General features: G+C 48.1%; 100 protein-coding genes, 1 other RNA gene, 1 pseudogene and 1 other annotated feature (2 of these 103 only partly in view). Of the genes and pseudogenes, 91 read left to right on the forward strand and 11 right to left on the reverse strand.

Annotation, left to right across the window (positions count from 1 at the left end):
* The 3 genes in view from M3661_RS03670 to mtnN are tightly spaced (at most 48 nt apart) and all read left to right on the forward strand, a layout consistent with a single transcriptional unit that may run on beyond the window.
* Nucleotides 1–608: the 3' portion of an SDR family NAD(P)-dependent oxidoreductase gene (locus M3661_RS03670; RefSeq protein ID WP_065294194.1), read on the forward strand. It extends 163 nt beyond the left edge of the window; only the last 608 of its 771 coding nucleotides appear in the window; the start codon falls outside the window, past its left edge; it ends in the stop codon at nt 606–608.
* A gap of 48 nt (nt 609–656) precedes the next feature.
* Nucleotides 657–1505 carry a MetQ/NlpA family ABC transporter substrate-binding protein gene (locus M3661_RS03675; RefSeq protein WP_065294195.1) on the forward strand — a complete coding sequence of 283 codons (849 nt, stop codon included), beginning with the start codon at nt 657–659 and terminating at the stop codon, nt 1503–1505.
* A 13-nt stretch (nt 1506–1518) separates the two neighbouring features.
* Complete coding sequence (mtnN, locus tag M3661_RS03680; protein ID WP_251482470.1) at nt 1519–2241, forward strand: 5'-methylthioadenosine/S-adenosylhomocysteine nucleosidase; 723 nt, start codon at nt 1519–1521, stop codon at nt 2239–2241.
* Nucleotides 2242–2668: 427 nt separating this feature from the next.
* Here the strand turns inward: mtnN and M3661_RS03685 are convergent, their stop codons facing one another.
* Together M3661_RS03685 and M3661_RS03690 are read right to left on the reverse strand one after the other, a co-directional pair.
* A complete protein-coding gene (locus tag M3661_RS03685; protein WP_065294197.1) occupies nt 2669–3559 on the reverse strand; it encodes a hypothetical protein in 891 nt (296 codons plus the stop codon).
* An 87-nt stretch (nt 3560–3646) separates the two neighbouring features.
* The gene (locus tag M3661_RS03690) at nt 3647–3889 is read right to left on the reverse strand and encodes a hypothetical protein (RefSeq protein WP_065294198.1); all 243 of its coding nucleotides are present in this window, start codon (nt 3887–3889) and stop codon (nt 3647–3649) included.
* 241 nt (nt 3890–4130) lie between these two features.
* Between M3661_RS03690 and M3661_RS03695 the strand changes: the two are divergent.
* Nucleotides 4131–5054, forward strand: a pseudogene (locus tag M3661_RS03695) (IS256 family transposase); the annotation flags it as partial.
* 729 nt (nt 5055–5783) lie between these two features.
* Here the strand turns inward: M3661_RS03695 and M3661_RS03700 are convergent.
* Entirely contained in the window at nt 5784–5930 is a 147-nt protein-coding gene (locus tag M3661_RS03700; RefSeq protein WP_251482473.1) for a hypothetical protein, read from the reverse strand.
* 400 nt (nt 5931–6330) lie between these two features.
* On the opposite strand from M3661_RS03700, the gene M3661_RS03705 reads away from it, so the two are divergent.
* From M3661_RS03705 to leuS, 21 genes are all read left to right on the forward strand, one after another.
* Nucleotides 6331–9384, forward strand: coding sequence for an NPCBM/NEW2 domain-containing protein (locus M3661_RS03705; RefSeq protein ID WP_251482477.1), 3054 nt, complete (start codon nt 6331–6333; stop codon nt 9382–9384).
* Between the two features lie 623 nt (nt 9385–10007).
* On the forward strand, nt 10008–13046 hold the full coding sequence (locus M3661_RS03710; RefSeq protein WP_251482480.1) for a DUF4855 domain-containing protein: 3039 nt from the start codon (nt 10008–10010) through the stop codon (nt 13044–13046).
* Nucleotides 13047–13229: 183 nt separating this feature from the next.
* Nucleotides 13230–13934: an RNA polymerase sporulation sigma factor SigK gene (gene sigK / locus M3661_RS03715; protein WP_044355087.1), complete on the forward strand. Its 705-nt coding sequence runs from the start codon at nt 13230–13232 to the stop codon at nt 13932–13934.
* 26 nt (nt 13935–13960) lie between these two features.
* The gene (locus tag M3661_RS03720; protein ID WP_175400469.1) at nt 13961–14104 is read left to right on the forward strand and encodes a hypothetical protein; all 144 of its coding nucleotides are present in this window, start codon (nt 13961–13963) and stop codon (nt 14102–14104) included.
* Between the two features lie 78 nt (nt 14105–14182).
* On the forward strand, nt 14183–14842 hold the full coding sequence (locus tag M3661_RS03725; protein ID WP_065290450.1) for a carbohydrate-binding family 9-like protein: 660 nt from the start codon (nt 14183–14185) through the stop codon (nt 14840–14842).
* A 447-nt stretch (nt 14843–15289) separates the two neighbouring features.
* A complete protein-coding gene (spoVAC, locus tag M3661_RS03730; protein WP_021256862.1) occupies nt 15290–15787 on the forward strand; it encodes a stage V sporulation protein AC in 498 nt (165 codons plus the stop codon).
* 45 nt (nt 15788–15832) lie between these two features.
* Nucleotides 15833–16855: a stage V sporulation protein AD gene (gene spoVAD, locus M3661_RS03735; RefSeq protein ID WP_251482484.1), complete on the forward strand. Its 1023-nt coding sequence runs from the start codon at nt 15833–15835 to the stop codon at nt 16853–16855.
* A 6-nt stretch (nt 16856–16861) separates the two neighbouring features.
* A complete protein-coding gene (spoVAE, locus tag M3661_RS03740; RefSeq protein WP_065290452.1) occupies nt 16862–17212 on the forward strand; it encodes a stage V sporulation protein AE in 351 nt (116 codons plus the stop codon).
* A gap of 277 nt (nt 17213–17489) precedes the next feature.
* Nucleotides 17490–18446, forward strand: a complete 957-nt coding sequence (locus M3661_RS03745; protein ID WP_065290453.1) for an AAA family ATPase — start codon at nt 17490–17492, stop codon at nt 18444–18446.
* Nucleotides 18447–18449: 3 nt separating this feature from the next.
* Entirely contained in the window at nt 18450–19724 is a 1275-nt protein-coding gene (locus tag M3661_RS03750) for a DUF58 domain-containing protein (protein ID WP_251482488.1), read from the forward strand.
* Complete coding sequence (locus M3661_RS03755) at nt 19721–21988, forward strand: transglutaminase TgpA family protein (RefSeq protein WP_251482492.1); 2268 nt, start codon at nt 19721–19723, stop codon at nt 21986–21988. The genes M3661_RS03750 and M3661_RS03755 overlap by 4 nt, the downstream gene beginning before the upstream one ends.
* Before the next feature lie 175 nt (nt 21989–22163).
* On the forward strand, nt 22164–22688 hold the full coding sequence (locus tag M3661_RS03760) for a YqeG family HAD IIIA-type phosphatase (protein ID WP_028531308.1): 525 nt from the start codon (nt 22164–22166) through the stop codon (nt 22686–22688).
* A gap of 11 nt (nt 22689–22699) precedes the next feature.
* Nucleotides 22700–23803 (forward strand): ribosome biogenesis GTPase YqeH, encoded by a 1104-nt coding sequence (yqeH, locus tag M3661_RS03765; RefSeq protein ID WP_251482738.1) that lies wholly within the window; start codon nt 22700–22702, stop codon nt 23801–23803.
* Between the two features lie 46 nt (nt 23804–23849).
* The gene (gene aroE / locus M3661_RS03770) at nt 23850–24740 is read left to right on the forward strand and encodes a shikimate dehydrogenase (RefSeq protein ID WP_065290457.1); all 891 of its coding nucleotides are present in this window, start codon (nt 23850–23852) and stop codon (nt 24738–24740) included.
* A gap of 120 nt (nt 24741–24860) precedes the next feature.
* Nucleotides 24861–25151 carry a ribosome assembly RNA-binding protein YhbY gene (gene yhbY, locus M3661_RS03775; protein WP_021256853.1) on the forward strand — a complete coding sequence of 97 codons (291 nt, stop codon included), beginning with the start codon at nt 24861–24863 and terminating at the stop codon, nt 25149–25151.
* Nucleotides 25152–25172: 21 nt separating this feature from the next.
* Entirely contained in the window at nt 25173–25781 is a 609-nt protein-coding gene (nadD, locus tag M3661_RS03780; protein ID WP_065290458.1) for a nicotinate-nucleotide adenylyltransferase, read from the forward strand.
* Complete coding sequence (gene yqeK / locus M3661_RS03785) at nt 25753–26346, forward strand: bis(5'-nucleosyl)-tetraphosphatase (symmetrical) YqeK (protein ID WP_065290459.1); 594 nt, start codon at nt 25753–25755, stop codon at nt 26344–26346. The genes nadD and yqeK overlap by 29 nt, the downstream gene beginning before the upstream one ends.
* Before the next feature lie 63 nt (nt 26347–26409).
* Nucleotides 26410–26757, forward strand: a complete 348-nt coding sequence (gene rsfS / locus M3661_RS03790; RefSeq protein WP_021256850.1) for a ribosome silencing factor — start codon at nt 26410–26412, stop codon at nt 26755–26757.
* On the forward strand, nt 26754–27737 hold the full coding sequence (locus M3661_RS03795; RefSeq protein ID WP_065290460.1) for a CvfB family protein: 984 nt from the start codon (nt 26754–26756) through the stop codon (nt 27735–27737). The genes rsfS and M3661_RS03795 overlap by 4 nt, the downstream gene beginning before the upstream one ends.
* A 70-nt stretch (nt 27738–27807) precedes the next feature.
* Complete coding sequence (locus M3661_RS03800) at nt 27808–28569, forward strand: class I SAM-dependent DNA methyltransferase (RefSeq protein WP_065290461.1); 762 nt, start codon at nt 27808–27810, stop codon at nt 28567–28569.
* A 218-nt stretch (nt 28570–28787) separates the two neighbouring features.
* Nucleotides 28788–29017: a binding site (T-box leader), on the forward strand.
* A gap of 104 nt (nt 29018–29121) precedes the next feature.
* On the forward strand, nt 29122–31572 hold the full coding sequence (leuS, locus tag M3661_RS03805; protein WP_065290462.1) for a leucine--tRNA ligase: 2451 nt from the start codon (nt 29122–29124) through the stop codon (nt 31570–31572).
* Here the strand turns inward: leuS and comER are convergent.
* Nucleotides 31553–32398, reverse strand: coding sequence for a late competence protein ComER (gene comER, locus M3661_RS03810; protein WP_021256846.1), 846 nt, complete (start codon nt 32396–32398; stop codon nt 31553–31555). The two genes, leuS and comER, sit on opposite strands and share 20 nt — an antisense overlap.
* Before the next feature lie 165 nt (nt 32399–32563).
* On the opposite strand from comER, the gene M3661_RS03815 reads away from it, so the two are divergent.
* From M3661_RS03815 to holA, 6 genes are all read left to right on the forward strand, one after another.
* A complete protein-coding gene (locus M3661_RS03815; RefSeq protein ID WP_175400470.1) occupies nt 32564–33178 on the forward strand; it encodes a ComEA family DNA-binding protein in 615 nt (204 codons plus the stop codon).
* Nucleotides 33179–33293: 115 nt separating this feature from the next.
* Complete coding sequence (locus M3661_RS03820; RefSeq protein ID WP_021256844.1) at nt 33294–33815, forward strand: deoxycytidylate deaminase; 522 nt, start codon at nt 33294–33296, stop codon at nt 33813–33815.
* Between the two features lie 130 nt (nt 33816–33945).
* Nucleotides 33946–36570 (forward strand): ComEC/Rec2 family competence protein, encoded by a 2625-nt coding sequence (locus tag M3661_RS03825; protein WP_251482496.1) that lies wholly within the window; start codon nt 33946–33948, stop codon nt 36568–36570.
* Between the two features lie 229 nt (nt 36571–36799).
* Entirely contained in the window at nt 36800–37348 is a 549-nt protein-coding gene (locus tag M3661_RS03830; protein ID WP_021256842.1) for an RNA polymerase sigma factor, read from the forward strand.
* Complete coding sequence (locus M3661_RS03835; protein WP_065290466.1) at nt 37345–38667, forward strand: anti-sigma factor family protein; 1323 nt, start codon at nt 37345–37347, stop codon at nt 38665–38667. The genes M3661_RS03830 and M3661_RS03835 overlap by 4 nt, the downstream gene beginning before the upstream one ends.
* Nucleotides 38668–38923: 256 nt before the next feature.
* Nucleotides 38924–39976 (forward strand): DNA polymerase III subunit delta, encoded by a 1053-nt coding sequence (gene holA, locus M3661_RS03840; protein WP_021256840.1) that lies wholly within the window; start codon nt 38924–38926, stop codon nt 39974–39976.
* Nucleotides 39977–40036: 60 nt separating this feature from the next.
* On the opposite strand, the gene rpsT is transcribed toward holA, so the two are convergent.
* Nucleotides 40037–40309 carry a 30S ribosomal protein S20 gene (gene rpsT, locus M3661_RS03845; RefSeq protein ID WP_021256839.1) on the reverse strand — a complete coding sequence of 91 codons (273 nt, stop codon included), beginning with the start codon at nt 40307–40309 and terminating at the stop codon, nt 40037–40039.
* 272 nt (nt 40310–40581) lie between these two features.
* Here rpsT and gpr point away from each other — a divergent pair, with 272 nt between their 5' ends.
* The gene (gene gpr / locus M3661_RS03850; protein WP_021256838.1) at nt 40582–41583 is read left to right on the forward strand and encodes a GPR endopeptidase; all 1002 of its coding nucleotides are present in this window, start codon (nt 40582–40584) and stop codon (nt 41581–41583) included.
* A gap of 210 nt (nt 41584–41793) precedes the next feature.
* Here gpr and M3661_RS03855 read toward each other — a convergent pair whose 3' ends face one another.
* Nucleotides 41794–42825: a M23 family metallopeptidase gene (locus M3661_RS03855; protein WP_251482499.1), complete on the reverse strand. Its 1032-nt coding sequence runs from the start codon at nt 42823–42825 to the stop codon at nt 41794–41796.
* A 238-nt stretch (nt 42826–43063) separates the two neighbouring features.
* On the opposite strand from M3661_RS03855, the gene M3661_RS03860 reads away from it, so the two are divergent.
* From M3661_RS03860 to M3661_RS03890, 7 genes are all read left to right on the forward strand, one after another.
* Nucleotides 43064–43849 (forward strand): response regulator transcription factor, encoded by a 786-nt coding sequence (locus M3661_RS03860; RefSeq protein WP_285852788.1) that lies wholly within the window; start codon nt 43064–43066, stop codon nt 43847–43849.
* Nucleotides 43846–45606 carry a sensor histidine kinase gene (locus tag M3661_RS03865; RefSeq protein ID WP_251482502.1) on the forward strand — a complete coding sequence of 587 codons (1761 nt, stop codon included), beginning with the start codon at nt 43846–43848 and terminating at the stop codon, nt 45604–45606. The genes M3661_RS03860 and M3661_RS03865 overlap by 4 nt, the downstream gene beginning before the upstream one ends.
* Before the next feature lie 151 nt (nt 45607–45757).
* Complete coding sequence (locus M3661_RS03870; RefSeq protein ID WP_251482506.1) at nt 45758–47107, forward strand: stage II sporulation protein P; 1350 nt, start codon at nt 45758–45760, stop codon at nt 47105–47107.
* 18 nt (nt 47108–47125) lie between these two features.
* Nucleotides 47126–47599 (forward strand): DUF3679 domain-containing protein, encoded by a 474-nt coding sequence (locus tag M3661_RS03875; protein ID WP_251482509.1) that lies wholly within the window; start codon nt 47126–47128, stop codon nt 47597–47599.
* A 126-nt stretch (nt 47600–47725) separates the two neighbouring features.
* Nucleotides 47726–49543 carry a translation elongation factor 4 gene (gene lepA, locus M3661_RS03880; protein ID WP_021256832.1) on the forward strand — a complete coding sequence of 606 codons (1818 nt, stop codon included), beginning with the start codon at nt 47726–47728 and terminating at the stop codon, nt 49541–49543.
* A 93-nt stretch (nt 49544–49636) separates the two neighbouring features.
* Nucleotides 49637–50839: a radical SAM family heme chaperone HemW gene (gene hemW / locus M3661_RS03885; RefSeq protein WP_251482514.1), complete on the forward strand. Its 1203-nt coding sequence runs from the start codon at nt 49637–49639 to the stop codon at nt 50837–50839.
* Between the two features lie 445 nt (nt 50840–51284).
* Nucleotides 51285–51746: an N-acetyltransferase gene (locus M3661_RS03890; protein WP_251482517.1), complete on the forward strand. Its 462-nt coding sequence runs from the start codon at nt 51285–51287 to the stop codon at nt 51744–51746.
* Between the two features lie 214 nt (nt 51747–51960).
* On the opposite strand, the gene M3661_RS31010 is transcribed toward M3661_RS03890, so the two are convergent.
* Both M3661_RS31010 and M3661_RS03895 read right to left on the reverse strand, forming a co-directional pair.
* Nucleotides 51961–52281 carry a helix-turn-helix domain-containing protein gene (locus M3661_RS31010; protein ID WP_483874654.1) on the reverse strand — a complete coding sequence of 107 codons (321 nt, stop codon included), beginning with the start codon at nt 52279–52281 and terminating at the stop codon, nt 51961–51963.
* Complete coding sequence (locus M3661_RS03895; protein WP_251482521.1) at nt 52230–52370, reverse strand: RodZ family helix-turn-helix domain-containing protein; 141 nt, start codon at nt 52368–52370, stop codon at nt 52230–52232. Before M3661_RS03895 ends, M3661_RS31010 begins: the two co-directional genes overlap by 52 nt.
* A 610-nt stretch (nt 52371–52980) precedes the next feature.
* On the opposite strand from M3661_RS03895, the gene M3661_RS03905 reads away from it, so the two are divergent.
* The 16 genes from M3661_RS03905 (at nt 52981) to deoC (ending at nt 67986) form a co-directional block, all read left to right on the forward strand.
* Nucleotides 52981–53217 carry a hypothetical protein gene (locus tag M3661_RS03905; RefSeq protein WP_251482524.1) on the forward strand — a complete coding sequence of 79 codons (237 nt, stop codon included), beginning with the start codon at nt 52981–52983 and terminating at the stop codon, nt 53215–53217.
* A gap of 78 nt (nt 53218–53295) precedes the next feature.
* On the forward strand, nt 53296–53952 hold the full coding sequence (locus tag M3661_RS03910; protein WP_251482526.1) for a hypothetical protein: 657 nt from the start codon (nt 53296–53298) through the stop codon (nt 53950–53952).
* A gap of 605 nt (nt 53953–54557) precedes the next feature.
* Nucleotides 54558–54944: a hypothetical protein gene (locus M3661_RS03920; RefSeq protein WP_251482530.1), complete on the forward strand. Its 387-nt coding sequence runs from the start codon at nt 54558–54560 to the stop codon at nt 54942–54944.
* A 424-nt stretch (nt 54945–55368) separates the two neighbouring features.
* Entirely contained in the window at nt 55369–56397 is a 1029-nt protein-coding gene (gene hrcA / locus M3661_RS03925; protein WP_021256828.1) for a heat-inducible transcriptional repressor HrcA, read from the forward strand.
* A gap of 26 nt (nt 56398–56423) precedes the next feature.
* A complete protein-coding gene (locus M3661_RS03930) occupies nt 56424–58019 on the forward strand; it encodes a TCP-1/cpn60 chaperonin family protein (RefSeq protein WP_251482533.1) in 1596 nt (531 codons plus the stop codon).
* A gap of 129 nt (nt 58020–58148) precedes the next feature.
* Nucleotides 58149–58715 (forward strand): nucleotide exchange factor GrpE, encoded by a 567-nt coding sequence (gene grpE, locus M3661_RS03935; RefSeq protein WP_397376490.1) that lies wholly within the window; start codon nt 58149–58151, stop codon nt 58713–58715.
* 101 nt (nt 58716–58816) lie between these two features.
* Nucleotides 58817–60655 (forward strand): molecular chaperone DnaK, encoded by a 1839-nt coding sequence (dnaK, locus tag M3661_RS03940; protein ID WP_021256825.1) that lies wholly within the window; start codon nt 58817–58819, stop codon nt 60653–60655.
* Nucleotides 60656–60765: 110 nt separating this feature from the next.
* Nucleotides 60766–61887 (forward strand): molecular chaperone DnaJ, encoded by a 1122-nt coding sequence (gene dnaJ, locus M3661_RS03945; RefSeq protein WP_036618714.1) that lies wholly within the window; start codon nt 60766–60768, stop codon nt 61885–61887.
* A gap of 257 nt (nt 61888–62144) precedes the next feature.
* Nucleotides 62145–62342: a YfhD family protein gene (locus tag M3661_RS03950; protein WP_021258154.1), complete on the forward strand. Its 198-nt coding sequence runs from the start codon at nt 62145–62147 to the stop codon at nt 62340–62342.
* Nucleotides 62339–62536, forward strand: coding sequence for a hypothetical protein (locus tag M3661_RS03955; protein WP_021256822.1), 198 nt, complete (start codon nt 62339–62341; stop codon nt 62534–62536). Before M3661_RS03950 ends, M3661_RS03955 begins: the two co-directional genes overlap by 4 nt.
* A gap of 160 nt (nt 62537–62696) precedes the next feature.
* Entirely contained in the window at nt 62697–63677 is a 981-nt protein-coding gene (prmA, locus tag M3661_RS03960; RefSeq protein WP_251482539.1) for a 50S ribosomal protein L11 methyltransferase, read from the forward strand.
* A 17-nt stretch (nt 63678–63694) separates the two neighbouring features.
* A complete protein-coding gene (locus M3661_RS03965; RefSeq protein ID WP_021256820.1) occupies nt 63695–64378 on the forward strand; it encodes a site-2 protease family protein in 684 nt (227 codons plus the stop codon).
* Between the two features lie 119 nt (nt 64379–64497).
* Nucleotides 64498–65277: a 16S rRNA (uracil(1498)-N(3))-methyltransferase gene (locus M3661_RS03970; RefSeq protein ID WP_251482542.1), complete on the forward strand. Its 780-nt coding sequence runs from the start codon at nt 64498–64500 to the stop codon at nt 65275–65277.
* Between the two features lie 3 nt (nt 65278–65280).
* Nucleotides 65281–66621 carry a tRNA (N(6)-L-threonylcarbamoyladenosine(37)-C(2))-methylthiotransferase MtaB gene (gene mtaB, locus M3661_RS03975; RefSeq protein ID WP_251482544.1) on the forward strand — a complete coding sequence of 447 codons (1341 nt, stop codon included), beginning with the start codon at nt 65281–65283 and terminating at the stop codon, nt 66619–66621.
* Nucleotides 66622–66807: 186 nt separating this feature from the next.
* Complete coding sequence (locus M3661_RS03980) at nt 66808–67239, forward strand: NUDIX hydrolase (protein WP_251482546.1); 432 nt, start codon at nt 66808–66810, stop codon at nt 67237–67239.
* A gap of 33 nt (nt 67240–67272) precedes the next feature.
* Nucleotides 67273–67986: a deoxyribose-phosphate aldolase gene (gene deoC, locus M3661_RS03985; protein ID WP_251482549.1), complete on the forward strand. Its 714-nt coding sequence runs from the start codon at nt 67273–67275 to the stop codon at nt 67984–67986.
* Here deoC and M3661_RS03990 read toward each other — a convergent pair.
* Nucleotides 67919–68884: a Na/Pi cotransporter family protein gene (locus tag M3661_RS03990; protein WP_251482551.1), complete on the reverse strand. Its 966-nt coding sequence runs from the start codon at nt 68882–68884 to the stop codon at nt 67919–67921. The two genes, deoC and M3661_RS03990, sit on opposite strands and share 68 nt — an antisense overlap.
* A 105-nt stretch (nt 68885–68989) precedes the next feature.
* On the opposite strand from M3661_RS03990, the gene M3661_RS03995 reads away from it, so the two are divergent.
* Nucleotides 68990–70372, forward strand: coding sequence for a class I SAM-dependent rRNA methyltransferase (locus tag M3661_RS03995; RefSeq protein WP_251482554.1), 1383 nt, complete (start codon nt 68990–68992; stop codon nt 70370–70372).
* A 156-nt stretch (nt 70373–70528) separates the two neighbouring features.
* On the opposite strand, the gene M3661_RS04000 is transcribed toward M3661_RS03995, so the two are convergent.
* On the reverse strand, nt 70529–71506 hold the full coding sequence (locus M3661_RS04000) for a DUF1835 domain-containing protein (protein WP_251482556.1): 978 nt from the start codon (nt 71504–71506) through the stop codon (nt 70529–70531).
* A gap of 282 nt (nt 71507–71788) precedes the next feature.
* On the opposite strand from M3661_RS04000, the gene addB reads away from it, so the two are divergent.
* From addB to rnpB, 28 genes are all read left to right on the forward strand, one after another.
* Nucleotides 71789–75391: a helicase-exonuclease AddAB subunit AddB gene (gene addB, locus M3661_RS04005; protein ID WP_251482558.1), complete on the forward strand. Its 3603-nt coding sequence runs from the start codon at nt 71789–71791 to the stop codon at nt 75389–75391.
* Nucleotides 75369–79700, forward strand: coding sequence for a UvrD-helicase domain-containing protein (locus M3661_RS04010; protein WP_251482560.1), 4332 nt, complete (start codon nt 75369–75371; stop codon nt 79698–79700). The genes addB and M3661_RS04010 overlap by 23 nt, the downstream gene beginning before the upstream one ends.
* Before the next feature lie 35 nt (nt 79701–79735).
* Nucleotides 79736–80935, forward strand: coding sequence for an exonuclease SbcCD subunit D (locus tag M3661_RS04015; protein ID WP_251482562.1), 1200 nt, complete (start codon nt 79736–79738; stop codon nt 80933–80935).
* On the forward strand, nt 80932–84531 hold the full coding sequence (locus M3661_RS04020; protein WP_251482564.1) for an AAA family ATPase: 3600 nt from the start codon (nt 80932–80934) through the stop codon (nt 84529–84531). The genes M3661_RS04015 and M3661_RS04020 overlap by 4 nt, the downstream gene beginning before the upstream one ends.
* A gap of 392 nt (nt 84532–84923) precedes the next feature.
* Nucleotides 84924–85265, forward strand: a complete 342-nt coding sequence (locus M3661_RS04025) for a histidine triad nucleotide-binding protein (RefSeq protein ID WP_251482566.1) — start codon at nt 84924–84926, stop codon at nt 85263–85265.
* Nucleotides 85266–85454: 189 nt separating this feature from the next.
* A complete protein-coding gene (rpsU, locus tag M3661_RS04030; RefSeq protein WP_005547957.1) occupies nt 85455–85628 on the forward strand; it encodes a 30S ribosomal protein S21 in 174 nt (57 codons plus the stop codon).
* Nucleotides 85629–85643: 15 nt separating this feature from the next.
* Complete coding sequence (locus M3661_RS04035) at nt 85644–86087, forward strand: GatB/YqeY domain-containing protein (protein WP_021256807.1); 444 nt, start codon at nt 85644–85646, stop codon at nt 86085–86087.
* Between the two features lie 233 nt (nt 86088–86320).
* A complete protein-coding gene (locus M3661_RS04040; protein ID WP_065290486.1) occupies nt 86321–87688 on the forward strand; it encodes an NfeD family protein in 1368 nt (455 codons plus the stop codon).
* 77 nt (nt 87689–87765) lie between these two features.
* Nucleotides 87766–88773 (forward strand): flotillin-like protein FloA, encoded by a 1008-nt coding sequence (gene floA / locus M3661_RS04045; RefSeq protein WP_065290487.1) that lies wholly within the window; start codon nt 87766–87768, stop codon nt 88771–88773.
* A 10-nt stretch (nt 88774–88783) separates the two neighbouring features.
* Nucleotides 88784–89335 (forward strand): hypothetical protein, encoded by a 552-nt coding sequence (locus M3661_RS04050; protein ID WP_251482568.1) that lies wholly within the window; start codon nt 88784–88786, stop codon nt 89333–89335.
* 257 nt (nt 89336–89592) lie between these two features.
* On the forward strand, nt 89593–89886 hold the full coding sequence (gene yqfC, locus M3661_RS04055; RefSeq protein WP_021256803.1) for a sporulation protein YqfC: 294 nt from the start codon (nt 89593–89595) through the stop codon (nt 89884–89886).
* Nucleotides 89883–91115, forward strand: a complete 1233-nt coding sequence (yqfD, locus tag M3661_RS04060; RefSeq protein ID WP_065290489.1) for a sporulation protein YqfD — start codon at nt 89883–89885, stop codon at nt 91113–91115. Before yqfC ends, yqfD begins: the two co-directional genes overlap by 4 nt.
* Before the next feature lie 20 nt (nt 91116–91135).
* The gene (locus M3661_RS04065; RefSeq protein WP_021256801.1) at nt 91136–92104 is read left to right on the forward strand and encodes a PhoH family protein; all 969 of its coding nucleotides are present in this window, start codon (nt 91136–91138) and stop codon (nt 92102–92104) included.
* A gap of 15 nt (nt 92105–92119) precedes the next feature.
* Entirely contained in the window at nt 92120–94390 is a 2271-nt protein-coding gene (locus tag M3661_RS04070; protein ID WP_072728897.1) for an HD family phosphohydrolase, read from the forward strand.
* A gap of 57 nt (nt 94391–94447) precedes the next feature.
* Nucleotides 94448–94948 (forward strand): rRNA maturation RNase YbeY, encoded by a 501-nt coding sequence (gene ybeY, locus M3661_RS04075; protein WP_251482583.1) that lies wholly within the window; start codon nt 94448–94450, stop codon nt 94946–94948.
* The gene (locus M3661_RS04080; protein WP_065290492.1) at nt 94948–95334 is read left to right on the forward strand and encodes a diacylglycerol kinase family protein; all 387 of its coding nucleotides are present in this window, start codon (nt 94948–94950) and stop codon (nt 95332–95334) included. The genes ybeY and M3661_RS04080 overlap by 1 nt, the downstream gene beginning before the upstream one ends.
* 84 nt (nt 95335–95418) lie before the next feature.
* Complete coding sequence (gene era, locus M3661_RS04085; RefSeq protein WP_370510413.1) at nt 95419–96339, forward strand: GTPase Era; 921 nt, start codon at nt 95419–95421, stop codon at nt 96337–96339.
* 234 nt (nt 96340–96573) lie between these two features.
* Nucleotides 96574–96714 carry a YqzL family protein gene (locus M3661_RS04090; protein WP_072728894.1) on the forward strand — a complete coding sequence of 47 codons (141 nt, stop codon included), beginning with the start codon at nt 96574–96576 and terminating at the stop codon, nt 96712–96714.
* Between the two features lie 36 nt (nt 96715–96750).
* The gene (recO, locus tag M3661_RS04095) at nt 96751–97515 is read left to right on the forward strand and encodes a DNA repair protein RecO (protein ID WP_021256796.1); all 765 of its coding nucleotides are present in this window, start codon (nt 96751–96753) and stop codon (nt 97513–97515) included.
* A gap of 299 nt (nt 97516–97814) precedes the next feature.
* Nucleotides 97815–98702 (forward strand): glycine--tRNA ligase subunit alpha, encoded by an 888-nt coding sequence (gene glyQ / locus M3661_RS04100; protein WP_021256795.1) that lies wholly within the window; start codon nt 97815–97817, stop codon nt 98700–98702.
* Nucleotides 98695–100764: a glycine--tRNA ligase subunit beta gene (gene glyS, locus M3661_RS04105; RefSeq protein WP_251482586.1), complete on the forward strand. Its 2070-nt coding sequence runs from the start codon at nt 98695–98697 to the stop codon at nt 100762–100764. Before glyQ ends, glyS begins: the two co-directional genes overlap by 8 nt.
* 245 nt (nt 100765–101009) lie before the next feature.
* Entirely contained in the window at nt 101010–101489 is a 480-nt protein-coding gene (locus tag M3661_RS04110; protein ID WP_065290520.1) for a YaiI/YqxD family protein, read from the forward strand.
* Between the two features lie 38 nt (nt 101490–101527).
* A complete protein-coding gene (gene dnaG / locus M3661_RS04115; RefSeq protein WP_251482744.1) occupies nt 101528–103375 on the forward strand; it encodes a DNA primase in 1848 nt (615 codons plus the stop codon).
* A 35-nt stretch (nt 103376–103410) separates the two neighbouring features.
* Nucleotides 103411–104541: an RNA polymerase sigma factor RpoD gene (gene rpoD / locus M3661_RS04120; protein ID WP_021256791.1), complete on the forward strand. Its 1131-nt coding sequence runs from the start codon at nt 103411–103413 to the stop codon at nt 104539–104541.
* Nucleotides 104542–104635: 94 nt separating this feature from the next.
* Nucleotides 104636–105547, forward strand: coding sequence for a hypothetical protein (locus M3661_RS04125; RefSeq protein ID WP_065290496.1), 912 nt, complete (start codon nt 104636–104638; stop codon nt 105545–105547).
* Complete coding sequence (locus M3661_RS04130) at nt 105495–106262, forward strand: tRNA (adenine(22)-N(1))-methyltransferase (protein ID WP_251482588.1); 768 nt, start codon at nt 105495–105497, stop codon at nt 106260–106262. Before M3661_RS04125 ends, M3661_RS04130 begins: the two co-directional genes overlap by 53 nt.
* On the forward strand, nt 106238–107353 hold the full coding sequence (locus M3661_RS04135) for a Nif3-like dinuclear metal center hexameric protein (RefSeq protein ID WP_251482591.1): 1116 nt from the start codon (nt 106238–106240) through the stop codon (nt 107351–107353). Before M3661_RS04130 ends, M3661_RS04135 begins: the two co-directional genes overlap by 25 nt.
* A gap of 54 nt (nt 107354–107407) precedes the next feature.
* Nucleotides 107408–107805: RNase P RNA component class A (gene rnpB, locus M3661_RS04140), an RNA gene on the forward strand.
* A 115-nt stretch (nt 107806–107920) separates the two neighbouring features.
* Here the strand turns inward: rnpB and M3661_RS04145 are convergent.
* Nucleotides 107921–109876 carry a S8 family peptidase gene (locus tag M3661_RS04145; RefSeq protein ID WP_065290498.1) on the reverse strand — a complete coding sequence of 652 codons (1956 nt, stop codon included), beginning with the start codon at nt 109874–109876 and terminating at the stop codon, nt 107921–107923.
* 257 nt (nt 109877–110133) lie between these two features.
* Here M3661_RS04145 and M3661_RS04150 point away from each other — a divergent pair, with 257 nt between their 5' ends.
* The 7 genes from M3661_RS04150 to M3661_RS04180 form a co-directional block, all read left to right on the forward strand.
* Nucleotides 110134–110634: a DUF3907 family protein gene (locus M3661_RS04150; protein ID WP_028531285.1), complete on the forward strand. Its 501-nt coding sequence runs from the start codon at nt 110134–110136 to the stop codon at nt 110632–110634.
* Between the two features lie 128 nt (nt 110635–110762).
* Nucleotides 110763–110981, forward strand: coding sequence for a DUF1540 domain-containing protein (locus M3661_RS04155; protein WP_028531284.1), 219 nt, complete (start codon nt 110763–110765; stop codon nt 110979–110981).
* A 29-nt stretch (nt 110982–111010) separates the two neighbouring features.
* Nucleotides 111011–111367, forward strand: coding sequence for a hypothetical protein (locus M3661_RS04160; protein WP_251482593.1), 357 nt, complete (start codon nt 111011–111013; stop codon nt 111365–111367).
* A 239-nt stretch (nt 111368–111606) separates the two neighbouring features.
* The gene (locus tag M3661_RS04165; protein ID WP_251482595.1) at nt 111607–112773 is read left to right on the forward strand and encodes a cysteine desulfurase family protein; all 1167 of its coding nucleotides are present in this window, start codon (nt 111607–111609) and stop codon (nt 112771–112773) included.
* Nucleotides 112774–112822: 49 nt separating this feature from the next.
* A complete protein-coding gene (gene thiI, locus M3661_RS04170; RefSeq protein WP_251482597.1) occupies nt 112823–114130 on the forward strand; it encodes a tRNA uracil 4-sulfurtransferase ThiI in 1308 nt (435 codons plus the stop codon).
* A 95-nt stretch (nt 114131–114225) separates the two neighbouring features.
* The gene (locus M3661_RS04175; protein ID WP_251482599.1) at nt 114226–114885 is read left to right on the forward strand and encodes a TerC family protein; all 660 of its coding nucleotides are present in this window, start codon (nt 114226–114228) and stop codon (nt 114883–114885) included.
* Nucleotides 114886–115140: 255 nt separating this feature from the next.
* A protein-coding gene (locus M3661_RS04180; protein ID WP_021256780.1) for a LiaF transmembrane domain-containing protein crosses the window boundary here: on the forward strand, nt 115141–115343 show its start. The gene runs 286 nt beyond the window's last position; the window shows 203 of its 489 coding nt (coding positions 1–203); the start codon lies at nt 115141–115143; its stop codon lies off the right edge, out of view.

The raw sequence follows: 115343 nt of genomic DNA on the forward strand, positions 1-115343 counted from the left end.
AGACGAAATTGGACTTGTCCAAGTCCGAGGATATTGATCGCTGGTCCAGATTGGTTGTAGAGAATGCAGGGGTTCCCGATATCGTCGTGAACTGTGCGGGTACATCCACAATGGATTATGTGATTGACAGCAAACTGGAGGACTGGGAGAAGGTATTTTCCATTAACGCTACGGGGCTGTACCTGGTCTCCAAAATATTTGCCAAAGCAATGGTCGATGCCGGAAAGCCGGGCAGAATCATTCAAATTGCTTCCCAAGCAGGCAAGAACGGCTACCGGGCTATGGGCGGGTATTGCGCATCCAAGCATGCTGTTCTTGGCTTGACGAAGGTGATGGCGATCGAGCTGGCGCGGCATAACATTCTTGTGAATGCGGTATGTCCAGGAATTGTGGAGACACCGATGAAGCATCGGGAGCGGATTGAAGGTGGAGTCATCCGCGGAATGAGCGCAGAGGAAATCTATGCGGAGGATTGTTCGCAGGTTCCGCTCGGAAGAACGGCTGAAGTTCAGGATGTGGCCAATGTCGTGCTGTTCCTGGCAAGTCCGTTGTCTTCATATATGACCGGCCAGGCAATTAATGTAACAGGCGGGATGACGATGCATTAAGCAAGGAAGCTCTTATCTTTATTTTACATATAGGGGGGAGTAAATCGTATGACTAAAAAGAGAGTATGGGGCGGATTAGCGGTTGGGTTGGCTTTGACACTGGTGCTGGCCGGCTGCGGAGGCAAATCATCAGGCGATGCTGGGAAAATCGTGATCGGTTCTCAGGGATCGGACGCTCAGATTTGGAAGCATATCGCGCAATCTCAGGCGGCGAAGGACGCCAAGCTCGATATCGAAGTCAAGGAGATCAATGGCGGCGTAGAGCTGAATAACGCAACCAAAGACGGGGAAGTGGACGTCAACGCATTTCAATCTTGGGCGTACCTGGTCAGCTACAATAAAGACAGTAAAGCTGATCTTGCAGCAGTAGCGACAACCTATCTAGAGCCGATGGGAATCTATTCGCAGAAGATCAAGGATATTAAGGATGTTCCAGACGGCGCTTTTGTTGCTCTGGCGGATAACCCAGCCAACACGGCAAGAGGATTAAGCTTGCTGCAGGCAGCAGGGCTCATCAAGTTGAAGGATGGGTTCGACCTTGGAACGGGTTCAGAAAGTGATGTTGTAGAAAATCCGAAGCATCTGAAATTCAAGCTAATTGACGATACGACAGGCCCGCGGGTCATTCAAGATGTGGATTTGGTATTGATCGGGAATACGGTTGCGATGGAAGGCGGATTGAACGTATTGAAGGATTCGTTGTTCCATGAGGAGATCTCTGTGGATACCAAGCATAATATCAACGTGCTCGTGACGACCTCTGATAAGCAGAACGACCCAGGCATTTTGAAATTAGGTGAATTATACCACAACGAAGATACGCAAAAATATATAGAGAAAGAGTTCGGAGGCACAAAAGTTCCTGTTGAGAAACCGATCTCCTATCTGAAAGAATAGTGAGGCTGGCTTCATGCGGATTGCGATTATAACAGCGATGGAAGAAGAAATGGCTCCTTTTCGATGCCAGTCACAAGTTACAGCAAGAACACAGGTAGGCAAAGTTATTATCGAAGAAGCGATGTACCAAGGTCAATCCTTGATTCTAGTGGAGAGCGGGATTGGCAAGGTCAATGCAGCAGTTGCAGCGACGCTTGTGATTGAGCGTTATAAGCCGGATGTCATCATCAACTCCGGATCGTCAGGCGCATTTGGCGCAGGATTGGACGTAGGCGACGTCATAATTGCTACACAGTTCGTGTATGGAGACGTTGATGCCACCTGCTTTGGTTATGAGCCCGGCCAGGTTCCGCAAATGCCGGCCAAGTACGAGGCGGATGCGGAGTGGCTGAAAGTGGCACGGCAAACTGCGGCATCAGCCGATCTCCCGTACGCTCTTGATTTTGGATTAGTGCTGACATTGGATTCGTTCATGAGTGAGTCCGAGCGTGTAGAGGGGATTAAATCCACTTTCCCTCTAGTGAAGGTATCCGATATGGAAGTGCTGGCGATTGTACAGTCAGCAGCGCAATACGGAATTCCGGTATTATCTGTCAAGGCTGTATCCGACATTGCCGGACATGGCGATGTCACGGCGAACAGCTTCGATGATAATCTGGATGTCGCCGCTGATCATGCTGCGCATTTTACGAAGCTGCTTGTTCAGCAGCTCTACATACACGAATGTAATAGCTAGCTGAGAATTGATCGATCATCCTAATTAGAATAGACCCGTAATCAATACCTGATGTAAGACGTACTGATTGCGGGTTTTTCTTTGTACATCGATTTTTCATGGCTCTACTGTTTTGGCTCTGGTTCAAGCTTAAATAGAAATAAATGATCAATTTCAGCTTACATTATTTTGTTTTTCTAATAATGAGTTTATGTGGGTAATATTAGATATGATCATTGATAGAATGTGGAATATAATGAATGATTTAGAGATTGCCGTCCAAGTTGAAGAGCAAGTCCGAGATTATATTTCTTTTTTATAACCAAGAACGAATTCAGAAAAAATTAATAACCGTTCCCCGGTGGAATACTGGGAAACGGTTGCTGTAAAAAAGCGTCTTTTTAATTCTGCTACTTGAGGAGTGTGACCATGTAAAGTTGCTTTTATTTTAGAAGCGAGAATCGTTACTATAAGCTGAAAAGCTTTTAGATGCGTTTGCTATGTTAAATTCAACACCCGCAGTCTTTCCAGATACATTAAACTTAATGGAACTGATATAAGCCTCATCATATGTGTGAATATAATACGTAGTTGCCACACCACGATACGAATCGAATTTTGAATCGTATCTAGCTAGACCTGCGAAATGTTTACCGATATACGAAAATTTTTCTGTAGTTGGTGGCCAATAAACAGGACAGTAACATGTTTTATTTAAGTAATCCTGTAGCTGAAATCCAAATCCCTGTCTTCCGTCTCCGTCAGAACGACTAGTAGTAGAAATTTCATTTCCTTTGCCATCGGACATATAGGCGTAATGGGAATCGACCTTTGTTTCGTATTTACCTCCTGTAGCGGTAAACCCTACACCAAAACCATCTTTTCCACCAACATTCATAGGAAATGACTGAACAGTTGGTACATGATCTAGCCACTTATCATCTTTCCAATAACCACCTGCTACGATAATCCATTGTTTTGTATTACTGTCATAGTAAATATTCGGAGCATTCATAGTAATGGATGAATTATCTATCCCAGCCGTTCTCATGGACAGTTCCGGAGTTTCTAGTTGAAATACACCGTAATTCTCCATTTCATCAGCAATTACTGTTGGGTCTGCTCCCTCACTAGTCAGTTTTGCCAAGCGTTTATTGATTTCTTCTTCAGATGTAACGTTGAGTGAAAGGGTTTGTAGCTTTTGTTCAGCTTCTTGCACCAGCTGCTTTTTAGCCGCTACAATGTCAAATTCCTCTGCAGCTGAAGCTTGAAAACCAAAGATTGAAAAGACCAAGCAAGAAATCAGAAGAATCGATGCAAATTTCCCCTTTTTGAACATAGTAATATATCCTCCTTTTATTTTGGTATATAGGATATATTTGACATTAATAGCCGAAAACCTCTTTTTTTCCATAAATTTTATTTATTATTCTTTTTTAATTGCCAAATAGAATATTAAAAGCATTCCCATACATAACAAAAGATGGCTTATAACCATAGCAACTAGTGAATCCGTTGATTTGAATGATAAAATTCCTCCTAGTAATGTAATCTCAATAGCAACAAAACCAAGTTTAATCAATTTGACATTTCTGATAAAAAAATAAACTGGAATGAAGATAACAAGGGAAAACACCGCCATAAGTAACACAAAGAAACTATATTCCATATCAGCCCTCCAAAATACAATTTAATCCAATCATATCAAGATTATGATATTCTGAATATCTGTTTTTTATGAAAGGGAATTTTATCCCATTACTAGATGCTAGAAATGACAACAACAGCTACATGAATACTATTTTGTTCATGATTTATACCACTTCAATGTGAGAGAGCGTAAAATATCTTGTGTAAATCATAACCGCCTTTCTTGGACTATGAAAAGTATGATCGTAATGGATAATTTAAAGCAGCAGACCGTGGCTCACTACAAAGGTTCCAACGACACGCTCGAATCGTTTGTCATCTACATGTTCTTCAAGGGGCGTAACCATGACGGAGATTGCTGAACTCATTGAAAAAATGTATGGTCATCACTATACTCCACGGACGTTATCGAGTATGACAAAGGCAGTGGGCCTGCAAGTTGAATTGCAAAACATGCACTAGCCAAGCGATATTATGTTTACGTCTACATCGAGGCTAACTATATTGCAGTTTAACGTGAAACGGTTTCCAAAGAGGCCGTGTATATTGCTGTTGGTATTGGTGAAGATGGTTCTTAGGAAGTATTAACGTATGCTATTGCTTCAACCGAATCGGCATGTATGGAATGAACTGTTAATAGAGTTGAAGGGGCGTGGTGTAGAGGAAGTCTTGTTGTTCGTCTCCGACGGATTAAAGGGCAATGTGACAGCAATCGAGCAAGCATATACAAAATCCAAATACCAATCATGTTGCTCCATGTAACACGTAATATTGCTTATAAAGCACGTGCATCTGATCGGGCAAGCAACTGTGACGAGACTTACTTCACATCTGAGTACTGAGCAAAAGATGAGCAGTCAGGGAAAACTACTCTAGAGACTTTTTGTGATAAGTGGAAAGCCGTTTTCCCAAGGTAATTAAATCTTTGTGGGAGAACCCATAAATCTTTACGTACTACAGCTTTCCAAAGCTAATTTGGAAAAGCATCAATTCAACCAATCTCATTGCGTCATTTAACAAACAGATCAAGAGGTTACAAAGCCGAAAAGACCAGTTTCCATATGAAGAAGCACTAGAGAGGTTTCTGGTATCGCAGTTAGAAAGCTACAACCAACGGTTTGCTACTCGATGCCATAATTGGCTTTGACCGAGCAAGTGCTGAACTCCAAGCTATGTTCAGCACTTGGAACGGGCCTCCTACTTATGGGGATGACCCATTTGATAGTTTCAAAGTAAAATGGGAAAAAGATAATTATAATAAATGGCTCTCTAAACATAAATAAAGAATTTGGTGATATGCTGAACATTAATGAAAAACAGTCGTCTGACGAAAAAAGACAAAGAGAAGTAGGAAAAAGAAAATCAATAGTTTTAATTGGTGTTATCTTAATGATAGTTGTGTTAATTTGTGTTGCGGGATATCTGATACTCAAAAATATCTTAACTGGCATTTGTGGGATAACCAACTGTTAACGATAATCCATAAATGAAACAGTGCTTACTTTGCGCAGGAGTCGCTACTTCATCACATTTACGCGAATAGAGGCCAACCTTACCAAAAAACAAGTAAATCAACAATTCAGTAAATCACCAAGGGGTAGCTTGACAAACATTAGCTGGTTTTTATTTTATGTTCCCAAGTTCTTGTTATTTTGATTTGACAAGAACTTGGGACATTTTCGTTTTTGACAAAAAGGTGAGGACATTACCGATTAACAAATAACGATGTCGAATAATGGGCGCATATTGTGTTCTAAGAATAACGGAAAATAAGCTGAATAAAACGAACGATATTACCAGATTATTAATTATACAATCGTATAGGATATACAGTAGTTACCAGATTACCACGAGTGAAATGCCAATCATGTACCAAATTCACTCAACTTCCAGTGAAATGGGTTCGATCGTTGTCACATTTCACCCTGCTTTTTGAAGCGTGGGCGATGCGATGATGGCTGAAATTCTCTTAACGGCAGAAGGCCTATGAAACTAGCAACTATACTTTTACCCGTCTGTACAGCGAAGAGCGCTAACTCCGATGACGATACTTGTCTCATCGTTTCTTTCCTCCCTGTGTATTTTCTGACTTTTCACTTCATGATTCTTCTCTCTTGTATTTCGTTTACATATAAACCCACTATTTTATTAAGTGACAGCACATCGTTTTTCAAAATTATTGTCTAGGAAAACCTTTGTTTTCATTTGGAAGCGAAAACTTGGTTGGTCTGCAGCACCGATTTGCCTCACTTGATCTCTAACTTTCGTTTTTATGAAGATGTTGAAATCGCTCACAAAATTATTTATACCGGATTTCGCGAAAGGGGGGATCAAAATCGGGCATTCACCCGGGACAGGGAAATCGTTGTAAAGAACAAAGGAGGATAGCACTGTACTTATACCGACTGTTGCATTTGGCAATCCGGACGAGAATAAATAAAAGAAAGGATGATAGTTATAATGAACAACCCTTGTTTTCAAAAGTCGTTGGCAAAGCTTTTGTTTCTGTTTGTGATGTGCATTGGTTTGTTAGGGTTCAATTATTCGCAAGCCTATGCGCTTGATAACGGTCTTGCGCAAACGCCTCCGATGGGCTGGAACGGTTGGAACGCCTTTCATTGTGACGTGAATGCTGTTCTCGTGAAGGAAACGGCTAAAAAGATGGTTGAATCCGGGATGAAAGAAGCGGGCTATCAATACGTTAACCTCGATGATTGTTGGATGCTTAGTGAGCGCGATGAGAACGGCAATTTGGTTCCCGATCCGGCAAAGTTTCCAGACGGGATTAAGGAAGTCGCCGATTATGTTCACTCTCTCGGTCTGAAAATGGGCATTTATGCAAGTGCAGGGAACAGGACTTGTGCGTGGTATCCAGGGAGTCTCAATTATGAAGAGAAAGATGCCCAACGTTTTGCCGAATGGGGAATCGACTATGTAAAGTATGATAATTGTGGCGATCCTCTGGGTCAACCGCTGCAGGAACGCTATGTGAAGATGCGCGATGCACTTGCAGCTACAGGACGGGACATTGTTTTCAGTATGAGCGTTGGAGGAAACGAAAATCCGTGGGAATGGGGCAAGCAAGTAGGCAACCTGTGGCGGGTTACTGGTGATATCAGTGATTCGTATGAACGAATGTTAGTCCATATCCTTCGGAATATGGAACTGTATCCGTATGCCGGTCCGGGCTATTGGAATGATCCCGATATGTTGGAAATCGGTAACGGGGGCATGAGTCTAGAAGAATATCGTACCGAATTTGGTCTTTGGTCCATAATGGCTGCGCCATTGCTCTCGGGCACCGATTTACTGAATGCCTCCCAAGAAATATTAGATATTTACGCCAATGGTGAAGTGACTGCGGTGAATCAGGATCCAATCGGATTGCAGGGACGTCCCATCAAGCAGCAAAACGACGGTACTTATGTAATGTTGAAACCGATGGCCAATGGGGACAAAGCTGTATTGTTCTTCAACGCGAACGGTGCTCCGACAAATATGGAGATAAGTTTGAGCCAATTGGGCATAACCCCGTCTGTAGACAATCAAACCTACACGGTTCGAGATCTTTGGGCACATGAAACAACAACGACCACCGACAAAATCAGTGCTTCTGTCCCGGCTCGCGGGATTATGATGTATCGCATCAGTCCTGAAACGAGCAATGTGATTTCAACGGACGGATTTGAGCGTGTTGTCAATAATGACGGCAAGGAAGTTTGGGTGAAATCGTTATCTAATGGAAGCAAAATGATTACATTGGTCAACCGGACTACTGCAGCGGCAACAATTACTGCTGAGCCTGAACAATTAGGTTTCAAACATGCTCCGGTTTATTTGGCTGAAGACGATTGGACCGGCCAAAAAATGAGTTATGCCAGCAAAATCGTCTCCGACGTTGCACCATTTTCAGCGGTCACCTACCGTGTAACACGGGGAGCACCGATTCAGACGCCTGCCGCTGTTGGTATATCGTTTGACGAACCTTCTATTATTGCCCCAGGTGAAACCAAAACGATCACAACAACGATAACCAATTATGGAAGAGTTGCTGTCCATGACCTGAATCTCAATTTGCTTGTACCGGCAGGATGGGAAGCGATCCCCGGTTCGGCCACCACAGTTAACAACATGCCACCGCAAGGCAATAACAGTTCCGTTAAGGTGAGCTGGACGGTGACGGCTCCTCAAGACGCCGTAGTGGGCTTGAACCATCTTTCAGCGGATGCCGTGTTCAATTCTGGTGGCGGAAATCAGGGGCATATACGCTCAGGGTTTTCCGTGCAAGTTCCATCCTCTCCTCCGACGGACGATGCATTTATCAGCGACATGCAGTTTTATGGCAATGTTACAAACGGCTGGGGTCCGGTTGAAAAGGATACAAGTGTCGGCGGGAGTGGTCAAGGAGACGGCAATATGATCACGCTGAACGGTAAAGGGTATGAAAAAGGTTTAGGCGTCCATGCTTACTCTAAAGTTTCCTATTATATTGGCAAACACTTTGCAAGGTTTATCTCTGATATTGGCCTAGACAGTGAAACGCAAGGGAGCTCTGTCATCTTTCGAGTATGGGGAGACGGGCAAAAGCTCTATGATAGTGGGGTAATAAAAGATAATGCGGAGCCCCAGCATATCAATATTGATGTTTCTACTGTCGATGTTCTTACGTTGGAAGTAATAGACGGTGCTGTCGGCAATAGTGCAACACATGCTGATTGGGCGGGAGCTAAGCTGTTGAAAGAGGTGTTGGTAGATGACATCAAGATCAACGGGGAATCTTTCACAAGCTTTGATCAGGTAACGCAAGATTATTACATGACATTTTTGGAAGGCACGATAACGGATGTGCCTACGGTGGAAGTCATTCCGTCCAATAGCGATGTCAAGATAGAAATTACACCGGCTGAACAACTTCCAGGTACCACCGTGATTACCGTCACCTCGGCAGATGGATCCGTGACGAAAACATATAAGATTCATTTTAACATCACTCCACAATTGTATGTAAGCGACCTTCCGTGGATTTATGCGACGACTGGCTGGGGAACGATTCATCGAGATGCTAGTGTCGGAGGGAACCCGATTAAATTGTTAACTGATTCGGGCATTGTCACCTATGATAAAGGAATTGGAACGCATGCGAATTCAGAAATCATTTACGACATTGCCGGGAAAGGGTATGATCGCTTTCAAAGCTACGTAGGCCTTGATCACGAATCACACAATAACGATAGCGGATCCATAGTTTTTCAAGTATGGGCCGATGGTGAAAAATTGTTTGACAGCGGGACGATGAAACGAGACACTCCAGCCAAATTTGTTGATGTTGATATTAGTGGAAAGAAACAAGTAAAGTTAATCGTTACCGATGCTGGCGATGGAATTGGCAATGATCACGGAGATTGGGCGGCTGCCCAATTTATTGCTGACAACAACACGGCTCCCGAAATCCACACAAAGATGAACGATGAGGATCTTCCAACTGAAGTGACTATACCGGATTCAAATCAATGAGTTCTCCGTAGCATGATATAGGTTCTTATAGGCCGTGTCCAGTTCGGACTTGGCCTTTTTTTACATGTCAGTTTTCGTATTTTCACTGACAGTAGTTCTCGTATGGCGTATCAAAAAAATTGCGTAGTGTATCAAATTATGTTGCTTGTTCTCCTGCAAGTCCCACTCTATCATGAACCCATGCAGAAGCAATTTCAGCCATATTCCAATGTATAGGGCCGTGATCGCGTTCAAAATGATCAACAGGCGAAACACTCCTTCTATTTTGAAAGCGCTAACTAAATACTATTTTTGGAGACTGCTACGCAGGCACATCTTTACTCAGCTACCGCTCACTCGTTTTCGGGATTTTAGGTTCCTTTTTCTGGAGGTGCTCCCAAATGGTTTATGCAGGATGCTGCGAAAGGAGGGATCAAAAATCGAGAGAGTTCATCCAGAACAGAGAAAGGGGTGTAAAGGTTTCTTGTATCTCTAAAATGCCCGACACAGAGTATCGGAAAGAAGTCCGACGCCTCTCGAAGAGGGCGCTTTTGCGGAGCAAAAGTACGGAGTGGAGCCTATGCTTCGATGCGTATTCCAAATACTTTGTAGGGATCCAAAAAAACTTATAAGGAGCTGGATTAATGAATTCGAATAAAAAATGGGGATCGATCCTGATTGCAGCTGTTTTGCTGCTGACCTCGTTTTCTGCGGTGCAGGCGAAGTCAACTGTTCCGACTGTAACCATCACAGAGACGGAAGATGCGATCCAGACAGAAGGGAATGACAGGGGAAAACCACAATTATTGGAACAACCAACGGATGACGGAGGGCCGGAAATGGATCAGGCAAAGCAAACACCGGATGTAAATCACCAAGCAGTATCATCATCAGAGGATCAGACGAAATTCCGCAATCTTGCGCTAGGTCTTCCCTATGAATGGTCTGAACAGCCGGACGCATCGCATCCGGACGACGGCTATAAGCTTACGGATGGAATATATGGCAAGTTGGATAGGAATGACCCGGCGTGGGTAAGACATGTGCGCGGAAAAGCACGTGAAGTCGTGTTCGATTTGGGCGAGGCAAAGTCGATCGGCAAGATATCAGCCCGCTTTTTTCAGGATTTCCCCACAAACTCCATCCTCGTGCCGCTAGAGGTATCGATGTATGTCTCCGACGATAAGGAGAATTGGGGATTGCTCTCTCATAACGCCACTCAGCTGCTCTGGGGGTCAGGGCCGCCTAGACAGGAGACCTTTACATGGGACGGAAGCCGAGACGGAATCAATGGCGGAAAAACGGAAGGCAAGCTGGCTTATGCCCGTTACGTGAAAGTCATCTTTACGATGCATCCTTCACAATGGGAATACATTGACGAAGTTGAAATAACGGGTACGGACGGCAAGGTAGACGGGGCAGCAACCGTTCCTACTGAGCAGCCTCATTTTTTAGAGCCGGGTGAAGCGACAGCTGGGATCCGAAATCTGAATTTGCTGTACAACGGACAGTATGCAAATGGTTTGGGTGATTGGAGCAAGGAGCGGATTATTCCTAACATCAGTTATGTGAATAAGGATGGCGAGCCTACTGATTGGCTTTTTGATGGTATTTTATATCTCGGGCTTGCTTCACCTGCTGGCCGTGATTACGGCCTAGGGCAAACGAACTTAGAAGACTGGAAATGGTATTTGGATAAAACGTTTGCGGACACGGGGGATATGCAGAACTTGAATGAGGCTGCCAAGGAAGTCGGAGCCAAGCTGAACCAGCCTGATCATAAAGAGAAGGTTGTGTTAATGATTCCGGATCCAGGGGGATCCTTAACCGATTTTGGCGACGTTGACGGTACTGGTTCCTTGAATTTTAACGAATCCGTTGTCGGCAGAGATAAAGCGCTTGAAAACAGGGGAAAAGCGATACAGTGGTGGCTCGATCAGGTTCAGCAAAGATGGGATGCTGCGAACTATTCAACTCTTGAGCTTGTCGGTATGTACTGGCTGCCAGAACAAATCGATATAGGTGAAACGGGACCAGACGTGGCTCGAATGATGAGTGAAAAAGTGCATGCCATGAATTTGAAGGTGTTCTGGATTCCTCACTCTTTGGCATACAAAATGTATATGTGGAAAGACGTTGGAATAGATGCTGCTGCTTATCAGCCGAATTACTTCTTCGGTGGAATGGATGTTGACCGTCTGGAGGATGCTGCGAATAATGCAAAGCGGTACGGGATGGGGAATGAAGTCGAGTTTGATGACGGTATGCTGACGGACGCCGTACTCCGCGAGCGTTTTATCGATTATTTGAACAGCGGTGCCACAACCGGATTGATGCAAAATGGCTTTAGAGCTTATTACCAAGGAAATAATGCAGTTTACAACTTAGGAGTAAGCAAGGATCCAAGCTTGCGTTTAATGTATGACTGGCTGTATCAATATTTGAACGGAACGTACGTCGTCCACAATATCCCGGCGCCGGAGGCGGACATATTCATTAACGGACAAATTATAAATGCTGATATGAACATACCGGACTCGGAAACTCTTCAAATTACGTGGAAAATCAAAGACGACGATGGAAGCGGATTGGCGAAGGTAACGGTCTTGATTGATGGCAAACCTTACACCCCGGGAACACCATTTGATCTGGCGGGAAAACCGGATAAACATCAACTGGTCGTCACTGTGGCTGCTGCGAAATCCAAGACGACGACTTACATCATCAGAGCGGTAGCGACCGCCGATACGATGAAAACACATGTGGACCGATTCGCAGAACAGAATCAGTTTACGACAGCCGAAGCCCCTCGTTCGCTGAACAATTATCTGGAACTGATGAGACGTTTTGAAGGAACAGATGCGGGCCAGTTTGACAAGTACTTGAAAGGCTTCAATGTGAAACTAGATCAATTGTCGGCAGACCATATCATTTCGGATACGGCTTACGCCGCGTTGAAAGAAGAGGTTTATAGTCTCGTTGGCAATCTGGCCGAAAATAAACCAGCGACTGCTTCTTCCGTAGAAGGCTCCCTTGCGAGATTGGCACCGGAAAATGCGGTAGACGGATTCTCTTCGACAAGATGGTCGAGCGCCTATGTTGATGATACCTGGTTCCAAGTCGATCTTGGTGAATCCAAGGAGTTCGATACGGTTAGCATCGACTGGGAGAATGCCCGGGCTAAAACCTACAAACTCCTTGTTTCCGATGATAATCAGAATTGGATCAGTGTGATCAAGGACAATGACGGAATCATTACTGCGCATGCCGGAAAAGAAACCGTTCATTTTGATCCAGTCACAGCTAGGTACGTCAAATTCCAAGGCGTTCAAAAAAATACGGAATACGGATATTCCTTCTATGAATTTGGTGTATATAATCTTGCGGGAGGCGGTACGGTCACTCCGATCGATGGCGCAAGAGCTCTGATAGATGTCGATGCAGGGAAATTAACGATTGATGGTCTGGTGATGAGTGGAAGCCAGTCCAAAGTGAATTTGAAAGTGCTCGATTCGAAAGGGAAAGTCCGGTACGAAGGCCAGACGACAAGCTCGGAAACGGGAAAATTCCAATTTTCGATCAAGCTTGTCGGGAATCTAAAGGGAACGAACGACGCCTATCTCTGGATGGAGGGAATGTCAACGCCTGTGAAGTTTACATTCGACTACAGCAAAAAGAACTGATATTTCGCAAAAATAAAGCCATGGACGCAGTGTTATTTCTACGCTGTGATCCGTGGCTTTTGCTTTTGAATTGCACCATATTCTTTTCCCCCGTACAGGCACGCATAGGCGGCTGCCCACATAGAATGTAACGTTCTCAATCGGATAAATCATGAGGGTGTTTACGTCTTAGGAGGTGGAGTAATGCTTGGGTTTTTGTCGACGATCGCCATGTTCATTAAGCAGATTTCCTTACTGGTATCCTATGTTAAAAATAACGCGTTCCCCCAGCCATTAGCGGAAGAAGAAGAAATGAAGCATTTGCGCTTGATGGCAGAAGGGAATGCACATTCGAGAAATATGTTAGTTGAACATAACTTAAGGCTTGTTGCCCACATCGTGAAGAAGTTCGATAATACCGGCGAGGATCTTGAGGATCTGATCTCGATCGGCACGATTGGATTGATTAAAGCGATCGAGAGCTTTCAGCCGAATAAGGGGACGAAGCTGGCTACTTTCGCAGCTCGCTGTATAGAAAATGAAATTTTGATGCACCTCCGTTCGCTGAAGAAGACACGCAAGGATGTATCGCTGCATGATCCAATTGGGACTGACAAGGAAGGTAATGAAATCACTCTTATAGATATCCTTGGCACGGAAAGCGATGAGGTCGTCGAGAAGGTGCAGCTTAAGATCGAGAAGAGCAAAATTTATCGCAATCTGGATATTTTGGATGAACGGGAGCAGGAAGTTATCCGGGGGCGGTTCGGATTAGATGGAGGCGGCGATGAGCGCACACAGCGGGAGATTGCGAAGGAATTAGGAATCTCACGTTCGTATGTGTCACGGATAGAGAAGCGGGCGCTTATGAAGCTGTATCATGAGTTTTATAAAGTGAAGCGAGATTGATCAGTACAAATAAGGTGAGCCTGGTCATGAAGAAATCGAGAAACCGTCTAGAGCTGCGAGGATTGCCTTGCGGCTCTTTTTGGCGTGAGCGGATGGAGCACAACGTCGCAATCTCTTATTATTCACAACCTATTCTATATGTACGACATTTTCTATTGCTCGTTGGCTAACACGTGATACCTATTTAACTCGAAATCGATTACACTTGTGCTAGGACAACAATGATAGAGCATAAGGAGAGAGAGCGAATGACATCGGCTAAGCATCAAGGAATGCAACATACAGAGAATGATTTGCGTAGACCGCTGGACTATCCATGTACCTATATGCCAAGCGGTACGCCAGATTGGAGCTTGACGGATTCGGTAGCGCTTGTAGATGTGGTAACGGGGGCAGCTCCACGCCAACAGACGAAGGTGAGGGCTTGCTGGACAGATACAACCATCCATATGCAATTTGAATGCGAGGATGATTACATCGTCAGCCCATATACTGACCGGGATGACCCTTTGTACGAGGCGGATGTAGTAGAGTGCTTCATTGATCCTGACGGGGATGGCCGTGCTTATTATGAATTTAATGTAAGTCCGCATAATGTGATATTCGATGCTTACATTACGAACAATCCTGGGGAACCGAAGGGCTTCCATCCGGAATGGAATGCTGAGCAGCTGCTATCCTCTGTGTCGTATGTCAATGTTCCAGCACGCAGAGTGATATATGAATTGGCGATTCGCTTTGAGGACTTGGAATGTACCACACCAGAAGCGGGCTCTCATTTCCGTCTGAACTGGTTCCGAATTGATCAGGACAAACTAGGTGCTCGCACTTATGATGCTTGGGCTCCGACAGGTGCAGTTAATTTCCACATGCCAGAATGCTTCGGAACAATTCGATTTACGAAATAGACTAATGGTTGATACGAGTAAGCGCCTTTCAGGCCCATAAACTCAGCCTCTGTGCTGAGGGGGACTGGGGCGCTTATTTGTATAGCGAATAAACGAATCCCCCGAATATGGACATCCTGAAGGCTATTCTTCCTTAGCTTGTAGCGGAATATCAGGAACTGCATACACTAATGTATCGCATAGGGCCGTATCCAGTAATGCAGAGAGGAAGAGTGAATTTGGATAACAGGGTCATGGTACCGTTGTTCAGCTGTATTGTGCTTGTTCTGTTCGTCCTGCTCGCTATTTGCTTGCTTCTGCTGCACCTGCAGCGACTGTTGTAGGCTGTGCATGAAGGCAGTATGAGATACATGACATATTCCATCTCCAAAAGACAAATACTGTGTAGGAATGATGATGCATGTGAAATGATGAATGCTACACAAGTATGTTGCAGGAGGTGGAGATATGGCGTCATCAACGAAATCCGGAACACCGAAATGGAAATCAGGAAATTGGACGCTTTCTGAGCAAGAGTACAAGCAAATCGCCAGTCGACGGGAGCCCGCACGGACGGTAGGCAAAAATTGCATTCGTGCGTTCCTCGTTGGCGGTACGATTTGTTTGATTGGACAAGTTATCCAGCAGCTATATATGACGTATTTAGGAATGAGCGAGAAGGAGGCAGGCAACCCGACAGTCGTCACCTTAATTTTACTGTCCGTCATTCTTACATGCTTCGGCGTATACGACAAAATCGCACAGTGGGCAGGTGCGGGTACGGCCGTCCCGGTTACTGGCTTCGCCAATTCCATGTGTTCGGCGGCATTGGAGCATCGCAGTGAGGGCTTAGTGCTGGGGGTAGGAGCGAATATATTCAAATTGGCTGGGTCAGTCGTCGTGTTCGGAACCGTAGCGGCGTTCTTCGTTGCGTTGATTTATTTGATATTTGGACTCCAGCATTGACCTGCTGCTGCATTATGAACGCATGCATGAGGAAGGGGGATTTGGATGCAAATCGGACGTCATACATGGCGATTCCAGAGTGAGCCAGCGATCATTGGTACGGCAACAGTTGTGGGTCCTGATGAAGGAGAAGGGCCGCTGGCTGCTGACTTTGATTATATACATGATACGCTTGATATGCAGGAGAAAAGCTGGGAGAAAGCCGAACGTAAACTATTGGAGCAGGCGACGCAGCTTGCAATTGTAAATTCCCATATTACGCAGGACGAGCTGAACTTTTTTGTCGGCGGGGATTTGCTTAATCAGATTATTAGCAATTCCTTCGCAGCGCGTACCCTGGGAGTTCCTTATATTGGCGTGTTTGGTGCTTGTTCGACATCGATGGAATCGCTTGCGATTGCCTCTCTGCTTGTAGATTCGGGCAATGCGAACAAGGTGATTGCAGCTACTTGCAGCCATAACTGCACAGCGGAGAAGCAATTCCGCTATCCGACCGAATATGGTTCCCAGAAGCCGCCTACGGCGCAATATACAGTAACAGGTGCTGGAGCAGCTGTAGTTGCCAAGGCAGAGAAGCAATACTCATCCATGCCTCGTGTTATTGCAGCTACGATTGGCAAGATTGTTGATCTCGGAATTAAGGATCCATTCAATATGGGGGCGGCAATGGCCCCAGCCGCAGTCGATACGATCCAGACCCACTTAAGCGATCTGGATCGCAAGCCTCAGGATTATGACTTGATTGTCACGGGCGACTTGGCATCCATCGGTCTGTCGATCGCCAATGATCTGTTCCAACAGAACGGACTGCATATGGAGCGGACAACTTTCAATGATTGCGGCCTTATGGTCTATGACTTGAACAAGCAGGCCGTACAAGCAGGGGGCAGTGGCTGCGGATGCTCGGCAGTCGTTACATACGGCCACATTCTGAAGCGTTTGCGCGAGCGGAAGCTGAGACGTGTGCTTGTAGCTGCTACGGGAGCGCTGCTCTCGCCGCTATCCTTCCAGCAAGGGGAGACGATACCTTGCATTGCACACGCAGTAACGATTGAAATGAAGGGATGAAGCAGGATGATATATGTGTGGGCATTTGTCATAGGCGGGTTAATCTGTGTAATCGGTCAGCTCATGTTCGATGTTGCCAAGCTGACTCCGGCGCATACGATGACGATCCTTGTTGTCGCAGGAGCGATTATCGACGGACTTGGCTGGTATGAGCCGCTTATTAAATTTGCAGGAGCAGGGGTTACCGTTCCGATTACGAGCTTCGGCAACTCCCTTGTACACGGAGCCCTAACCGAGATTAAGGATTCCGGGTGGGTAGCACCTGTCAGTGGCATGTTCAAGACAACAAGTGCGGGCATTTCTGCTGCGATTGTGTTTTCCTTTTTAGCTGCTCTTGTCATTCGGCCTAAGGGATGAGTGGAAGTTCTATTCAGATCTCGTCAATCGAATAAGGATACATGCAAAGTTCTGACGCTATTTCGATGGTGTCAGAACTTTTTTTGTTGGTGATTCACAATCCATTGTTTAGCGGATAAAACGAAGATATTTGACAAGATTCACCATGAATGGACATGTACGTTATTCCTTGAATGGTGTAAAATGAAAAAATGCATGTATTTTTAAAACGTTATCACGTGGAAAGTTACTAATTCTTCTACAAAATAATGAATGAACCCAATAGGAGGTCGTTGCCATGTCATCCTACCAATCATTGCATGCTCTAATGCGAAAGATGCAATCGACATTGGAACGATGTATTTTAGGTAAATCCCAAGAAATTGAACTTCTGCTGACAGCGATGCTGGCCGGAGGGCACGTTCTTATTGAAGATGTTCCCGGGACAGGCAAGACGCAACTTGTCAAATCGTTAGCTCGTACGATGAATGGTTTATTTCGGCGAGTGCAGTGCAACCCGGATTTGCTTCCAACTGATATTACAGGTGTATTCATATTCCATCCTAAGGATCAGCAATTTGTCTATCGTCCGGGCCCAATCATGGCGAATGTCCTGCTGGTAGACGAAATTAACCGTGCTACTACAAAGACACAATCTGCATTGCTGGAAGCAATGGAGGAACATCATATTACGGTAGATGGGGAGACTTTCTCTCTTCCTTCACCTTTCGTTATGTTTGCTACACAAAATCCGATTGAATTCGAGGGTACTTATGTACTTCCGGAAGCACAGCTGGATCGTTTCATGTTCAAGCTTAAGCTGGGGTATCCGGATGAGCAGACAGAGCGTACGATGCTAATTCGCCATGCGGAAGGTCTGCCATCGGAGAGAGCGGAGACTGTCACGGATATTGCCTCCATCAAGCTGATGCAGGAGGAAGTTCGCAATGTATATGTGGATGATGCAGTCGCGGCCTATATGATTGACATCGTGCGGGCCACACGTGAACAAGCACATGTCCTGCTCGGAGCGAGCCCGCGCGCTTCCGTTGCCTTGATGCAGGCTGCGAAGGCGAGAGCATGGATGCATGAGCGGAATTTCGTTACGCCTGATGATGTGAAGGAACTGCTTCCTTTTGTATTGACGCACCGGATTGTATTGCGCATGGAGGCGAAAATGGAGGGCATTTCAGCCCAGCATATTGTAAGCGGTATTACGGAACGTGTTCGTGTACCAATCCGATTGGGGACGTAGCATATGAGCCATTCGCAACGTATGTGGCAGCGCAAAGGGGCTCGCAAGCGAACGATTATATCGGTTGCCAGCATGTACGTCTCGTGTTTGTTCTATTTCTTATTTCAAGGCGGCAAGACGTCAGTCATGCTGCTAGCTATGGCGACTGTGCTGCTAGTGTATTGGGGTGTAGTGTTAGTTGGCGGCATTCGCAACGTACGGGGAACAAGAATGCTTGGCGACGGATCAGGGGTCTTCTTTCCCGCCAATTCGCAATTATACGTTAACATCCGAGTCACTGTTCCAGGTTGGCTGCCCATTCCTTACCTCGTTGTCCGTGATGAGCTCTGCCGTTTCGGCAACCGCTGTAATACGATGGAGTCTGCAGTTGCCTTAGGCGCTGGCCGTTCGGCTGCAGTCACTTACCGGACTCCGTCTTTGGCAAGAGGATATTATGAATTTGCTCCAGCGTTATGCAGCTCCAAGGATCTGTTCGGGTTGTTCGAGCAGAGTGGAAGCTTGAATGCGCCATCCGCCTTCTATGTGATGCCAACTGTCATACCTATTCCGAGGTGGACACATGCGGAGCGACAGGTAGGTCACGGTGTGCATGCAGCATCTTCTGTCCGTCATCACAGAGAATCTTCACAACAGAACGGTGTGCGTGAGTATGTGTACGGAGATAAATTATCTCGCATTCACTGGAATGCAACTGCGAAGACGGGGATATTGAAGACAAGACAGTTCGATCCAGAGTCCCAAACGCCTATCATTGTTGTGTTGGATTGCCGTTCACTTTCCTATGAGGGAAATAAAGCAGTGGCGGATGAAAAATTTGAAGCTGCTGTATCTACTATGGCATCCCTTGTACAATATGGTGCTCAGTGTCAACGCCCAACCTATGTGGCGGCTATCGGGGAGCGATTGAATTGGTGGTTGGCTGATCAGGCCAAACCAGAAGTTGCTGTATTCCGACAATGGATGTCTACTGTGCAGCTGGAATCATCAGAAGAGCAAGAACAACAGCTTGCAGCACTTACTGAGCATGCATCGATGCTTCATGGAGCCTCACTTGCCTTCATTAGCGGACATGCCTCCTCAGATGTGTTGATTTACACACGGACATTATCGAAGCTGGGGTGTTCCGGGAGCTTTATTCATGTGAAGGAAGAGGTGTCAGCCCCGCATAACGAGAGGAGTCAATCTCTTGTACGCTTGCTGGCCTCTCAGCGCTTGCACTACATTTCCTTGTCTCAAGTACAGGATCTGCCGAAGCTTCTAGGAGGTGGGGCCGCATGAAGACGGAACAGCCGTACTCCGCTCCTTCACGTACCTCAACCGTACAGAAGGCTGCAGATGATCGAATACAAGTGTGGTTATCCTCCTATTGGACAGAGCGGATGATCTGGACCTGTATGATTGTGATGGTCTGGCAATGGCTTGTCATGCTGGAACCGTATTGGTACGACGAGACGTTAGCCATGTCGCGCATGTTCATGATTGGATTATGGGGTGCAGTTATGCTCTTCCCATGCCAATTCATAGGCAGACTGATCATTGCCCTCCCAGCTTTATGCTATATCGTGTATCGGAATCTCGTACAATTTGATATATGGACAGATGGTGGTGAACGGTGGGACAAGATCCTTCAATTTCACCCTTACATCTGGTTTCTGCTAGGACTGTGGTTATGCTGCGAATCTCTTGTAGTGCTCGTGCAAGGCAAGGCGCGTGTTCTCCTATGGCTGCTTGTCCAAATTATGATCTTCGGCATACTGGATTCATTTACCGACGAAATATTGTGGATGCAGGTGGCGTGGATTGTTGGCGCGTCATTGATTTGGCTCATTTGTATTCACTATAAACAAATGAACACGGACTATCCGAACATATGGCGCGGATCCGTACGTTACCCGCTGCAAATGGGGCTGCTCGCTGTGTTCGTGATTTCTCTCATTATTTCTGTAGGGGTTAGTGTACCAGAAGTCAAGCCAATCTTGACTGACCCGTATACCGCTTGGAGCAATCGCTATGGCGATGGGAATAACCCGATGTCGGATCTCGTATCAAAAGTGACGGGTAGCGGGAGCGGATCTCGTACGAGCACGTCCGGTTACAGCCATTCGGATGCAGAGCTGGGCAATGGCTTTAACATGGACTATATGCCTGTTATGACCGTAACAACGGAAATGCGCGGCTACTGGAGAGGGGAATCGAAGGACTGGTACACTGGACAGGGATGGGATAAAACACCAAGACGCAATCCCATTTTTAGTCTTCGACAACAGCTCACAGCAGCGGATCAGCCTGCTCGAAACATTCCTACAAGAATGATTCAACAAACAATTACGATGCAAAATAAAGACTCGTATCCCGTGTTATTCGGTTTAGGAATGATCGAGTCGGTAGAGTCAATTAGTAATTCTCTTGAGGCGGTTCTGCGTTGGAACGAGCAGGAAGGTGAAGTCAGGTATGAAGATCCGAAGACAGATAAATATCCGACTAGCTACACACTGACTTCGAAAGTCCCGATTTTTACCGAGGAAGATTTGCGCAAATCATCACAGACAATATCTACAGACGCGGATCGATTCCAGAGATATTTGCAGATCCCAAACACGCTTCCGCAGCGAGTCAAGGATTTGGCGCAGGAATTAACACAAGACGAAACTAACTATTACGACAAGGTAAAAAAGGTAGAAAACTATTTGCGTACGCAGTATCGATATACGAATGCGCCGAATTTATCCTTGCGCAAGAGCGAGGATTTCGTCGATGCCTTTTTGTTCGAAATCAAGGAAGGGTATTGCGATCACTTCTCAACATCGATGGCCATTCTTCTTCGTTCTGCTGGCATACCAACACGATGGGTGAAGGGATACGCACCAGGAACGCGTCAGGGCGGGGACGTACCCACTCATGAACTGACCGAGCAATCGCAGGACAGTGGAGCTGGCACGTATCAGGTGACGAATGCAGAGGCTCATTCCTGGGTCGAAGTATACATGGGAGACTATGGCTGGGTTGCATTCGAGCCAACGCCTGGCTTCACCTATCCGCGTCTGCAACAGGAAGAGAAGAGGCCGGAGCCTGAGAAGAAGGAAGAACAGAAGCCGGAAGAGAAGCAAGAGGAGAAGAAGGCAGAACCGAAGCAGGAGCGGCAAGATGCGTCACTTCCAGCTTGGCTCGTTCAGGGGGCAAAGTGGATTGTTATCATGATGGCGTCCTTATGTTTCCTACTATTATTGTGGAAGTGGAGAACGATCGGCTTCTCCCTGCGGTTCTTCTGGCTGCTGAAGCGTGATTTAACCTACAAGGAACAGATCATCCTGCATACAGACTTGTGGCTAAGCTATTGCAGATGGAAAGGCATGCGCAAGGGAGCGCATGAGACTGTGCGCGAAGCTGCCAAGAGATGGTCGGATCAGCGAGAGGGCAGAAGCGCTCCAGCGGCAGTGATCGTCAATAAGTTCGAGCAGGCGAAGTATGGCGGGCATCCTGTAATGGAATCAGATGTGAAGCAACTGAAAGAAGCAATTCGGGCGTACAAACACATCGGATAACAGGTTGTATAGCATGTGACGTTTTCCAATAAGTAGTTGTTTTTGCGAACCCAATGCGAGGGAGATATATCCGTAAATGTGGCAAATGAAAGTCGTTCCGCATAGGAACGGCTTTTTTTTGCACGAAAAACAAAGAATATGGTATAGTTTTTCGTATGAAAACGAGGTGACCGCTTTGTTGGAAAGGCTTATTCCCCGTCTTCGGGTTCGTACGGTGTACGATATTAACCTTGCGGAGCTGATGGACAAAGGATACAAGGGAATTATTACGGATTTGGATAATACGCTTGTAGGCGCGAAGGAACCTTTGGCAACGCCCGAATTAACGGCTTGGCTTGAACAAGCCCAGCAAATGGGGTTTCAAGTGGTGATTGTGTCGAATAACGATCATCCACGAGTATCCCGGTTTGCGACACCGCTCAATATTCCGTTTGTGAATTCAGCACGGAAGCCTTCGCAACGGGCCTTTCATCAAGCATTGAAGCTGATGGGGCTGACACCTGAGCAAGCGGTGGTAGTTGGAGATCAAATGTTGACCGATGTGCTCGGAGGCAACCGCATCGGGATGTATACGATATTAGTTGATCCAATCGCAATCCAAGATGAGGGTTGGATGACACGCATTAATCGGCGAGTCGAACGCATCGTAACGAAACGTTTTCGTAAAAAAGGAATGTGGCACGAGGAGGAACGACATTGACAGAAGAACAAATGGCACGGAAATGCAGCGGCTGCGGTACAGCTCTGCAAACGGAGAATTCGGAAGCATCCGGGTACGTGCCGGCAAAAGCGTTGGAACGGACGCCTGTAATTTGCCAGCGCTGCTTTCGAATAAAAAATTATAATGAAGCAATATCCGTCGCATTCGATCAGGACGAGTTTCTTCGCCTATTGGGACGTATCGGCGAGGAAGACGCGCTCGTCATACACATCGTCGACCTATTCGACTTTGACGGCAGTATTATTTCCGGCTTGCAGCGATTTGTGGGGAGTAACCCAGTACTGCTCGTCGTGAACAAAATCGATTTGCTGCCGAAGGTAACGAATTGGAACCGCATCATCAATTGGGTACAGCGCCAAGCGAAGGAACACGGCATTCGTATTGTAGACATTGCGCTCGTGAGCGCGAAGCGCAATCTTGGCTTCGACCGGTTGATCGATCAGGTTTCCGAGTGGCGCGGCAATCGCGATGTCTATGTCGTTGGTGCAACGAATGTAGGCAAGTCAACATTAATTAACCGCTTGATTCGGGACTATAGCGATTTGGACGGCGAGCTTACCACTTCTCGCTACCCGGGAACGACGCTTGATATGATCCATATCCCGCTTGACGACGGGAAGCATATCATTGATACACCGGGGATTGTGTACAAGAGCCGCTTGACGGAGCTTGCGAGCCGTGAGGACTTATCTTCCCTGCTGCCGGACAAATCATTGAAGCCACTGGTATACCAATTAAATGAAGGGCAAACGTTGTTCTTTGGCGCGTTCGCTCGATTTGATTTCGTGGAAGGCGAGCGTCAATCCTTCACTTGCTACTTGTCGAACGATCTTCCGATCCATCGGACGAAGCTGGAACGTGCGGACGAGCTCTATCGTGATCACCGCGGCGAATTGCTTGCTCCACCGACTCGCGAACGAATTGACGAGCTTCCAGCATGGACGAAGCACCAGCTTCGCATTGGGCGTGGAGGAGAGACAGACGTGTTCATTTCCGGCTTGGGCTGGATCAAGTGCAACGGTACAACTGGCGCGCTGGTTGAGATCCATGCGCCTAAGGGAGTTAAGGTGCTGGCACGCCACTCCTTAATTTAAGTTTTCGAAAGAGAAGAGTCAGTCAATAAGCAGGGGGATGGGGTTCATGCCGGATAAGGATGCATCATATTCGAACAATCTTGTAATGACCATGAATAGCAGTTCCAAGGTGTATGCGGTAATCGGGGATCCGATTGCACATTCCAAGTCGCCGCTCATGCACAATGCAGCCTTGCAGGCGATGGAAGTGAACGGGATATATACTGCATTTCATGTAAGGCCAGAACAGCTTGAATATGCCGTAGCAGGCATTCGCGCACTTGGTCTCGGAGGGGTGAACGTCACCATTCCGCACAAGGAGCGGGTGATGGCTTATTTGGATGAGGTTGATGGCAGCGCTTTGGTGATTGGTGCGGTCAATACGATTGTTCAACGTGACGGCAAGCTGCATGGTTACAACACGGATGGTCTTGGATATGTTCGTTCCTTGAAGGAAGAGATGCAAGCAGATATTCCATCCTCCCGCATTGTAATTATAGGGGCTGGCGGTGCGGCTCGGGGGATTGCGCACGCTCTTCTTACAGAGGGCTGCAAGGAGCTCATCATTGCAAATCGTACGGTGGAGCGAGCGCAGTCACTTGCGGACGACTTGTCAGGATTCGGCAATGTAAGAGCAGTTATGTTGGGCGATGCGCCTGCAATTGTGCCGAACGATGTTGACATCGTCATTCAGACGACTTCCGTCGGTATGCACCCCCATATAGAGGCGTCACCCGTGTCCGCGGAATGGCTGCAAGCACATATGCTTGTAAGTGACATCATCTATAATCCACTAGAGACAGCCCTGCTGCAGGCAGCAAAGACGAAGGGATGCCGGATTCATAATGGACTCGGCATGTTCGTCCATCAAGGGGCAATCGCATTTGAATTGTGGACAGGCTTGAAGGCGCCGACAGCGCTTATGCGGCAGCGCGTACTTGAGACGCTGCAATCCTAATTTCAAGATGTGGATACTCTAATACAGAAGACATTTAGGCACGAAGGAGTCGCACGTTCCAGACATGGAAAGAAGGCTCAATACTATCACTCATGAATAGATAAGGCAGGTTAAACTTATATGCTAACGGGTAAACAAAAACGCTATCTTCGCTCTCTTGCACATCATCTGCAGCCTATTTTCCAAGTAGGCAAGGGCGGTATGAATGATCAACTCGTACGTCACGTTGAGGATGCAATCGAGAAACGCGAATTGATGAAAGTATCGGTATTGAACAATTGTTTGGAAGATCCGCGCGAAATCGCAGAGGAGCTTGCTTCACGCTCCGGATCCGAACTTGTTCAAGTCATTGGCAAAACGATCGTGCTGTACAAGGAATCGACAGATAACAAGCAGATTGAACTGCCATAACGATCACTGGAGGGCTACCGAATGAAGTTCGTAGGGATCATGGGCGGGACTTTTGACCCTATTCATCTCGGGCATCTAGTGGCAGCGGAATGCGCTAGGGAGACAGCTTCCTTAGATGAGGTATGGTTCATGCCAGCGCATGTGCCGCCGCATAAAGCGCATCGACCAGCTGCTTCTGCGGAGCAGCGCTTGGAAATGGCGAGGCTGGCGGTGCAAAGTAATCCGCATTTTCGAGTGTGCGACTGGGAGATTAAGCATGGCGGTGTATCCTACACGCTAGACACTGTCCATGGGCTGCGCCAGGAGTATCCCGACGTCAAGTGGGCGTGGATTATCGGCGGCGATATGGTCGCTTACTTGCCCCAGTGGCATCACATCGATGAGCTGATGGAGCAGATTCAATTTGTTGGATTGCATCGTCCTGGATCAAGCTGGGATGCTGCCAAGCTGCCTGCTGCGTGGTCTTCTCGGCTCATCGAGAGCGAGATGCCGCAGATCGATATCTCATCTACCGATATTCGGCAGCGATTGGCCGAAGGGCGATCGATCAAGTATATTGTGCCGGACGAGGTTCAACAGTATATAGCAAGGTGGGGTCTATATGAATCGGACGCGCGAACAACTGATTGAGGCTGTACAATCCCAGATGCCAGCTGTAAGATGGCAGCATACGCAAGGGGTTATGACAACAGCCGTTCAACTGGCCAAGAAGTATGGAGCAGACCCGAATAAGGCGGATATCGCGGCCATACTGCACGATGTAGCAAAGTACTGGCAGACAGATCGAATGGAACAGATGATTCGGGAACATAACATGCCATCCGAATTGCTGGAGTATGACAAACAATTATGGCATGCGCCTGTGGGCGCACATGTGGCGCAGCATGAATATGGAATTGAAGATGTAGAAATACTGGATGCAATCAAGTACCATACTTCCGGCAGAGAGAAGATGACCCTGTTGGATAAGGTCGTGTGTCTGGCAGATTACATCGAGCCGGGGCGGGATTTCCCTGGAGTTGATCATATACGTGAACTGGCGGAGCAGAATCTAAATGCGGCGTTAATTGCCGGATTTGACTCGACCATTCGATTCTTGATTGAGCGCCGACGCCAGGTATTCCCGATGACGATCCATGCTCGTAATGGGCTGATCCTCGAACTGGAGACAGAACTTGAACAGTCAGCAACTTAATCACGAAATGGGCTTAGAAATACAAGAATAAGAATGGCTCAAACACAATGTGGAGGTAATTGAATGGCAGACAACATTAAACAATTGCTCGAAATCGCCGTAAGTGCGGCTGAAGATAAGAAAGCGATGGATCTTATTGCGCTTGACCTGCAAGGCATTTCCCTCATTGCAGATTATTTCGTAATCTGCCACGGGAACTCGGATACACAAGTTCAAGCAATTACGAATGAAATTCGCAAGCGTGTGCATGAAGTAGGCGGACACGTGCGCGGTACAGAAGGATTTGACTCCGCACGCTGGGTTCTCATTGATTTGGGCGACGTAATCGTGCACGTGTTCCACCGCGAAGAACGCGAGTACTACAACATTGAGAAGCTGTGGTCCGATGCGAAAGTTGTGGAGTTTGCATGATTTGGGAAGCAGGAACGATTCAACGATTAATAATCGACCGTGAAGTATCTCCGTACGGATATTTCTTGACGAACGGAGAGCAGGACGTGTTGCTGCATTATACAGAGCTTACGGGCAAAGTAGAGCCTGGCGATTACGTGGAAGTGTTTTTATACTATGACACGGAAGATCGCATTGCTGCGACAATGAAGCGTCCTTTGTTGACACTCGGAGAGATTGCTAAGCTTACGGTAGCGGATATTCATCCGAAGTACGGCTGCTTCCTGGAGATGGGGATTGGGCGTCAGCTGTTGCTTCCGAAGGGAGAGCTTCCCGAGTTCGAACCGCTTCACCCGAAGGTTGGCGATGAGGTATACGTCCGGATGGAACAGGATCGCTACGGACGACTTATTGCACTGCCAGCTCGTGAAGATGATTTGGTACCTTATATGTTCGCAGCTCCTGAGTCTTGGAACAACACATGGCGCGATGCGGTCGTGTACCGTGCTCTCAAGATGGGAACGTTCGTTGTCGTAGATGGCGCGCCTGTTGGAGAAGGTGTTATTGGATTCATTCATGAATCACTCCGTCCGCGCCTGCTTCGTCTTGGTGAGTCTGTCCGTGTTCGCATTACGCATGTCCGTGAGGATGGGCGCGTGAATGTAACGATGGCAGAGCGTAAAGAAGTCGGCATGGATCAAGATGCTGAACGCTTGTTCACCTTCTTGAAGGAGCGTCCGAACGGCACAATGCCATATTCCGATGAGACGCCTGCCGATATTGTGAAGCAGCGCTTTGGCATTAGCAAGTCAGCATTCAAGCGTGCCATCGGCCGCTTGCTGAAGGCGGGTCTCATTCGTCAAAATGGGAATTGGACCGAATTGACGGAAGCGGCTGCTGCAATGGATACGGCACAGCTTCACAAGGCACTGTCGGCGGCACAAGCCGAAGCGCGTGAAGCACATAAGGCTCGCTCGCACGGCAACGACAATGCACGCTAAGTCGTTCATTCAACATGCATTACGAATGATGGAATGAGGGAACAACCTCCAGCAGGGGAAGTGAAGATGGATGATTTCATATGGGCGTGTAGCGGAGGTTTATGACCGCTTAATGGAGGACATGCCATACGACCAGTGGGTGTCATTTGCTCGGCAGGCTTGGGAACGGTTTGGAAGCGGCGAGGTTCGTTCCATCGTTGACCTTGGCTGTGGAACCGGGAGTACGGCATTGCCACTGGCCAAGCTCGGTTATGATGTAATCGGCATCGATATCTCAGAATCGATGCTGTCAATTGCGAGCAGCAAGGGAATAGAGGCTGGCCCGCTGAAGGGCGACGTGCGTTGGGTGAATCAGGATATGTGCGATTGGGCCATGCCTGGAGAAGCGGATGCCGTCGTTTCGTTCTGTGACAGCTTGAACTATGTGACGGAAGAGGACGACGTGAAGCGTGCTTTTCAAGCTACCTATAACAACTTGAGATCTGGCGGCGTTTTCTTGTTCGATGTGCTTCATGTCCGTCAATTCGAACATTATGCGGAGACCCAGCCTTTTGCCTATGATGATGAAGATATCTCTTACATTTGGTTTTCGGACTATGATGAAGAACGCCAGGAGATTGAGCACCAACTGACCTTGTTCGTTCGTCAGCAGTCTGGAGGCTTGTACGAGCGTATTGACGAGGAACATGTTGAACGCGCCTATGATCCAGATTGGTTAGAACGTATGCTGAAAGAAGCTGGTTTCGGTCATGTCGAGCAATTTGCGGACTTTGAATGGCAGTCGCCGGACGAAGAGTCGCGGCGAATCTTTTTTGTTGCAGTGAAGCCATAAAGATAGATGTGCATAGTTTCTGAAGATGCACGTGAGATGCACATTTATCCGTCGTGAGATGTAGAATTTGGTGTTACTTTCTCAATTCAAGGCGAATGAACAAGAAAGATTTGGAGTTGCATGGCGATCATTGACAATAAGAAAATTTTTCATTATGATATAGCTACTTGCATCTATTTGGATGCATCATAATCATATTCAAGCTGAATAGGTAGAATGGAAAGACTTCGAAGAGGAATAGTACCTTAGGTCCCATCTTCAGAGAGCCGGCGGTTGGTGCAAGCCGGTGATGGTGCAGAAGCGAACTCACCTCAGAGTCGCGCAGCAGAATCAGGAGCGGTAAGCTGCGACGTATTGCCAGCGTTAATGGTGTAAAGGGAGTGGATAGCAAAGCATGCTGTCCGCTAACTAGGGTGGTACCACGGGAATAATGCCTCTCGTCCCTAGCGATTATCGCTAAGGATGGGAGGCTTTTTTAATCACATTTATTCATTGCCACAAGTATGACGGACATGCGCGAGCAGCCGTCTGGGCATCGTAGGAGGAGTAAGCATGAGTCAAGAAGCGAAGCAGCCGCACGGTTACGTGCCGCAGCAGATCGAGCCGAAATGGCAATCCTATTGGGATGAACATAAGACATTTGCAACGACAGAAGATGAGAACAAGCCGAATTTCTATGCACTGGATATGTTCCCATATCCATCTGGCGCCGGACTTCATGTAGGACACCCGGAAGGATATACGGCTACAGATATCATGTCTCGTTACAAGCGCATGCAAGGATACAATGTCCTTCATCCGATGGCATGGGACGCATTCGGCCTTCCAGCTGAGCAATATGCGATCGATACGGGACAGCATCCGCGTGAATTCACGGTGAAGAATATCGACAACTTCCGTCGTCAGATCAAGTCATTGGGCTTCTCTTATGATTGGGATCGCGAGTTCAGCACGACTGATCCGGAATATTACAAGTGGACGCAGTGGATCTTTATTCAGTTGTACAAGAGAGGACTCGCTTACGTTGCAGAAGTTCCTGTTAACTGGTGTCCAGCTCTCGGTACAGTACTTGCGAATGAGGAAGTCATTGATGGCCGTTCGGAGCGTGGTAACCACCCAGTTATTCGTAAGCCAATGCGCCAGTGGGTATTGAAGATTACGGAGTATGCAGAGCGTTTGTTGCAAGATCTGGATGAGCTTGACTGGCCGGAGAGCTTGAAAGACATGCAGCGCAATTGGATTGGGAAGTCCAAGGGAGCTGAAGTTCGCTTTGTTATCGACGGTCACGAAGAGGAACTGGTTGTATTTACAACTCGTCCAGATACGCTGTTCGGTGCAACTTACTGTGTCATGGCTCCTGAGCATGAGCTTGTCGAACGCATCACGACAGCTGAACAGCAAGCTGCTGTGAAGGCATATCAAGAGCAGGCGGCACGCAAGAGCGATCTGGAGCGTACGGATTTGGCGAAGGATAAGACGGGTGTATTCACAGGCAGCTATGCGGTGAACCCGGCGAATGGAGCGAAGCTTCCAATCTGGATCTCGGATTATGTGCTTGCTGGATACGGTACAGGTGCAATTATGGCTGTTCCTGGACATGATCAGCGCGACTGGGAATTCGCGAAGCAATTTGACCTGCCGATCATCGAAGTGATTGAAGGCGGCAATGTACAGGAAGAAGCATATTCCGGCGATGGAGCTCATGTGAATTCAGAATTCCTGAACGGAATGGACAATGCGGCTGCAATGGCGCGCATGATTGAATGGCTTGAAGCAGAAGGCAAGGGCGAAGGCAAGGTAACGTATCGCCTGCGCGACTGGTTGTTCAGCCGTCAACGCTACTGGGGAGAGCCGATTCCAATTCTTCATCTGGAAGACGGAACAATGAAGCCTGTACCGGAATCCGAACTTCCGCTTACACTGCCGGATGTCGATCAGATTCGTCCATCAGGAACTGGAGAATCTCCGCTAGCGAATGTAGACGAATGGGTGAACACAGTTGATCCAGAGACGGGTATGAAGGCTCGCCGTGAAACGAATACAATGCCGCAATGGGCGGGAAGCAGCTGGTACTACCTGCGCTACATCGATCCGCACAATAACGATGAAATCTGCTCAAAAGAGAAGCAAAAGAAATGGCTTCCAGTTGATTTGTACATTGGAGGCGTTGAGCATGCGGTTCTTCACTTGCTGTATGCGCGCTTCTGGCACAAGGTATTGTTCGACCTTGGTGTCGTAGATACGAAGGAGCCATTCCAGAAGCTTGTTAACCAAGGGATGATCCTTGGTACAAATGGCGAGAAAATGTCTAAGTCCCGCGGCAATGTCATCAATCCAGATGATATTGTGAACGAGTTCGGCGGCGATACGCTGCGCATTTATGAAATGTTCATGGGTCCACTGGAAGCGACGAAGCCATGGAACACGAATGGTGTAGAAGGAAGCTACCGATTCTTGAGCCGCATCTGGCGCTTGTTCATTAACGAGGAGACAGGAGCCCTGAACAGCAAGATTGCTAACGGAACGGATGGAACAGATCCGGCCTTCGTTCGTACATGGCACAAGACCATCAAGAAGGTGACGGAAGACATCGAAGGATTCCGTTTCAATACGGCAATCAGCCAATTAATGATCTTCATCAATGAGGCGTATAAGACGGAGGTTCTTCCACGCCAAGCGATGGAGAACTTCGTTCAATTGCTGGCACCGCTCGCGCCACATATCGCGGAAGAATTGTGGCAGCGTCTTGGCTACCAAGAGTCGATTACGTACGCTGCGTGGCCGACTTATGATGAGTCGCTTACAGTTGATGCGGAAGCAGAAATTGTTATTCAAGTGAATGGCAAGATTGTATGCCGTGCAAATGTAGCAGCAGATGCTGACGAAGAAGCAATGCAGCAAAAAGCGATGTCCCTCGCGAACGTTCAGGATGCCATCGCCGGCAAGACGGTTCGCAAAGTCATCGCAGTAAAAGGCAGACTTGTTAACATTGTGGTCGGTTAAGTTCTTCGCCAAATAGTTGGGATTCGACCTTGTGTAGATCCTCCTCATATTTGGCATGGGTGACTTGAATGAGCTGCTGGAATACTCCATCCAGCTCACCATCCAACAGACGGAGCGCCTCGGCGGTAATGCCGCCGGGGACTGCTACCCGCTGTCTCAAGTGCTCAAGGCTGAATCCTCCCTCCGTTAGCAGCTTGCCAGTACCAAGCAGCATCTCGCTGGCCAGGCGCTCTGCCTCATTCCTTTCGATTCCTGTAACTTCAACTGCAGCCTCTATCCATTTCTGCACGAAAAAGGCGATAAATGCCGGCCCACAGCTTGAGATATCCGAAGTGATGCGCGTATACTGCTCGGATACCTGAACTGGACGGCTAATGGACATCATCAACTGTTCCAATAGCAGCCTGTCTTCTGTTTGAATTCTGCTTCCATACATACATAAGGATGCTCCGCTCCATACATAATTCGTAACACTTGGTATAATTTTTGCTATCTTGCAGGACAGCTGCCGCTCCAAATGGCTAATGAGCACTGGACTCGTTATCGATACAACGATGAGAGAAGGCTTTACATATTGTGCGATTTCGTTCAGAACGGCTTTGAATTCTGAAGGCTTCACACATAAAAAGACGATATCGCTTTCTTGTACAGTTTCTACATTGCTGCTGGCCAATTGCAGCCCAGGATATTGCGCAGCTAGCTGTTGAACTTTATTCCTCGTGCGATTGCTTGCGATAAGTTGAGATGGTTCCAATGCACCTGATTGAATAAGTGCTTCAATGATCGTAGACCCCATGCTTCCCGTACCTATAAACCCGACTTTCAAGTACGTTCCCTCCCTTTGCTTCTGCCTATTCCGCTGTTGTCGTAGGACGTGATTATGTTCACTTCGTATTCATTTGTGATGAACACAAGTTTATCAAGCTTATTGATCCATATGATGACATGGTTGACCATTATGCCGTCATTCGCTGACGAAGGGTGTGGTGACATGAGAGAAGGAATGAGGAAGACCGGAGCATTGCCAATGCGCTGGCTAATTGCAATGAGTCTAGCAGTAATCGGTGTTGCAATCTGTATGTGGATATGGGTGAAGCCGCAAGGGTCACTGCAAGCAGGGACTTGGACGGATTTGAATGATGAGATTGAATCGATGATGGCTGCTGAAGGGAAGGAAGCCCAGATCACGGAATCGAAGATGTCTTCGAAGTCGATTCCCGCTGCGGAACAACATGCACAGAACAAGCAGCAGTCTTCCGTATCGACAGTAGCCCATAAGGATGATGGTGCTGACACGGGAAAGGGAGGACAATCGGAGGCCGCCAGTTTACTTCCTTCAACGGATGTCCTTAAGACGGAGAAGGAGCATTCCAGTGCGGCTGGGAATAAGGGAGCTAAGGGAGCTGTATCCCAACTTCTCAACATTAATGAAGCTGATGCATCTGCGCTGGTGACACTTCCAGGTATTGGACCGAGTAAAGCGAAAGCAATCATTGAATACCGTGAGAAGAAGGGAGCCTTCCGCCACGTTGACGATCTGATGAAGGTGAAGGGAATCGGCAAGAAGATGATGGCCAAGATCCGGGATCAGGTACGTGTGGAATAAAATGCGTGAAATGTGCAACATTGTGATGTCTTTAGTTGCATGAATGCGCAGGCCTGCTTACAATAAGGGTAACATACACAACATAGACAAAGGCAGAAGAATGGGGATTGGAGTTATGACAACGACTATGCGCAAAGACTGGGATACGTATTTTATGGATATTGCCTATATGGTGTCTACTCGCTCGCGCTGTCCAAGACGGCATGTGGGCGCTGTGCTCGTACAGGGCAAGAAGCTGCTTGGTACCGCTTATAATGGCGCTCCGATGGGGATTCCTGACTGCAGTGAGGCTGGCTGTATGATCGCAGAACAATATGAGAAAGTTGTCGTAGACGGCGAAGCGCAGATGGTTAAGAAGCAGCGCTGCATTCGCACGATCCATGCAGAACAGAATTTGCTGCTATTCACGGATCGGAATGATAGAGAGGGATCTACGGTATACGTGACGGATCAGCCTTGTTGGACATGTGCCAATATGCTCGCCAATAGTGGTGTTGTCGAGATCGTATATCACCGTCCTTATTTGAAGGACAGCGATAAAGTGGCTGCGATGATGGAGCATAAAGGAATTGTGTTCCGTCAACTTGATCATTATCATCCGCCGGCAGAGTCGGTAATGGATGAAGTTAGCGAATAAATGTATCGTTCTGAATAGGGATGAGGAAGAACCTCTGTGCTCAAGCAGCACTGTTCGTTTCGCATTTAAATGCGAAACGAACAGTGCTGGCGAGTATGGAGGTTTTTTGTGTATGGGTAGGGGGGATGGTATGCTGGCACGTCGACCGTTGGTTGTGGCTGCCTGTATGATGGCCGGAGGCTTCCATCTAAGCGCAGTTCTCTCGAATGGAGAGGCTTGGATTGCAGCTCTCGGAATTGTGCTAGTATTGCCGCTTTGTGTCATAGGAGGCTGGTGCAGACGTATGCAAGCAGTCTTGTATGCGCTGCTGCTGCTTATGGCTGTACTCTATTATCAGTTGACGGTGAACAGTGGAGATAGTGTCTGGTCGTATGAGGGAGTTAGTTCTTATGTAGATCAGGTACAGGAAGTGAATGGAGAATGGGAAGGGGTGATCCTAACCCCGCCAGAGCAGGACGGAGATCGGATGCAGTTCCAATTCGGAGTTACAGGCTGGAGAACTCCAGAAATGAAGCAAATGGAAAGTGTAAGGGAGACGCTGCTAGTTCAAATCAAGCTTTCTAGTAAGCAGGAACTGCAACAGGTGCATCAATGGAACCGAGGGCAATTGGTACGTATACAAGGTAAGCTTGAGGTCCCCGGCGATGCGGGGAACTTTGGTGGATTCAGCTACAGAGACTATTTACATACTTTACAAATCGACTGGTTGTTAAGGGTGTCGGGTTTACAGCAAATGACCTCGCATACAGCACTTGAGACGATCTCTTCCTATGCACCTACTATCATGTGGAATCGAATGCTGGCATATGTGGATCAAGGCAGGGAGCGTCTGGCAGCGATATTGGAGCATATGTACAAGCAGCCTCATAGCGGCTATATGCAAGGGCTTATCCTGGGAACACGGGGAGATATGGATCCGGATATTTATCAACAGTTCTCGCAGTTGGGACTTACCCATATACTCGCCATATCTGGATTGCACGTAGGTGTACTTATCGGTGCTCTATTGTATCTCTTCCGATTGCTGCGCATGACGAAGGAGACGGGCATATCGATCACGATGGGGTTCATCCCCATGTATGTATTGTTGACGGGGGCGTCGCCATCGGTTATTCGTGCAGGTATGATGGCTTTCCTAGCCCTTTATGGGGCGAAGAGAGGCTGGTTGAAGGATGGGCTGCATCTTCTGGCAGCTGCCTTCATTTTCATGGCGGTATGGCAGCCTCGTTATGTACTGCAGGTCGGATTTCAATTGTCTTTTATTGTCACGGCTGGGCTGATTTTATTTGTCCCCCTCGCTATGAGGCTAATGGCTTCTTTGCCGCGGACATTGGCCAGTTCGCTCTCGGTTACACTGGTTGCACAAGCTGTTTCGCTGCCTCTTACCGTCTATTACTTTAATCAATTTTCGCTGTTGTCCTTTTTGGCTAATTTTGTTATTGCCCCCCTCGTCAGCGTTGTTGTGCTTCCAATTGGCTCAGTATCGTTGATTGTCGGTTCACTATATGAACCTGCGGCAGTACCGATCGTTTGGCTTGTTGAACGGTTGAATGAGGTTACGTTCCAACTAGTGTATTGGCTGGCACAAATGGAAGGTGCTACGATCATATGGCCGACCCCTCCATTATGGTGGATCGCTCTTTACTATCTCGGATTCGCCTTGGCGCTGACTTCTGTTCGGCGTTGGTGGGATGCGAGGCAGATTAACCGCAGAGAAAGAGATCGAGGGCATAATTTGAACCATGCTGATGATACACAACCGCTCGATTTTATCCAGCTCCCGGTAGGCGGATATCGATATAGAGGAGCAATTGCGCTTGCAGCCGCTTGCTTGCTCGGGTTCATCGTGCTGCAAGGATATTCCATGGGGCGTTCGAATGATGCAGTTGTTAGTTTTATCGACGTCGGTCAGGGTGACAGCATCTTAATCTCGACGGCTTCGGGCAAACACATGCTTATTGATGGCGGGGGTACTGTGAATTTTCGCAAGCCAGAAGATCGCTGGCGGGAACGCAGAGTGCCCTTTGAGGTAGGGGAGAAGGTAGTTGTTCCGTTGTTGAAGCAGAGAGGCATCAGAGAATTGGATGCTGTTCTGTTAACGCATGCCGATCAAGACCATGCTGGGGGATTGCAAGCTGTACTGAAGCATATCCCGGTGAAGCAGTTCATTATGAACGGGACATGGAAGTATTCCGCCTCGATGAACAGTCTATACCGCACTGCGATTGATCAAGGGATCCCTATTCGCAAATGGGAAGCAGGCCAGCGATGGGAGCTAGATTCGTGGAGCTCCTTAGAGGTGATGTATCCTTATCCTTCGACGGATGGTTCTACCCTCGACTTTCAAGACAATCAGAACGAGGCCTCCCTTGTCGTCCAATTGACACTTACCCATCCAACAAGTAGGAAGCAGGCAGTATTCATGCTTACAGGAGATCTGGAAGCCGATGGGGAGAGGCAGATGCTCGAGCGTGTTTCATTCCAGCGATCGAAGTCTATCGACGTCTTGAAGGTGGCTCACCACGGAAGCAAAACCTCTACTACACCTGAATGGCTTGAGCAATGGAAGCCCCAGATAGGGGTCATATCGGCAGGGCGCAATAATCGATATGGACACCCTCATCCGAAAGTGCTGGAAACGCTGCATGATGGGAAGGTTCCTGTGAAACGAACAGATATAGAAGGGGAGATCCAATTCAAGCTGACGTCTAGTGGTTTGAAGGTGAGGGCGAAGCGTGATAGGATACATTTATAGAATGGAACAGACAGCACGTCACGAGACGTGCTCTTTTTCCTGTATCTTTCTTCTATTTTTTAAGTTTCATTACATTTTGATATGCTTTTCAGGGTGTTTTTTGCTATGCTAATCTTGAATTATTGAAGGGAATTTTATGTATTAAAATTATTCTACAAATTGGTAACGATCATCTGCAACCATTTCAGACGTTCTCACGTCAATGGATATGCAAGAGAGGGGGATCAAGGTGGTAGAGCCAGGACTCATTCGATCCGCTCAGTCTGGCGATAGAGACGCGCTTATCACTCTTTTGCGGGAAATCGAACAATATGTGTATCGAACTGCTTATTACATACTGAATAATGAGCAGGATGCACTGGACGCGTCCCAAGAGGCCTTAATCCGGATATATACTAAAATTCAATCGTATGAGGAGAAAGCACAGTTCAAGACTTGGGTACAGCGCATCGTGACGAATATTTGCATCGACAAATTCCGCCGCACGAAGCCGACTGTATCGATAGAGGAGCATAATCTCACATTCCTTGGCAATGAAAGCGTAGAGAGGGATGTCCTATCCTCCCATGCAGCGCAGGATATACGAGAAGCGATTGACCAACTGCCGGAACATCACCGTGCTGTCGTTGTTCTTCGCTACTTGCAAGATTTCTCGTATAACGAAATTGCTGATAGCTTGAATTTGCCTCTCAATACGGTGAAATCATATCTATTCCGCGCCAGACAACAGCTGCAGACTATGCTGCAAGATTACGAGAAAGGTGGTGTGCGAGGATGAACTGTTCAGAGGTGATGGAACTTATGCAGCGGAAATTGGATGGAGACTTGAATGATTCGGAACAGCACCTTCTGACTGAGCATATTAACCATTGCCCCGCCTGCAGTGAGATGGCTAGGCGATTGGAACGGCTCCATACGGAATTAGTTCAGCTGCCTAAGGTCGAGCCGAAATTCAGCCTAGTTGATGCAATTATGCCAGCGCTGGATATCATTGATCGAGATGAGCAGCTAGCTGCGGTCGAACCAAATGCAGAAGCATATCCGCAAGAGGCTGTGTCAGCGGGCCATGCAGCAACTGGATCGCCTATCAAGCCGCGTATCGTCAAGGGAACTGCGACGCCTCAATCAACTCAGCAACGTTGGTTCGAACGAATCCGCTGGCGTGCGACCAGCGCTGTCATCGCAGCAGGGCTTGTGCTTGGTCTATTTATTGTCAACTTCAAGCCGCCTACAGAGGAACAGGCTGGCGAGTTTAGTGAGCTTAGGAACGAGCAGCTCATGAAGACCGAGACTGCAGACAAATCCGATAGTTCTCAAGTTACGAAATCCGAATCTAGCTCTCCGATGAAGGAAAAACCGTCGAATAACGATCCACAGAACAATTCAACCGAACCTTCTTCATATGCGACAACAGAGGAAACGGGAGAAGCGGATAAGGAGAAGTCTACTCAAGATAGACAGAAGGAAATGAAAGACTCATCCCAACAGAAGATCGGCATTCCGACACCGAAGGATGTGGAGCCGAAAGAAAGCACTTCTCATCCTAAGAAGGATCAGGAGACAGTTTCAGCAGATCGTTCTGTGGCAGGTGGACAGACGCGAACAAGACCGGATGCAGACAAACAGCCGCCAAATCAAGATGGGCAGAAACAAGATGCGAAGAAGGATCCACAGCAGAAGGATACAGAACAGGTTCTAGCAGAAGAGCCGCCGAAAGAGCCTCAGAAGGATGGAAGCAATAAGATGCCAGAACAGAAGGAAATTAATTCCTTTGTCGGCCCTTCTATTACATCTGTAGCCGAAGCGACGGCACCGAACGGCAGCCTTATGGCGACATGGGACAATGGACAGCTGCTGCTCTATAAGCTAAATGGTCAGGAGCGAACGAAGCTGCAGACGATTGCTGTAGCAGAGAAGCCATCTGAGCTGATTTGGTCGGCAGACAGCTCGAAGCTGACAGTTGTCGCATCCGGAGAGGATGGGAAGTCGAGTAAGCTCCAGTATGAACTGAAGAATGATGCGCTCGAGCCGATTGTGGACGCAGGCAATTCAGCGGAGAAAGAAGTCATTCAAGGATCAATTCAACAATCGAAATAAAAAGGGCTTACATGCAGGGCTATCATGCACACATTGTTACGTCCTTGCGTATAGTATGGTATCAAGAAGACAGAATGCTTTCCCGTACGTCGAATGACCATTTGTGCGGAGTTTCTAGAGCTTCGTGGCAAATGTTTATTATAGATGTTAGGGGACAAAGGGACTCGCGCAACAGTGATGTTGTGCCAGTCCCTTTGTTTTTGTGTCAAAGTCTGCTATGATGAGGTTCGTTATATCGTAAGGGGAGGCTAGCAATTTGGTAGATATTAAAGCAGCCGTCAAGGAAATTAAGCGCGGCTTTCCGCGCCCTATCTATATTCTGTACGGTACTGAAAAATATCGGATTCAGGAGTTCGTACAATTCTTAATAGAGCATGCAGTCGGAGAAGATAATCGTGAATTAGCCATTATGAAGATGGATACTTCGGAACACCCGGTTGAGGCAGTCGTTGCAGAGGCGGAGACGATGCCGTTTCTAGTTCCGCGCAAATGTATTCTGGTGAAGGATTCGACAGTATTCGCATCTGGGAAGGATGGCAAGATTGAGCATCAGACGGAGCGATTGCTTGAGTATATGGATAATCCAATGGACACGAGCATTGTTGTATTTCTCGTGCAGGCGGACAAGCTGGATGAACGGAAGAAGACGGTTAAGAAAGCCAAGACAGCTGGAGCAGTGCTTCCTTTCCTGCCGCTTAGCGCAGACGAGTTGACGATGTGGGTTCGCAAGGAAGCGGAGAAGCATGAGTGCTCGATCGAGGATGAGGCTATCCGTGCAATTCTGAACAGTGCAGGGACGAATTTGCAGACATTGTCGGCTGAAATTGAGAAGTGCTGCCTGTTCACAGGGAGAGGCGGAACGGTTGTGGTAGAGACCATCCACTCCTTGATTGCCAAGAACACAGAACAGAATGTATTTCAGCTTGTTGAGGATATTATCAAACGGCGAGCGGATCAGGCGCTTGATACTCTGCATGAATTGTTGAAGCAAAAAGAAGAGCCTATTAAGATTATGGCGCTTATCGTACGGCAATTGCGGATTATGGTACAGGTGAAGGAACTGACGAGCCGCAGCTTCAGTCAGCAGCAGGCAGCTTCCCAACTTGGGCTGCATCCATACGCCGTCAAAATGGCTTACGAGCAAGCGCGTGACTATGATGGAAATAAGCTGACGCAATGGATAGCGGAGGCGGCAGAACTCGACTATGAAATGAAGTCAGGCCGAGTAGAGAAGGTACTTGGCTTGGAGCTCTTCATTATGCGGATGTCCAAAGGAATAGCAAGAATACAAAAAGAAACCAGAAGATGAACGCCGAGGCGTTCATCTTCTGGTTTCTTCGCTTCTAGCTAAGTATGAAAAGGCTCCAGCTTACGCTTGTGCAAGCAGAGCGTTCAATTTCGTCGCCAAGCGAGACTTTTTGCGGGCAGCCGCGTTTTTGTGTACCAAGCCTTTTGTCACTGCTTTGTCCAATTTCTTGGAAGCCAAAGCGACAGCAGATTTAGCTGTTTCTGCTTCGTTGTTCGCCAAAGCAGTGTCAGCAGCTTTAACAGCTGTGCGAAGTGCTGATTTTTGGGAAGCGTTCAACAGACGGCGCTTGTCGTTTGTTTTAACGCGTTTAACAGCGGATTTAATGTTTGGCATTGATTTCACCTCCGTTGCATCGTAGTGCGACAACAGAATCCAATTCCCTCGTTCATAAGAAAAATAGATTCACAACTTAAAGTATTCTATCACGCCACAACTTAAAAAGCAATACATTTACCATGTTGGTATCGGAATACACGAACGATGGATAAGGAACGTTCAAAGCTCTGTCACGGTTGGCTTTAGCTTACATCATGATTCGTATAAGAAATGCGTCTGTGCGCAAAATATACGTTAGAAAATGATGTGCGTAGCGGGAGGCGTTTACCATGACAGCAGATTTGAAATCTTATTCAGTTCGAACCGACTTAGCATTAGAATCGAGAGAAATTGCTCAGCCGGACAGTGCAATTCCAATACCTGGGGTATCCGAAGAAGTGGAGGATGTTCGCGGGATTAAAGTAACGAAGATTCATGTTCAGACCGAGGAAGGATCACGAGCCATTGGCCGTCTCCCAGGACGATATATTACGATTGAAGTACCGGGTTTGCGGCGCAAGGATAGTCAGCTGCAGGATCGAGTGGCAACCAAATTCGCACAGTTGTTCGAAGGGTTTTTGGCAGAGGTCGGGGTGAATCAAGACTCCAAGGCGCTCATTGTTGGTCTAGGCAACTGGAATGTCACGCCGGATGCGCTTGGCCCTCTTGTCGTTGAGAACGTACTTGTTACTCGGCATTACTTCGAAATTATGCCGGATCAAGTAAGTCCCGGGTACCGAGAGGTAAGTGCAGTTGCACCTGGAGTACTTGGAGTAACAGGGATTGAATCAAGCGAAATTGTACAGGGGATTGTAGAACGGACGAAGCCTGATGTCATCATTGCGATAGATGCATTGGCGTCCAAGGCGCTCGAGCGAGTGAACACGACCATCCAAATTGCAGATATCGGTATCCACCCAGGTTCCGGTGTAGGTAATAAGCGACGTGGATTGACGAAGGACATTCTTGGCATACCGTGTATAGCAATAGGGGTGCCAACTGTCTGCTATGCATCCACGATTGTGAATAATGCAATTGATTATATGAAGGAGCATTTCAAGCAGGAAACGAATCAGACGAGAGAAATCCTTGGCATGCTGGACGATATTAACGAACAGGAACGGTTAATGCTTGTCAAGGAAGTACTGGAGCCGCTAGGCCATGATTTGGTCGTTACGCCGAAGGAAGTGGACGAATTCATGGAGGATATGGCGAATATTATTGCGAGTGGGTTGAATGCTGCACTGCATGATGCAGTCGATACGGAGAATGTGAATGCGTATACGCATTAAGTTATCCATAAATATGACGCGGTTATGCAATGGAATAACGCCACGACAATAACGAAAAAGATCGAGTTCTGGCCTGCTCAGTGTGCCTGCACTCGATCTTTTCGCTTGTTCTCTGACGATCCTATTAGTTACTCTCTTTCTATGAAGAAACGATATCTCATTTCATAGAAGTTACCTAATATAAAGGAATAAGTGATCATTCGTAAGTGCTTACTTCGTTGCGACGCCGCTTTGGCCTGTAATCGTTTGGCCGTACACAGGGTCAATCCCGCCTTCAAAACGAATGCGGATCGACATGCCCTCTTCAAACTGTGGTGTATCTGATACTTGGAAATGGATGTGCGGTTCGCTTGAATTGCCTGAATTGCCGCACTCTCCTAGCAGTTGGCCTTGCTTGACAACGTCGCCCTTTTTGACAACAACACTGCCTTTTTTGAAATGAGCAAGCATGCTGTATTCCCCGTTGCCATGATCAATGACCACGTAATTCCCCGCCATTTCTTTCTCATTCATGACGCCAACAGGACTATTGTCTGCAACATTGTTCTCAACCCGGACGACTGTTCCGTCTCGCGGAGCTACGACTGGTTGGCCAAATGCGTAGTAGCTTTCATTTTTCGTCGGATCGCCTTTGTAGCTGACTCCATCACGCTCCATAATCAGATCATAAGCATACCGCTGTCCCAATGATTCGTAATGATAGTTTAAGAACTCATTATTGCCGCCCCAGAGCACAAACCATTGTCCCACAAATGGTGGCTTATAGGCTTGTTTGGTTGGATGAAGATCAGACTCCCATTTGTGAAGCGGGTACATTTGTAATGTTACGATTTGATTGCCCGCTATCCCTGTTTGAACTCCTCGCAGCCCGGTTGCATCTGTCCATACATAGGATTCAATACCACTGAAGCTCTTGTGGGCGACAAGGGTAGGACGCTCGCCCTCTTTCCATAGTGCTTGAATCAGCTTCGGAAGATAGCCTTCCGGTATTGCTTGTTTCAGTTCCGTGGACAAATAGCGGTACAATTGCGAGCCATTTCGTTCTTGGATCCATGTTGAGACCAGTTCAGCTGTTAGTTTATTAGCTGTTTCTGGTTGTACGGATACGATCTGTCCAGTTACGGACTTCTCAATCTCGGCTGTGCCTCCTGTTTTTTGTTCAGCTTGTGCAGGCAATGCTACAATCAGGCTCGTTGCGATGCAGGCGGTCAGTAAAGCAACTTTTCGTTGGGGTGCTCTCATCGTTTTCATCCTCCCTATTTTAATAAAATAAAGCTCGCCTTTTATTGCTATTGTAAAATGCGAAGCTGAACAGAAGGAAAACGGAAGATCATATGTTTCTTAATTTTGAAGCCATTCTGCCTATAGAGTTAAGGTTGCGTTAAGAAAGCGGTGATAAAGGGGACAGAACGGTGTGATACAATGGGCACAAAAAGTAGGATAGAAATATAAATCTCACAGTGAATGGGAGATGGAGGATATGAATTTGCAAGAGGCACGCATTCTCATCGTTGAGGATGAACTCGCGCTGAGCAAGATGGTTCAAGCAGTGCTGCAAAAGGAAGGCATGGAATACATAACTTGTGTCTCGACGGGGGAAGAGGCAATCCGATGTATCGATAATTCACAAACGGATCTAATCATATTGGATGTGATGCTGCCGGGGAAGAGCGGTTTTGATATCGCTCCTTTTATCCGCCAGAAGTGTGATGCCCCAATTATATTTGTGACAGCAAGAGTGACGGATTTGGATAAGTTAACGGGGTTTGCGCTTGGTGGCGATGACTATGTCACGAAGCCGTTCAATCCATTGGAGCTGGCTGCTCGAGCCAAAGCATTGTTGAAGCGTTATATGACGAATAAGATGAAGTCAGAGCCTTCAATTGCTACTGCTTTCCCGGAGGTGAAGCGGATATACCGCTATGGTGACTTCCAGCTTGATGCGGCTGCAGGAGAGCTTCGTGTTCGGGGGAAAGTTACGGAGTGTCCGGCAATGGTATTTCAATTACTGTTGTTCTTTTGCGAACACCCGAATCGGATTTTCTCGAAATCTGAATTGTATGAGCGAGTATGGGGGTATAATTCGCTCAGCGATGATAACACGGTCATGGTTCACATTCACCGAATACGGGAGCGAATTGAGGATCAACCGAGCAATCCGCGTCTGCTGGTCACGGTTCGAGGACTAGGATACAAGCTTGTCCCGCCTGAGAAGGAAGAGGATGATCAATCAGAGCCAATATACGCACAGGGAGACAACAGATGAAGACGGGGAAGCGTTTGGCGTGGCATTATGGTGGTCAATGGATATTGATTGGGGTAATTTTGCTGTTCTTCGTGTTGATTACCTTCGGCTGGATGGTCGATCGGATGAATGAGCTTGAACTTAATCGTAATTTTATGGGTAATGGGTGGGGGTTCGTATCCAATTCAATCTCGATTGATGATCAAGGTAGCGTTACATGGGATGAAGAATTGCTGAATCGTGTCAATACAAGCGGAGGATGGCTGCAAATTGTGAATGAGAAGGGAGACGTAATCAAGTCATATCAAGTACCGCCGGATGTTCCGAAACATTATGCGACTGGGGAGATTACTGCCTACTCGGAGAAGACTGTTCCTTTTCCTTATCATTTAGGCGTCTATGTAACAACTATTAATAACCATATGATCACCGTATTATTTGGTGTCGATTCCTCCAAAGACATATTGCTTGAACGATGGCTGGCTGCCAGAGCGAAGGGGACGGAGCAGGCTTTTGCAGAGGCTGACAAGATGCTGCTTGAAGAAAAAGCCTGGGTTCAGCATATTAATGCGAATGGTAGAGAACTGCAATCATGGCGCAAGCCAAAAGAAGGGATCTCACAGTATGCCGCATACGATATTAGTCTTCGTAATGCGTATCCTGAACGATATGGCTGGAATCTATCCTACCGCTATGAACCGGGGACGAAGGAAACATGGCTGCTGTACCGCCCTCATATTTCATCGGAGTCATCGATCCGTGTCGCAGGGATCACAGTGAACAGCAGCACCCAATTAATTTGGATAGCCGTATCGGCTGTCATTGTACTAATGGTGCTTGTCTTTATTGGAATGGCATGGTGGCAGAGTGCCCGGCTTGCTAGACCGCTCCAGCATATTATGAATTGGACGGGGCAGATCCAGATCGGGAATTATAAGGAGCCAGTAAACGCGCGTGGAATCCCTCGTTCGCAGAAGTCCAATGGCAAATGGAAACGGAACTATCGGATTTATGGGGATGTGATTCATGCGCTAGAACGCATGGCCCAGCGTTTGCAGGAAGCGGATGAAGCGCGGAAGGGGAATGAGAGACTGAGGGAAGAATGGCTCGCGGGCATCTCGCATGATATGAAAACACCGCTTGCATCCATTATAGGATATGCGCATCTCTTAAATGCCCCTCAATATAAATGGTCAGAGCAAGAAATCGCCGAATTCGCAAATATGATGAAACAGAAGGCAGAGGTAATGGATGAGCTTATTCAAGAGCTGAATTTAACCTATCGACTTCAAAGCGGGAGTCTCCCCTTGCAGTTGGAAATCGTGGATTTGCGGGAGTGGCTCCGAGAAGAATTGAGACATTTGCAGCCGCTGCCCGAAAATGCGACCGAACGTATCGTCTGCTCGATGCCAGAAGAAGAGGTTCTATTCTCGCTAGATCCGCGTTATTTCCGGAGAATGATCGATAATGTATGTGCAAACGTCTTCTTGCATAATCCGCCGGAGACGAAGCTGCATGTACAGGTAACCCGTAAGGAGCAAGAACTAGAGGTAATGTTTTTTGATGATGGGAATGGGATGGACGAGCAGACTTTATCAAACCTTTTCAATCGTTATTATCGAGGGACTGCTACGGATGAATCTGTACGCGGGTCGGGATTGGGGATGGCGATTGCTAAACAGTTGGCAGAATTGCATGGGGGTACGGTGATAGCCAGAAGCATACTTGGCGAGGGGACATCTATCATTTTCACTTTCCCAGCTTCGGTAGACTCATAGAGTCTATTGTTATAATGCTTATGTTGCTTATTTTACATTTATTAATTGTTCTATTTCATAGATTGTCCTCATAGATTCTAGTAAACGTACTCTCTTAGATGAATCATCCTTAGCTGAGCTGAGAGGGGATACGGATGAAGGAGGACAGCACATGTTTCGGACATTTAATGTAGGAAAGTGGAAGCGGAAATGGCTGCAGGCGCTTGTCATGGGGCGGACGTTTGCATTGTTGTCTATCGGAACGGCCATGTTTTTTATCGTATTAGGTCTAGGAGGGATGGCGGAGAATAAGCTGAATTCCTCTCCATTGTCTTCCATGAAGGGTATTGCAGCACAGCTCTCGACACGATTCTTCGTAGACATGATGGCCTTGGAGATGCCGAGTCTTCCACAAGGGGAGGGGGAGGCCACACTCACACGCAATCAAGTGGCTCAGTTCCTTGTAAGACTTGCAACGAACGTGAATCCGCTTGACCCAAAAACGCTGCTAGCTGGTGAAGTGCCAGGGATTAATAGAGATGCCGCAATTCCACTTCGTCTAAGTATTGGCAATCAGACAGGCATCGAACCGCAGGATTATCCAACGTCCTTAGACAAAGGTGGGAATGCACAGGGTGAGCATGGCGGAGAGCCTCCACAAGATGTGACGCATGGTGAAGTTATAGACGAGAACGATAATGGGACAGAAGAACCGCCTAAGTCCACAGAGCCACCAACAAAACCAGGAACAGATAAAGGGGATTCTCCCACGCAAACAGAAGGAAACTCGAATTTACGCAAGGTTGTGTTCATCTATCATTCTCATAACCGTGAATCCTTCAATCCTTTGTTAAAAAAAGAAAGCAGCAATCCGAATGATCCCAAGAAGAATATTACGCTTGTTGGCAAGCGTCTGCAGGAGCAACTGGAGAAGAGAGGAATTGGAGCTTCCCATTCTAACAAAGACTATTCTTCAAGTGTAGAGGGCTACAACTGGAACATGTCCTATAAGTATTCGAAGCAGACGGTGAAGCAGGCAATGAGCGCGAATCAGGAACTGCAATTTTTCTTCGACATTCATCGGGATTCGAATAGACGCAAGGAATCCACTGTAACCATTAATGGGAAGGATTATGCAAGGGTTTATTTTATAATCGGACACTTAAATCCAAATTGGAAGAAGAATGAGCAGTTTGCGAATGAGATCCATGAACGTCTCGAGAAGAACTACCCAGGGATTTCCCGGGGAATATTCGGCAAGACTGCATTACAAGGCAATGGAGAGTATAATCAATCGCTTTCACCAAATAGTGTCGTTATTGAAGTTGGCGGTGTGGATAACACAATGGAGGAATTATACCGAACTGCTGACATATTAGCTGATTATATCGCAGACATTGTCCAGAAGAAAAAGGATGCCAAACCAGTCAATAAGCCAATTCCAAATCCAACGAACGGGAAAAATGTCGGCAAAACAGTGATGGGTAAAACGCAGTCGAAATCTGTGGGGACGAAGGGATAACCCAAGGGGGGCGCTTGCATGACACGGTTTATGAAACAACTGATCGGCATCGTGGTATTGCTAACGCTTGGTGTATTTATCGGCATGGAAATCACTACTTCGGGGATTGAGCGCATATATGGCCCGATCAATCCATCCCGCATAACAAGCGCCCCAGAGTCGACTGAACGATATTCCAGGGCTAATTCGAATCGAGACAATCTGCCGACGGATAACCGCCGAATGAACGAAGACGCTGCCGCTAAAGACAACTCGCGTTTGACAGTTAATGAATCCACTCCTATAGAAGAGTATCGTAATACATCAGCAGATACCGAGCGTAATACGGCGAATAATCATGAAATTGATATCAACAATACGAATGTAGCGCCTCTTCCTCCAGTAAAAGATGCTACTGTGAATCAATTGGCGGACAAGACGGCAGGTATGCTGCAGCGTGCATCGCAAGCTGGTATTCAAGCGGTTGTTGGCTTGTTCAATGGACTATTCTAAGCGACATTTGTGTGCCTCAAAGGTTACCAGGATGAGAGGATTGCATGCCCCCATTGCTGTTAGAGGGTCATTCCGGTATAATAAATAAATTGAATCTTGGCATAGTGGTGGGGGTATTGAAATCGAATGACGGAATTGCTGTCACGACAAAAGAAAATTCGGAATTTTTGCATCATAGCACATATTGACCATGGTAAATCAACACTCGCCGACCGGATATTAGAATATACCGGGGCGTTAACGTCCCGTGAAATGCAAGCTCAAGTACTCGATCAAATGGATCTGGAGCGTGAGCGTGGGATTACCATTAAATTGCAGGCTGTGCGCTTGAACTACACAGCAGATGACGGTGAAGAGTATATCCTGAACCTGATTGATACACCGGGACACGTCGACTTCACGTACGAAGTATCTCGCAGCTTGGCTGCTTGTGAAGGCGCCTTGCTCGTTGTAGACGCTGCGCAAGGGATTGAGGCTCAGACGCTGGCGAACGTATATTTGGCGCTAGATAATGACCTGGAGATCATCCCGGTTATTAATAAGATTGACCTTCCAAGTGCAGAGCCTGACCGTGTGAAGCAGGAGATCGAAGAAGTTATCGGTCTGGATTGCTCTGAGGCGGTTCATGCTTCTGCCAAAGCAGGTATCGGAATTAAGGAAATTTTGGAGCAAGTGGTGCAGAAGGTGCCTGCTCCAACAGGGGATCCAGAAGAGCCGCTTAAGGCGCTTATCTTCGACTCCCATTATGACCCGTATAAAGGCGTAATCGTGTACGTTCGCGTTATCGACGGTGCAATTCGCGCGGGCAGCAAAATTAAAATGATGGCAACGGATAAGACATTTGAAGTTATCGAGGTTGGTGCGTTCAAGCCGCGCATGTCAATTGTCGATGAACTTAATGTTGGCGATGTTGGCTTTGTTGTAGCCGGTATTAAAAATGTAGGGGATACTCGTGTCGGTGATACGATCACGGATGCGAAGAAGCCGACTCTGGAGCCGCTTCCAGGTTACCGTCGGATCAATCCAATGGTATTCTGCGGCTTGTATCCGATCGAAACATCGGATTATAACGATCTGCGGGATGCGTTGGAGAAGCTGCAATTGAATGATGCGTCTCTTACATTCGAACCGGAAACTTCCTCAGCGCTTGGCTTTGGTTTCCGCTGTGGCTTCCTTGGTCTTCTGCATATGGAGATCATCCAGGAGAGAATTGAGCGTGAATTCAATATTCCGCTCATTACGACAGCACCAAGCGTTATCTATCGCGTTACGTTGACGAATGGCACTTCTCTAGACATCGATAACCCGTCGAATTATCCAGAGCAGGGCAAGATCGATTTTGTAGAAGAGCCTTATGTCAAAGCATCTATTATCGTTCCTAACGATTTCGTCGGAGCGATTATGGAACTGTGCCAAGGCAAACGCGGTGATTTCGTGGATATGCAGTATCTGGATACGACTCGGGTAACGATTACGTATCAAATTCCATTGTCGGAGATCGTATATGACTTCTTCGATCAATTGAAATCAAGCACAAAAGGATATGCATCCTTCGACTATGAATTGTCCGGTTACCGCAGGTCTAATCTTGTGAAGATGGACATCATGCTTAACAACGAGCAAGTCGATGCGCTGTCTGTTATCGTGCACAAGGATCGTGCCTACCATCGTGGTAAACTCATCTGTGAGAAACTGCGTGGACTGATTCCGCGTCAAATGTTCGAGGTACCAGTGCAGGCGTCTATCGGAACGAAGATTATTGCGCGTGAAACGGTTAAGGCAATGCGTAAAAATGTTCTCGCGAAATGTTACGGCGGCGATATTTCCCGTAAGCGGAAGCTTCTTGAGAAGCAGAAGGAAGGGAAGAAGCGCATGAAGCAGGTCGGCAGCGTTGAGGTGCCGCAGGAAGCGTTCATGGCCGTATTGAAAATCGACGATAATTAATTCGGGGGAGGGGGCGGAACGCCTCCTCTTTTTTAGAAAGATCATTATTATAGATAGGCTGGTGTCATACAGCCATGAAAGGAGGGTCTCGCCATGCCGGCGAATCAACCTTCACCAGAGCAAGCATCAATACCGGCACGTGCTCCACGCGCGGTATATATTCATATTCCATTTTGTACGAACAAATGCCATTACTGTGACTTTAACTCCTACGTACTGAAAGGACAGCCTGTTATGGATTATTTGCGGGCGATGGAGCAGGAGATGGCATATACAGTGGAGCAGTATCCTCCAGGCGTCATTGATACGATATTTGTAGGCGGCGGTACCCCAACGGTCTTGACGCCAGATCAAATGTCTTACTTCTTGGAATCCGTTCGTAAGGCATTTCCGAACTGGAGTCCCTCGATTGAGTTCAGCATGGAATCGAACCCGGGTACGACGGATTTAGACAAGCTACGGGCGATGCGAGACGGAGGAGTGAACCGGATCAGCTTCGGGGTTCAGTCGTTTAATAACGACCTTCTTCATGGCATTGGCCGCATTCATAATACGGATGATGTGTATCGCAGTATTGAGAATGCGCATAAGGCGGGCTTCAGCAATATGTCCATCGACTTGATGTTCGGCTTGCCGAATCAGACGGTCGAAATGCTCGATCATAGTGTGACGAAGGCATTGGAGCTGAATTTGCCTCATTTGTCGATATACAGCCTGAAGGTAGAAGAGAACACTTTGTTCCATGCCATGTACCATCGCAATGAGCTTCCGCTGCCTAGCGAAGAGGATGAGCTGGATATGTATATGCTCATTATGGATCGGATGAAGGCAGCTGGATATGAGCAATATGAGATCAGTAATTTTGCGAAGCCTGGCTATGAGAGCCGTCATAACACCGTCTACTGGCGCAATGAGGATTACTATGGCATTGGCGCAGGTGCGCATGGTTATGTGAATCGGGGACGCCATCTGAACATTAAAGGCGTTAATCCCTATGTGGAGGCCTGCAAGCAGAGCTTGCCGAGACTCGATTCGTTCACCATTGAAGAGAGTGAAGCGATGGAGGACTTCATGATGGTTGGTCTTCGCTTGCTGGAGGGTGTGAGCAGCACACGCTTCGCGACGCAGTTCAATGGGGCGCTGCTGGATAAAGTATTCTCTGATCCGATTCGCCGACTGTTGAAACAGGGGTTAATCGAAGCTACAGATGACGGATACCGTTTGACGGAGCAAGGACTGCTGTTTGGCAATAATGTGTTCGGAGAGTTTGTAGGTACACTCACTGCGAAAGAATAACAGTGCGACGATAAGGATGGCTGGTCTCTAAACGGGCAACGGTATCACAATTGGTTATGTACTGTTGTAGTAGGTACAGTAATAGATACAATGATAGATAAAACGAGCTTGAGAACATGGATTTGTTTCTCTTGCTCGTTTTTTTTATTTGTTGTAAAAAGAGAAGGAATAATTCCGATATGGTGCCTGCCTGTAATAGTAGCTATGTCTGTAGAGGTATCATCTAGAATCTGCTCAGGCCTCTCTTCGTTTACGTATTTTACATAAAGAGTAATGGACATGATGTTGCTTGAAGTCGCTAATATGGCGGTTACACATAAGGAAGAAGCAGGTAAAAATAGTCTTGATAATATATGCAGTTGGTTGTATATTAATACGTACATATTTTGGAGTCGAACAGAGATGTACATCCATATATAGAGATTGGGTTGGAGGGACTATACTTATGGTAGCAACGATTCGCAAGGCAGATGAGAACGATATTGAATCACTGGCAGAGCTTATTCAATTTTATGCACAGCAAGGAATTATGCTTCCTCGTTCCAGAGAGGTACTGGCGAAGCAGATTGAGCATTTTGTCGTTGCCGAATGGGGAGGGGAGCTAATTGGCTGCGGCTCGCTCTGCCAGCTTGGAGCAGACTTGGTTGAAATTCGCTCATTGGGCATATCGCCTGATTTTAAAGGGAGAGGCATCGGAACGATGCTAGTGGATGAACTGCTAATAGAAGCAAAGGCGCGAGCTATCCCCAAAGTTATGGCCTTAACCTATGAATCGAAGTTCTTTCAGAAAAATGGCTTTGATATTGTAGAAAAAGAGATCTTCCCAGAGAAGGTATGGACGGATTGCATTCATTGCAGCAAGCTCCATTGCTGTGATGAGATCGCAGTGCTGAAGGTGTTGGAATGACTTGGTGAATATCCGGAAGTGGTTGCATTTGAGGCCCTAAATCAGGTGCAAAAGGAACTGCTGACTATTCGGCGGCTTTTTTAATGATTTCGAATAAAGAATTCTGTACAGTCTACTAAGGACAGTGGTGGCATCAAATGATAAAGACTTTGACCTCCATTTCCGGGATATAAGAGGGCTCGTTACTTATAACGGAGGTAATTCTTGGTTTTATTTATTGGCCAATAGTAGAAACTTCGATAGAGTTGATGATTGTGAATAATCTGTTAGCTAAATAGTAACTATCTTCGTTGGTAGATTCGAGATATTTTGATGCAACTTTACAAATGGTTTCTTTGCTGCTCTGGTGTTGTATCGTGAATTGGAGAATGTGCAGCAGCGAATCTGGCCTCTTTTCAATCTCTACATAATAATCAATCAATGTGTCTAAAGAGATGTTCAATGCAGCAGACAAAGGTTGAACGGTTGAAAACTCAGGTCTCTTTACTTCGTCATTCTCGATTTTGGATACTGTGCCTTTTTTTGAATACCTGATCGTTCAGATAGTTCAGTCTGTGTCATACCAGTGGCTCGTCTAGTTTGTTTAAACAACTCACCTAATGACATAACGAGAGTTGTACTCAAATAGATACCTCCCTTCTCACCAGCAAAACTATCACCTATATTTTACCATATAGGAAAGGTCATGTGAATTGGTATGATTAGGTTTAAGTTAGAGTCAGTCTGTAAGAAATAGAGTGGTTTGGAACAATCATGTCGGATTCGATCAATAATACTGCTGAATACGGTTCTACATATAAAATAGGCACGCCCAAAGTACCGAACGAGTCAAGCGTAGATCAATCATTGAACATAAAAATGCAGAAATGAAAAAAGATTCTACGGTATGGACACGGCTAAATACCGGGGTCTCTTTCATATGCGAATACAAGCCCACCTCACCGCTTTCGTTGTAAACGCAAAGTGGATGGTAAAGCTAATAGAGCAAAAACAGCCTGCTTCCCGGTGAGGAAAGACTGTTTTTTCTCATATGGGGCTCTTTTTTTTTATTTTTTGGCTTTCACCTCGATAAAATTGAGGATTTTGCAGTGATCTATATTAGGGTCATCTTTTAATTTGGAATAAATAAGCATTCATGTCATTTTTCGACAGTGAATAAAATTTATGTATGTTACATTAAAGACAGTCACACTTTACAAGTGATTTACTATGTCAAATTGAGGAGGTGGAATGGGTGAAGTTGATTTTTCCTGTCCTATTCGCAGTGATATTTGTTGTATATTTTGGAATGGATTTACTTGGTTTAAAAGGGGTTTACAAGTATTCCGCAACATGTTTCTTACTGTTTTTAGTGATGCTCCCAATTTTACAAGCTGAAAAATTAAAGAAAAAAATCCCATTAATTTGGGGCATCCTGTTAATTACATTATTATTTGTTGCTTCGATACTGATTCCTGCAATAATGGTATAATATCATAATTTATACCAATATTTACTGTAAATAGGATATGTGGTATTTTTCATTAGGCGGAAATAAGGAGTTGCATAAATGAAAAAATATATTTCAGCAATCATTGCATTAAGTTTGTTCTTTTCATTGTTTGCTTCTGTTGTGTCGGCTAATCCTGTCACTAATCAAGCCGAAGTGCTTCAAGAAAGTGTGCAAACAAAGAAATTAAACATCAATGGTGTAAATGTTGAAATCGTAGGTGTGAATGGTTCTCCTGTTTTTGATTCCTCTTCTGAACTTTTTCAGGAAACAATCATGAATGTGAAAAGCTTGATCTCTGGAACAAATAATGAATCTTTAAGTGTGCTCTGGGATCCCGATCAGACTTCAGGTGAGAGATTCACGCCAGAAGTTTATAACACCTTTACTACTGATACTTATAGTAAAGTTAAATACGCATTAGAGGCTGCGCTCACAGCCTCGGCAGCATTAATTTCGGCAATTATATCAAAAGACGCCACTACATACGCAGTTGTAGGATCTTTTGCAGGCGTCGCTGCAAACTGGATTGTTGATGCTTTACAACCGTCTCATACTGCGACATTTATTATTAAGGCATGGAGTCCTTACTATAACAGAAGTATTTATAAAATTGTAACAAACATTTATGAGGACAACAAAAGAAAGGACTTGAAAGAAATTAAAATTTCAGGACCTCTCGATTTAGTAAACAAAAATCAATTTAGGGCTATTTAGAATTAACTTTTTCACATCCTCGTAGCATCAACTTTATTAATTTTTAGCTCATCTATGATTGCCAAATAAAGAGAGCAGACTGCTCATATACAGTGGGCTATGTCTGCTCTTTAATGATATTCATAAGATCAAAGATAGTTAAGGTCGAATATTTTTGTGAAAACACGATGTTTATCCAACAGCATAGGAATATATATAATATATGGGTTTCAGCTCGGCAAGCTGCACCTGTGTAGTAACACTTAAATAAGAACTTGAAATCAAAAAGTGCCAATATGTTTGAGTTATCACACAGCACAAAGTTTGGAGTTTTAGGTCACTCTGCACAGATGTGCTACAATTTTATTTGACGCGATTGCATTTCTACAATTGTATGTATCAAGTTGTTGGCTGCTCGTATCACTTCTTCATCTGCAAAGCGACCTTTAAGCTGAATAGTTTCTGTAAGCTTCTTCCTAAGCTCGTTAATTTTATTCTCTAAAGAAACTATAACAGCTCACCTCACGTACCTATTCTTCCCAAGTAATGGGGGTTAGGGACGAGTAAAACAAAAGATTACCTTTAAATGTACTCATATATAAGAGCCATAGTATTTAGCGGGAGGTTTGAATATTGGACCAAAGACACTCGGACTATATGTTGACGGGGAAAATAAAGAATCAACTCAAGCAATAAAGATCTATGGAACAACTTATGATCCAGTGAGAGATGTTGCAAAATTTATAAATATAGCCATTACACCTGATTTGAAAAGAAATAGCCCGTACATTGGTTCAGAGCCAACACAAAAACGAATCACTTTTGATGAAGCAGTCAAATTAGTAAAGAAGAGTTATGACATTAATCTGGATAGAATCGATGATAATAAATATGTTATACAGGTTTATGAAATAGTAATTGATAATCCTAAGACTGGTGAAGGGCATACTACAACATTTGGATGGTACTATGTTGATAAAATCACTAAGGAAGTAACATCAATGTTTGATTAGTAGATAAAAGTATTAAAGAGTCAGGGGACAAACTACATTTAAATCATTATCGTATTGAATGTCAGTGATATATTCTCCATCATTGTCTGACCTTCAGTAGGTAAATTGTAAAACTACTTCATATTAAATATGTTTCTATACAAAACACTAAACTCTAATTTTGTCCAAGCTACTATTCAGGCTAATAAAGCCACTATATAATTGAAGATAAAGTCCTTAAGATATAGTGGTTTGGCAACAATCATGATGGATTCAATCCATAATACTGCTGAATACGGTTCTACATATAAAATAGGCACGCCCAAAGTACCGAACTGACTTGACAATGGTCTCGTCCGTTTGGTATTTTTGTATTAACGGTTAGCACTCGACGTTGATGAGTGCTAACGACTACAGCTAGAACATTCACGAGGAGGGAATGCGCATGTTGACGGAACGACAACGTATGATTTTGAATGCCATCATTGATGATTATATCCGTTTTGCGGAACCAGTGGGTTCCCGCAGCATCTCCAAGCGCGGCGATGTCGGATTTAGTCCGGCGACCATTCGCAATGAAATGGCCGATCTGGAAGAGCTTGGCTTTTTGGAGCAGCCGCATACGTCTGCAGGTCGCATTCCTTCCCAAAAGGGATATCGCTACTATGTTGATAACTTAGTCCAGTTGGATAAGTTGTCGAGTGAAGAGGTTGGCCGATTGAAATCCGCGTTCGCGGAAAAAATAACGGCAATGGAAGAAATCGTGCAGCATACGGCTTCGATATTGTCGCAAATGACGAACTATACGTCGATTGCGCTCGGCCCAGAAGTATTTGAAGCTTCCTTCCGCCATTTTCAGCTGCTTCCGCTGAACGAGGATACTGCAGTAGCTATTGTTGTTACCAATACGGGGCATGTTGAGAATAAGACAGTACCGATCCCTCCGGGGATCTCGGTATCGGAGCTTGAGCAGGTTGTGAACTTGCTCAACGCGAAGCTCGTCGGTGTTCCATTATATAAGCTTCGTTCTCAATTATATACCGAGGTCGGCAATGAGATGGGCAGATACGTCTCTCATGTGCAAGAACTGATGACACTGGTTGAGAGTGTGCTCATCGGGGATGACAACCATCGTGAAGTATTCTTGAGCGGAACAACCAATATGTTGGCGCAGCCTGAGTTCAAGGACGTTGATAAGATTAAGACGATCTGGGAGCTGCTTGAGGAAACACCGACGCTTATCAAGGTCGTAGGCAGTGCGCCCACCGGTATCCAAGTCCGTATCGGGCAGGAAAATCCACATGAGGCGATTGCCAATTGCAGCTTGATTACGGCGACATATACGATAGATGGCCAGACGTTGGGTACGATAGGCGTATTGGGACCAACACGCATGGAATATGCGAAGGTCATCAATTTGATGAATCATTTAACGAGTCAATTTGCGTTGCTGCCGCAGCGCTGGAATAAATAACGAATCAAGGTAAAGGAGGCGTCGTCATGACTCAAGCAAGCGGACATGTGCAGGAAACCGATGAGCGTTATGCGACGCTTCTCAATAATGCAGGGGCTGTTCGTGCCTTGTGCGCAGCAGTAGAAGGAACGCTAGGTCCCAAGGGTCTTGATGTCATGCTCGTTGGGGGTGACGGCGAGGTCATTATTACGAATGACGGGGTTACGATTCTAGAGAAGATGGACGTATCCCACCCGGCTGCCAAGCTGCTCATTCAAGTGGCGCGTGCACAGCAGCATGAAGTAGGCGATGGCACGACTACGGCTACCGTCCTTGCAGGTGCATTGGTACAAGAGGGAGTAGCCCAAGTCACACGCGGTGTTCCAGCCGCTAAGGTGGTTACAGGACTTATGCATGGGGTTGCGGCCGCATGCGAGGAACTTCGCCATCGCGCGGTGCCGCTCAGCGGATGGAGTGATGATCGGCTCCATCGCGCTGTACATATAGCAGGACGAGAGCAAAAGGATATTGTGCAGCTCGTGCTTGAAGCCGGACAGGCGGTAGGCTGGGAACAGCTAGGACAAACGAATTATCGGTATGCAGACAGTATTGTCGCGCATGAGAAGGCAGAGAATGAATGGTTCCACGGTGTAATGCTCAAGCAGAAGCCGCTGCAGCGGGATTGGCTGCCAGAGCGATTGAACTGCCGGGTACTCGTATTGCAGGACAGCTTAGAGCCAGTGGCGCTTGATGAGCAGCTGCTGACGACGGAAGCTGGCTTCCAGCAGTATATGGCGGAACAGGCTCGTTTCATGCATATGCTCGAACAACTTAACGAGCTTGGTGTTGGATTTATCGTGCTGGAGCGCGGTATTCATCCCGATGCGGAACAATATTGTCTGGATCACGATATGATGGTCGTGCAGCGCGTTAGCCGCGAGGATATTATGCGCGTCTGCCGTCTAAGCGGTGCCAAGCCGCTGAAGCGCACAGCGCTTGCGAAGCAGCGCAGCGAGCTGGAGCCGCTGCTCGGGCGCACCGCCTGCGCTCGCTACGATGAGCGCCTGGAGCGCGTACGGCTGTATGCCCCGGCACCGCCGGGCCACACAGCCCGGAACGCCGAAGCCGGCTCCGTCCCGGATCCAGCTTCGGCGCCGCAGCGCCCGCAGGTGACGCTCATTGTCGGCGCAAGCACGCGCGAGGTGGTGGGCGAGCGAGCACGCATCGCCCAAGATGCCGCCTCCGCGCTGCAGGCCGCCATTCAAGGCGGCGTGCTTCCTGGCGGAGGCACGACAGAGGTAGCGCTCGCCTATCGGCTGGAGCGCTACCGCGAGAGTGTGCGCGGCATGGAGGCATTCGGCATCGCTGCCGTCGCACAGGCACTGCGCAAGCCGATGGCACAGATCGTGCTCAATGCCGGATTCAATCCGCTTGAGAAGCTGGAGGAGGCGCGCGCGGCGCAGCTTGCCTCGAACAATGATGCAATCGGCATTGACTGCGATTCAGGAGCATTGCTCGATTATGCACAGGCGGGCATTTATGACCCGGCAGCCGTGAAGCTGCATGCTTTGCGTGCTGCAGGAGAAGTAGCCGCAGCGGTGCTTCGCATCCATACGGTAATTAAGATGAGAGCACAATCCTGATTGGAGAACGCTCGCCTGAGCTAAAACTAGGTAACAATGTATATGCAACTATAGATAAAAGTATTGAACTACGAAGGGGAGGTGAAGGGGTTGAACCCAGAAAAAGAAGAGAACATCGCAACTGAAACGATGAATGAAGAGGCGGCACAAGCTGCCCATAATCATACAGAAGACATTCCTGCTGCTGATAACGCGACAGCGGAGTCCAGCGAAGGGAATACTTCTTCGAGCGAAGGTGCAGTGGAGGATGCTGAGCTTGCCAAAGCAAAAGCAGAAGCAGAGGAATACCAGCAGCGCTTCTTGCGTGCGCAGGCAGACTTCGATAACTTCCGCCGCCGCACACTGAAGGAGAAGGAAGATCTCGCGAAGTATGCTTCTGCGAAGCTCGTTACCGAGCTGCTTCCTGTGCTCGACAACTTCGAGCGCGCACTTGCAACTGAGCAAGCGGCGAGCGAAGCTGAATCATTCATCAAAGGGGTAGACATGATCTTCCGCCAGTTGGGCCAAGTGCTGGAGCAGGAAGGTGTGAAGCCGATGAAAGCTGTCGGCCAGCCTTTCAATCCAGAATTCCATCAAGCGGTAATGACAGTCGAAACAGATGAATTTGAAGAAGGCACTGTAGTTGAAGAACTGCAGAAGGGCTACTTGCTGAAGGACAAAGTATTGCGTCCGGCAATGGTCAAAGTTAGCGGATAACGTGAACGTACAAGCCGGATTACACGGCCAATGTATGAGCACATCACATTAAGAAATTCATGATAAATGAGAATCGAAGTTAGTTAGAGGAGGATATATTCATGAGTAAAGTAATTGGTATTGACTTAGGTACAACAAACTCTTGCGTTGCGGTTATGGAAGGCGGCGAAGCTGTCGTTATCCCGAACCCAGAAGGTGCGCGCACAACCCCTTCCGTATTAGGTTTCAAGAAGGATGGAGAGCGCGTTGTTGGTGAAACAGCGAAGCGTCAAGCGATCACAAATCCTGATCGTACCGTGATCTCCATTAAGCGTCATATGGGAACAAACCATAAAACATCAATTGATGGCAAAGACTTCACACCGCAAGAGCTTTCCGCAATCATTTTGCAAAAATTGAAATCCGATGCAGAAGCTTATTTGGGTCAACCGGTTACTCAAGCCGTAATCACAGTTCCTGCATACTTCAACGATTCCCAACGTCAAGCAACGAAGGACGCTGGTAAAATCGCAGGTCTTGAAGTTCTTCGTATCGTCAACGAGCCTACAGCGGCAGCACTTGCTTATGGCGCAGACAAAGAAAACGATCAAACGATCCTCGTATACGACTTGGGCGGCGGTACATTCGACGTATCGATCCTTGAGCTCGGCGACGGCTTCTTCGAAGTTAAAGCGACAAGCGGCGACAACCAATTGGGCGGCGACGACTTCGACCAAGTTATCATCGATTACTTGGCTGCAGAATTCAAGAAAGAGCATGGCATTGACTTGGCTAAAGACAAAGCAGCTGTGCAACGCTTGAAAGATGCTGCTGAAAAAGCGAAAAAAGAATTGTCCGGCGTAATGACAACAACAATCAGCTTGCCGTTCATCACGGTTGTTGATGGAGTGCCTCAGCACTTGGAAGTAAACTTGACTCGTGCGAAGTTCGAAGAATTGTCTGAGAACTTGGTTGAGCGTACACTTGGCCCAACTCGCCAAGCGATGCAAGATGCAGGCATGACTCCTGCTGACATCGACAAGATCGTTCTTGTCGGCGGTTCTACTCGTATCCCAGCGGTACAAGAAGCAATCAAGAAGCTTACAGGCAAAGAGCCTCACAAAGGCGTTAACCCGGATGAAGTGGTTGCACTTGGTGCAGCCGTTCAAGCTGGCGTATTGACTGGCGACGTGAAGGACGTTGTATTGCTCGACGTAACACCATTGTCCCTCGGTATCGAAACAGCAGGCGGTGTATTCACGAAGATGATCGAGCGCAACACTACGATTCCTACAAGCAAGTCGCAAGTGTTCTCGACTTATGCAGACAACCAAACGAGCGTAGAAATCCATGTGCTTCAAGGTGAGCGCTCCATGGCTGCTGACAACAAGACACTTGGCCGCTTTATGCTGGCGGATATCCCACCAGCTCCACGCGGAGTGCCACAAATCGAAGTTAGCTTCGATATCGATGCGAATGGTATCGTAAAAGTATCTGCACAAGACAAAGGTACTGGTAAGACTCAAAACATCACAATTACTTCCTCCAGCGGCTTGAACGATGAGGAAATCGACCGCATGATGAAGGAAGCAGAAATGCATGCGGAAGAAGACAACAAGCGCAAAGAAATGGTCGAAGTGAAGAACAGCGCTGACCAATTGGTATACACAACGGAGAAAACAATTAAAGACTTGGGCGACAAGGTTGACCAGGCTGAAGTAGATAAAGCAAACGAAGCAAAAGAAAAAGTGAAAAAAGCACTCGAAAGCAACAACGTTGACGAGATCAAAGCAGCAACAGAAGAGTTGACGCAAATCGTACAGCAGTTGTCAGTGAAGCTGTATGAGCAAGCTGCTCAAGCTCAGCAAGCAGCACAAGGCCAAGAGCCAGAGCAAGGCGCAGCGAAGAAAGACAACGTCGTTGATGCTGATTATGAAGTCGTAGACGAAGACAAGAAATAAGCTTTTCGATGGTGAGGTCAAAGCCGGGAGCACTCGGCTTTGACTTTCCTTTTGCAGTGAATTCGTATAGTCTTCTATAGAGGTATGCTACGAAAGCGTATGGGGGTGGAATAGTGGCGAAACGAGATTATTATGAAGTGCTTGGCGTTGCCAAAGGTTCTGGCGACGACGAGATTAAGAAGGCGTATCGCAAGCTCGCACGCCAATATCACCCGGATGTCAACAAGGCCGCGGACGCAGAAGACAAGTTCAAGGAAGTCAAAGAAGCGTACGATGTGCTAAGTGACAATCAAAAACGGGCGATGTATGACCAATACGGTCATGTCGATCCGAACCAAGGTATGGGTGGCGGCGGAGGCGACTTCGGCGGATTTGGCGATATCTTCGATATGTTCTTCGGCGGCGGAGGCCGCAGCAAGGATCCGAACGCGCCGCAGCGTGGCGGAGATTTGCAGTACACGATGACGATCGAATTCAAGGAAGCCGTATTTGGCAAAGAGATGGACATTACCATCCCGCGTACCGAGCAATGCGACACATGCTATGGTTCTGGAGCGAAGCCGGGAACGAAGCCAGATGCATGTACGACTTGCCACGGAACAGGACAGCAAGAAGTCGTGCAGAATACGCCGTTTGGCCGCATGGTTAACCGTCGTGCATGTTCGACATGTCAAGGCCGAGGCAAAATTATTCGTGAGAAGTGTGGAACTTGTCACGGTGCAGGTACTGTGAAGAAGCAGCGCAAAATTCATGTCCGCATTCCTGCGGGTGTCGATGATGGCGCACAGCTGCGCATGAGCGGCGAAGGGGAAAGTGGACTTCGCGGCGGGCCGAGTGGGGATCTGTATATCGTAATCCGCGTGAAACGCCACGAGTTCTTCGAGCGTGATGGGGACGATATCTATTGCGAGATTCCGCTTACGTTCGCGCAAGCAGCGCTTGGCGACGAGATTGAAATTCCGACGCTAACGGAGAAGGTGAAGCTGAAAATACCGGCTGGTACACAGACGGGCACGTTCTTCCGCCTGCGTAACAAAGGGGTTCCTCGCCTGCGCGGTTCTGGTCAGGGCGATCAGCATGTTAAGGTTGTTATCGTGACACCGACGAAGCTGTCTGACGAGCAGAAGGAGCTGCTTCGCCAATTCGCGGAGAAGAGTGGCGAACATCCGAACTACGGCGGGAATGAAGAATCGTTCTTTGATAAGATGAAGCGTGCTTTCCGCGGAGATTAACAATAATTTCATACAACTGCGATTGGCCGATTTGTCTATACCATTTATCATTCATGTATATGTTCATAACTTCGGTCGGAGCATAGAGAAGGATCACAACGAACGTATTGAGATTTTCAATGCGTATGTTGTGATCCTTTTTATTATTTCCTAGAGAACTATGTACGACTGTATTTACGCCATATGCATAATCCGATGGGAAATGACTCAAGTTATGGAGGAGATATATTGATGACGAACCCGAAGGAGGCGCACCGATGAACAATTTCCATGATACGCATAACCGCCCCTCAAGCGCTTACAGCGAGCAGGCAGATGCGGACATTAATCAACAGGTTGTCCCAGCGGACGGCAAGTTTGAGGATGTGGAATTTTCATATGAAGAGGCGGATCGCGATGACTTGAAGGCATTGGAGCGTGCGAATCAGGCCGATGAGCGTGCGGAACAGTCGTGACACGCATAACAGCTACGTTTGAGCATGCTTCGGCTGCAGATGTATGTGAGCGCAAGCTGGAGGCATTGAGAGGGCAAGACATACGTATTACGGCAGGAGACGACTATTACATGGTCAGCGCGGATGTTGAAGAGGACGTGCTGGATCGGGCCTATGCGCTCATCCGCGACCATTTAGGCGAAGCCTCCAAGTGAGCGCCAACAACTGAATAATGCGTTGAATGAATCAACATAAAGAGGCAAAACTCCACAGCGATAGCGCTCCTTAGTGAACGCTCGTTGTATGGAGTTTTGTTTTTGTGTACAATAAATAGAATGTGTAGCTATTTTAAGATGTATAGGAGGATGTACGATCGTGCATTGGCATGAATTAACGATACATACAACCGAAGAAGCAATTGAAATGATATCGAACTTTTTGCATGAGGCTGGCGCTGGGGGCGTGACGATTGAAGAATCGGGGACGCTTAACAAGCAGCGCGATACTACGTATGGGGAATTGTATCAATCTCCACTGAACGATATCCCTGAGGGACAAGCAGTCGTACAAGGATATTTTGCAGATGGAACGGATTTGAAGGAAGTAGAAGCAGTCATTCGTGAGCGTATTGAAGAACTCAGAAGCTATCAGATCGATCCGGGTGAAGCTCTAATTTCGTGGAAGACGGTTCATGAGGATGACTGGGCAAATGCATGGAAGCAGTATTTCAAGCCAGCGCGTGTTACAGAGCGATTGACAATTAAGCCGACATGGGAGTCCTATACGGCGCAAGAAGGTGAGCAGATTATTGAGCTGGATCCAGGGATGGCATTCGGTACGGGAACACATCCGACGACCTCGCTCTGCTTGCGTACCTTGGAAAGTGTCGTTCAAGGCGGAGAAGATGTCATTGATGTTGGGACAGGCTCAGGCATATTGGCAATTGGAGCCTGCAAGCTTGGCGCCAAGCATGTGCTTGCGATTGATCTGGATCCGGTTGCGGTATTAAGCGCGAAGGAAAATACCAGCTTGAACGGTCTAGCCGATGATATAACAGTGCGAGAAGGCGACCTGCTTAGTATTATCAAAACGAGCGGTACCGATGAGGAGCAGGAGCTTGGCGTGCAGCTTCCGGTTCAGATCGTAGTAGCCAATATTTTGGCGGAGATCATTCTGCTGTTCGTCTCGGATGTCTACGAAGCATTGCAGCCAGGCGGAGTTTACATCGCATCAGGCATTTACAAAAATAAAGAAGACGTCGTGGAGCAGGATTTGCTCGCGAAAGGCTTCATTGTTGAAGCGAAGCACCGGGAAGAAGACTGGATTGCATTCGTTGCGCGCAAGCCGTTTGAATAGAGGAGAGGGGACAATTTATGGATTTTCTAAATAGCCTGCTGGTAGTCAAGCTGGAGTTGCTGCCCTTTCTCGTACTGTCACTGTTGATTTCGTTCACTGTTCACGAATTTGCACATGCTTACTCCGCATGGAAATTTGGTGATCCGACAGCGAAGATGCTCGGCCGCGTCAGTTTGAACCCGACGAAGCATATTGATTTCCTTGGTATGCTGTTGTTCGTCATCGCTGGCTTCGGATGGGCAAGGCCTGTTCCAGTCAATCGGGACAACTTCAAAAAGCCGCGTGCAATGGGGATTGTTGTATCCGCAGTCGGACCGCTCAGCAACTTGCTATTAGCGTTCATTGGTACATTGGTGCTTCATCTTGGATTTAAATTGGGGTTTGTCGATGTGGGATCTGGGAATCGGATCCACTTGGCATTATTTTATTTCTTGTCCTTCTTGATCTCGAACAATGTCCTGCTGTTCTTGTTCAACTTAATTCCACTGCCGCCGCTTGACGGCTATCGCATAGTGGAAGATTTGGCGCCGGCTCATGTACGTTCCCGGTTGCAGCAGATTGAACAATGGTCGATCTTTATCTTCTTGATTATCGTGTTCATCCCTGTGTTGCGGGATAAGACGCTAGGGCCTTTGTTCAGCTTGATCCAGCCGATCATGAGGGAGATGTCCCGAGCAGCTATGTTCATCGTAGGCAGTTAAGAATGCCCGCGCAGCAAGCTGTCCACGCTGTCTAAGGAGTATCCAGAATACGAGTGAAAAATGTTGACAATGCTGGCGAATGCCGCTTAAAACGTGTATGATGAGGAATGTTGATTACGATGCAGAAATATTTTGTGCCCTCCGCGCAGTTCGGAGATCAAAGCATACAAATTACGGGCAATGATGCCCACCATATTATGAACGTAATGCGCCTCAAGCCTGGAGCTGAGATATTGGTCAGCGATGGGGAGAAGCGTGAGGCGGTCGTTGTGATTGAGCAGTGTGGTGCGGATGGGGTAGAAGCTCGAATTGTCGAGATGAGGGACTTCGACCGAGAGCCGACTGTACAAGTAACCATTGCGCAAAGCTTGCCGAAAGGCGATAAAATGGAGCTTATCATTCAGAAATGCACGGAGATTGGTGCCGTGCATTTCATGCCGTTCATCTCAGAACGGACAGTTGTTCAATATGACAGCAAGAAGGAAGCGAAGCGCTTGGAGCGTTGGGGCAAGATTGCGAAGGAAGCAGCTGAGCAGTCTCATCGGAATGTTGTCCCGACGATCGCAACATCAATGAACTGGAAGGCCTTGACGGCCCAGTTCGCTTCCTATGACCTTGTTCTTATCTGCTATGAGGATGAGCGAGGGACGATGCTGCGCGACGTATTAGAAGCGTTCGCACCTACACAGGGCGACATGCAGGGAAGTATGGCGAAGCAAGCTCAAATGATGGTTGTCATCGGGCCTGAGGGTGGATTTGCTGCGCAGGAAATTCATTCAGCTGTGGAAGCTGGAGCACGATGTGTCAGCTTAGGCCGTCGCATATTGCGAGCAGAAACGGCAGGAATGGCTGCATGTGCCTGCATCATGTATCAATTCGGAGAAATGGGGGGAATGTGAACGATGCCATCAGTAGCATTTTACACATTGGGCTGCAAAGTCAATTTTTACGATACAGAAGCGATCTGGCAATTGTTCAAAAATGAAGGCTATGAGCAGGTCGACTTCGAGCAGACGGCAGATGTATACCTGATTAATACGTGTACCGTAACCAATACAGGCGACAAGAAGAGCCGTCAAATCATTCGTCGCGCTGTGCGCCGCAATCCTGACGCAATTATTGCGGTAACAGGATGCTATGCGCAGACATCGCCTGCGGAGATTCTTGACATTCCAGGCGTTGATCTCGTTATCGGCACACAGGATCGTGAGAAGTTGATGGATTACATTCGTGAGCTGCATGAACAGCGCCAGCCTATTAATGCGGTACGCAACATTATGAAGACACGTGCGTTCGAGGAATTGGACGTGCCTGATTTCGCAGAGCGGACGCGTGCGTTCTTGAAGATTCAAGAAGGGTGCAACAACTTCTGTACATTCTGTATTATTCCTTGGTCGCGTGGTCTATCCCGCAGCCGTGAAGCGGAGAGTGTGTTGAATCAGGCTCGCCAGCTCGTAGCGGCAGGCTACAAGGAGATCGTACTCACAGGGATTCATACCGGTGGGTACGGCGACGATATGGAGAACTATGACTTGACCGATCTGTTGTGGGATTTGGACAAGGTAGAGGGGCTTGAGCGTATTCGTATCAGTTCCATTGAAGCCAGCCAAATTGATGATCGCATGATCGAAGTACTGAACAAGTCCTCGAAAATGTGCCGTCATCTGCATATTCCGCTTCAAGCGGGCAATGACGAAGTATTGAAGCGTATGCGCCGCAAATATACGACACAGGAATTCGCGGAGAAGATTGCTCGTATTCGTGAGGCAATGCCGAATGTGGCGATTACGACAGACGTCATTGTAGGCTTCCCAGGTGAGACGGATGAGCATTTCCGTCAAGGCTATGAATTTATGAAGCAAGTGGGCTTCTCTGAAATGCATGTATTCCCGTATTCGAAGCGTACAGGTACTCCGGCTGCGCGCATGGAGGATCAAGTGGATGAAGAAGTGAAGCATGCTCGCGTTCATGAGCTGATTGATCTGTCTGAACAAATGCAGCTGGAATATGCACAGAAGTTCGTTGGAGAAGTTGTCGAAGTGATTCCAGAACGGAACACGAAGGGCGATGAAGGTGCTGGCATGCTGATGGGCTACTCGGACAATTACCTTCAAGTAATCTTCGAAGGAGATGAGTCCTTGATTGGCCAATTATGCCGCGTGAAAATTACAGAAGCGGGCGTGAATGAGAATCAAGGTATTCTTACACGCGTCATTGGCCAGGAGCCAAATGTTGCTTCCTAATCACCTTGTCTAACAATTGGAAATAGAGAAAATTAGCAATAAGCTAGAAGAACGAAACAACCGAAACCACTGAATAAAGAATCGAGGAGGATTCTCCGCTCAGCAATGGCTGAATGGATGAAATCCTCTTTCTTTTCGGTTAGGATATATACATAGGAGTAACGAACATAAATGGAGGTGCGCACGATGAAGGAAGTATCCGCAGGAGGAGTCGTTTACCGCAGAAGAGGAGAAGGAATTGAGATCCAACTGATCCAAGATCGGTATGGCAAGATCTCGCTGGCCAAGGGCAAGATGGAGGCCGGAGAGACGATTGAACAGACGGCGTTGCGTGAAATATGGGAAGAGACCGGGATTCATGGACGAATCGATACCAAACTCGATACCATTTATTATCAATATGTACAACCACAAGCGGGTACAATTGATAAAGAGGTGCATTATTTCCTCGTTGAGGCAGAGGAAGGCAAGCTTCATGCGCAAATTGAGGAAATTCGCAGCGTAGAGTGGTACAGTCCGCAAGAAGCGTGGGAGAAGCAGCATGAGTTCGGATATGATAACAACGACCACATCCTGCAAAAGGCATTTGAGGAATTGTCCATATCCGTAAATCTTTAATTCTCTGCACATTGCAGGAAGGAGAGAGTCTGCATGACGGATCAGCTTCAATTGGCACCATATATCGATCACACCCTGCTTAAGCCGGAAGCGACAGCGCGCGATATTGAGAAGCTGTGTGCGGAGGCGAGCCGATATCACTTCTACAGTGTGTGCGTGAACGGAGCTTGGGTATCCGCTTGTCGCGATCTACTGAATGGAACCGGCGTGAATGTGACGGCGGTATGCGGGTTTCCATTGGGGGCTAGTGCCAGTCAAGCCAAGGCATTTGAAGCGGCCCGGGCGGTAGAGGACGGGGCTGCTGAGATCGATATGGTGCTGCAGATTGGAAGCCTGTTAAGCGGAGATCTGAAGGCTGTTGAACAGGATATCGCCCAGGTTGTCCGGATGGTTGAGGGAAGCGTGATCGTCAAGGTCACCTTGGAGACAGGCATTCTCCATACAGAGCATAAGATTGCGGCATGCAAAGCATCGGAAGCGGCAGGTGCCCACTTTGTCAAAACGTCGACCGGCTTCGGCAAGGGCGGGGCAACGCTGGAAGATATTCGTCTGTTGCGGGCGCATGTGCCTGCGCATATGGGCGTTAAGGCTTCCGGCGGCATTCGGGATACCGCCGCAGCGCTCGCAATGATTCAAGCGGGAGCAACGCGCATCGGCACGAGTTTCGGTATTGCAATTGTTAACGGATCCGGTTCCAAACCGGCAGGTAACACAAAGGCAGGGCCAGGAGGGAACTTGCAATATTAAAAATGGTCTGGGCGTGTGCAATCTGACCGGCGGCGTCGGAGCCAAATACGGCGCTAAGCTGTCCGATTTGGCTGATAAAAGGATAGAATAGGACAGCGCCGCCAATGTTCAGCACGACATGGGTCCAGGCGACGAACTGTCCGCTTCTTGTCCCGCCAAGTGAAGCAATTACGGCTGTGAAGCAGGTGCCAACATTAGATCCAATTGCGATCGCAATGCCAACTTCAACGGGTAATGCCCCGGTAGCTGATAATCCCATGGCCATTGCAATAATAGCTGCACTGCTGTGCACGAGTGCTGTTATGACGACGCCCGCTGCCAGCGCCCAGAGCAGACTGTCGCTTGATCGTTCCAAGAACCAAGTGAATAGTCCGCGCTGCTGCAGCGGCTCACTAATCTGCTTCATCCATTCAATGCCGAGCATAATGAAGGCGAAGCCTGCCGTGGCAAGGGAGCCGAATTGGAGCGGCGGCCACCAAGAGGCGATGCGGTGCAGCAGCTTAGGCTGATATTCGTCGGCCAATGCCCCAATGAACCATCCGGCTAAGGACAGGAAGAGGAGGGGCTTGGCGAATTGGCTTATATTTAGACCAATCAACTCGGTTGTCAGACAAGTGCCGATATTGGTGCCTAGAATGATGCCGAGCGTGCGGGAGAAGTTCATAATACCGGCATTGACCAGACCTATCGTAATGACCGTGATGGCCGTGCTGCTCTGCAGTACGGCTGTCATGCCTGTGCTGAACAGCATTCCATGTATAGGGGTGCGGGTAGAACGGTGTAGAAACCGCTGCAGGTAGGGGCCAGCCCAAGCATGCAGGGCAAGCTCCATCGTTTTCATTCCGAATAGAAACAGTGCCAATCCGCTAAGGAGCGGGAACCAAATTTCTTTAAACATGAAGGGCTCCTTTGTCATCCATAATTCGTCGCAATAAGCTATTCCATTCTATGCTTGCGAGTGGACAACCATGACATGCCATTGGAGCTGAGAGGAGAACTGTAATTGAATAGGCCTTATGTGAAATTAATCCGTTCGCGGAAAAAGAGAATTGAACGCTCCCATCCTTGGGTATATCAATCAGAGATTGAAACAGTCGAAGGAAATCCTCAGCCGGGGATGCTTGTCGATGTCCAGAACGCTCAGGGGAAATACATTGCAACAGGCTATTATAATCCTGCCTCGCAAATTACGGTGCGCATCGTATCCTATGAGCCAATTGAAGCAATGGATGAGGCCTTCTTCAAAGAGCGAATCAAACGTTGTGTTGCACATCGTCAGCGCTTCTTGCCTGGAGCCAAGGCTTATCGCCTCGTATACGGCGAAGCAGACTTTCTGCCAGGACTTATCGTGGATCGCTTTGGCGATGTTCTCGTCGTGCAGATTGTGACGCTGGGAATGGATGTCCATCGGGAAGCGTTGGTGGCAGCCCTAGTCGATGTCATGCAGCCGCGCGGCATCTATGAGCGCAGCGATGTGCCAATTCGTGAGCGTGAGGGTCTTGAACTGAAGACAGGCGTGCTGTATGGAGATTGTCCGCGCCATGTCCAAGTAGAGGAGAACGGGCTTATCATCGAGGTTGATATCGTAGAAGGACAGAAGACAGGCTACTTCTTCGACCAGCGTGAGAACCGCGCTTCCATTGCTCCGCTTATGACAGGCTGGGGAGCTCGCAGCGGCATCCACATGGGTGAAGTAGAGGCCGAGGATGGAACCGTGCAGAGCTTGCCACTCAATGCGAAGGGAAAGCCGGTTACATTCCCATGGTGGGATGGTGCGACGGTGTTGGAATGCTTCTCTCACACAGGAAGTTTCACGTTGAATGCTTGTAAATATGGAGCCAAGAAGGTCACTTGTCTCGATATTTCCGAGCATGCGATCGAGAGTGCAAAGCGCAATGTCGAACTGAACGGCTTTACAGACCGTGTTGAGTTTGTCGTTGCGGATGCCTTCGCCTATTTGCGTGAGCAGGTTCATGGCTTGGAGGAGCGCACGCAGCGGGCAAGCGGAGAATCTAGTGCGAAGAAGGTGGATACTTCGAAACCGATGACTGCTGGAGGCGGACGTACGTGGGATGTCGTCGTGTTGGATCCTCCGGCCTTCGCGAAGACGCGAGGTGCTGTCGAAGGCGCGTATCGGGGCTACAAGGACATCAATCTGCATGGTATGAAGCTGGTCAATGAAGGCGGCTATCTTGTGACAGCAAGCTGCTCTTATCATATGCGTCCGGACATGTTCATGCAGTCGATATTGGATGCGGCTCAGGATGCAGGTAAGGTGCTGCGCCTTGTCGAATGGCGTCCTGCCGGCAAGGATCACCCGCAAATTGCGGGAGTGGATGAAGGTCATTATTTGAAATTCGCCATCTTCGAGGTTCGCTCGAAGTAATCTTCCTAAAGTATCGATAGGATAAGGAAGAATAAACAAGAAAAGCGCCATTCATTGCAGACAGGTTTGGGATCGTCTGCAATGAATGGCGCTTGCTGTATATATGGGATAAAGTTAGCAGTTAGGATATATTTGAGTTTCTTCGGTTTCCTCACTCTATGCTCTTATTCCAGCTGTCGATCGGGTAATAAATGCGCCGCCAAGCCAGCGTCCATATCCACCAGACTGAGCCCAGTTGAGAGTGCCAACCAGTACCTGCTGGCCGCTTTTGGTTAAGAGGAGGTGACCAGCATCGGCTAATGGAGACTTGAGAGGTTCCGGCAAGGAGGATGAAGAGGGAGATAGCTCAAGCAACGGAGCGTCTCCGCGGGTCATTCGACGCAGGTATCCCCAGAACTGCATATCCCCAAGTCCGTATTGCGGCAGTTGATTGCGAACAATCTCGAAGCAGTTCTGAAATGTAACAGCCCCATCTTGAACAGCGCCTAGCGTGGATCGCTCGACAATCCCGATTCCATCCTGTGTTGAGGGGTAACGGGAGAGGTGGAATTGAAGCGCTTCCGTAATAGCGCAAAATGGAGCAGGGGTACTGCTTGATTCCTGAACCCATTGTGCAATTTTCAGTGGGTTTGGACTTGTATACGCAATCCAAGCAGAACGCATCCATTCGATGTGCTCAGCGGATAACCGTATGGCGGCATCTCGATAAGGGGCCAACTGCTCTCCCGTAAGCACCCCAAATCCGAGATAGCGATCATGTTCAGCAATGGAGGCGATGTCGATCCAATATAGCTTGGCATGCGCATTCTCTTGTGTCAGGCGATCTACTAAGCGGAGCAGCATGGTAATGTCGAACAGATCGTGTTCGAACCATAATGCAATCTCTTGAGCAGGCAAAATATCTGATTTCCACGTGCGTTCCTGTTCATTTCCTCTTTGCAAAAAAACAGTGGAAGGCAGCCCGCACATTCGCTCTAATTGCAGCGCTCGATAAGCCAGATACTGCTCAAGCCTAGCGTATACGGGGCCTTCGGTCAGCAGCTCTGAATATACCCATACCTGCTCATTCCACAGCTGTTCGGCGACTTTGGTTAGCTGCATGGCAGTACAATCTCCATTGACAATATGTATCATGACAATCAGCCTCCTTATTCGAATAGAGGGTAGGTTGAACATGAGCCTCGCCTTCGATTACGAAGTTACATGATGCACTGCAACTCACAAGAAGCAGATGGCGAATATCGGCATCGTTTCCAAACATGTGTTCTATCGCTAGTTTGAAATATGATATAATGAAACCTAATGCTAGAATCGGGTGTAACCGAAATTATATACCAATTATTGGTTTGATCATAGTGTATCATATCGTGGCAAGTAGATGCCATGAATCGCATTTAGGGAAATGGAGGGATCACTTTGCCGTTGCATTTTGTCATCGGTCGTTCCGGCAGTGGCAAGACGGAGCATGTGTTAAGAAGCGTACGAGATGAGCTTCGCAGCCAAGCGGACGGGGCACCGATTATATGGATAGTCCCCGAACAGGCAACCTTTCAGGCAGAGCATGCACTCATTCGTGAGGATGGAATCGCTGGCATATTGAGAGCGCAAGTACTAAGCTTCCGGCGACTTGCGTATCGCGTCATGCAAGAGGCTGGCGGCACTGCACTAACAGCGATCAATGAAGAGGGCAAGAAGATGCTGCTCTACAAGATTTTGCAGCGCCGCAAGTCAGATTTGCCTTTATTTGCGGGTGCAGCAGAACAATTCGGATTTATCGAGAAGCTTAACGATCTCTTTGATGAGATGAAGCGGTATCGAGTAGAGTCCAGTGAAGTTGAGGAGCATCTTGCTTTTTTGGACGCTCACATGACAGGACAACCGCTGTTATCCGCGAAGCTTCGCGACATTTCCAGCATCCTGCATGAGTTTGAATCGGAATTGGCTGGTCGCTACTTGGATGGGGAAGACGTGCTTGCTCGGTTGTCCGAGGGTGTTGCAGCATCGGAGTACGTGAAGAGCGCTGATATTTGGATTGACGGGTTTCACGGATTTACCCCACAAGAATATGCGGTTCTCGCTTCGCTCATTCTCCATGCGCCGAATGTAAGTGTGACGCTGTGTTTGGATAAGGCTTATGCGCTTGGCGAAGTTCCGCATGAGCTGAATTTGTTCCATCCAACGGCAACTACTATGCTGAAGCTGCTAGAGATGGCCGATACGCTTGGCGTGGACATCGGAAGCATAACGCATCTTGACTCGAAGGAAGCGCCACTTCCTCGTTATACAGCTTCTCCGAAGCTTGCTCATCTGGAGCGGCATTTTGAACGCAAAGTGCCCTATCGTGAGCCGGAAGTTAATGTGAAGAGCAAGGATAGCCATGCGTCCGATCACGATACGAAGCGAGAGGTTACGGTGCAGGCGGCAGTACATCGCCGCGCCGAGGTTGAAGCGGTTGCTGGGGAAATGCTGCGGCGTGTGCGCAACGAGCAGGTACGCTGGCGGGACATGGCGGTAATGGTGCGGAACATTGCACATTATGGTGAGCTGATTGATACGGTATTCACCGAGGCGGGGATTCCCTATTTTACAGATCAGAAGAAATCAGTACTGCATCATCCATTTGTTGAGATGACGCGAGCGGTGCTTGATATCATAATAGGCAATTGGAAATACGACGCAGTATTTCGGTTTGTCAAAACCGATTTTTTGCTGTCCGAAGATGGTTCGATTACAAGAGAGCACTTTGACAAGTTGGAGAACTATGTGCTTGCATGCGGCATCGAAGGAGGCAGGTGGACAAGCAACCGTCCATGGCCTGCAATGCCGGAATTGTCGCTTGATCCTGATCATGCGGATGGAGCGGCGGAAGGCACAACTGAAGAAGCTGAGTCTGTTGAACGGCCAAGACATGCTCCAGAGTGGGTGGAGCAATGCCGCAGCATCATTGCCGATCCGATTGCTGAGCTTGCACGCGCAATGAAGGCGAGCTCGAACGTTCGCGGCATGTGCGAGGCTATGTATGCGTTCTGGATGGCGCTTGGTGTGCCTCATAAGCTGGAGCGCATGAGCCAAGATGCATTGCTTGACGGAGAGGTTCAACTATCACGGGAACATCGGCAAATATGGGGGGCTCTCTTAGATATATTGGATCAAATGGTAGAGATGGTCGGCGAAGAGAAGATGAGCATTGAATTGTTCGGCGGCATGCTGGATACCGGATTTGAGAGCATCAAGATGGCGCTTGTTCCGCCAGCGCTGGATCAAGTACTCATTGCTTCAATGGATCGGACAAGACCCGGCCAAATTAAGCACTTATATATGCTTGGCGTGAACGATGGCGTTATACCGGCTCGTCCGATTGAAGATGGCGTGCTTACGGAGCATGAACGGGACACTCTGCAGCAGATAGGCATGGAACTCGCGCCTGGCGTCCGCCGCAAGCTACTGGACGAGCGGTTCTTAATTTATCAGTCCTTCGCGACGCCTAGCGACAGTCTGTGGATTAGCTACGCACTCGCTGATGAAGAAGGGAAGACATTGCTGCCGTCCGAGGTGGTTCGGCATGTACGCGGCATGTTCCCACGTGTACAAGAGCGGCTCGTCATGGCTGAGCCGAATGAATTCATGAATGAGGAGGAGCAATCGGAATTCGCTGTCTATCCGGAATCTGCGCTGAAACACCTGATTGTTCAGCTGCGACAGTGGCGCCAAGGAAGACCAATGGCGAATATATGGTGGGATGTATACCGCTGGTTCGCCGCGCAGCCAGCATGGCATGATCGGCTGAAGGTGCTGATGGGCTCGCTATTGTATCGGAATCAAGCAGAGACACTTACTCCGACCACAAGCCGTCACTTGTACGGTACTGCCTTGCGAACCAGTGTGTCTCGCATGGAGCGCTTCGTAGCCTGTCCGTTCTCGCACTTCGCCTCCCATGGCTTGAAGTTGAAGGAACGTCGGGTATATCGATTGGAGGCTCCAGACATCGGGCAGTTGTTCCACGCAGCGCTCAGCCGCTTTGCCATAGATTTGCAGAGCTCGAATCGAACTTGGGCAGCGCTGTCGGCGGATGAATGTCGAGCAGAAGCAGATCGTATCGTGGATATGCTTGCCCCAAAATTGCAAGGGGAGATTCTGCTTAGCTCGAAGCGTTATGAGCATATCTCGCTCAAGCTGAAGCGAATCGTTGGCCGTGCTGCTTCCGTGCTTGGAGAGCATGCTCGCAGAGGTCAGTTTGAGCCAATTGGACTGGAAATGGATTTTGGTCCGGACAAGCCGTTGCCACCGCTTCGATTTACTCTAAGCAATGGATGTACGATGGAGATCATCGGAAGGATTGACCGGGTGGACAAGGCGGACAGTGACCGCGGCGTGCTGCTTCGCGTCATTGACTATAAATCGAGTTCGACAGATTTGAAGCTGCAGGAAGTGTATTACGGTCTGTCGCTGCAAATGCTCACTTATTTGGATGTATTGATTACGTATGCGGAACTGTGGCTCGGCTCGTCGGCATTGCCTGCTGGCACACTCTATTTCCATGTTCACAATCCTTTGTTGCAGGCGGCGAATGGAATGAGTGTGGAGCAAGCTTATGAGCAAATGATGAAGAAATATAAAATGCGTGGACTCGTCCTGGCGGATCGCGAAGTTGTGTCCTTGATGGATGAGCCGCTTGAAAAAGGGTATTCAGACATTCTCCCGGTTGCGGTGAAGGCGGATGGGTCGTTCTACAGCAATGCATCTGTTGCGACTACGGAGCAATGGGATATGCTGCGGGGAACGGCTCGCCATGTGATCCAAGATATCGGAACCCGGATTACAGATGGTGATGTTCGGATAGACCCTTATCGCCTTGGGACGAAGAAGGCATGTGATTTTTGCAGTTATAAGCCAGTTTGTCAATTCGATGAGTTGACCGAAGGCAACGACTATCATGTATTGCCGCGGATGACGAAGGACGAAGTGTGGATGAAGATGGAAGGAGGAGCAGCGGACAATGAATCAGAACGAGAATCATAATGGGGACGAAGCGCTCGGCGGCAAGCGGCAGCAGGAGTTGGAGTTCGATCTGCTGAATTGGACACAGTCTCGTTCGGATGCTGTAGAGGCATCGCCTACAGTAAGGGTGCTGCCAGATAAGCCGGAAGGAAGCACCTGGACAGATGAACAATGGCGTGCTGTCGTTGACGGGGGACAAAATGTGCTTGTCGCGGCTGCTGCTGGATCAGGGAAGACAGCGGTTCTCGTGGAGCGTATTATTCGGACGATTAGTGATGAAGAACAACCCGTTCATGTCGACCAGCTGCTTGTTGCAACCTTTACAAAGGCGGCTGCATCCGAGATGAGAGAGCGTATTCGGCTTGCCTTGGAGCGGGAATTGGAGGCGAAGCCTGATTCTGAGCATCTGCGCCGCCAATTGGCGCTATTGAATCGCGCTTCTATCACGACACTGCATTCCTTCTGTCTGGAGGTTATTCAGCGCCATTTCCAATCGGTGCAGCTCGATCCGGCCTTTCGCATAGCAAATGACACGGAGACAGAGCTGCTGCGGCAGGACGTATTGGAGGAATTGTTTGAACAGCACTATGCGGACGGTCACTCGGAATTCAAGCGAATGGTTGATTGGTTCAGCGGGGAACGCAGCGATGAAGCCGCATTCCGCTTAGTGCAGCAGTTGTTCGACTTCTCGCGCAGTCATCCATGGCCGGATGAATGGATGAAGGAGATGGCCGCTTCGTTCGAGGTGCAATCGGTGGAAGAACTGGGCAAGTCACCTTGGACGACAAGTGTTATGCAGGATGCACGCCTGACCTTGAATGGAATTGTAGAACTGCTGCGGCAGGCGTATCGATTATTGGACGCTCCTGGAGGCCCTGAGCCCTATCGGGAGGCACTAATTCAGGAATTGTCAGGTGCTGCTGCATTGGCTGAGGCCGCTGAACATGAACCATGGGAGAGGCTTTTCTCCTCATTTGACTTATTGGCGTTCGGCCGTTTGGCTGCTTGCCGGGGAGATAAGTACGATAAATCACTGCAGGAGCAGGTGAAACGTCTTCGCGACCAAGCAAAAGCGAGGCTGCAGCAGCTGCGGGACGAATTGTTCCGCAGAACACCAGAGCAATTTCTACAGGAACTGAGCGTGATAGCCCCAATCATGCATACGCTGGCTGATGTTGTCATTGAATTCGGTGAACGCTTTGAGGAAGCAAAGCGCAAGAAGGGATGGCTGGATTTTTCGGACTTGGAGCATTACTGCCTTCGAATATTGCGCCATCCAGACTCGACACCAGCTCATACGATTCCTTCAGAAGCAGCTAGACAGTATGAAGAACAATACGTTGAGATCCTGCTCGATGAATATCAGGACACGAACATGGTTCAAGAAGCGATTGTGAATCTGATTACGCGTTCCGGCGCTGGCAACCGCTTCATGGTAGGGGACGTTAAGCAGAGTATTTACCGCTTCCGCCTTGCCGAACCAGGTCTGTTCTTGAGCAAATATGAATCTTATTCTTCAGATAGCTCCGAGCAGAAGGGGATACGCATTGATTTGGCACGCAATTTCCGCAGCCGACAGGGTGTAGTAGATGCGGTCAATATGCTGTTCCGCCAGATCATGAATGACCGAGTAGCTGAGCTGAAATATGATGAAGCTGCTGAGCTCGTTTGCGGGGCGACTTATCCAACCTTGGAACAAATCAGCGATGAATTGCGTGCTGCTCAGCGCGAGCCGAATATGGAGCAGCTTGCAGAACGCCAAAACTATGCAACCGAACTGGTGCTCATTGAGAAGGCTAGTGCAAGTTCTGATGCAGAGCTGGCCTCCGATGAAAATGAGGATATTGATTCAGATGTGGAAGCTGCGGCTGTCGAAGCGCTTGATCCTGCTGAGATGGAAACAGCACGCCTTGAGGCGCGGACAATTGCGGCAAAAATCCGCAGGCTTCTCGGGGATGAAGGAACAGAACCGTTCCTCGTGTACGATAAGTATTTGAAGCGAATGCGTCCAGCGACGTATCGGGATATTGTAATTTTACTTCGGGCGACGCAAGCATGGGCACCGCTCATGGTAGAAGAACTGAGATTGGAAGGCATTCCTGCTTACGCCGAGTTCAATACGGGCTATTTTCAGGCTACGGAGGTAGAGGTTGTACTCTCTTTGCTTCGTGTTATTGATAATCCGCAGCAGGATATTCCATTGGCGGCGGTTCTCCGCTCTCCGATTGTCGGACTTACGGCAGAAGAGCTGGCACAAGTTCGACTTCAGGGAAAGGGTATTTCTTTCTATGATGCTGTGTGTAAAACGATGCAAACCGAAGCGGGAGAACAAGAAGCTGAGGAGGTATCAAGCGACACTGACTTGCAGGATAAGCTGTATCGCTTTCTGTACAAGCTGGAGCATTGGCGGTCGGCGGCACGTCAAGGAAGTCTATCGCAGCTCATATGGCGACTGTACCGAGAGACGGGCTATTACGAATGGGTAGGCGGATTGCCAGGAGGTATGCAGCGGCAGGCCAATCTGCGAGCGCTATATGATCGGGCACGTCAATACGAATCCTCTTCCATTCGCGGTCTGTTCCGATTCCTACGCTTTATTGACCGCATGCGCGATACAGGAGGAGACTTGGGAACTGCTCGTGCGTTAGGGGAACAAGAAGATGTAGTTCGCATTATGACGATTCATAAGAGTAAAGGGCTAGAGTTTCCAGTTGTTTTTGTTGCAGGACTCTCGAAGCGATTCAATCAGCAAGACTTGAACTCGCCATTCTTGATGCACAAGAGGCTCGGATTCGGGCCGAAGTTCGTAGATGAAGAGCTCCGAGTTTCTTATCCGACACTTCCGAACTTGGCGATTCGCAGGCAAATGAAACTGGAACTGCTTGCTGAGGAGATGCGGGTGCTGTACGTCGCCTTGACAAGACCGAAGGAGAAGATGATTCTAATCGGTACTGTCAATGATCCAGAGAAGTCAATTCGGGAGTGGGGAGAAGCACTCGATGTAGAGTCCTTGCTGCTGCCTGATTATATGGTGGCACGGGCACGTTCCTACATGGATTGGATCGGGCCATCTGTTATTCGACATATGTCCGCGTCGGAATGGCGCCGATTCGCGGGGCTTCCGAATCGGAACGGGGAGTGCCTGCATGACGATCGCTCGGAGTGGAGACTGTCAATTATGTCCGCCGCGGTTCTTGCATCTGGTACAGCACTCGGCGGAGTGGAACTGGATGAGGATAAGGCGCAGGTGCTTGAGGCATTGGAGCGGTTGGACGTGCAGGAGAACATGCCGTCAAGCGATTGGCAAGCTGCGCTGGATGAGCGGCTTCGCTGGCGGGATCCGAATCGGATTGCAACTTTACTACCAGCGAAGACTTCAGTCACGGAAATGAAACGGATGGCGGCATCGGATGAATGGCCAGCCGACCAATGGATTTCAGAGCCTCGTACCGACGAGCATGAGCCGGTCGATAGAGCGATGGCTGGAAATGAAACAACTATGGACAATGGCCATTCCTTGGAGACATCAGGGGGGAATGGCTCCGCTACATCTTCTCCTCAGAGTGAAGAGGGCTTCACGCTGCATCTGCGCCGTCCTAAATTTATGGAGGCTAGCAAGGTGACGCCAACGGAACGGGGGACGTTATATCATCTCTTTATGCAGCATATGCCTTTGCATTCGGATGTGACGATAGATACTGTTCACAATACTCTGCTCTATTTGGTACAGCATCAATATATGACGGACAAGCAGGCGGAAGCGATTGATCAAGCTGCGGTAGCTGGCTTTTTCGAGAGTGAGGTTGGCCGTCAACTTCTGCAGGCAACATGGGTGAAGCGAGAGCTTCCGTTCAGCTATGGTCTGACAGCTGCTGAAGCTTATACGATCGAACTGACGAGACAGCTGCATCTCGGTTCCGGAAATAGCAATCTCGCTCAGGAGAACCCTGCTCATGAAGATGTGCCGGTAGCTGAGCCAGTTTCTAGCGAACAACCAACGCTGGACAACGATCGGTCGGGGAAATCGTCGATGGAGCGGTTTGTCGCAACTTCGACCTTCGCGGCACGAGACACATCTGGCTTGCTTGATCAGGAGACGGTACTTGTTCAAGGGGTCATAGACTGCCTGTTCGAATGGGAAGGGCAGCTCGTGCTGCTCGATTATAAGACAGATAAGGTGCTTGCACATCGAGGCGGCCTAGAGGCACTAACGGAGCATTATCGTTTCCAGTTGAATTTATACGCACGTGCAATCGAACAGATATGGCATCGTCCAGTCGACCGTAAGGTGCTGTACTTTTTCGATGCTAAGCAAGCGTGTGAACTATAGTCTATTAGAATCGCAGGAAGAAAGGAGAGACAACCATGCGTATTTTGCATACAGCGGATTGGCACTTTGGGCGGACGCTGGAAGGTAGGAGCCGTCTAAACGAACAGGCTGCTTTCGTCGAAGAGTTCATACAGCTGGCGGATGAAGAGCAGGCAGACCTGATCCTGATCGCAGGGGATGTATATGATTCGGTTAACCCACCAGCTGCGGCAGAGCAGCTGTTCTATGAGGCTGCTGCCAGATTGTCGCAGCAGGGCAAGCGCCCGGTCGTAATTATTTCCGGGAATCATGACCACCCAGATCGCTTATCGGCATCAGCGCCACTCGTGCATGAGCTTGGCGTGACGCTAATCGGGCAGCCTAGTCTGGAGCCAGTGACCATTCATTGTGCGAGAACGGGGGAAGATGCAGTTATTGCAGGGCTGCCTTATCCATCTGAGGCGCGATTAGGAGAGCTGCTTACAGCCTCCAATGAAGAACATGAGCTGCGCAGTGCATACAGCGCGAAGGTAGGGAAGCTGCTGCTTCATCAGGCCATGCATTTTCGACCTTCTACCGTTAATTTGATTATGAGTCATTTGTACGTTCTTGGCGGACTGGAGAGTGATTCTGAGCGCCCAATTCAGGTGGGTGGAGCTTATACTGTTGATCCAAGCGTGTTCGCTTGTATGGGAGCTCCTGCTGCACCGCAGTATAGTGCACTTGGCCATTTACATCGGCCACAGGCAGTGAAGGGGCCGGGGGTTATTCGCTACAGTGGATCGCCGCTCGGCTACAGCTTCTCAGAGGCGGGTCAGGCGAAGTCGGTCACTCTGCTGGATTTGGCACCGGGTCAGGAGGCTGTTCCTCAGGAGCGATTCCTCTCTTCCGGCAAGCCGCTCATGAAATGGAATGTTCGCGGTGGGTATGAAGAGACGCTTCGCTGGATTGAGGAGGGCAAGGATGCTGGTGCTTGGCTGGATGTCTGCATTCATCTTACAGAAGCACTGACGTTAGAGCAGATTCAGAAGCTGCGTCGAAATCATGAAGGTATCGTCAATATTCGTCCCATTTATCCAGAGATTGAACGAATTGCGGCTGAAGAAGGACGCCGTAGTGAACTACCGGTACATGAACTGTTCCGGAGGTTCTATGAGCGTCAGACTGGAGGAGCCAAGCCTGATGATGCATTAGTGGACTGCTTCTTGGAATTGATCGGAGAAGATGGGGTGGAGAAGGAAGGTGTAGGCGCATGAAGCCAATCGAGTTGAAGCTGGCAGGATTGCAAAGCTATCGAGAAGAGCAGTGCCTCGACTTCCAAACACTGTGCGAGACAGGTTTATTCGGTATATTTGGCCCGACAGGAAGCGGCAAGTCTACGATCTTGGATGCGATGACGCTCGCACTGTATGGGAAGGTAGAGCGAGCTACGAATGGCACGCAGGGCATATTGAATCAGGCGGAAAATCAATTGTCCGTTGCGTTTACATTTGAGTTGAACGGTGCTGGGGAGCGTAGAGCGTTCCGCGTAGAGCGCAGGTTCAAGCGGACGGGCGATATTACAGTAAGCAACTCGGTCAGTCGGTTTGTTGAGATTACGCCTGAAGGCGAGGTCGTCTTAGCTGACAAGCTGGCTGAGGTAACTCGCTGTGTTGAACAGCACATTGGATTGAAAATGGATGACTTCACAAGAGCGGTCGTTCTTCCTCAAGGCAAGTTCGCAGAGTTCTTGTCGCTTAAGGGCAGCGATAGACGTCAAATGCTTCAGCGTCTCTTCTCGCTTGAGAAATACGGAGATGAGCTGTCTGCTCGTATATCTCGTCGTGCCAAGGATGCTGAAGCCGAACTGATGGCTTACTCGGCTGAACAGCAGGGATTGGGTGATGCCTCGCAGGAAGCGCTGGCGAGTGCAGAACAGGCATTGACTGAAGCGGCGGAACAGGCGGAACTGGCGAAGGCGTCCAAGCAGGCTGTTGAGCAGGAGTATCACGCTATGGCTGAGCAGCGTGAGCTTCAACAGGAGCATGCACGAATATCGAGAAGAATGTCTGAGCTGCAGAATGAGGCGCCGAAGCGCGCAGAAGAGGAAACGAAGCTGAATCGTGCGAGAGAGGCAGAGCGGATTGCACCTGTTGCCTTGGAAGCGGAGCAGTTGATTGTAAAGCGGAACATGGCTGTGGCAGAGCATGCATCTCGTGAAGAACAAGCGGGTATCGCTGCATCGGATGCACAGAAGGCTGTGACTGCTGCCGAGGAGGCGAAGCACGTTCAAGAGCGTGAAGAGCCGGAATTGCTCCGTCGGAGTGAGCAGCTTCAAGAGGCAGTTCGCCTGCAGCAGGAATGCGAGCGTCTGCGCAAGGAGGAGGGCGAATGGAAGCTCCGCTTGGAGAGTGCCCATGCACGTTATGACTCTGCAGCGTCTGATATTGAACGATCAGAGCAGCTGCTTAAGAAGGCGGCGGCACGTCAAGAGGAGCTTCGAACGACGTTTGCGGCACATGTCAAGACTGCCGAGGAGCAGGAACACTTCCATCAGGCGATCTCTTACTATGATAAGATCACGTTCATGGAAGGACGCTCCAATGAGTTGAATGACCATCGAATGAAGCATAAAGCACAGTCAGAAGCTGTCAATCGCAAGCTTAATGATAAGCTTGAAGAGCTGTTGTCCGCAGCTGGGACGATTCGGCATAAACTGGAAGAGGGGCTTCATTCAAGAACATGCTGGAGACGGCTTCGCGAGCAAGTGACCCATCTCTTAATCCAGGTTGAATCGGCAATGGATGATGAGCGCCAGAAGCAGTGGAAGGAAACAGCGGAGCAAATGGCTGTCCAGCTAGCATTGTCATTGGTTAATAATGAGTCCTGTCCGGTATGCGGATCGAAGGAACATCCAGCCCCCGCCCATGTACATGCGAGTGCTAAGGTCAACTCTACAAATGGAGACGAGCGCTGGCGACAATGGGAGCAACTGAAGAACATATCGAGCCGATTGCTGCTGGATGTGGACGCTGAAGCAGCTCGTAGTCGTGAACAGTTCTCGACCTGGATGCAGCGTCTGCAGGAAGTGTCCGAGCGAGCGTCGCAGCTGATACGCGATCAGTTGTCAGCAGTGGCTGAAGAAGACCAACTGAGAGGCGAACATTCTTCGTGGAGAGACTCTATGACCGAGCTTGCTGCCGCGCAATCGTTCGGTTCAGATAACAAGGACATGCTGTTGGAAGGTGAATCGCCGCTGCAAGCCGGCGAAGGAGCAGCATTAGAGCAAGCAGGATCACACACGTACAAAGATGTTAAAGAATTGGATTTGGCTGCAGTGGAGAATCAGTTGACAGCTCTACAGCAAGACGTGCAGTCATTCATCCAGAATGCTCGTGCAATGGAAGGCCTTATGGAGCAACTGCTGAAGGATGCTGCAGGCAAGCAGTGGGAGCTGCAGCAATTGTCATCAAGCTACCAATCTTCAGATGCGGCATTGCGTGACGCCAATCGTGCATGGAAGGAAGCCGAAGAGGATATTGGCAAGCAGCATGAGGAATGGAATCTTCGTTACAAAGCGTTCCAATGGGAATTTGCGCAGATGCCGTCTTTGCAGCAGGAATGGAGTACACGAGAAGCAGTTGTGAGCGATTGCCGGGAACGGCTGGAGAAGAGTACGGTTTATATAGAGGAAACGAAAGAACGTATTCTTCAATACACGAAAGAGCGTCAAGCTGCTGAGGTTGAGCGTGTCAATGCGCAAGCGGAGTGTAATGGTGTTGCCCGTCTACTAGGGGATTACGAGACTCGGTTGAAGCCATGGCTGCAGAAGCAATCCATAGAGGAGCTTGCAGCAGCTACATCAGCTCGTCTAGCGGAGCTTCGTGAACGAGTTAAGCGAACAGCGGACGAGGCTGAAAGGTTACGGGCTGCAAGCGAAGCTGCAGGCCGTCAGGCGGCTCTTGCTGCGCAAGCCTTGACGAGTCTGGCCGAGCAGGTAGAAGTGAGCGGTCAACGACTTCAAGATCTGCTGTCGAAGTCTTCCTTTACAGAAATTTCAGATGTGCATGCCGCTCGGATGACAGAAGAACTCACCTCACAATTAGAGCAAACGCTGCTCGCTTATCACGATTCAGTTCGGGATGTCAGTTCGCAGCTGAATCGATTGCAAGAGCGAATAGGTTCTTCAGTGGTTACGGACGAGCAGTGGAACGCTTGCAGCGAGAAGAAAGTGGCGGCCGAAGCAGCGGCAGAGGAAGCCCTTGCTCGGAAAGCAAAGGCAGAGCGGGACGCGGAGCAGTTACGTAGCAAGCATGCACGCTGGACAGAACTTGAGGAAGCACGCTCGCGCACCGAAGAATATGCGGGCCGATTGCACCAGCTGCAGGCTGTATTCCGTGGTAACGCCTTCGTTGAATTTATTGCGGAAGAACAGCTTATGCAGGTTAGCCGCGCTGCGTCAGAACGATTGAAGGTATTAACGAAGCAGCGCTATGCGCTGGAAGTGGATTCTGGCGGGGGCTTCGTCATCCGCGATGATGGCAATGGAGGTATCCGCAGACCGGTATCTACACTATCGGGAGGAGAGACCTTCTTGACTTCGCTTGCACTGGCTCTTGCACTGTCCTCTCAGATTCAATTACGAGGCAAGTACCCTCTCGAGTTCTTCTTCCTTGATGAAGGATTCGGGACACTCGATCCTGAGCTTCTTGATACGGTTGTTACCGCACTGGAGAAGCTGCATTCGGATCGCTTGTCAGTTGGGGTAATCAGCCATGTTCCGGAGCTGCGTGCTCGCTTGGCGAGAAAGCTGGCTGTCATACCGGCAGAACAAGCAGGAGAAGGGTCACGAATCGTAATGGAAACGAATTAGATGGTTGTGAACTAGCTCACAGTAACAGTTTCAACAGGCTGTTATAATACAGACAGCCGACATCAATAATTTTCCTATTTGCACCTCGGTGATCGTATTGTGTCTGCAAACAGTCGTGATCAATGAACAAGAGTCGCGATGCTTGCAGCAACAGTACGCTCACAGCGCTGACGCGCTGCCCGCAATTGCGGGGTACGAGGTGCTCTCTTTTTTTCTTTTTTTGATAAATTCCAACCTCATAGTACGGTATATGCGCATACAAACGCTATTGCTTTTTAGAGATCACTTGGACAGGCTTCTTTTTTTTGCTATGATAAGGGTACGCCAAATTAAGAGACATACAGCCTGAATGCAGGCTCAGAGCGAATACAAATGAGGGAGGAATGAAAGAGATGGATTGTATTTTTTGTAAAATTGTCGAAGGCTCCATTCCTTCGAAAAAAGTGTATGAGGATGATACTGTAGTAGCCTTTCACGATATTACTCCCCAAGCTCCAGTACATATTCTCGTGATTCCAAAGAAACATATTGCAACAATGAACGATGCTGAAGGCGAGGATTTCGCCCTAATTGGCGACATTCATCGCGCTGCTCAGCATATTGCACGTGAGCTAGGCATTGCAGAATCGGGTTACCGATTGATTAACAACTGCGGCAAGGATAGTGGACAAGTGGTATTCCATATCCATTATCATTTGCTTGGCGGCGAACAGCTGGGAGCATTGATTGGATAAATCGCGTATTATAGCCATATAATGGCAGGTCAACATGCGGGCAAATGCCGCTGTGCAAACATTTCCAACCATGAAATGTCGTTATAATCTGTTCACATGGTTGACACCTAGTTTTACAATCACATATAATGTAATTTGATGAACCGTGTTTTTGTTCTTGGACGGTCTGTTCGGAGGGAGGGATAACTGGTGTCTGAAACGAAAGTTCGCAAAAACGAGACAATCGATGCTGCACTTCGTCGCTTTAAGCGCTCCATCGCGAAGGATGGCGTATTGGCTGAAGTTAAAAAGCGCAAGCACTATGAGAAGCCAAGCGTTAAGCGCAAGAAGAAGTCCGAGGCTGCCCGCAAGAGAAAGTTTTAGGAGGATTACGCACCAATGGATCTTAGCCAAAGATTGAACGAAGATATGAAGCAAGCGATGAAAAGTCAAGACAAGTTCAAACTCTCCACCATCCGAATGGTTCGTTCGGCGATCAAGAATGTTGAGATAGATGAAAGAAGAACTTTGAATGACGATGAAGTGCTTGAAATTCTAGGTCGTGAGATCAAACAGCGGAAAGATGCCCTCCACGAGTTCGAAAAAGCAGGTCGAGGCGATTTGGCAGATGGGGTTCGGGCGGAAATTGATATCTTGACGCCTTATCTTCCTGCTCAGCTTTCCGAAGAAGAGATAAAAGTGATTGTACAAGAGACCATCCAAGAGACCGGTGCTTCTTCGAAAGCCGACATGGGGAAAGTAATGGGTGCCCTCATGCCAAAGGTGAAGGGGCGCGCAGACGGCAAGTTAGTCAATTCTGTCGTGCAACAATGTCTGCAATAAACGATCTCTTTACGTCTATTGACGAAACGATAAAAAACACTCCTTATTCATAAGGAGTGTTTTTTTCTATATATCTAAAGATGAAACGCAAGGCATGATCAGGACGTATTATTATATGTGTTCAAAAGGGCTGTTTTCACAATGTGAGTCATGCCACAATTGTCAGCAAGCTTTTTGAATAGCACGTATCGCATTTGTCTACAACAGAATAAGAAAGGGGGTAGTCATCCACCATGCGGTATTTTCGAGGTAAACCACTAGGATTAGCCACCTTAGTTTTGACAGCGATCATGATCCTGTTCTCCTGCATCCCATTTGTAAGCGCTCAAGTGAAAGCGGAAGGCAGTTCGGTACACAATGTGATAGTCCTTCCACTGAAGGGAACGGTGAATCCAGTTATGGAGTCCTTCCTGTTCCGGGCACTTGATGAGGCAGAGCAGCTAAGTCCTGAAGCGATTATTATCGAGATGGACACACCGGGTGGAGAATTGGGATCTGCGGGCAATATCAGCCAGAGAATTATCTCCAGTCCTGTGCGTACGATTATGTTCGTAGAGGGCAATGCAGCATCGGCAGGCAGTTATCTTGCACTAAGCGCCAATGAGATCGCAATGACTCCAGGCAGTGCAATCGGATCGGCAGCCTTGGTTGATGGGGCTCATAATTACGTGAATGATCCGAAGCTAGTCGCCATGTGGGTTAGCAAAATGAAAGCCGTTGCACAAAAAAATGGCAGAGATCCGCTCGTTGCACAAGCAATGGCTGATTTGCAAGGCGCTTACGAAATTAAGGAGCTGGGACGGACAATACCATCGGGTGAGGTGTTGTCATTGAGCTCGGAGGATGCGCGTAAAGCTGGCTATGCGGAATATGTAGCATCCAATACGGCAGATCTGTTGAAACAGTTGAAGCTTGATCAAGCAAATCTTGTTCAGATTGAGCCTTCTACCTCAGAACAAATTGCAGCCTTTGTTGTTCATCCAGGGATTGCGACATTGCTCCTGTTCCTTGGAATCGCAGGTGTTGCAATCGAACTGTTCGTACCAGGCTTCGGTGTCCCAGGAATACTGGGGATTGCTGGATTTGGTTTGTATTTCTTCGGTCACTACATTGCAGGACTAGCGGGGGTGGAGACCATCGTACTATTCATCATTGGGCTAATACTGCTAGCACTGGAGTTGTTCATCCCGAGCTTCGGCATATTGGGTATACTAGGGTCGTTAAGCTTGATTACGGGTGTCGTGCGAGCTGCTAATGATACAGCAGATGCGCTGATGTCGCTTGGCATTGCCTTCGCAGCTGCTCTGATCGTGGTTATCATCGTCGTTCGTGTGTTCAAGCACCGCGGCATTTGGAATAAGTTCATTCTCCGCGATTCCTTGACGACAGATGAAGGGTACGTGTCGAATATAAATCATACAGAGCTGATCGGGAAGACAGGGCGTGCATTGACAACATTGCGTCCATCGGGAACGGCTTTGATTGGAGATATCAAATATGATGTCGTCACAGATGGCGGTTTTATAAGCCGTGACGAAGAGATTGAGGTTGTTGAGGTGGAGGGCGTACGGATTGTCGTACGATCGTTGACCAAAGATTGACCCCTTTATGTTATTTTTCACTATAGGTTCTAACCCTTGCTTCACACATATAACAAAATATTGGAGGATGATCGAATATGGATCCATCTATGGTAACTGCGCTGTTAATAGGGGTTGTTATTGTTATTGCACTGAGTGTATTCTTTAGCTTCTTCCCAGTAATGCTCTGGATCTCGGCTATTGCGTCCGGGGTGAAGATCGGTATTATCTCACTCGTCGCTATGCGTCTGCGCCGTGTAACCCCAAGCCGTATCGTTAACCCAATGATTAAGGCTACCAAGGCTGGTCTTGGACTGAATATTAACCAATTGGAGAGTCACTACTTGGCGGGCGGTAATGTTGACCGTGTTGTTAATGCGTTAATCGCTGCACAACGTGCGAATATTCATCTTGAATTCGAACGCGCAGCAGCAATTGACCTTGCAGGTCGCGATGTATTGCAAGCGGTGCAAATGAGTGTTAACCCGCGCGTTATTGAAACGCCTATCGTTGCCGCTATGGCGAAGGACGGTATTGAAGTAAAGGTTCGCGCGCGCGTTACCGTACGTGCGAACATCGAGCGTCTCGTCGGTGGTGCTGGGGAAGAGACGATTATCGCGCGTGTTGGCGAAGGTATCGTTACAACTGTAGGTTCCAGCGCATCCCATAAAGACGTTCTGGAGAATCCAGATCTTATTTCCCGTACTGTACTCGGCAAAGGTTTGGATGCGGGAACGGCTTTTGAAATCTTGTCTATTGATGTTGCAGACGTTGATGTAGGTAAGAACATTGGTGCGCATTTGCAAACAGAGCAAGCTGAGGCGGATAAGCGCATTGCGCAAGCAAAAGCAGAAGAACGCCGTGCAATGGCAGTCGCGCAAGAGCAAGAGATGAAGGCGCGCGTCGTTGAAATGCGTGCACGTGTTGTTGAGTCGGAATCTCAAGTCCCTCTTGCTATGGCTGAAGCGCTTCGCGGCGGCAAGTTGGGTGTGATGGATTATATGAATTTGAAAAACATTGAAGCCGATACGCAAATGCGCGGTACAATCGGCAAAGTCTCCGACAATAATTCCAACCATAATCACGACAACAAATCGGAAAGCTAGGCGATGAGCCATGGTGATCATTGAGAAGATTATTCATTTCGTCACAAGCAATCCGTTAATAGCGATTATTATTTTGGGAGCTCTTTTTTCTTCACTGGGCGGCTCGAAGAAAAAGGACAAAACCAACCGGATGCCTGATTTTAGTGGAGGGGCTGCAAAAAGCAGCGATGACAAGAGGTATGAAGATGAAGGCGAGGAGGAATACGAGGAGGTAGAACGCAGGCCAGAACGTCAGCCTGTGTATACGACCAGCGCTGAACGACCTGAGCCAGCAGGGATGGCTTCGAGCGCAGGTAACTCGTATGATTCCATTGACTCGGATGAGGCGCGTCTTACGGAGCTAGAGCAGCGTCTGGCTGCAATTGACCGAATGGCGAGCTCGATCTCGTCCGGATCAGCTTCCAGATTCTCTAAGCGCCATACTTCATCAGCTGCTTCACCCGAACAAGGGCAGGGTTCTTCAAGCCGGGCAGTAACACCTGATGAAGTGATGCAGGGAGTCATTTGGGCGGAGGTGCTCGGCCCGCCGCGTGCCAAGCGTCCCTATCAGCATCGCCGCTGAATCTATAAGTATTAATACAAGTCCTCGCTGTTCCGTTTAGGAACAACTGTAGGCGAAGAGAGAAGTTCCACATACAGGCTCAGTACAATACATGCTAAGCCTGCATAGTGGGGCTTTTTTTTTATTTCTGCAGTTCCACAGACAATCATTAACATGGAATATTCCTCGAGGATCTCGCGTGAAGGGTCGCTGCAATCGTTATAATCGCGTCATTCTGCGCATAAATTGTAACGAATAGGAAGGGGGCCCGTCGCAAAATGAGTCGCTTTGGCCGCAAATTAAGCAACTGGACAGCGAATTGGCTGGATCTGCCGCAGGATACATTATCGGATACGCCCCGGTTAGCCATGATTGGAAATCGGCATCTTATCGTTGAGAACCACCGCGGGATTGTGCATTTTTCGAACGAACTGGTTCGGTTGGCGCTAACCAATGGAGAACTAGAGATATCCGGATCAGAGCTTGTTATTCGGGCGATATGGACGGAAGAGATACGTATTGAAGGAATCATACGCAATATCACATACAATGGAACGGGGGAAATGAAGTGAAGGCACCTACGTTGGCCAATGCTCGCGGCTATGTTCGGGTTCGCATTCGAGGAGGGAATGCGGAGTCTTTTATTAATGCTGTCGTCTCCAAACAAATCCAAGTGTGGGATGTGCAGCGGACTTCGTTCCAAGACTTCCAGTGCTATGTACTGCTGTCTGATTATTTTAACCTGAGGCCCATTTTGAAGCAGACAGGCTGTCGGGTTCATGTGGAGCAGCGGATAGGATGGCCTTTTGCGTTGAGACGAGTCCTCCGCCGCAAGTTCTTCTTGATTGGCTTCGCTATGTTTATGCTTGGATTGTACATGCTCTCCTCGCTGGTATGGTCCATTGATGTGAAGGGCAATGATCGCATACCAACAGAGCAGGTGCTTGCGGCTGCGAAAGAGCAGGGGATATATCCTTTTCAGTGGACATTCCGTCTGCGTGACCCTGATCTAATTGCGAAGGCGATGCACACGAAGCTGAAAGAGGCATCATGGGTGGGAGTCAATTGGGAAGGGACCAGGGTATCAATTCAAGTGATTGAAGCAACGAAGCCCGATTCATTGAAATTGGTTAATCCAAGACATATTGTTGCTTCAGAGGATGCAATCGTAACTGATATTATCGCGGAGAATGGACGAGCTGTCGTTGCCCGCAATGCCCGCGTCAAAAAAGGCGCTGTACTTATTTCCGGGGCCGTTGGAACTGAAACTGAACCGAAGGATGTGGCGGCCAAGGGAGAAGCAAGAGGGCTCGTCTGGCACCAATATGAGATTTCCTCGCCGCTCGTCATGAAGCATAAAGTATACACAGGGGAAGAGAAAGAAAGAAAATATATCGTGACAGGCAACCGGAGACTTATGGTCTCTGGATTCGGAGATATTCCTTATGCTCATTATGAGCAGCTGCAGGAGGACAACACGCTGAAATGGAGGCAGTTGTCGCTGCCTATTGGCTGGACGAATGAGAAAATTAAGGAAGTTCAGTTCGCATCTGAGGAACGAACGGAGACGCAAGCTGCAGAGGCAGGACTGAAGCAAGCTAGGGCGGATGTGCTCGGCAAAAACGGACCAAATGCCCGCATTCATTCGGAAAAAATTTTGCATCAGAAGACGGACAATGGTAAAGTGGTCATGAAGGTGCTTTTTGAAGTGGAGCAATCAATAGCGGAAGAACTTCCGCTTGTTCGCCAGTTTGAACAGAAATCACAACCGGAATCAGAACCACATGAACAAGGACACTGAATACAAGGAGACTGAGGTTTTTGTCGCAACAACAGACTGTTAAAATTTCACTACAAAATGCTGCTGAAGGACTAGCCCTGTTCGGGCCGCAAGATAAGCATCTGCGCTTGATTCAAAGCCGTACAGATGCACTAGTAACATCGCGCGAGGCGGAGGTTGTCATTACGGGGGAAGCGGAAGAAACTGAAAAATTGGAGCAGTTATTCCTCGTTCTGCTCGAGCTGATTCGCAACAATATTATCCTGTCTGAACGGGATATCATGTATGCAGTCGATTTAGCGCAGGAATGGAAGGTTGACGAGCTGCTTGATTTATTCAGGGGCGAAATCGCACATACATACCGCGGCAAACCGATCCGCGTTAAGACAATAGGTCAGCGGCATTATGTATCAACGATTAAGAAGAGAGACATCGTATTCGGTGTAGGGCCTGCAGGTACAGGGAAAACGTATCTTGCCGTTGTACTTGCCGTCGTTGCGTTGAAAGAAGGAGCCGTCAAGCGAATCGTTTTGACTCGGCCTGCAGTAGAAGCCGGAGAGAACCTTGGTTTCTTGCCTGGAGATTTGCAAGAGAAGGTAGATCCGTATTTGCGCCCTCTCTATGATGCGCTGTATGACGTGATGGGCACGGAACAGGTGGCTAAGGCTCTTGAGCGTGGATTGATTGAGATTGCGCCTCTCGCCTATATGCGGGGACGGACGCTGGATGATGCGTTCATCATATTGGATGAGGCACAGAATACGACGCCTGAACAAATGAAGATGTTCCTGACACGACTTGGCTTCGGATCGAAGATGGTCATTACCGGGGATATTACCCAAATTGATTTGCCTCGCGGTAAGAGATCTGGTCTCGTGGAAGCAGGGCGAATCTTGAACGGGATTGAGGAGATCGGATTCGTGCATTTTGCCGAGCAGGATGTCGTTCGTCATTCCTTAGTGCAGAAAATTATTACAGCTTACCAGAAGGAAAGCGAAAACCAAGGATAGAGAGGACTGTTCTCTATGCTACAGACAAATCGTTCCGGCAACGGAAATAGCAAACGTCAAGTGAATATGACGGGATGGAAGTATAGCGTAGGCGTACGTTTTCTTCTGTTTTTCTTATTAACATTATTATTTTATTTCAGTTTGGCGCCGAGCATTCTGCCAGAGAAGCTGGATATTGAAGTCAATGCGAAGAGTGAGAAGGATATTATCGCACCGATTCAAATCCCAGATAAGAAGGCAACGCTTAAAGCTCAAGAGCAGGCTGCTGAGCGCGTACAGCCCATTTATGAGATTATCTCGCTCAAAAATGAGCGCTTAATCGATTCTCTGTTCGAGCGTATCGACCAGTTAAATGACGATGAGCTCATATCGTACGCACAGAAGATCAGCTTATATCGCACCGTCATCCCTGATGAAGTCAATAAGTATCTTAGGGAATTTCTGACGACAAGCCGCAATAAGGATACATATTCGAGTACACTGCTTGACGAAGTAAAGAAACGCATTGACGAGCAGAAGTACGATATCCCTGAAGAAACGTATCTGAAAATTGCACGCTTGACTAAAGAAGACGTCGCACAAATGAAGCCTGTTGCTCGGGAACTAGTGTCTAAGCTGATGGCTGACGCGGTTCCAGATGCCTCTGTGCCGCGTGCTAAGGTACCGGAATACGTCAATGCAAGCTCGCTGGATAAGCGCTCTGCTCGCGAGGTGGTGCAGGAGCTCGTTCGCCTCTGCATTACGCCGAACAAGTTCTATAATGATGACGCAACGAAGGATGCAAAGGTTCAGGCGCGGGAGAATACGCAGCCAATCTTCATTAAGCAGGGCGATATCTTTATTAAAAAAGGGCAGGTTATCTCTCAAGAGACTTATGATTTGCTGAAAGAGAACGATCTTTTGAAATCAGAAGTTAACTACTGGCCGCAATTTGGCTTGTTGCTTCTGTCGGTGATGTTCTCGCTTGTCTTGTTTATGTTTATGCGTCAATCAAGCCATACTCATTTCAAGTTTAACAACGTGCAGTTGCTGATGCTTGTGTTGATTTTCATAATCAATATTATTGCGATTCATATAATCGGCTACGCGCAGACGAAGGAAATCCCTTATATTGGGTATGTCGCACCAACTGCGATGGGGGTTATGCTGATTACCCTGCTTATCGATCTGCCGCTAGCGTATATATGTGCAGTCGTTCTGAGTATCCTTGCGGGGATGATCTTGAACACCAACCAAGGCACGTTGTTTGATTTCCATTTTGGATTTTTTGCGCTCGTGACCAGTTACGCAGCGATATTCGCCATTCATCGTGCAAGCCAACGCTCCACGATCTTGAAGGCAGGCATTATGGTATGTATCTTCGGCAGTGTAACGGCTCTGACGCTGTCCATGCTATATGGAGAGCCAATGAATCAGAGTCATACGATGCTGTCGGCTGCATTTGCCTTTGCCAGCGGACTGCTCACATCTGTGCTTGTACTTGGACTGATGCCGTTTTTTGAAGTTACATTTGGCATTCTGTCTGCACTCAAGCTGGTTGAATTGTCCAATCCGAACCATCCATTACTGCGCAAACTTCTGACAGAAACACCGGGAACCTATCACCATAGCGTGATGGTAGGGAATCTGTCTGAGCAGGCTGCGGAATCGATTGGTGCGAATGGACTGCTGTGTCGAGTAGGTGCCTACTATCATGATATCGGCAAAACGAAGCGTCCAAGTTACTTTATTGAGAATCAGACGAATATGGACAACCCGCACGATCAAATCGATCCGAAGCTGAGTACGTCCATTATCGTTGCTCATGCCCGGGACGGCGCTGAGATGCTGAAGGATTACAAGCTGCCGAAGCCGATACGAGATATTGCTGAGCAGCATCATGGTACAACCTTCTTGAAGTATTTCTACTTTAAAGCGAAGAAGCAGGCGGAAGAACAGGGTATTGAGCCTGACTTTACTGAGGATGATTTCCGCTATCCTGGGCCTAAAGCCCAATCGAAGGAAGCGGCTATTGTAGGGATAGCGGATTGTGTGGAAGCGGCAGTGCGTTCGCTTCGTCATCCGACAGTCGAGCAAATTGAATCGATGATTCATAAAATTGTGAAGGATCGGATGGACGACAATCAGTTCAACGAATGTGATCTGACACTGCGCGAGCTGGATATTGTTGCTCAGTCACTGAAGGAGACTGTAATGGGAATCTTCCACTCCCGCATTGAGTATCCGGATGACTCGAAGTTGAAGAATAAGGACGCGGGTGCTGCAGCGGAAGCTCCGAAGTCGTAGCCTGCGATTGATTCGGTTGAACGTACATCTTAAAACTGCAAGTAAGGAGCAACGAACATGTCGAGTATGAAGCTGGAATGGAATGACGATCAAAACATTTACCCGATAGATCCTTCCCTAATTGAGCTGCTGGAGCGTATCCTACAGGAAGCTGCGGCGATGGAGGGCATTCAAGAGGGAGAGGTCGCGTTAACGTTCGTTGATAATGAGCAAATTCATGAGTTAAATCGTGAATATCGAGGAATTGATCGTCCGACAGATGTATTGTCCTTTGCCTTGAACGAATCTGTTGAAGAGGAATTGGACATTCTATACGAAATTGAGGATGAGCAAGAATTGGATGAGATGAATGATCTGCTTGGCGATATCATCATCTCAACAGAACGTGCCAAGGAGCAGGCGGATGAATATGGTCACTCCTTGGAGCGTGAAATTGGATTCTTGTTTGTTCACGGCTTCCTGCACTTGCTCGGATATGATCATCAGGATGAGCCAAGTGAACAAATTATGATGGACAAGCAGGAAGCAGTGCTGGAGAAGGTAGGTTTGCGCCGCTAATGAAGCGTCCGTGGAGCGATACCTTTCGTGTTGCCTTCGCAGGAATAGCCTATGCAATACGAACGCAGCGCAATATGAGGGTACATGCAGCAATGAGTGTGTTGGTACTTCTATTAGGGGCTGTACTGCAAATATCGACTTCGGACTGGCTGTGGCTAGGACTCGCCATTACCATCGTAATCTCAGCTGAACTATTGAATACCGCAGTAGAATCTGTCGTCGATCTCGTGATGCCTAAACCGCATCCATTGGCGAAGGTAGCCAAAGATACCGCCGCAGGAGCCGTGCTCGTGACGGCGGTATTCGCCGTTATAGTTGGCGTTGCTATCTTTTTCGAACCGGGAATGAAGCTGCTTGGTGCGATTCTGCGCGTTATGCACGGATGAAGACATTCATACACGGCGCTATTGTCGTTATTGAACGGCAGAGCGCCGTGTATGCACATACAGAGAAGTTTTGGAGGGGAATTCATGTTTCATAATCAAGATCAAATGAATCGTAATACGTATAAATCGGGCTTCGTCGCGATTGTAGGTCGCCCAAATGTCGGCAAATCTACACTGATGAACCATGTGATCGGCCAGAAAATCGCCATTATGTCAGATAAGCCGCAAACGACACGCAACAAAATTCATGGCGTGTATACAACGGATCACTCGCAAATTGTATTTTTGGACACTCCTGGTATCCACAAGAGAAAGTCGAAGCTCGGCGATTATATGAACAATGTGGCACTGAACACCTTGAATGAGGTAGAGGCTGTCCTCTTCCTTGTCGATGTATCTGCTGGGCTTGGCGGCGGAGATAAATATGTGATTGAACAATTGAAAAAAGTCCGCACTCCTGTCATACTCGTCATGAACAAAATCGATCAGGTTCATCCAGAGGCTTTACCGCCGATGATTACAGAGTACAATGAGCTGCACGACTTCGCAGCGATTGTGCCGATCTCGGCGATAAATGGAAGCAACGTCAACCGTCTGCTGGATGTGCTCGGAGGCTATTTGCCAGAAGGCCCGCAGTACTATCCAGATGATCAAATTACGGATCATCCGGAGCAATTCGTCGTTGCAGAATTGATTCGCGAGAAGATATTGCACCTGACGCGAGAAGAAATTCCTCATTCCATTGCGGTAACGATCGAGGATATGCGTGTGCAGGAGAATGGCGTTGTATATATCTCGGCAGTTATTTTCGTGGAACGGGATTCACAAAAAGGAATTGTTATCGGCAAGCAGGGTGCCTTGTTGAAAGAAATTGGAAAGTTGGCGAGACAGGATATCGAAAACTTGCTCGGTTCCAAGACATTCATGGAACTATGGGTGAAAGTCAAAAAAGATTGGCGAAATCAGGATCGAGTCTTGCGCGATCTTGGTTTTAGACACGAGTAAATCTAGCGAGGAACAGGCTGGTCTAAACCATACACTCCAATTTTTGCAATGGATATTCCCTTCTAAGCAGCACAACCTAAATGATGACGCATAGTTTTGCTGGTCTGTATCCGAAGATATTGCCTCGAACGTTCGCTTCAGGTACAGCAACTATAACTGCCACTATTGTTGCTTGCGGGCATCATAGGAGCATGTCATTGATTAAGGTTCTCTTAACGAAAGGGGATTGTAGCAATGCGTGATTTTTCATGGAATGTATTTGCGAAGACGGGGGATGTCGACGCTTACTTGCTATATAAGCAGGCAGGAATGACTGAAGAGCTTGAGGAGCACCCAACAGAGATTGCGCCAATCGTGGAGCAATCTACAGATTAATAATGATTATGCAGCGTCAATCATGGGAGGACGAGAGTGTTATATCGGGTTGAAGGAATTGTCATCCGCAGCATGGACTATGGGGAAGGCAATAAGATCATCACACTTTGTACGAAATCTCACGGCAAAGTCGGTGTTCTTGTTCGCGGCGCGAAAAAGGTTCGTAGCCGACATGCTGCGGCGACTCAGTTGTTCACTTATGGGGAGTACGTGTTCTTTCGTGGAATGGGGCATATTGGTACTCTTAATTCATGTGAGATAGTAGAGGCGAATCATCAGCTTCGTGAGCAGCTCCATCTGGCAGCCTATGCGTCCTATGCGGCTGAATTAGTGGATAAGGCACTGCATGATGAAGAAGCTGGGGGGCCAATGTTTGATCAATTCCATGCCTACTTGCAAGCTATTGCCCAAGGCAAGGATGTACAGGTGACAACCCATCTCTTCGAGATGAAATTGTGGCAGCGAACTGGCGTAGCTCCTCAACTGCATGCATGCGTCGCTTGCGGTACAGAGGAGAGGCTTGCTGCTTTTAGTTGGCGGTTAGGTGGTGCGCTGTGTGCAAGCTGCAAGCCGAGGGAACATGCGAATTACGTCGCCAATCTGCAAATGCTTGCATTGCTTCAAAAATTCGAGATGACAGACTTGCATCGTCTGGGCAATATTACATTGAAGCCTGCAACTAAGCTGCAGCTTCGGGCTTGCATGCGTGGTTACATGGATACGCATGTTGGGGTACGTCTGAAATCATTGCAGTTCCTTGAGCAGATGGAGAAATATGATCTGGCGCAGCTTGACGAGTAATATCCATTTCGCTATAATAAATCAATAAATTGAGGAATACCTTGTGTTGAAGAAGAAAGTAGTTCGCAGCGTTTGAATGCAGCGATTCAGGGGCAGTGGAAGCCTGAACGAACGAACGAATGAAATGGCACTTTGGAGCAAGGCTCATGTGAAAGTGGATCGGACTATTTCGATCAAGTAGGGTGGAACCGCGGGAATATAACTCTCGTCCCTACGTCTGGCATCAGGCGTAGAGGCGGGAGTTTTTTGCATTCTCCCATACGTCAATGCCGTCAATATGAGGCAAAGGAGTCCTGACTGTGAATTTTCAACAAATGATTTTGACGTTGCAGCAATTTTGGGCTGAGCAGAATTGTATCATCGTACAGCCGTATGATGTAGAGAAGGGCGCGGGGACGATGAACCCGATGACCTTCCTTCGTTCCATCGGACCAGAACCATGGAATGTAGCTTATGTAGAGCCATCCCGTCGTCCAGCTGACGGCCGTTACGGGGAGAACCCGAACCGATTGTATCAGCATCACCAGTTCCAAGTTATTTTGAAGCCATCTCCAGACAATATTCAAGAATTGTATCTGGAGAGCTTGAACCGCCTGGGGATCGATCCGACAATCCACGATATCCGTTTTGTAGAGGATAACTGGGAATCGCCAACCTTGGGTGCATGGGGTCTAGGTTGGGAAGTATGGCTTGATGGTATGGAAATTACGCAGTTTACTTATTTCCAACAGGTGGGCGGTATCGACGCACATCCAGTGGCTGTAGAGATTACGTACGGCTTGGAGCGCCTTGCGTCCTATATTCAAGACAAAGAAAATGTGTTCGACCTTGAATGGGTAGAAGGCGTAGCTTATGGCGACGTATTCCACCAGCCTGAATTCGAGCATTCGAAATATACATTCGAAGTAAGCGATACAGAGATGTTGTTTACGCTGTTCAATATGTACGAGAAAGAAGCAAATCGTGCGATGGATGCCCATTTGGTATTCCCAGCATATGATTATGTGCTGAAATGCTCCCATACATTCAACCTGCTTGACGCACGCGGCGCGATTAGCGTAACGGAGCGCACAGGGTACATTACACGCGTGCGCAATCTTGCGCGTCATGTGGCTGCGACTTACTTGGAAGAACGTGAGAAGCTTGGCTTCCCACTCTTGAAGAAAGGAGAGGAACAAGATGCCTAGACATTTATTGCTCGAGCTTGGCTTAGAGGAAGTGCCTGCACGTTTCATTCGCAGTGCGATGGAACAACTGAAGGAGCGTACGGAACGCTGGATGACAGAATCGCGGATTGCATACGGAACGGTATCTGCGTATGCAACACCAAGACGTCTCGCAGTGCTCATTCAGGACGTTGCAGATAAGCAGACAGACGTTCATGAGGAAGTGAAGGGGCCAGCGAAGAAGATTGCTCACGATGCGAGCGGTGAGTGGTCGAAGGCAGCCCTTGGATTTGCACGCAGTCAAGGCGTAGATCCGTCGGAATTCTTCTTCAAAGAGTTGAACGGAGTCGAGTATATCTACGCGAATAAGAGCAGCCTTGGGACGAATACGGCGGATGTTCTCGTTGAGGGATTGACTTCAATTATTCATGCAATGACTTTCCCGAAAAACATGCGTTGGGGTGCGAAGGATATGCGCTTCGTTCGTCCGATTCGCTGGATTGTTGCTCTGCATGGCGAGGATATTATTCCACTTGAAATTGCAGGCGTAAAAGCGGGCCGCACGACTCGTGGTCATCGTTTCCTTGGTGATGAGGCGGTTATTGATGCGCCGCTTCAATACGTGGAGCGCCTTCGTGAACAGTCCGTCATCGTTGATGTGGCAGAACGCGAAGCAAATATTAAGAACCAAATTCAAGAGCTTGCAAAGAGCAAGGATTGGCATATTGCGATTAAGGAAGATTTGCTGGAAGAGGTACTGTTCTTGGTTGAAACCCCTACCGTATTGTTCGGTGGATTCGATGAAGCGTTCTTGAACATTCCTCAAGAAGTGTTGATTACTTCGATGCGTGAGCATCAGCGTTACTTCCCTGTATTGAATGCAGAGGGCCAGCTCCTTCCTTACTTCGTAACCGTGCGCAACGGTGACTCCAAGGGATTGGAGATGGTTGCAAAAGGGAACGAGAAGGTGCTGCGCGCACGCCTGTCTGACGCGAAGTTCTTCTATGAAGAAGATCAGAAGCTTAAAATTATCGATTGCGTGCACAAGCTAGATTCAATCGTGTTCCACGAGGAGCTAGGCTCGATCGGGAATAAGGTGCGCCGCATTCATGCAATTGCGGATGCATTGGCGCTGGCGGTTCAGACGGATCGTGAGACAGCGCTGTGGGTAAGCCGTGCTGCGGATATTTGCAAGTTCGACCTTGTTACGCAAATGGTCTATGAATTCCCTGAATTGCAGGGGGTTATGGGTGAGGATTACGCTCGCAAGGCAGGGGAACCAGAGGCGGTAGCCCAAGCAATCAACGAGCATTACAAGCCTAGATTCGCTGGCGACCCAGCACCAGCTTCAATTGTCGGTTCGATAATCAGTATGGCTGATAAAATGGATACGTTGACTGGCTGCTTCGGGATCGGCATAATCCCGACAGGGTCGCAGGATCCATATGGCTTGCGGAGACAGGCGACAGGTATTGTGCAAATTCTACTGGAACGCAATCTTCCACTTACTTTGCATACGCTCTTCAACATTACGCTTGATGTATATGAACAAGCAGGATTGTTGAAACGTGAACGTGAGGAAGTTCGTAAAGAATTGTATGAATTCTTTGGCTTGCGGGTGAAGAATGTGTTGTCTGATTCCGTTCGATACGATGTTGTTGATGCGGTAATGGCTGCTGGCTATGACGATGTGAAGCTCACAGTAGCTCGTGGAGAAGCACTTATGCATGCTGTACAGGCAGATGAGTTTAAGCTGACGGTTGAATCGTTCAACCGTGTAGGTAATCTGGCTGCTAAAGCAGACAGCAAGGAGATACGTTCTGAGCTGTTCGAGCAGGATGCAGAACGCAATCTTCATGAGAGCTGGCTGCGTGTGCATGAAGCTTATGAAGCAGCTTATAGTAATCCATCAGAGGCACTGAGCGTATTGTCCCAGCTGAAGGATGAAGTCCATTCGTTCTTCGAACAAGTGATGGTTATGGCTGAGGATCAAGCGGTGCGGGTGAACCGCTTGGCTTTGCTTGCGAATATTGCAAATGACATTCAGCGCTTCGCAGATTTCTCCAAGCTTGTCTGGGCGTAATAAGCAACAATGAGATTTATCGTCTATGGACAGTAAGGTAGCAGTAAATGGATGGAACATGAAGAAGGGATTCTTCGGATTCGCTTCGACATGTTCCATCCTTATTTTCATCGATTCGACAAAATATGAGTTAATGTAGAGGAAATCCGGATTTCGAAGCAGGAATTTTAAACGATACAGCGTATATAATATAAACGGTGAAACGATTAATGAAAGTTCCGACGCTTTACGAAAATGGTGAGAACATGTCTTCTAAACTTCGAATCGTAGTAGACGCCGATGCTTGTCCTGTAAAAAATGAAATCGTTGCTGCAGCCATTGAGATGGGTGCAGGAGTTATTTTTGTAGCTTCTTATGCTGCATTTGCTCCAGACTGGCAGCTTATGAGTCTTGATATTCATACTGTTTTTGTGGATCAAGCGTTTCAAGCGGCGGATATTTATATTGCCAACACAGCGCGGTCAGGGGACGTAGTGGTTACGGGCGACTACGGGTTGGCCGCGCTCTGTTTGCCAAGAGGTGCATCCGTACTTACGCCGAGAGGCAGCGAGCTGACCGGCGATAATGTAGATGAGTACCTGACAAGGCGGCATATCTCAAGCAAAGCGAGAAGAGCAGGTTTACGAACGAAAGGTCCGCGAGCGATGAGTGAAGAGGATCGCGAAACTTTCCAACATAAACTGACAAAACTTTTGCTTCGTGAGCAGGAGAAAATGCGCCCATAGCGAATTAGTAATACGTGTTCAGATGAAGGTGATGGACGATAAACGGATATGGACTTATTCCTGACGAAGTTCGCGATGAAGTATTGAAACGCAACGATATCGTCGATATTGTTGGACAATACGTCCACTTATCGAAGAACGGTAAATATTTGAAGGGGCTGTGCCCTTTTCATTCAGAGAAGACACCATCGTTCACGGTCACGCCGGAGAAGCAAATATTCCATTGCTACGGCTGCGGGAAGAGCGGGACGGCCATTCAATTTGTGATGGGCCTTGAAGGATATTCCTATCCTGAAGCGATTACCCATCTAGCTGAGTTGGCAGGCATTCCTATAACATGGGGAAGCGGCGACTCGTATGCTGAACGCAATCCGCGGAATGAAGCGAAGGATCGGCTGATTGAAGCACATGAACTGACTGCGAAGATGTATCATTACATATTAATGAATACAACGGAAGGTCAGGAAGCGCTTCGTTATTTGCGTGAACGCGGCATTAATGACAAGCTCATCGAACAGTTTCAGATTGGATACGCACCGCCGAATTGGGATATGATCGTGAAGTTTCTAACGAAACGGCAGTTCGACCTTGCTCTGGTAGAGAAGGGCGGTATCGTATCGGCAAGAACGAATGGTGAAGGGTATGTCGATCGTTTCCGTAACCGGGTCATGTTCCCGATATGGGATCGCCGGGGACGCATTGTTGGATTTGCAGGAAGGGTGCTGGACGGAAGTCAGCCCAAATACTTGAACTCACCCGAGACCATGCTATTCAACAAATCGAAGCTGCTGTACAATGTGCATCAAGCTAGACCGCACATAAAGCGCAGCGGGGAAATTGTTCTGTTTGAAGGATTTGCAGACGTTATTCAGGCTTGGGAAGCCCAAGTAATGAATGGCGTTGCGACAATGGGAACTGCGTTAACCTCTGATCATGTCCAGCTGCTGAAGCAGCTCGGAGACAGTGTTACGTTATGTTATGACGGCGATGATGCTGGACAAGCAGCCGCCATGAAATCAATTGACCTATTAGAGGGAAGCGGCCTGCATGTTGCTGTCGCCATGCTTCCTGATCGGATGGATCCTGATGAATTTATTAAGGCACACGGAGCTGAGCGGTTCAGGCACGCGATCATCGCGTCAGCTGTTACGCCAACCAAATTCAAGCTTATATCTTTACGTCGAAATCATATACTGCTAGAAGATGATGGCAAACGGCGCTTCAAAGATGCGGCGTTGCGTGTTGTGGCGCAGGTTGAATCTCCTGTCGAGCGGGAGATGCATTTGAAGGAGCTCGCTTCACTGCTTGAATTATCAGGGGATTCTGCAATTGCTTCTTTGAAGCTAGAATGCGCGAATATCCGTCAAAAACTGCAAAAAAACAACCAAAACGGGGATAATCAAGACAATTGGTGGAATAATGTTAGGAATGATAAACAAGTTATCTCCCCGCCCGTGTTGCGTCCAGCATACGTGTATGCAGAACGCAGTCTGCTGGCGCTAATGTTCCAAGATATTGAAGTGTCCAACTATGTGGAGCGGAATCTTGGTGAGCAATTCAATGTAGATGATCATGCGGCACTTGCCGCTTATCTATATGCTTATTACGCGCAAGGCAAGGAGCCTGATTTCAGTTGTTATTTGGCGACATTGCAAGATGACCGATTAGAGAAAACGGCTGCATCCATATCGATGGCTGAAGTGCCATTGCGAAATGACACCGCCTTATTAGATGATTACATCGGTCAGATCTTGAAAGTGCCTAGGCATCGTGAAATAGAGCGTAAAAAGGAAGAAATGGTGCAGGCGGAGCGTTCTGGAGACATCTTGCGTGCCGCGCAAATTGCACAAGATATTATAGCCCTAGAGCAACAACTGAAGCGGTAGGAAGCAGAAGTTTCTAGGGAGGAGGGAGTCGGAAAATGGCGAATGATCAACATACTGGACTAGATGCCGAAGCAGCGTTGGAACATGTGAAGGATCAATTGATTGAGCTCGGTAAAAAGCGCGGCTCGCTCAGCTATAAAGATATTACTGAAAAGTTATCGACGTTCGATCAAGACCCGGAGCAGATGGATGAGTTTTATGAACAGCTGTCTGATTTGGGCATTGAAGTGGTAAATGAAACGGAAGATGGAATGGGCAATCGCAATAATGGTGATCGGGAGAATGGGGATAACGAAGATTTCCATTTCGATGATGACTTATCGCTGCCACCGGGAATTAAGATTAATGACCCGGTTCGGATGTACTTAAAAGAGATCGGCCGTGTTCCGCTCTTGTCAGCAGAAGAAGAGATTGAACTTGCGAAGCGAATTGAGCAGGAAGACGAAGAAGCGAAGAAACGCTTGACGGAAGCGAACTTGCGCCTCGTAGTCAGCATTGCGAAGCGTTATGTTGGACGCGGAATGCTGTTCCTCGATTTGATTCAAGAAGGAAATATGGGACTGATTAAGGCTGTTGAGAAATTCGACTACAGCAAAGGATACAAGTTCAGTACGTATGCAACATGGTGGATTCGCCAAGCGATTACAAGAGCGATTGCCGACCAAGCGCGTACAATCCGTATCCCTGTTCATATGGTAGAAACGATTAATAAGCTTGTCCGTGTATCCCGTCAATTGCTGCAAGAACTTGGACGCGAACCAACTCCAGAAGAAATTGCAGCAGAGATGGAACTTAGTGTTGAGAAAGTACGCGAGATCATGAAGATTGCTCAGGAACCGGTATCGCTTGAGACACCAATTGGTGAAGAAGACGATTCTCACTTGGGAGACTTCATTGAGGATCAAGAAGCATTGGCACCTGCTGATGCGGCAGCATATGAGCTGTTGAAGGAGCAGTTGGAGGATGTCCTTGACACATTGACAGAACGTGAAGAAAATGTGCTTCGTTTGCGCTTTGGTCTCGATGACGGCCGTACTCGCACCTTAGAAGAGGTAGGCAAGGTATTCGGTGTCACACGCGAACGGATTCGCCAAATTGAAGCGAAAGCACTTCGTAAATTGCGTCATCCGAGCCGCAGCAAGCGACTTAAAGATTTTCTTGAATAGTGGCTAACGACGAGACCTTCTTGCGCGCAGTATGCGTGGGGAAGGTCTTTTGTCGCCATGTAAGGCATTCCCACACAGGAGCGTGACAAGCCTCATGGATCAGAAGCAGCGCCAATGGATGTCGCAGGAAATTGCACGTTGGAGACATAATCGATTATTGCCGGAACGCTATTGCGAATTCCTTGCTCAATTGTACCAACTGCCAGAATCAACAGAAGCAGCTGAGCCGTCTGTGGTATCTAACAGACGCTTCGCGGAATGGCTGGCCGATCTTCCTGCCGCCAAATGGCTGGCGTTATTTATCATTTCTGGTTTGTTCTGTACTGCTGGATTTCATTTTACCGCTTTTGACATTCCAATGCAAATTGGGGCTGTCGCCTTATTTGCCCTTATTAACTATGGGCTTGCCGTCTTCAATTCAAAGTATGCGGCAAAGAAAAGTAAAGTGCAAATCGCGGTATTTACAAGTCTCGGCAACGCTGTAAGCATGCTTGGCGCGCTTGCCATTCTCATGCTGCATCAATGGCTTTCCTGGTATGGCGTGGCGCTGTGGCTGATTGGAGCAGGGCTCTTATGGATCATAACAGGATTGCTACTGCGGCGCGGCGGAATGCAGGGGTTCGGTTGGCTCCTGTTGGCGATCGCCTATGCGGTAATTCTCTATTCAATGGTGGGAGAACTTACGCTCATTGAGACGCAGTGGTTGTGGCTTCCAGAGAGCTTATTATTCATCTGGATGGCTTGGGTGATGCACAGTGTTCTTCCTTCAGCTTCAGCAGGGCTGCTGATAGCTTCCCTGATTGCTTGGCATATGCCTGAGGCCGCTTGGCTTGGCAGAATCATCACACTGAAGCTTAATGCTGGTGGCGAGGTTCTGCTATTTATGCTAATGAAGCTTTTTATTACGTTTTACATGGGATATTACTTTAGACAACAGTGGGTGAAATGGATTCGTGAACATCAAATTGTCCAAACGACTACAATGGATTGCGGATTGGGTGCCTGAAGGCAGCAAACTTGCAGATATCGGTTCTGACCATGCGCTGCTGCCATCTTATTTGGCGAAGCAAGGCATTATTTCTTATGGCGTCGCAGGTGAAGTGAATCAAGGTCCGTATGAAGCAGCTAGACGCCAAGTGCTCGGATCTCGCTTGGAGAATATTGTACAGGTCCGGCTTGGTGATGGGCTTGCCGTATTGGAGCCTAATGAGGTGGACTGCATTTCTATCGCTGGAATGGGGGGGAGCCTCATTGTCAGTATATTATCAACTCAACCTGAGAAGCTTGAGGGGGTCAAGCGACTCATCCTCCAGCCGAATGTGGGCGAGGATACCGTTCGTCGCTGGCTTCGCAAGGAAGGCTGGGCACTGCTTAAGGAGCATATTTTAGAGGAAGACGGCAAAATTTATGAGGTTCTGCTTGCAGAACGCCAGTTCGAATCAGCAGAGACACATAACGCTCGTCTGTACGAGTCTCGGCCTTTATTATGTGGGAAGACGCTGTCAGAGGAGTGGCTGCTGCAATTCGGCCCACTGCTGTCGCAAGCTCCTACAGATGTATTCTTTGAGAAATGGAAGCGTGAAGTAGCGAAGCGGGAGCGTGTACTGCGTACGATGGAACAGGCCGAGAGTGAAGAGGCGAAGCAGCGTCGAGAAGTATTCGTTCAGAACAAAGCGGAACTGGAGGCGATTATTGAATGTTTGCGAAAGGGTCAACAATAATTCAGTGGATGGAGCAGCTGGCGCCTAAGTCATTGGCTGTACCAGATGATCGAATTGGGCTTCAACTAGGTTCGCTAAATAAGGAAGTAGCGAAAGTACTCGTTGCACTCGATGTGAATGAAGAGGTCGTGGAGGAAGCTATCGCTCAGCAAGCGAACCTCATTATCGCTCACCATGCAATCATTTTCCGACCTTTGAAGCATTTACAGACAGATACCCCTGCCGGCCGATTATATGAGAAGCTCATCAAGCATGACATCTCGGTATACATCTCACACACGAATTACGATGTGGCAGTAGGGGGCATGAATGATTTGATGGCGGAACGCCTCCAGCTTACGAATGTCCGTGTCCTCGAAACGTTGCAGCAGGAGCAGATGCACAAGCTGGTTGTATTTGTACCGCAGACGCATGCAGATGAAGTCCGTGCTGCAATATTGGATGCCGGGGCTGGGCACATCGGGAACTACAGCCATTGCAGCTTCAATAGTGAAGGCTTCGGCACGTTCAAGCCTGGCGACGGCACGAATCCGCATATCGGACAAGCGGGCAAGCTGGAGAATGTACCAGAAGTACGAATTGAGACAATTATTCCGAAGTCGGTTCGAAGCCGTGTGCTGCAAGCGATGTTTAAGGCGCATCCATACGAGGAAGTCGCTTATGATCTCTACCCTGTAGATATTCAAGGAACAGAGTATGGCTTGGGCCGAGTAGGCAAGCTGACTGAAGCTGTAACTCTTCATCAATTATCAGAGCAGGTGAAGAGCAGCTTCGAGGTATCGAATGTACGCGTGGTCGGCAATCTGGATCGTTCTGTGCGCAAGGTTGCTGTCCTCGGCGGTTCAGGCGCCCGATATATCCATCATGCGATATTCCACGGAGCGGATGTGCTCGTCACGGGAGATGTGGATTACCACACTGCCCACGATGCACTCGCTGCAGGTCTTGCAATAATTGATCCGGGCCATAATGCAGAGAAGATGATGAAGCAGGATGTCGCAGGACGCCTGCAGGAGGTGGCATCTGACAAGGGAGTATCGACGCAATTCGTAGCTTCTTCCACAAATACCGAGCCATTTCAGTTTTTGTAAAAGTTGACGGTTGAGTTTCTTGCGCGAAACTTGTATACTAACGAATGTTGACGGAAAGTTTGACAGACAATCGCTGGTGACTTGGTCACGAGAGGAAAGTCCGGGCTCCATAGGGCAGGGTGCTGGATAATGTCCAGTCAGCGCGAGCTGAAGGATAGTGCCACAGAAATGGACCGCCGATGGCTGCTTCGGCAGCACAGGCAAGGGTGGAACCGTGGTGTAAGAGACCACGAGGAGCGTTGGTGACTTCGTTCCTGGTAAACCCCATCTGGAGCAAGACCTAATGAGATGCATGCCCGCAAGGGCAGCCTTAGCCCGAGGTGCGTCTGGGTTGGTCGCTTGAACCGTGCAGCAATGTACGGTCTAGATAGATGATTGTCACTTTGTAGTGGAAGGGTAGCTCCCGTAATACCACGATCAGTACAGAACCCGGCTTACGGCAAACTTTCCGGAGCTACAACACTTATTGTTCGAAGCCTATAAGATAACCCCCGCACACAAGCTGTGCGGGGGTTTTTGGTTTGGGGGACATTATCTACAATGTCCCATCCCACGGCCATAAGTCGTTTACGGCTGGGAAGCGGGGATTATTGAAGATGGCGTAGATGGACGCTTCACATATTGAGCAATCGTCCGCTTGATTTCGCGTGCAATATTTTGCGGAAGCAGCGACAATGATGTCGTACCTTGCTCTGCAAGGCTTAGGGCCTGTGCGACATCAATTTCACCATAGCCATAATACATATCTTTACCCGGTGTTCCTAAGTCGACTACACTCTGCCGCATAATATCATACACCTCCGTATTCTTTAACGAAGGATTCACGGAGCGAATAAGTGCAGCCAATGCGGATACATGCGGGCAAGCCATTGAAGTGCCTGACAATGCCGCATATTGATTGTTCGGATAAGTGCTTGCAATCGACGTGCCGGGCGCCACAACATCTACGTAGTTGCCGTAGTTGGAGAAGGAAGCGCGCTTCTGATTCGCATCCGTAGCGGATACGGCAAATACTTCAGGATAAGCAGCAGGGTATCCAGGACGTCGGGTATTGTCATTGCCCGTTGCAGCAATCAGCACGACATCGCGATCATAGGCATACTTGACTGCATCATGCAGAAATGCGCCATCGACATAGTTGCCTAAGCTCATGTTGATGACCTTGGCTCCATTGTCAGTCGCCCAAATAATTCCTTCCGCAACAGAGTACGATGTACCTGATCCGTTGTTGTCAAGCGCTTTGACTGGAAGAATCGGATTGTACCATGTAATCCCGGCAATGCCTTCACCATTATTGACAGTGGCGCCAATAATGCCGGCTACATGAGTACCATGTCCGACTTCATCTTTTGGAGGCTGGTTTTTATCAAAGACGTTATAACCCTTCAGCAGCTTGCCTTGCAAATCACGATGATTGGAATCGACACCGGTATCGACAACCGCCACAATGACATCTTTGGCCCCTTTGCTCGTCATCCATCCTCGGTTCGTATGGATATTCGGCAAATTCCATTGATAAGCCTTGTACAACGCATCATTTGGCTCCTCAGCAGCATCCCCTTGTGTCGGTTCATTCAATGTCTTGGGGCGAGCTTGAGAAGAAGGAGTCGATGGAACTGGTGAGGGCTTCTCATTTGTCATATATAGAAAATGAGGCTCACTGTATATCGGATTGAATTGTTTGAAATAAGAAGTTAATTGCTTAACACTCATCTTATGAGAACGAAACACATACGTGTAACCGAGCTTGCGCGGGTGTGCGCACCCAGTATCCCGCATCATACGCTGCAATTGAATGGAGTCGGGGTCAGAACGGAAGCGCACGACGATTTCATTTTCATAATAATGGCTTGTGCCGGCGTTATCTTCTCCGTCTTGAACCTTTACATCCCGCATCGAGTTGGAATCCACAGACTTGACACGGTACTTGGATTCAGGCGGGTAAGGTACAAGTCGAAGATTTTTTTGCTGATGCTTGCGTACGGTCTGGATGACATCTTGATTCACGATTGCGACAATCCCCTGCTGCGATTGGGGAGAGGCAATGCCAATGACCATATGGCTTTTCCCATTCACTAACACTTCAGGAGAGGAATATGACTGCTGCTTCGTTACGTTCATGGTAGCAGTTCGAACGTAACTCTCGAGCTGCTTGTTGGCGTCCCAGCGCTCATCCTTCGGTACATTTCCTTTCTCCCAAGCGGTTGAACCACCTTCGACCCATTTCATGTACACGAAGTGGGGATGGGATTTCATAAATTGCTGAACGGTATCCTGCTTCTGGGCATGAGTCTTGGCTCCCCAATTGGCAAGAGCATCTTCCAGATCACGTCTGGAATCAATGGCGAACATCCGGCTTGTGCGTGTAACGTCCTGATTCAGGATTTGTTTTTTCATGCTCTCTTCGTGTGCGGCTGTCGTCATGCCCCTTGGCTCGGGATGGCGATCTGGAGCCCATAATAGCGGAATCGTAAGTACGGCTGCACAGAGAGCAACTATTCCAACCACATATCGTCGCTGCATACAACTTCCTCCTCTAGCGTTCCTTCCTAATTGTCCTGCCTTTTGATATCAAGCGCCTCTCGGCTGCAGATATCGTATCGTGAACAGACCTGTTTATAGGTTGAGAATTGGTACACGAATTTATTCGGGACGCGGCGGAAAATGATACCCATCATGATCGGATTGTGGTAGGATGAAGGGGAAATGAAAATGATTCCAAATCGGATGCCCGAAGAGTTGAAATTCCAAATGGACGAATGGGGTAAGGGGGAGCTTTCATGCCAGCATCCAATGTGAAGCAGCAATGCGAAGTTTCGAAGGACAAACTTAAGGAAGCGATTGATAAGCTTGAGCAATTCTTAAATGAGTATTCGCTAACTGCTCTTGTTCAAGGGAATGAGGAAGACGAGACTGTTAGTTTCTATAAAGGATTCCTGACGGATATTCGGCATTTGCTCGTATTCACGGAGCAGAGCTATGAACGGCTGGGTGTTGCGTTAAGAAGAGCAACCTTTGATACGGCATTTGGCGAGCGCTGCTTGTACGAAGTGTATCATCATTGTGTGAATGCCTTCTTCTACCCGAAGAACGAGTGTTATTCAGAGGATGGTCGATACGCTTATACGGGTCAAGACGCAATTCGTTTCCGGAAGAAGCCTGTTCGAGCAGCGAGGGATATTGTTCTGTCGGTTGTGAAGCTGTTCGAAGATCTCCGCGATGAGCTTGCCTATTATGAGAGTGACTATTTAACGCAGCGTCGTATGCAAGGCTCGAAATAAGGAATTCCGAATATATCAATTACGAAGACGTTCCGTTTATGCCACGGAGCGTCTTTTTCGTTAGATCATGGCAGGAAGAGAGCAGGATATGACATCACGGACTAGGACATGCTGATAACACGGAGGTGATGGATGTGAGTGAAAAACCTGTAGTTCGCTGCAGCGTATCCAACTGTAAATTTTGGGGGGATTTTCGCTGTCAAGCTTCTGAAATTATGATTGATATTGATGCACATGCTAATGTAAAGGCCAATTCAGAGTTCGCGGACGAATCGTTCCGAGGCGATCATAAGGATACAGCCTCTAAGTCCTCTTCAACATGCTGTCAGACGTTTGTGCCCAAATGATCTTGAACGGAAGCTAGGAGTGAGGTGTGATGTCAGGTCACAAAGCACGCAATTCACGCCGTTTGAAGCGGCACCGGGTTAGAAGTCATACCGCGAGAAATCCAGAACAGCAGCAGGATGTAGAATTTGGGCAAGAAGCGGGAACTTTCTCAGACACGCTTCGCATTGCAACACAGCATTCGAAGATCAATCATTGGTCGGGTATTGGCATGCTGGCTGTTATTTTCTCGATTATCGCCTTCTTTCTATTTCCAATTCCGATGGGGATTGGGGCCGTCGCGTTAGGTGTTCTTGCCTACTTGCAGGGAAGTCGTTCATCTGGAATCTTTGCGACCGTTGCTGGGTTATTAGCCGTCCTTGTCCAATTCATAACGATGTCATCATAAGTGAGTATTCAAGCTTGAACCGGTAAGTTGCCCCGGATCAGGCTTTTTCTATATGGGGAGCAAGGGAGCATTAGCTGCATGAAGGATCGATAAGAACATGGGATTAGGGATGGTGCTTTTATGTTGAAACGTGTAAAATAAGTTACATCTTATTTCGTACATGAGATCAACAACGGTGAGGAGCCGATTGCGCCTCGATCCGATTTTGATCTTTTTTGTTGTCATGAGGAGGGAATGTGGTGAGCGCAACTCAGTTGTATTTCGATCATTGTGCATCGACTCCCCCCCATCCGGATGTTATTCGGACGGTTGCGGAGGTGATGGGGCAGGTGTATGCCAACCCTTCATCGATTCATGGTGCTGGGGGGCAAGCAGAGCAGCTTATTCGACGCTCGCGCGAGGTTGTAGCTCGTGCCCTGGAAGTGGAGCCTGAAGATATACTGTTCACATCAGGGGCGACAGAGAGCAATAACATTGCTATATTCGGAATTGCGAAGGCCTATCAAGCTGCAGGCAAGCCAATCCATATGATCGTATCTGAAGTTGAACATGCATCCGTATATAAATGTGTTCAGCAGTTAGAGCAGGAGGGGATTGAGGTTACCTACCTTCCTGTGGATAAGAACGGCCGAGTCCGTCCTGACGAAGTGGAGGCTGCAATTCGGCCTCATACAGTACTCGTTAGTATCATGCACGTCAACAATGAAATGGGTGCTATACAGCCTATTGGAGAAATTGGAGATATGCTGCGCCGCTACCCAAAAGTAACGTTCCATGTGGATGGGGTGCAGGGCTTAGGCAAGGTTCCCGTTCGTCTTGCTGAATGGGGTGTAGACCTATATAGTCTCTCGGGACATAAGATTCAAGGGCCACGTGGGGCTGGCGTGCTCGTTAAGCGGAAGCAAGTCGCATTGAAGCCGCTAATGTATGGAGGTTCTCAAGAGGGGGAGCTTCGTCCTGGTACAGAGAATGTCCCCTGCATTGTAGGGCTTGCTAAGGCGGTCAGACTAGCGGTCGAAGGGCAGTCTGAACGCTATGACAAGCTAGTTCGCCTGCGTCAATTCGTACTTGAACATTTGTCACAGATGAAGCCGCTTGTTGTGAACAGTCCTGCTGTTCCATATGGCGCTCCACATATCATCAATGTATCATACCCTGGAATGAAATCAGAGGTTGTGGTTCACGCCCTCGAACAGCGTGGCATTATTGTCTCAACACAATCCGCGTGTTCATCGAAGCTCCATAAGCCCAGCCGTGTGCTGCTGGCGATGACGCATGACTCTCAAGTTGCTGCAAGCGGAATCCGCATCAGTCTGGATGCGAACTGCTCTGAGGATGAGTTGAAGCGGCTTGTACAGAGTTTCAAGCAAATGACAGAACAATTGCAATCTCTTGTGCAGCGATAATATAGGTATTGGAATCGATAGCAAGCGAAAGGCAGGGAAAGAGAAAATCATGGAATACGATATGATTCTTCTTCGTTATGGGGAAATCACAATTAAAGGCAAGAACCGCAGCAAGTTTGAAAAGGCAGCTTACCAGCATGTCAATGCAGTGCTTAGTCCTTTTCCTAATGCTAAAGTCATTAAAGAATACGGTCGACTCTATGTTGAGCTGAATGGTGAGCCATTAGACGAAATGATTCAAGTGCTCAAGCATGTGTTCGGTGTGGTGTCCATTAGTCCAGTTAAACGAACTCCTTCTGAGCTAGAGCCGATTATTGAAACGGCCGTCCAATTAATCCGTGAGATGAATCCTGCGGATGGGACAACCTTTAAAGTTTCTGCGAAGCGTGCTTGGAAGGGATTCCCGCATGGCAGCCAGGAGATGAATTACCTTGTTAGTGCGCCTGTGCTGCGCGAGTTTGAGGGGCTTAAGGTCGATGTGCGCAAGCCTGAAATTGATTTGCGCGTTGAGGTTAGAGAAGAATGGACCTATGTGTATAGCGAAGTTGTACAAGGTGCGGGAGGCTTCCCATTGGCATCCAACGGCCGCGGCGTGCTGCTTCTATCTGGGGGGATTGACAGTCCAGTTGCCGGCTATGAAGCATTGCGCAAAGGGCTGCAACTGGATGCGATTCATTTCCACAGCTATCCGTTCACAAGTGAACGGGCGCAGCGGAAGGTGCTCGATCTTGCTCAAGTGCTTGCGAACTATGCAGGACGAATGCGTGTGCATATGGTTCCCTTTACAGATATCCAGACTCGCCTTCATCAGAGTGGACATGATAACTTGCTTATTACGCTGATGCGCCGTGCCATGCTGCGCATTGCCACACAAATTGCAGAGCAGCGCAATGCGCTGGCAATCGTAACGGGAGACAGCTTGGGTCAAGTTGCGAGCCAGACGCTTGGCAGCATGAATGTCATCGGCCGTGCGACAGATCTGCCATTGCTTCGTCCGCTTGTTACGGTGGACAAGGATAAGATCATTCGTGAAGCAGAGTATATCGGAACTTACGACTTGTCCATTCTTCCCTATGAAGATTGCTGTACTCTATTCATTCCGAAATCGCCGGCGACGAATCCGAATTTGAATATCGTTGAGCATGCGGAACGTTCTATCCCCGAGCTGGATGATCTCATTAAAGCTGCTGTGGAAAACACGGAAGCGATCCTGCTGAAGGCGGGTGGCTCGCCTGATGATGCAATCGTGTTGTCGGGTAAAGACAAGGTAGCGAATGCGAATGAGCCTGCTCAGGTTGTACAGAAAGCAGATGAGTCTGCTGGGCTGGCAGCGCCAGCAACTGGAGATTGGTTCTAAACAATTGGATTGACTTGTTCTGCGCATTGGCCAGCGAATAGCGGAATAGCTCGGCCTCCTCTGTCATAGACCTAACTACAGGGGAGGGACGGGCTGTGGAATCGATATGGTTGTTGGTGGAGATTATGCTGATTAACTTGGTGCTTAGTGGAGACAATGCAGTCGTAATTGCCATGACGAGCAGACGCTTGCCTAAGCAACAACAGCAGCAGGCCATCTGGTGGGGCGCCGCAGGCGCGGTTGTACTTCGCATTGTGCTGACTGTAGCAGCATTATGGTTAATCAACATTCCGCTCCTGAAGGCAGCGGGAGGGGTTATGTTGTTCGTTATCGCGGTTCAACTGATTGCTGAACAGGAGCCTGCAGATACCCGGGATAACGAGGCCCACTCCTTATGGGGGGCTATTCGAATTATTCTATTAGCTGATGTGGTCATGAGTCTCGACAATGTGCTGGCGATTGCAGCGGTAGCCAAGGGAAATCTGGCATTTGTTGCAATCGGCATAGCGCTAAGTATTCCCATTATCGTGTGGGGAAGCGGGTTCATCAGCATATGGCTTCAGAAAATGCCGCTGCTTCTGTATGCGGGTGCAGGGATACTTGGCTATACCGCGGGCGAGATGATTGCGTCTGATGAACGATTGGCGGTATGGCTGCCCGCCATGTGGAGCAAGCTTCATTACGGATTCCCGTGGATCGCTCTTGCGCTCGTCGTGATGCTCGGATTTTGGTTTCGGCGCCAGTTACGCTATTAGCTCTTTTTGATCTTCTGCAATAGATAATCGGAACAGATGCTTTGTACCTGCCGAAGTACGCTGATGGCAGGTTTTTTCTATTATGAATAGAGGGCGGTTATGGAAGTCTCAGGAGGGTTTGGTAAGGGTATTGTGTTTTTTTCAAGGAGCAGGTAGTAATTTTACGAACTTTCATATACACTAGAAAAAGTAAAAAACGACGCGAATTGCGTCACATCGTGTCCGAATCAGAAATCTGGACATGGAGGTTGACCTATGCCTAGAAACCAACAAGTGATTGGCATTGCTATATTGGCTGCAGGCTTATTCATTTTGCTTGGGAAAATGGGAGTGTTTGCTTTCATCGGCGGTACGATGTGGCCGCTCCTCATGTTCCTTATCGGTATTGCCTTGTATGTATTTGCACGAATGGCAATCCTGCCGCCTGTAATGATGGTTCCAGCAGGTATGCTGACGAT

This window comes from Paenibacillus sp. MER 180 (assembly GCF_023713665.1).
GTDB classification, from domain to species: Bacteria; Bacillota; Bacilli; order Paenibacillales; family Paenibacillaceae; genus Paenibacillus_B; species Paenibacillus_B suaedae.

Bases quoted from the DNA above. Each gene is read 5' to 3' on its own strand.
- M3661_RS03675 (WP_065294195.1), top strand. From the start codon at position 657: ATGACTAAAAAGAGAGTATGGGGCGGATTAGCGGTTGGGTTGGCTTTG.
- mtnN (WP_251482470.1), top strand. From the start codon at position 1,519: ATGCGGATTGCGATTATAACAGCGATGGAAGAAGAAATGGCTCCTTTT.
- M3661_RS03685 (WP_065294197.1), bottom strand. From the start codon at position 3,559: ATGTTCAAAAAGGGGAAATTTGCATCGATTCTTCTGATTTCTTGCTTG.
- M3661_RS03690 (WP_065294198.1), bottom strand. From the start codon at position 3,889: ATGGAATATAGTTTCTTTGTGTTACTTATGGCGGTGTTTTCCCTTGTT.
- M3661_RS03700 (WP_251482473.1), bottom strand. From the start codon at position 5,930: ATGAGACAAGTATCGTCATCGGAGTTAGCGCTCTTCGCTGTACAGACG.
- M3661_RS03705 (WP_251482477.1), top strand. From the start codon at position 6,331: ATGAACAACCCTTGTTTTCAAAAGTCGTTGGCAAAGCTTTTGTTTCTG.
- M3661_RS03710 (WP_251482480.1), top strand. From the start codon at position 10,008: ATGAATTCGAATAAAAAATGGGGATCGATCCTGATTGCAGCTGTTTTG.
- sigK (WP_044355087.1), top strand. From the start codon at position 13,230: ATGCTTGGGTTTTTGTCGACGATCGCCATGTTCATTAAGCAGATTTCC.
- M3661_RS03720 (WP_175400469.1), top strand. From the start codon at position 13,961: ATGAAGAAATCGAGAAACCGTCTAGAGCTGCGAGGATTGCCTTGCGGC.
- M3661_RS03725 (WP_065290450.1), top strand. From the start codon at position 14,183: ATGACATCGGCTAAGCATCAAGGAATGCAACATACAGAGAATGATTTG.
- spoVAC (WP_021256862.1), top strand. From the start codon at position 15,290: ATGGCGTCATCAACGAAATCCGGAACACCGAAATGGAAATCAGGAAAT.
- spoVAD (WP_251482484.1), top strand. From the start codon at position 15,833: ATGCAAATCGGACGTCATACATGGCGATTCCAGAGTGAGCCAGCGATC.
- spoVAE (WP_065290452.1), top strand. From the start codon at position 16,862: ATGATATATGTGTGGGCATTTGTCATAGGCGGGTTAATCTGTGTAATC.
- M3661_RS03745 (WP_065290453.1), top strand. From the start codon at position 17,490: ATGTCATCCTACCAATCATTGCATGCTCTAATGCGAAAGATGCAATCG.
- M3661_RS03750 (WP_251482488.1), top strand. From the start codon at position 18,450: ATGAGCCATTCGCAACGTATGTGGCAGCGCAAAGGGGCTCGCAAGCGA.
- M3661_RS03755 (WP_251482492.1), top strand. From the start codon at position 19,721: ATGAAGACGGAACAGCCGTACTCCGCTCCTTCACGTACCTCAACCGTA.
- yqeH (WP_251482738.1), top strand. From the start codon at position 22,700: ATGGCACGGAAATGCAGCGGCTGCGGTACAGCTCTGCAAACGGAGAAT.
- aroE (WP_065290457.1), top strand. From the start codon at position 23,850: ATGCCGGATAAGGATGCATCATATTCGAACAATCTTGTAATGACCATG.
- yhbY (WP_021256853.1), top strand. From the start codon at position 24,861: ATGCTAACGGGTAAACAAAAACGCTATCTTCGCTCTCTTGCACATCAT.
- nadD (WP_065290458.1), top strand. From the start codon at position 25,173: ATGAAGTTCGTAGGGATCATGGGCGGGACTTTTGACCCTATTCATCTC.
- yqeK (WP_065290459.1), top strand. From the start codon at position 25,753: ATGAATCGGACGCGCGAACAACTGATTGAGGCTGTACAATCCCAGATG.
- rsfS (WP_021256850.1), top strand. From the start codon at position 26,410: ATGGCAGACAACATTAAACAATTGCTCGAAATCGCCGTAAGTGCGGCT.
- M3661_RS03795 (WP_065290460.1), top strand. From the start codon at position 26,754: ATGATTTGGGAAGCAGGAACGATTCAACGATTAATAATCGACCGTGAA.
- M3661_RS03800 (WP_065290461.1), top strand. From the start codon at position 27,808: ATGATTTCATATGGGCGTGTAGCGGAGGTTTATGACCGCTTAATGGAG.
- leuS (WP_065290462.1), top strand. From the start codon at position 29,122: ATGAGTCAAGAAGCGAAGCAGCCGCACGGTTACGTGCCGCAGCAGATC.
- M3661_RS03815 (WP_175400470.1), top strand. From the start codon at position 32,564: ATGAGAGAAGGAATGAGGAAGACCGGAGCATTGCCAATGCGCTGGCTA.
- M3661_RS03820 (WP_021256844.1), top strand. From the start codon at position 33,294: ATGACAACGACTATGCGCAAAGACTGGGATACGTATTTTATGGATATT.
- M3661_RS03825 (WP_251482496.1), top strand. From the start codon at position 33,946: ATGCTGGCACGTCGACCGTTGGTTGTGGCTGCCTGTATGATGGCCGGA.
- M3661_RS03835 (WP_065290466.1), top strand. From the start codon at position 37,345: ATGAACTGTTCAGAGGTGATGGAACTTATGCAGCGGAAATTGGATGGA.
- rpsT (WP_021256839.1), bottom strand. From the start codon at position 40,309: ATGCCAAACATTAAATCCGCTGTTAAACGCGTTAAAACAAACGACAAG.
- gpr (WP_021256838.1), top strand. From the start codon at position 40,582: ATGACAGCAGATTTGAAATCTTATTCAGTTCGAACCGACTTAGCATTA.
- M3661_RS03855 (WP_251482499.1), bottom strand. From the start codon at position 42,825: ATGAGAGCACCCCAACGAAAAGTTGCTTTACTGACCGCCTGCATCGCA.
- M3661_RS03860 (WP_285852788.1), top strand. From the start codon at position 43,064: ATGAATTTGCAAGAGGCACGCATTCTCATCGTTGAGGATGAACTCGCG.
- M3661_RS03865 (WP_251482502.1), top strand. From the start codon at position 43,846: ATGAAGACGGGGAAGCGTTTGGCGTGGCATTATGGTGGTCAATGGATA.
- M3661_RS03870 (WP_251482506.1), top strand. From the start codon at position 45,758: ATGTTTCGGACATTTAATGTAGGAAAGTGGAAGCGGAAATGGCTGCAG.
- M3661_RS03875 (WP_251482509.1), top strand. From the start codon at position 47,126: ATGACACGGTTTATGAAACAACTGATCGGCATCGTGGTATTGCTAACG.
- lepA (WP_021256832.1), top strand. From the start codon at position 47,726: ATGACGGAATTGCTGTCACGACAAAAGAAAATTCGGAATTTTTGCATC.
- hemW (WP_251482514.1), top strand. From the start codon at position 49,637: ATGCCGGCGAATCAACCTTCACCAGAGCAAGCATCAATACCGGCACGT.
- M3661_RS03890 (WP_251482517.1), top strand. From the start codon at position 51,285: ATGGTAGCAACGATTCGCAAGGCAGATGAGAACGATATTGAATCACTG.
- M3661_RS03910 (WP_251482526.1), top strand. From the start codon at position 53,296: ATGAAAAAATATATTTCAGCAATCATTGCATTAAGTTTGTTCTTTTCA.
- hrcA (WP_021256828.1), top strand. From the start codon at position 55,369: ATGTTGACGGAACGACAACGTATGATTTTGAATGCCATCATTGATGAT.
- M3661_RS03930 (WP_251482533.1), top strand. From the start codon at position 56,424: ATGACTCAAGCAAGCGGACATGTGCAGGAAACCGATGAGCGTTATGCG.
- grpE (WP_397376490.1), top strand. From the start codon at position 58,149: ATGAATGAAGAGGCGGCACAAGCTGCCCATAATCATACAGAAGACATT.
- dnaK (WP_021256825.1), top strand. From the start codon at position 58,817: ATGAGTAAAGTAATTGGTATTGACTTAGGTACAACAAACTCTTGCGTT.
- M3661_RS03950 (WP_021258154.1), top strand. From the start codon at position 62,145: ATGAACAATTTCCATGATACGCATAACCGCCCCTCAAGCGCTTACAGC.
- M3661_RS03965 (WP_021256820.1), top strand. From the start codon at position 63,695: ATGGATTTTCTAAATAGCCTGCTGGTAGTCAAGCTGGAGTTGCTGCCC.
- M3661_RS03970 (WP_251482542.1), top strand. From the start codon at position 64,498: ATGCAGAAATATTTTGTGCCCTCCGCGCAGTTCGGAGATCAAAGCATA.
- mtaB (WP_251482544.1), top strand. From the start codon at position 65,281: ATGCCATCAGTAGCATTTTACACATTGGGCTGCAAAGTCAATTTTTAC.
- M3661_RS03980 (WP_251482546.1), top strand. From the start codon at position 66,808: ATGAAGGAAGTATCCGCAGGAGGAGTCGTTTACCGCAGAAGAGGAGAA.
- deoC (WP_251482549.1), top strand. From the start codon at position 67,273: ATGACGGATCAGCTTCAATTGGCACCATATATCGATCACACCCTGCTT.
- M3661_RS03990 (WP_251482551.1), bottom strand. From the start codon at position 68,884: ATGTTTAAAGAAATTTGGTTCCCGCTCCTTAGCGGATTGGCACTGTTT.
- M3661_RS04000 (WP_251482556.1), bottom strand. From the start codon at position 71,506: ATGATACATATTGTCAATGGAGATTGTACTGCCATGCAGCTAACCAAA.
- M3661_RS04010 (WP_251482560.1), top strand. From the start codon at position 75,369: ATGAATCAGAACGAGAATCATAATGGGGACGAAGCGCTCGGCGGCAAG.
- M3661_RS04015 (WP_251482562.1), top strand. From the start codon at position 79,736: ATGCGTATTTTGCATACAGCGGATTGGCACTTTGGGCGGACGCTGGAA.
- M3661_RS04020 (WP_251482564.1), top strand. From the start codon at position 80,932: ATGAAGCCAATCGAGTTGAAGCTGGCAGGATTGCAAAGCTATCGAGAA.
- M3661_RS04025 (WP_251482566.1), top strand. From the start codon at position 84,924: ATGGATTGTATTTTTTGTAAAATTGTCGAAGGCTCCATTCCTTCGAAA.
- M3661_RS04035 (WP_021256807.1), top strand. From the start codon at position 85,644: ATGGATCTTAGCCAAAGATTGAACGAAGATATGAAGCAAGCGATGAAA.
- M3661_RS04040 (WP_065290486.1), top strand. From the start codon at position 86,321: ATGCGGTATTTTCGAGGTAAACCACTAGGATTAGCCACCTTAGTTTTG.
- floA (WP_065290487.1), top strand. From the start codon at position 87,766: ATGGATCCATCTATGGTAACTGCGCTGTTAATAGGGGTTGTTATTGTT.
- M3661_RS04050 (WP_251482568.1), top strand. From the start codon at position 88,784: ATGGTGATCATTGAGAAGATTATTCATTTCGTCACAAGCAATCCGTTA.
- yqfC (WP_021256803.1), top strand. From the start codon at position 89,593: ATGAGTCGCTTTGGCCGCAAATTAAGCAACTGGACAGCGAATTGGCTG.
- M3661_RS04070 (WP_072728897.1), top strand. From the start codon at position 92,120: ATGCTACAGACAAATCGTTCCGGCAACGGAAATAGCAAACGTCAAGTG.
- ybeY (WP_251482583.1), top strand. From the start codon at position 94,448: ATGTCGAGTATGAAGCTGGAATGGAATGACGATCAAAACATTTACCCG.
- M3661_RS04080 (WP_065290492.1), top strand. From the start codon at position 94,948: ATGAAGCGTCCGTGGAGCGATACCTTTCGTGTTGCCTTCGCAGGAATA.
- era (WP_370510413.1), top strand. From the start codon at position 95,419: ATGTTTCATAATCAAGATCAAATGAATCGTAATACGTATAAATCGGGC.
- M3661_RS04090 (WP_072728894.1), top strand. From the start codon at position 96,574: ATGCGTGATTTTTCATGGAATGTATTTGCGAAGACGGGGGATGTCGAC.
- glyS (WP_251482586.1), top strand. From the start codon at position 98,695: ATGCCTAGACATTTATTGCTCGAGCTTGGCTTAGAGGAAGTGCCTGCA.
- M3661_RS04110 (WP_065290520.1), top strand. From the start codon at position 101,010: ATGTCTTCTAAACTTCGAATCGTAGTAGACGCCGATGCTTGTCCTGTA.
- rpoD (WP_021256791.1), top strand. From the start codon at position 103,411: ATGGCGAATGATCAACATACTGGACTAGATGCCGAAGCAGCGTTGGAA.
- M3661_RS04125 (WP_065290496.1), top strand. From the start codon at position 104,636: ATGGATCAGAAGCAGCGCCAATGGATGTCGCAGGAAATTGCACGTTGG.
- M3661_RS04135 (WP_251482591.1), top strand. From the start codon at position 106,238: ATGTTTGCGAAAGGGTCAACAATAATTCAGTGGATGGAGCAGCTGGCG.
- M3661_RS04145 (WP_065290498.1), bottom strand. From the start codon at position 109,876: ATGCAGCGACGATATGTGGTTGGAATAGTTGCTCTCTGTGCAGCCGTA.
- M3661_RS04150 (WP_028531285.1), top strand. From the start codon at position 110,134: ATGCCAGCATCCAATGTGAAGCAGCAATGCGAAGTTTCGAAGGACAAA.
- M3661_RS04155 (WP_028531284.1), top strand. From the start codon at position 110,763: ATGGATGTGAGTGAAAAACCTGTAGTTCGCTGCAGCGTATCCAACTGT.
- M3661_RS04160 (WP_251482593.1), top strand. From the start codon at position 111,011: ATGTCAGGTCACAAAGCACGCAATTCACGCCGTTTGAAGCGGCACCGG.
- thiI (WP_251482597.1), top strand. From the start codon at position 112,823: ATGGAATACGATATGATTCTTCTTCGTTATGGGGAAATCACAATTAAA.